At 70.1% G+C, this 88,040-nt stretch carries 90 protein-coding genes and 1 tRNA gene (1 of these 91 only partly in view); 41 read left to right on the plus strand and 50 right to left on the minus strand.

Features of this window, described 5'->3' with window-relative positions:
* From FS769_RS03210 to FS769_RS03245, 8 genes are all read left to right on the plus strand, one after another.
* A protein-coding gene (locus FS769_RS03210) for an FGGY-family carbohydrate kinase (protein WP_144829284.1) crosses the window boundary here: on the plus strand, positions 1-447 show its end. Its footprint begins 1,065 nt before the window's first position; the window shows 447 of its 1,512 coding nt (coding positions 1,066-1,512); the start codon falls outside the window, past its left edge; its stop codon occupies positions 445-447.
* Positions 444-1,169 carry an SDR family oxidoreductase gene (locus FS769_RS03215; RefSeq protein ID WP_144829286.1) on the plus strand — a complete coding sequence of 242 codons (726 nt, stop codon included), beginning with the start codon at positions 444-446 and terminating at the stop codon, positions 1,167-1,169. The genes FS769_RS03210 and FS769_RS03215 overlap by 4 nt, the downstream gene beginning before the upstream one ends.
* On the plus strand, positions 1,166-1,801 hold the full coding sequence (eda, locus tag FS769_RS03220; RefSeq protein WP_313959267.1) for a bifunctional 4-hydroxy-2-oxoglutarate aldolase/2-dehydro-3-deoxy-phosphogluconate aldolase: 636 nt from the start codon (positions 1,166-1,168) through the stop codon (positions 1,799-1,801). Before FS769_RS03215 ends, eda begins: the two co-directional genes overlap by 4 nt.
* Before the next feature lie 233 nt (positions 1,802-2,034).
* Positions 2,035-4,932 (plus strand): chitobiase/beta-hexosaminidase C-terminal domain-containing protein, encoded by a 2,898-nt coding sequence (locus FS769_RS03225; protein ID WP_144829289.1) that lies wholly within the window; start codon positions 2,035-2,037, stop codon positions 4,930-4,932.
* 82 nt (positions 4,933-5,014) lie between these two features.
* Positions 5,015-5,356, plus strand: coding sequence for a hypothetical protein (locus tag FS769_RS03230; RefSeq protein WP_144829292.1), 342 nt, complete (start codon positions 5,015-5,017; stop codon positions 5,354-5,356).
* The gene (locus tag FS769_RS03235) at positions 5,353-5,580 is read left to right on the plus strand and encodes a DUF1653 domain-containing protein (protein ID WP_260979680.1); all 228 of its coding nucleotides are present in this window, start codon (positions 5,353-5,355) and stop codon (positions 5,578-5,580) included. The genes FS769_RS03230 and FS769_RS03235 overlap by 4 nt, the downstream gene beginning before the upstream one ends.
* 129 nt (positions 5,581-5,709) lie before the next feature.
* Positions 5,710-6,417 (plus strand): histidine phosphatase family protein, encoded by a 708-nt coding sequence (locus FS769_RS03240; protein WP_144829295.1) that lies wholly within the window; start codon positions 5,710-5,712, stop codon positions 6,415-6,417.
* Positions 6,410-7,234: an ADP/ATP-dependent (S)-NAD(P)H-hydrate dehydratase gene (locus FS769_RS03245; RefSeq protein WP_144829298.1), complete on the plus strand. Its 825-nt coding sequence runs from the start codon at positions 6,410-6,412 to the stop codon at positions 7,232-7,234. The genes FS769_RS03240 and FS769_RS03245 overlap by 8 nt, the downstream gene beginning before the upstream one ends.
* Here FS769_RS03245 and FS769_RS03250 read toward each other — a convergent pair.
* The gene (locus FS769_RS03250; protein ID WP_260979681.1) at positions 7,222-7,980 is read right to left on the minus strand and encodes an alpha/beta fold hydrolase; all 759 of its coding nucleotides are present in this window, start codon (positions 7,978-7,980) and stop codon (positions 7,222-7,224) included. The genes FS769_RS03245 and FS769_RS03250 overlap by 13 nt on opposite strands.
* Positions 7,981-8,101: 121 nt before the next feature.
* On the opposite strand from FS769_RS03250, the gene FS769_RS03255 reads away from it, so the two are divergent.
* Positions 8,102-8,704 carry a hypothetical protein gene (locus tag FS769_RS03255; RefSeq protein WP_144829300.1) on the plus strand — a complete coding sequence of 201 codons (603 nt, stop codon included), beginning with the start codon at positions 8,102-8,104 and terminating at the stop codon, positions 8,702-8,704.
* A 135-nt stretch (positions 8,705-8,839) separates the two neighbouring features.
* Positions 8,840-9,241 (plus strand): aldehyde dehydrogenase, encoded by a 402-nt coding sequence (locus tag FS769_RS03260; protein WP_260979682.1) that lies wholly within the window; start codon positions 8,840-8,842, stop codon positions 9,239-9,241.
* 47 nt (positions 9,242-9,288) lie between these two features.
* Here FS769_RS03260 and FS769_RS03265 read toward each other — a convergent pair whose 3' ends face one another.
* The 4 genes from FS769_RS03265 to FS769_RS03280 all read right to left on the minus strand — a co-directional run bounded on the left by FS769_RS03265 (position 9,289) and on the right by FS769_RS03280 (position 11,161).
* The gene (locus FS769_RS03265; protein WP_144829303.1) at positions 9,289-9,546 is read right to left on the minus strand and encodes a nuclease; all 258 of its coding nucleotides are present in this window, start codon (positions 9,544-9,546) and stop codon (positions 9,289-9,291) included.
* Positions 9,547-9,857: 311 nt separating this feature from the next.
* Entirely contained in the window at positions 9,858-10,244 is a 387-nt protein-coding gene (locus FS769_RS16740) for a hypothetical protein (RefSeq protein ID WP_186325403.1), read from the minus strand.
* 234 nt (positions 10,245-10,478) lie between these two features.
* Positions 10,479-10,865: a type II toxin-antitoxin system death-on-curing family toxin gene (locus tag FS769_RS03275; RefSeq protein ID WP_144829308.1), complete on the minus strand. Its 387-nt coding sequence runs from the start codon at positions 10,863-10,865 to the stop codon at positions 10,479-10,481.
* Complete coding sequence (locus FS769_RS03280; protein WP_144829311.1) at positions 10,862-11,161, minus strand: ribbon-helix-helix protein, CopG family; 300 nt, start codon at positions 11,159-11,161, stop codon at positions 10,862-10,864. Before FS769_RS03280 ends, FS769_RS03275 begins: the two co-directional genes overlap by 4 nt.
* Before the next feature lie 234 nt (positions 11,162-11,395).
* Between FS769_RS03280 and FS769_RS03285 the strand changes: the two genes are divergently transcribed.
* From FS769_RS03285 to FS769_RS03305, 5 genes are all read left to right on the plus strand, one after another.
* The gene (locus tag FS769_RS03285) at positions 11,396-12,772 is read left to right on the plus strand and encodes an MFS transporter (RefSeq protein ID WP_144829314.1); all 1,377 of its coding nucleotides are present in this window, start codon (positions 11,396-11,398) and stop codon (positions 12,770-12,772) included.
* Positions 12,773-12,776: 4 nt separating this feature from the next.
* Positions 12,777-14,954 (plus strand): molybdopterin oxidoreductase family protein, encoded by a 2,178-nt coding sequence (locus tag FS769_RS03290; protein WP_144829317.1) that lies wholly within the window; start codon positions 12,777-12,779, stop codon positions 14,952-14,954.
* On the plus strand, positions 14,947-16,512 hold the full coding sequence (locus FS769_RS03295) for an FAD-dependent oxidoreductase (protein WP_144829320.1): 1,566 nt from the start codon (positions 14,947-14,949) through the stop codon (positions 16,510-16,512). Before FS769_RS03290 ends, FS769_RS03295 begins: the two co-directional genes overlap by 8 nt.
* Positions 16,513-16,892: 380 nt before the next feature.
* Complete coding sequence (locus FS769_RS03300; protein WP_144829323.1) at positions 16,893-17,828, plus strand: Ltp family lipoprotein; 936 nt, start codon at positions 16,893-16,895, stop codon at positions 17,826-17,828.
* 196 nt (positions 17,829-18,024) lie between these two features.
* Entirely contained in the window at positions 18,025-18,657 is a 633-nt protein-coding gene (locus tag FS769_RS03305; protein ID WP_144829325.1) for a LysE family translocator, read from the plus strand.
* A 179-nt stretch (positions 18,658-18,836) separates the two neighbouring features.
* Here FS769_RS03305 and FS769_RS03310 read toward each other — a convergent pair whose 3' ends face one another.
* Positions 18,837-20,318, minus strand: a complete 1,482-nt coding sequence (locus tag FS769_RS03310; protein ID WP_144829328.1) for an FAD-dependent oxidoreductase — start codon at positions 20,316-20,318, stop codon at positions 18,837-18,839.
* 200 nt (positions 20,319-20,518) lie between these two features.
* Here FS769_RS03310 and FS769_RS03315 point away from each other — a divergent pair, with 200 nt between their 5' ends.
* The 4 genes from FS769_RS03315 (at position 20,519) to FS769_RS03330 (ending at position 25,092) form a co-directional block, all read left to right on the plus strand.
* Positions 20,519-21,187, plus strand: coding sequence for a TetR/AcrR family transcriptional regulator (locus tag FS769_RS03315; RefSeq protein WP_144829331.1), 669 nt, complete (start codon positions 20,519-20,521; stop codon positions 21,185-21,187).
* 242 nt (positions 21,188-21,429) lie between these two features.
* A complete protein-coding gene (locus FS769_RS03320; protein ID WP_144829333.1) occupies positions 21,430-22,671 on the plus strand; it encodes an acyl-CoA dehydrogenase family protein in 1,242 nt (413 codons plus the stop codon).
* Positions 22,672-22,870: 199 nt separating this feature from the next.
* Positions 22,871-24,043, plus strand: coding sequence for an AI-2E family transporter (locus FS769_RS03325; protein ID WP_144829336.1), 1,173 nt, complete (start codon positions 22,871-22,873; stop codon positions 24,041-24,043).
* Between the two features lie 5 nt (positions 24,044-24,048).
* Complete coding sequence (locus FS769_RS03330) at positions 24,049-25,092, plus strand: ATP-dependent DNA ligase (RefSeq protein ID WP_144829339.1); 1,044 nt, start codon at positions 24,049-24,051, stop codon at positions 25,090-25,092.
* Between the two features lie 441 nt (positions 25,093-25,533).
* On the opposite strand, the gene FS769_RS03335 is transcribed toward FS769_RS03330, so the two are convergent.
* Positions 25,534-26,811: an MFS transporter gene (locus tag FS769_RS03335; RefSeq protein ID WP_186325404.1), complete on the minus strand. Its 1,278-nt coding sequence runs from the start codon at positions 26,809-26,811 to the stop codon at positions 25,534-25,536.
* 55 nt (positions 26,812-26,866) lie between these two features.
* On the opposite strand from FS769_RS03335, the gene FS769_RS03340 reads away from it, so the two are divergent.
* The gene (locus FS769_RS03340; RefSeq protein ID WP_144829345.1) at positions 26,867-27,817 is read left to right on the plus strand and encodes a DUF5937 family protein; all 951 of its coding nucleotides are present in this window, start codon (positions 26,867-26,869) and stop codon (positions 27,815-27,817) included.
* On the opposite strand, the gene ligD (FS769_RS03345) is transcribed toward FS769_RS03340, so the two are convergent.
* On the minus strand, positions 27,814-28,839 hold the full coding sequence (ligD, locus tag FS769_RS03345; protein ID WP_144829348.1) for a non-homologous end-joining DNA ligase: 1,026 nt from the start codon (positions 28,837-28,839) through the stop codon (positions 27,814-27,816). The two genes, FS769_RS03340 and ligD (FS769_RS03345), sit on opposite strands and share 4 nt — an antisense overlap.
* A gap of 372 nt (positions 28,840-29,211) precedes the next feature.
* On the opposite strand from ligD (FS769_RS03345), the gene FS769_RS03350 reads away from it, so the two are divergent.
* The gene (locus tag FS769_RS03350) at positions 29,212-29,838 is read left to right on the plus strand and encodes a DUF1684 domain-containing protein (protein ID WP_144829350.1); all 627 of its coding nucleotides are present in this window, start codon (positions 29,212-29,214) and stop codon (positions 29,836-29,838) included.
* A gap of 217 nt (positions 29,839-30,055) precedes the next feature.
* Here FS769_RS03350 and FS769_RS03355 read toward each other — a convergent pair whose 3' ends face one another.
* The 3 genes from FS769_RS03355 to FS769_RS03365 all read right to left on the minus strand — a co-directional run bounded on the left by FS769_RS03355 (position 30,056) and on the right by FS769_RS03365 (position 34,881).
* Positions 30,056-31,165: an SseB family protein gene (locus tag FS769_RS03355; RefSeq protein WP_144829353.1), complete on the minus strand. Its 1,110-nt coding sequence runs from the start codon at positions 31,163-31,165 to the stop codon at positions 30,056-30,058.
* 536 nt (positions 31,166-31,701) lie between these two features.
* A complete protein-coding gene (locus tag FS769_RS03360) occupies positions 31,702-34,137 on the minus strand; it encodes an ATP-dependent helicase (protein WP_144829356.1) in 2,436 nt (811 codons plus the stop codon).
* A gap of 267 nt (positions 34,138-34,404) precedes the next feature.
* Positions 34,405-34,881 (minus strand): general stress protein, encoded by a 477-nt coding sequence (locus FS769_RS03365; protein ID WP_144829359.1) that lies wholly within the window; start codon positions 34,879-34,881, stop codon positions 34,405-34,407.
* A gap of 138 nt (positions 34,882-35,019) precedes the next feature.
* On the opposite strand from FS769_RS03365, the gene FS769_RS03370 reads away from it, so the two are divergent.
* On the plus strand, positions 35,020-35,430 hold the full coding sequence (locus tag FS769_RS03370) for a YccF domain-containing protein (protein WP_144829362.1): 411 nt from the start codon (positions 35,020-35,022) through the stop codon (positions 35,428-35,430).
* A 3-nt stretch (positions 35,431-35,433) separates the two neighbouring features.
* On the opposite strand, the gene FS769_RS03375 is transcribed toward FS769_RS03370, so the two are convergent.
* Positions 35,434-36,375 carry a hypothetical protein gene (locus FS769_RS03375; RefSeq protein ID WP_144829365.1) on the minus strand — a complete coding sequence of 314 codons (942 nt, stop codon included), beginning with the start codon at positions 36,373-36,375 and terminating at the stop codon, positions 35,434-35,436.
* Between the two features lie 220 nt (positions 36,376-36,595).
* Positions 36,596-36,964, minus strand: coding sequence for a VOC family protein (locus FS769_RS03380; RefSeq protein WP_144829368.1), 369 nt, complete (start codon positions 36,962-36,964; stop codon positions 36,596-36,598).
* A 55-nt stretch (positions 36,965-37,019) separates the two neighbouring features.
* On the opposite strand from FS769_RS03380, the gene FS769_RS03385 reads away from it, so the two are divergent.
* From FS769_RS03385 to FS769_RS03410, 7 genes are all read left to right on the plus strand, one after another.
* Positions 37,020-37,457: a MarR family winged helix-turn-helix transcriptional regulator gene (locus FS769_RS03385; protein WP_144829371.1), complete on the plus strand. Its 438-nt coding sequence runs from the start codon at positions 37,020-37,022 to the stop codon at positions 37,455-37,457.
* 32 nt (positions 37,458-37,489) lie between these two features.
* A complete protein-coding gene (locus FS769_RS03390) occupies positions 37,490-38,413 on the plus strand; it encodes a DMT family transporter (protein ID WP_144829373.1) in 924 nt (307 codons plus the stop codon).
* Entirely contained in the window at positions 38,394-39,134 is a 741-nt protein-coding gene (locus tag FS769_RS03395; protein ID WP_144829376.1) for a GntR family transcriptional regulator, read from the plus strand. Before FS769_RS03390 ends, FS769_RS03395 begins: the two co-directional genes overlap by 20 nt.
* A gap of 68 nt (positions 39,135-39,202) precedes the next feature.
* A tRNA-Met gene (locus FS769_RS16745) sits at positions 39,203-39,278 on the plus strand.
* Between the two features lie 69 nt (positions 39,279-39,347).
* Positions 39,348-40,247, plus strand: a complete 900-nt coding sequence (locus FS769_RS03400; protein WP_144829379.1) for an HNH endonuclease — start codon at positions 39,348-39,350, stop codon at positions 40,245-40,247.
* A 76-nt stretch (positions 40,248-40,323) separates the two neighbouring features.
* Positions 40,324-40,548, plus strand: a complete 225-nt coding sequence (locus FS769_RS03405) for an RNA-binding S4 domain-containing protein (protein WP_144829382.1) — start codon at positions 40,324-40,326, stop codon at positions 40,546-40,548.
* Between the two features lie 109 nt (positions 40,549-40,657).
* Positions 40,658-41,047 (plus strand): nuclear transport factor 2 family protein, encoded by a 390-nt coding sequence (locus FS769_RS03410; RefSeq protein ID WP_144829385.1) that lies wholly within the window; start codon positions 40,658-40,660, stop codon positions 41,045-41,047.
* Positions 41,048-41,193: 146 nt separating this feature from the next.
* Here FS769_RS03410 and FS769_RS03415 read toward each other — a convergent pair whose 3' ends face one another.
* Positions 41,194-41,490 (minus strand): hypothetical protein, encoded by a 297-nt coding sequence (locus FS769_RS03415; RefSeq protein WP_144829389.1) that lies wholly within the window; start codon positions 41,488-41,490, stop codon positions 41,194-41,196.
* A gap of 128 nt (positions 41,491-41,618) precedes the next feature.
* Entirely contained in the window at positions 41,619-41,741 is a 123-nt protein-coding gene (ykgO, locus tag FS769_RS03420) for a type B 50S ribosomal protein L36 (protein WP_144829392.1), read from the minus strand.
* Between the two features lie 80 nt (positions 41,742-41,821).
* Here ykgO and FS769_RS03425 point away from each other — a divergent pair, with 80 nt between their 5' ends.
* Together FS769_RS03425 and FS769_RS03430 are read left to right on the plus strand one after the other, a co-directional pair.
* Positions 41,822-42,817 (plus strand): GTP-binding protein, encoded by a 996-nt coding sequence (locus tag FS769_RS03425; RefSeq protein ID WP_144829395.1) that lies wholly within the window; start codon positions 41,822-41,824, stop codon positions 42,815-42,817.
* Positions 42,818-42,854: 37 nt separating this feature from the next.
* On the plus strand, positions 42,855-43,373 hold the full coding sequence (locus FS769_RS03430) for an Lrp/AsnC family transcriptional regulator (RefSeq protein ID WP_222123891.1): 519 nt from the start codon (positions 42,855-42,857) through the stop codon (positions 43,371-43,373).
* On the opposite strand, the gene FS769_RS03435 is transcribed toward FS769_RS03430, so the two are convergent.
* From FS769_RS03435 to FS769_RS17030, 9 genes are all read right to left on the minus strand, one after another.
* A complete protein-coding gene (locus FS769_RS03435) occupies positions 43,279-43,875 on the minus strand; it encodes an Lrp/AsnC family transcriptional regulator (protein WP_144829398.1) in 597 nt (198 codons plus the stop codon). The genes FS769_RS03430 and FS769_RS03435 overlap by 95 nt on opposite strands.
* A gap of 35 nt (positions 43,876-43,910) precedes the next feature.
* Positions 43,911-44,639 carry a 3-keto-5-aminohexanoate cleavage protein gene (locus FS769_RS03440; protein ID WP_144829402.1) on the minus strand — a complete coding sequence of 243 codons (729 nt, stop codon included), beginning with the start codon at positions 44,637-44,639 and terminating at the stop codon, positions 43,911-43,913.
* Positions 44,640-44,666: 27 nt separating this feature from the next.
* The gene (locus tag FS769_RS03445) at positions 44,667-45,338 is read right to left on the minus strand and encodes an RraA family protein (protein WP_144829404.1); all 672 of its coding nucleotides are present in this window, start codon (positions 45,336-45,338) and stop codon (positions 44,667-44,669) included.
* A gap of 3 nt (positions 45,339-45,341) precedes the next feature.
* Positions 45,342-46,157 carry a carbon-nitrogen hydrolase family protein gene (locus FS769_RS03450; protein WP_260979683.1) on the minus strand — a complete coding sequence of 272 codons (816 nt, stop codon included), beginning with the start codon at positions 46,155-46,157 and terminating at the stop codon, positions 45,342-45,344.
* Positions 46,154-47,293, minus strand: a complete 1,140-nt coding sequence (locus tag FS769_RS03455; protein WP_230704206.1) for an ABC transporter ATP-binding protein — start codon at positions 47,291-47,293, stop codon at positions 46,154-46,156. Before FS769_RS03455 ends, FS769_RS03450 begins: the two co-directional genes overlap by 4 nt.
* 21 nt (positions 47,294-47,314) lie before the next feature.
* Entirely contained in the window at positions 47,315-48,388 is a 1,074-nt protein-coding gene (locus tag FS769_RS03460; RefSeq protein WP_144829411.1) for a PotD/PotF family extracellular solute-binding protein, read from the minus strand.
* A gap of 73 nt (positions 48,389-48,461) precedes the next feature.
* Positions 48,462-49,253 carry an ABC transporter permease gene (locus FS769_RS03465; RefSeq protein ID WP_144829414.1) on the minus strand — a complete coding sequence of 264 codons (792 nt, stop codon included), beginning with the start codon at positions 49,251-49,253 and terminating at the stop codon, positions 48,462-48,464.
* The gene (locus tag FS769_RS17025; RefSeq protein WP_260979684.1) at positions 49,253-49,693 is read right to left on the minus strand and encodes an ABC transporter permease; all 441 of its coding nucleotides are present in this window, start codon (positions 49,691-49,693) and stop codon (positions 49,253-49,255) included. Before FS769_RS17025 ends, FS769_RS03465 begins: the two co-directional genes overlap by 1 nt.
* Positions 49,648-50,151, minus strand: a complete 504-nt coding sequence (locus FS769_RS17030; RefSeq protein ID WP_260979685.1) for an ABC transporter permease — start codon at positions 50,149-50,151, stop codon at positions 49,648-49,650. The genes FS769_RS17025 and FS769_RS17030 overlap by 46 nt, the downstream gene beginning before the upstream one ends.
* Positions 50,152-50,445: 294 nt before the next feature.
* On the opposite strand from FS769_RS17030, the gene FS769_RS03475 reads away from it, so the two are divergent.
* Positions 50,446-50,655 carry a hypothetical protein gene (locus FS769_RS03475; RefSeq protein WP_144829417.1) on the plus strand — a complete coding sequence of 70 codons (210 nt, stop codon included), beginning with the start codon at positions 50,446-50,448 and terminating at the stop codon, positions 50,653-50,655.
* Between the two features lie 88 nt (positions 50,656-50,743).
* Here FS769_RS03475 and FS769_RS03480 read toward each other — a convergent pair whose 3' ends face one another.
* From FS769_RS03480 to FS769_RS03495, 4 genes are all read right to left on the minus strand, one after another.
* Entirely contained in the window at positions 50,744-51,835 is a 1,092-nt protein-coding gene (locus FS769_RS03480; RefSeq protein ID WP_144829420.1) for an ABC transporter permease, read from the minus strand.
* A complete protein-coding gene (locus tag FS769_RS03485; RefSeq protein ID WP_144829423.1) occupies positions 51,832-52,884 on the minus strand; it encodes an ABC transporter ATP-binding protein in 1,053 nt (350 codons plus the stop codon). Before FS769_RS03485 ends, FS769_RS03480 begins: the two co-directional genes overlap by 4 nt.
* Positions 52,885-53,040: 156 nt before the next feature.
* A complete protein-coding gene (locus FS769_RS03490; RefSeq protein ID WP_144829426.1) occupies positions 53,041-53,967 on the minus strand; it encodes an NAD(P)/FAD-dependent oxidoreductase in 927 nt (308 codons plus the stop codon).
* A 53-nt stretch (positions 53,968-54,020) separates the two neighbouring features.
* Positions 54,021-55,016 (minus strand): glycerophosphodiester phosphodiesterase family protein, encoded by a 996-nt coding sequence (locus FS769_RS03495; RefSeq protein WP_260979686.1) that lies wholly within the window; start codon positions 55,014-55,016, stop codon positions 54,021-54,023.
* Between the two features lie 142 nt (positions 55,017-55,158).
* Between FS769_RS03495 and FS769_RS03500 the strand changes: the two genes are divergently transcribed.
* The gene (locus FS769_RS03500) at positions 55,159-56,028 is read left to right on the plus strand and encodes a Bax inhibitor-1/YccA family protein (RefSeq protein ID WP_144829432.1); all 870 of its coding nucleotides are present in this window, start codon (positions 55,159-55,161) and stop codon (positions 56,026-56,028) included.
* 327 nt (positions 56,029-56,355) lie between these two features.
* Positions 56,356-57,585, plus strand: coding sequence for a non-homologous end-joining DNA ligase (gene ligD / locus FS769_RS03505; RefSeq protein ID WP_144829435.1), 1,230 nt, complete (start codon positions 56,356-56,358; stop codon positions 57,583-57,585).
* Here ligD (FS769_RS03505) and FS769_RS03510 read toward each other — a convergent pair.
* Positions 57,552-58,109 carry a TetR/AcrR family transcriptional regulator gene (locus FS769_RS03510; protein ID WP_144782683.1) on the minus strand — a complete coding sequence of 186 codons (558 nt, stop codon included), beginning with the start codon at positions 58,107-58,109 and terminating at the stop codon, positions 57,552-57,554. The genes ligD (FS769_RS03505) and FS769_RS03510 overlap by 34 nt on opposite strands.
* Before the next feature lie 69 nt (positions 58,110-58,178).
* Between FS769_RS03510 and FS769_RS03515 the strand changes: the two genes are divergently transcribed.
* Entirely contained in the window at positions 58,179-58,892 is a 714-nt protein-coding gene (locus tag FS769_RS03515; RefSeq protein ID WP_144829438.1) for an MBL fold metallo-hydrolase, read from the plus strand.
* 301 nt (positions 58,893-59,193) lie between these two features.
* Here FS769_RS03515 and FS769_RS03520 read toward each other — a convergent pair whose 3' ends face one another.
* From FS769_RS03520 to guaB, 7 genes are all read right to left on the minus strand, one after another.
* Entirely contained in the window at positions 59,194-60,561 is a 1,368-nt protein-coding gene (locus tag FS769_RS03520; protein ID WP_260979687.1) for a glycosyltransferase, read from the minus strand.
* A 676-nt stretch (positions 60,562-61,237) separates the two neighbouring features.
* The gene (gene guaA, locus FS769_RS03525; protein WP_144829443.1) at positions 61,238-62,818 is read right to left on the minus strand and encodes a glutamine-hydrolyzing GMP synthase; all 1,581 of its coding nucleotides are present in this window, start codon (positions 62,816-62,818) and stop codon (positions 61,238-61,240) included.
* Complete coding sequence (locus tag FS769_RS03530) at positions 62,815-63,336, minus strand: DUF3817 domain-containing protein (protein WP_144829446.1); 522 nt, start codon at positions 63,334-63,336, stop codon at positions 62,815-62,817. The genes guaA and FS769_RS03530 overlap by 4 nt, the downstream gene beginning before the upstream one ends.
* Positions 63,337-63,346: 10 nt before the next feature.
* Complete coding sequence (locus tag FS769_RS03535; protein WP_144829449.1) at positions 63,347-64,240, minus strand: SURF1 family protein; 894 nt, start codon at positions 64,238-64,240, stop codon at positions 63,347-63,349.
* A 14-nt stretch (positions 64,241-64,254) separates the two neighbouring features.
* Complete coding sequence (locus FS769_RS03540) at positions 64,255-65,370, minus strand: GuaB3 family IMP dehydrogenase-related protein (protein WP_144831849.1); 1,116 nt, start codon at positions 65,368-65,370, stop codon at positions 64,255-64,257.
* Between the two features lie 15 nt (positions 65,371-65,385).
* Entirely contained in the window at positions 65,386-66,072 is a 687-nt protein-coding gene (locus tag FS769_RS03545) for a TMEM175 family protein (protein ID WP_144829452.1), read from the minus strand.
* Positions 66,073-66,149: 77 nt separating this feature from the next.
* A complete protein-coding gene (gene guaB / locus FS769_RS03550; protein ID WP_144829455.1) occupies positions 66,150-67,652 on the minus strand; it encodes an IMP dehydrogenase in 1,503 nt (500 codons plus the stop codon).
* Between the two features lie 302 nt (positions 67,653-67,954).
* On the opposite strand from guaB, the gene FS769_RS03555 reads away from it, so the two are divergent.
* The 4 genes from FS769_RS03555 to FS769_RS03570 are packed head-to-tail and all read left to right on the plus strand — an operon-like array spanning position 67,955 to position 71,958.
* Positions 67,955-69,253: a branched-chain amino acid ABC transporter permease gene (locus FS769_RS03555; RefSeq protein ID WP_144829457.1), complete on the plus strand. Its 1,299-nt coding sequence runs from the start codon at positions 67,955-67,957 to the stop codon at positions 69,251-69,253.
* An 11-nt stretch (positions 69,254-69,264) separates the two neighbouring features.
* A complete protein-coding gene (locus FS769_RS03560) occupies positions 69,265-70,245 on the plus strand; it encodes a branched-chain amino acid ABC transporter permease (protein ID WP_144829460.1) in 981 nt (326 codons plus the stop codon).
* Complete coding sequence (locus FS769_RS03565; RefSeq protein WP_144829463.1) at positions 70,238-71,170, plus strand: ABC transporter ATP-binding protein; 933 nt, start codon at positions 70,238-70,240, stop codon at positions 71,168-71,170. Before FS769_RS03560 ends, FS769_RS03565 begins: the two co-directional genes overlap by 8 nt.
* The gene (locus tag FS769_RS03570; RefSeq protein ID WP_144829467.1) at positions 71,170-71,958 is read left to right on the plus strand and encodes an ABC transporter ATP-binding protein; all 789 of its coding nucleotides are present in this window, start codon (positions 71,170-71,172) and stop codon (positions 71,956-71,958) included. The genes FS769_RS03565 and FS769_RS03570 overlap by 1 nt, the downstream gene beginning before the upstream one ends.
* A 394-nt stretch (positions 71,959-72,352) precedes the next feature.
* On the opposite strand, the gene FS769_RS03575 is transcribed toward FS769_RS03570, so the two are convergent.
* The 3 genes from FS769_RS03575 to groES form a co-directional block, all read right to left on the minus strand.
* Positions 72,353-73,639, minus strand: a complete 1,287-nt coding sequence (locus FS769_RS03575; protein ID WP_144829470.1) for an ABC transporter substrate-binding protein — start codon at positions 73,637-73,639, stop codon at positions 72,353-72,355.
* 292 nt (positions 73,640-73,931) lie between these two features.
* On the minus strand, positions 73,932-74,873 hold the full coding sequence (rarD, locus tag FS769_RS03580; protein ID WP_144829473.1) for an EamA family transporter RarD: 942 nt from the start codon (positions 74,871-74,873) through the stop codon (positions 73,932-73,934).
* A gap of 137 nt (positions 74,874-75,010) precedes the next feature.
* Positions 75,011-75,307 carry a co-chaperone GroES gene (gene groES / locus FS769_RS03585; protein ID WP_013583903.1) on the minus strand — a complete coding sequence of 99 codons (297 nt, stop codon included), beginning with the start codon at positions 75,305-75,307 and terminating at the stop codon, positions 75,011-75,013.
* Positions 75,308-75,439: 132 nt separating this feature from the next.
* Here groES and FS769_RS03590 point away from each other — a divergent pair, with 132 nt between their 5' ends.
* A complete protein-coding gene (locus FS769_RS03590) occupies positions 75,440-76,627 on the plus strand; it encodes a class I SAM-dependent methyltransferase (RefSeq protein ID WP_144829476.1) in 1,188 nt (395 codons plus the stop codon).
* 21 nt (positions 76,628-76,648) lie between these two features.
* Here the strand turns inward: FS769_RS03590 and FS769_RS03595 are convergent, their stop codons facing one another.
* Genes FS769_RS03595 through tsaB form a run of 4 tightly spaced genes read right to left on the minus strand, consistent with a single transcriptional unit; the run spans position 76,649 to position 79,357 of the window.
* Positions 76,649-77,050 (minus strand): hypothetical protein, encoded by a 402-nt coding sequence (locus tag FS769_RS03595; protein WP_144829479.1) that lies wholly within the window; start codon positions 77,048-77,050, stop codon positions 76,649-76,651.
* Between the two features lie 47 nt (positions 77,051-77,097).
* Entirely contained in the window at positions 77,098-78,198 is a 1,101-nt protein-coding gene (gene tsaD / locus FS769_RS03600; RefSeq protein ID WP_186325405.1) for a tRNA (adenosine(37)-N6)-threonylcarbamoyltransferase complex transferase subunit TsaD, read from the minus strand.
* The gene (gene rimI / locus FS769_RS03605; protein ID WP_144829485.1) at positions 78,198-78,725 is read right to left on the minus strand and encodes a ribosomal protein S18-alanine N-acetyltransferase; all 528 of its coding nucleotides are present in this window, start codon (positions 78,723-78,725) and stop codon (positions 78,198-78,200) included. The genes tsaD and rimI overlap by 1 nt, the downstream gene beginning before the upstream one ends.
* Positions 78,725-79,357, minus strand: a complete 633-nt coding sequence (gene tsaB, locus FS769_RS03610) for a tRNA (adenosine(37)-N6)-threonylcarbamoyltransferase complex dimerization subunit type 1 TsaB (RefSeq protein ID WP_144829488.1) — start codon at positions 79,355-79,357, stop codon at positions 78,725-78,727. The genes rimI and tsaB overlap by 1 nt, the downstream gene beginning before the upstream one ends.
* A gap of 64 nt (positions 79,358-79,421) precedes the next feature.
* Here tsaB and FS769_RS03615 point away from each other — a divergent pair, with 64 nt between their 5' ends.
* On the plus strand, positions 79,422-80,384 hold the full coding sequence (locus FS769_RS03615) for an alpha/beta fold hydrolase (RefSeq protein ID WP_144829490.1): 963 nt from the start codon (positions 79,422-79,424) through the stop codon (positions 80,382-80,384).
* On the opposite strand, the gene tsaE is transcribed toward FS769_RS03615, so the two are convergent.
* From tsaE to FS769_RS03650, 7 genes are all read right to left on the minus strand, one after another.
* Positions 80,362-80,865: a tRNA (adenosine(37)-N6)-threonylcarbamoyltransferase complex ATPase subunit type 1 TsaE gene (gene tsaE, locus FS769_RS03620; protein WP_144829493.1), complete on the minus strand. Its 504-nt coding sequence runs from the start codon at positions 80,863-80,865 to the stop codon at positions 80,362-80,364. The genes FS769_RS03615 and tsaE overlap by 23 nt on opposite strands.
* On the minus strand, positions 80,862-81,977 hold the full coding sequence (gene alr, locus FS769_RS03625) for an alanine racemase (protein ID WP_144831852.1): 1,116 nt from the start codon (positions 81,975-81,977) through the stop codon (positions 80,862-80,864). Before alr ends, tsaE begins: the two co-directional genes overlap by 4 nt.
* A 2-nt stretch (positions 81,978-81,979) precedes the next feature.
* On the minus strand, positions 81,980-82,366 hold the full coding sequence (locus FS769_RS03630; RefSeq protein WP_144829495.1) for a holo-ACP synthase: 387 nt from the start codon (positions 82,364-82,366) through the stop codon (positions 81,980-81,982).
* 105 nt (positions 82,367-82,471) lie between these two features.
* A complete protein-coding gene (gene glmS / locus FS769_RS03635) occupies positions 82,472-84,322 on the minus strand; it encodes a glutamine--fructose-6-phosphate transaminase (isomerizing) (RefSeq protein WP_144829498.1) in 1,851 nt (616 codons plus the stop codon).
* A gap of 10 nt (positions 84,323-84,332) precedes the next feature.
* Entirely contained in the window at positions 84,333-85,355 is a 1,023-nt protein-coding gene (locus FS769_RS03640; RefSeq protein WP_144829500.1) for an HTTM domain-containing protein, read from the minus strand.
* A complete protein-coding gene (locus FS769_RS03645) occupies positions 85,352-86,164 on the minus strand; it encodes a DUF5819 family protein (protein WP_144829503.1) in 813 nt (270 codons plus the stop codon). The genes FS769_RS03640 and FS769_RS03645 overlap by 4 nt, the downstream gene beginning before the upstream one ends.
* Positions 86,157-88,040, minus strand: a 1,884-nt coding sequence (locus FS769_RS03650; RefSeq protein ID WP_144831855.1) for an LPXTG cell wall anchor domain-containing protein, incomplete at its 5' end; no start/stop codon positions are given. The genes FS769_RS03650 and FS769_RS03645, both read right to left, overlap by 8 nt.

Consider the following 88,040-nt stretch of genomic DNA (forward strand, 5'->3'; position numbering starts at 1 on the left):
GGTGCCCTGCAGGGCCTCGAGCTGGGCACCGGCCCCGGCGACCTGATCCGCGCCTGCCTCGAGGGCGTCTCCTTCGCCCTCGACCGCAGCCTGCGGCACATCCGTGCCCTCAGCGGGCTCGCCGCCGACGCCGACCTGCTCGTCTCCGGCGGGGGCAGCCGGTCGGCGGTCTGGAACCGCATCTACGCCGACGTCCTCGACACCCCTCTTCTGCGCACCTCCGTCGATCAGCAGGCGGCGACCCTCGGCGCCGCGGCGCTCGTCTTCGTCGGCTCGGGCACGTGGAGTTCCTTCGACGCGGTCGACGACGCGCACGTCGAGATCGAGCGCATCACCCCCGACCCCGAAGGCGTCGCGGCCTACGCCGCCCTACGCGAGCATTTCGACGCCGCCGCCGACGCCGCCGTCCTGTTCGCCCGATCATCTCCCGTGAAAGAGACCCCATGATTTCCCTGCCCCTCGTCGTCATCACCGGTGCCAGCTCCGGCATCGGCGCCGCCACCGCGCGGGCGTTCTCGGCCGCCGGCCACCCGCTGCTGCTCATCGCGCGCCGCCTCGCGCCCATGGCCGCCCTCGAACTGCCCGATGCTGAACTCGCCGAGGCCGACGTCACCGACACCGCCGCGGTCGCCGCAGCGATCGCGCGCGCCGAAGAGCGCTTCGGCCCCGTCGATCTGCTGGTCAACAATGCCGGTCTCATGGCGCTCTCCCCCGTCGCCGAGCAGGATCCCGCGCTCGTGCAGGAGCAGTTCGACGTCAACTGCGTCGCCCTGGTGAAGAACAGTCAGCTGGTGCTGCCGGGCATGCAGCAGCGCCGCCGCGGCACGATCGTCAACATCGGCTCGATCGCCGGCAAGCAGCTCTACGACAACCACGTCGTCTACAACGGCACGAAGTACGCCGTGCACGCGATGACCGAGGGTCTGCGCCGCGAGAACGCCGCCCACGGAGTGCGCGTGCTGCTCGTCGCGCCCGGCATGGTCGACACGGGGTTGCTCGGCAACACCGGCGAAGGCGCCGTCCTCGACGGCTACAACGACTACAAGAAGAGCATCGGCGGCGGCCTCGTTCCCGACGACATCGCCTCGGCCATCCTCAGCGCCTACCAGCTGCCGCAGCACGTGAGCTTCCGCGAGATCGTGGTGGCCCCGACCTCGCAAGACGCGTGAGCACCGCCATGCTCCACGGCAGCCGCATCGTTCCCGTCGTCGTGATCGACGACGCCGCCTTCGCCCCCGACCTCGCCGACGCCCTCGCCGCCGGTGGCATCCCGTGCGCCGAGATCACCTTGCGCACCCCGGCCGCTCTCGACGCGATCCGCGCCGTCGCCGGTCGCCCGCGCTTCGCCGTGGGAGCGGGCACCGTGACCACCGCCGCCCAGGTCGACGCGTCCGTCGACGCCGGGGCGACCTATCTCGTCTCGCCCGGTTTCGATGAGGCCGTCGCCGAGCGGGCGGCGCACCACGGCGTGCCGTTCATCCCCGGGGTCGCCACGGCCACCGAGATCCAGCGTGCGATCGCGGCGGGCCTCGATCACCTCAAGGTCTTCCCCGCCGCGGCCGTCGGCGGGGTCCCGGCTCTGAAGGCCTTCGCCGGGCCGTTCCCCGACGTGCGGTTCCTCCCGTCGGGCGGGGTGTCCGCCGCCAACGCCGCGGACTACCTCGCGCTGCCCTCGGTCTTCGCCGTCAGCGGGTCGTGGATGGTGCCGTCCACCGCCCTCGCGGCGCGCGATGCCGACACCGTGCGCGCGTTGTCGGCTGCGGCGACGGCGGCGGTCGCCGCGAGCGCGCCCACGCGCTGACGAACGCCGCCGTTCCGAGGAGCTCGAGAGACGGTTCCGAGCGACGGTGTCGGGCTTGCAGGTCCAGCAGGCAGTAGCAGCACTACCTTCACTACCTCGAAAAGATATTTAAACCGGCGCTTGCAGCCCCCTGACGCGCCCACGTAGGGTCGATTTCATCCCCCCGGCGTAGTGGGACTACATTCACGACTCTCCCTCACGCCATCCCCGCATCAATGGCGATAGGAGATCTCATGAGACGACGGCGCGCAGCCCTCGCGTTCACAGCGGCGACCGGAGTGGTCGCCGCCGCCCTGATCGCGCCCGCGACGGCCGCTTCGGCGGCCGACGAGCAGCGCACGGTCACGGTCCACCTCGATCGGACCGTGCAGGAGGACTACCTCGGTGTCGGCGTGAACGTCATTCCGTGGAGCCTGCTGGAGGGCACGACGAAGTACGGCTACGACGACGCCGATTGGGAGGTCGACGTCGAGCGCATCCAGACGCTGCAGCCGAAGGTCGCCCGCGTATGGTTCCAGATCGACTGGATGGAACTCGAGAAGGGCCAGTACGACTTCGAAAGCCCCGAGATGATGGCGTTCTATCGCTACCTCGACGCCTTCAAGGCCGCCGGCACCGAGATCGAGCTGAACTTCGGATGGAAGGTCGGCGAGCGCGTCCACGACTGGTTCACCATTCCGGGTGCGCCCGACCCCTACATCTCGGCCCCGGCCGATCTGCCCGCGTACGGCGCCTCGGCATCCGCGCTCCTGCAGAACCTCTTCGACCGCGGATATGACAACGTCGACCACCTCACCTTCTACAACGAGCCGAACGGCAGCTGGGACTTCTGGGCGCCGGGCGACGAGAAGGCGTACTACGCCGACATGGCGCGCGCCGTGAGCGACCGTCTCACCGCCGACGGTCTGCGCGACGACGTGCAGATCTGGGGCCCCGAAGAGGTCAACGCCGTGGCGTGGACGCAGTACATGGCCGACAACGCGAGCGACGTCTTCGACCAGTACTCCTTCCACCTCTACGGGGAGTCGTACGACGCGATGGGCGATGCGATCGCCGAGCGTCGAGCGGCCATCGGCGATGCGCCGTTGAACCTGTCCGAGATGGGCTGGACCAACCCCGGCACGAGCGTCTGGGAGACCGGGTACGCCAACTACATCGTGCGCAGCGCCAACGACGGTGTGCACTCCAACCTCATCTGGCAGCTCAACGGCGTCATGACCGGCGACCCGGCGGGCGACACCAACGGCTCGTACAACCTGTGGGATTCCGTGATCCTCGGCCTCGCACCGACGGCCGCGTTCTACGAGGCCGGACCGCTCATGCGGTACGTCCCCACGCACAGCACCGTGCTGGGCACCGAGGTCTCCGACGATGACGTGCGCGCCACCGCGTTCCGCGCGCCCGACGGCGAATTGACCGTGCTCGTCGAGACGCAGGAGGGCTCGTCGAAAGACGTCCGCGTGCAGTTCGAGGGCGGTGAAGCCGCCGACGACTTCACCCGGATCTCGTACACCGATGCCATCGCACAGCCCGAAGACAACGCTCTGCTCCCCGCGTCGAGCGGCACGCTGACCCCGCAGGGCAACGCCTTCACCGACGACACCGTCGGCGCCGAGCACAGCTACGCGATCTACACCACGGCCCCCGCGGCCACGCAGGTGAAGATGGCGTCGGTGCGCAACGAGGTCGCCGGTGGCGGCCAGGTGCAGCTGGGGGCGAGCGTCGTCGACGGCACCGGCACCCCGGCCTGGACCGTCGTCGGAGACGGCAACGGCACGGTCGACGCGAACGGGCTCTATACCGCGCCCGCCGTCACCACCGAGCGCAGTGTCGCCGTGCGCGCCACCCTGCCGAACGGCGACTACGGCGTCGCGATCGTCGAGGTCACCCCCGCGAGCACCGCGGGCGTGACCGATGCCCCGGTCTTCAGCCTCGGCACGGGGGTCTACCCCTCGATCGAAGCCGTGACCATCACGAGCGGCACCCCCGACGCGCAGATCTACTACACGACCGACACCAGCGAACCCACGACGGCATCCACCCCGTACACGGGGCAGATCTTCCTCGAGCCGCTGAAGACGACGTACCTGCGCGCGATCGCCGTCGCGCCCGGCGCCACCGCCTCGGGCGTCACCTCGCGGTTGTACAAGGTGAGCGACGTGCAGAACGCGCCCGACGGGTACACGTTCTGCCAGTACGCCGACGGCGGCGAGTGCGCCTTCGACGGTGAGGCGAACGTCGCGTTCGGCTCCGACGGGCAGTTCGTGTTCGGCACCTTCACCGACGGCGTCGACTGCGCGGTCGCCTCGTTCGGGTCGAACCCCAACCCCGGCGGCGACAACCGGTGCTTCGTAAACCCCGACGTCTCGCAGGAGCCGCCGCTGGTGAGCATCCTCAACGCCGGTTTCGAGCGGCCCGCCACCGGCGGCACCGCGAACGGTCCGATGGTGAACGGCTGGACCTTCAGCGCCCGCGCCGGCATCCAGCACAACAACAGCGTGTTCGTGCCCGCATCACCTGCTCCGCAGGGTGAGCGCACCGCCTACTTGAAGAGCGATTCGGGTCTGGCGAGCCGCATCGACCAGACGGTCGTGTTCCCCGAGGGCACCTTCGCGATCACCTTCGCCGCCGCCAACCGCGTCGGCTTCGGGGGTCAACAGGAGTTCGACGTGCAGGTCGATGGCGAGACCCTCGGTCACTACGTGCCCGTCGGCGGCGACTACGAGTACTACGAGACCGAGCCGTTCACGGTCTCGGCGGGCGAGCACACGATCTCGTTCGTCGCGACGACGACCGACGGCGACAACACGGGCTTCGTCGATGACGTCCGGGTCGTCCTCGCCGACACCACGCCGACCGACACGACGGCGCCGACCGTGACGGTCAAGCAGGGCGCGGAGTTCACCCAGGGCACTGCAGAGGCCTACGACAAGGTGAGCTTCAAGCTCCATGACGCCGGCAAGATCGACCGCGCCACCATCAACGGCGTGGTCAAGGATCTGGCCGACAACGAGTGGTCCGACGTCAACTTCGTCGCACCGGGCATCTTCGGTGCGGTGTCGGGCGAGAACACGATGATCGTTCAGGATGCCGCGGGCAACACGACGACGCTCACGTTCCAGCTGCGCTGACGATCGACACCCCGGGCCCGCCTCGCGTCATCCGACGCGGGGCGGGCCGTTCCCGTTCAGCCCCGGCGTCTAGGCTCGACCCATGACCTGCACCGCTCGCCCCACCTACGACGAGATCTACCAGTGGGTCACCGACTACGAGAAGCACGACAGCGTCGCCCACGCGACCGTGCACGTGCTCCGCCAGGACGACCCCGAGCACCTCAACTCGGGCATGGTGGCGATCCACCTCAACCACGGTCCCGCGTCGATCTCGTTGAACGTCGACTGCGAGCGCACGTGGACGGCAGCTCTCTCGGAGCGCTCCGGCGAGTTCCCCCTGTCGGGCGGCAACCTCGTCGCTCTCGGCGAGGAGCTGTACACGACGGGCAAGCTCTGCGAGTACCTGCAAGCGCGTACCGACGACGTCGCCGCGGTTTCGTGACGCACGCCGGGCTGCCGCACGTCGAACCCGGCATCTACGAGCACTTCAAGGGCCAGCGCTACGAGGTCTTCGGAATCGCTCGTCATTCCGAGACCGAAGAGGTCTTCGTCTCGTACCGCACCCTCTACGGCGACCACTCGTTCTGGGTGCGCCCGATCGCGATGTTCACCGACCACGTCGAGCGCGACGGCTACTCGGGCCCGCGCTTCCGCCGCGTCGAGTAGCGCGTTTCGACAGATCCCGGATGCCGCGGAGCCCTGGCTTCACGACGTCACCGCTTCGGCCTGCGCCGACGCATAACCGCCCTGTCAACGCCCGTGCGCTCACGCGATCAGCCGACCTACCGTGCCGCCATGGCAGTGACTCGACTCTGGCTCGTCCGGCATGGTGAAAGCGAAGGCAACGTCGCCGCTTCGAGGGCGGAACGCGAGGGATCCCCGGTGATCGCGCTCGACGAGCGCGATGCCGACGTCGAGCTCTCCCCCACCGGCCGAGAGCAGGCCGAGGCCCTCCGCACCTGGGTGGCGTCGCTCGACGCCCCGATCGACGAGTACTGGGTGTCGCCGTACCTCCGCGCACGGCAGACCCTCGCCCTCGCGGTCGGCGACGACCGAGCGGCGCTCGTCGACGAGAGGCTGCGAGACCGGGAGCTCGGCATCCTGGACCTGCTCACCTGGAAGGGCGTCGAAGAGCTCCACCCCGAAGAGGCGGCGCGGCGACGGCACCTCGGCAAGTACTACCACCGGCCACCGGGCGGAGAGTCGTGGGCCGACGTCGCGCTCCGACTCCGCTCGTTCCTCGGCGAGGCGCTCGACCGCCCCGGACCATCGGCTCTTGTCGTCGCGCACGACGCCGTCATCATGCTGATCCTGCACGTGCTGCTGCCCCTCGACGAGCCGAAGCTCATGGCCTTCGCCGCGACCCACACGGTGCGCAACGCGTCGGTGACCGAGCTCGTCCGCGACGACGAGGGCTGGAAGCTCGTGACCTTCTCGGCAGTTGATCATTTGCAGACCGAGGGCGCCGACGTCACCGTGCACGGAGGCGAAGACGATGCCTGAACCCGTCACCCTCCAGCTTCTGCGCGAGTGGGGCGTGCCCGATGCCGGCGGCTCGAAGAAGTCGCGCGGCCAGGTCGTCGTGGTCGGCGGATCGCGCCGCTCCCCCGGCGGTCCCCTGCTGTCGGCCGAGGCGGCTCTGCGCGTCGGAGCCGGACGCGTCGGCATCGTTGCTCCCTCCGCGATCGTTGCGCAGCTCGGTCCGGCGATGCCCGAGGCCGGCATCTACGAGCTGCCCATCGGCTCCGATCCGGTCGACGACGACCTCCGTTCCGCTCTCGAGTCGGCGGATGCCGTGCTCCTCGGCCCCGGTTTCGATGATCCGGATGCCACCCGCGCGGCCCTCCATGCGGTGTCGGGTCCCGATGTGAGCCGGCTCGTGCTCGACGCGTTCGCACTCGGCATCCTGCCCTCGTTCGACCGCGATCTCCTCCCCGACGAGCTGATCATCAACGCCAACGAAGAGGAGGCCGAGCTGCTGCTCGAGCGCGACCTCGGCGACGACCGCGCCGCCGATACCCTCGAGATCGCCCGCCGCTACCGCGCCGTCGTGCACTGCTTTGGCACGGTCGCCACCCCCGACGGTCGCTGCTGGCAGGCCGAACCCGGCGGGTCGGGCCTGGGCACCGCGGGCAGCGGCGACGTGTTGTCGGGCACGATCGCCGGCTTCGCCGCTTTGGGGATGGATGCCGAGCAGGCGGCCGTCTGGGGCGGGTGGACCCACGCCCGCGCGGGCGACCGGCTGCAGGAACGGATTGGCATCGGTTTCCTCGCGCGCGACCTCATGCCCGAGCTGACGGCCGTCGTTCACGAGAGCTGAGGCAGCGCTCCTGCGAACGCGCGGATGCGCTCGGCCGACTCGTGCGACGCAGTGAACTGCGCGAGGTGGTGATGGCCCGCGATTGCCGAGACCTCCGCCGTGGCGGCTCGCGCACCGAGCCGATCCGCCCACGACTGCTGAGCGATCGGATCGGCGCCTCCGCGCAGCACGAGCAGCGGAACGTCGAGCATTCCGACGCGATCCTCGATCGGATACCGCAGCATGTGCCGCGCCTGCCGCGCGTACCAGATCGGTCCGCACCGCACGTAGTCGGTGAACACGATCATGTTCGGCCGGGGCGGCTCGAGTGCCGAGTCTCGCGCCAGCAACGCCGCTTGCCAGAGCAACCCGCGACGTCGACTGTCGGTCACCGGCCCGAACACCACCACCCCGCGCGCAAGGTCGGGGCGTCTGATCGCCAGTTCAACGACCCACTGGCTCCCCATCGAGTGTCCGACGAGCACCGCGTCGCGAACGCCCATCTCGTCGAGCACGACGCCGAGGGCGTCGGCGACGACCCGGATGCCGGACCCACGGCCCGGCTTCGGCAGACCACCGAAACCGGGAAGGTCGATCGAGTGCACCTCGGCATCCGTCGACAACTCCTCGTGCAGGGGCTTCAGGTAGCGGTGCGACATGCCGATGCCGTGAATGAGCACGTAGACCGGTCGCCCCGGCCGGCGGGTCGAGAACGAGCGGAAGGCGAGATCCCCGACGATGTGGTCGGCGGTGTCGAGGTGGGGCACGGGGGCCACCGTACGTCGGCCGGCGTCGGCGCAGGCGAGGGTTGCGATCGCTCCCCCGCCGGCGACACGACCGCCCCTTGGTTGCGTCCGGTGCCGACGGACCGCGTGGGAGAGTGACGACGTGAAACTGTATTCCGACTTCGCCGCGCAGCGCGCCCGTCAGATGACCGCCGACGTGGTCGCGCTCGCGCTCATCGCGATCAGCATCGCCACCGGCATCGTGGTGTTCTCGACGGTGAACCAGCTCGCGCAGTTCGGTGTGCAGATGCAGAACGCGGGCACCGACTTCCGCACGTCGATGACCGACGTCGGCACCCGACTGGGTGGGGTCCCGTTCATCGGCGAGGGGATCAGCGCTCCGTTCAGCACGGCGAGCTCGGCCGGCGATACCCTCGCGGCTGCCGGTCAGACCCAGCAAGACCTCGTTCTGCAGGCGGCCATCGCACTCGGGGTGGGCGTCGCCGCCCTCCCGATCCTCATCGTCCTGCTGGTGTGGCTCATCCCGCGCCTGCGCTTCATCTCACGCGCCACGCGCACCCGCGCGCTGATGCGGTCCGGGCTCAACACCGACCTTCTCGCTCTGCGAGCACTCACTCATCAGAAGGCGGCAGTCATCTCGAAGATCGCTCCGGATGCCGTGGGAGCCTGGCGCCGCAGCGAGCCCGAGGTCATGCAGCGCCTCGCCGGGCTGGAGCTGAGGTCGGTCGGCATCCGGGTTCGATAGCAACCACGAGGGTCGCTGAGCAACCCGCTGAGAGCTCTGTCGCACCCGCGCCTCTCGCGCGTAGCATCGCCGGTACGCCGGAGTCCCTCCGCGGCATCCGGTCCCTCCGAACCGACGAGAACACGGGAGATCCAGATGGACACGATGGCGATGATGAAGTCGATGGACATGGGCGAGATGACCATGGACATGGATGCCATGCAGGAATGCATGCAGTCCCTCAACGCGTGCGCGATGGCCGCGGCCATGTGCGCCGGCAGCGACATGATGCACGGCGCCGAGATGGCCACGTGCTGCGCCATGTGCTCGAACATGGTCGAGATGGCGCAGGCGACGATGCACATGATGATGCGTCCGGCCGGCATGAACATGGACGTGATGAGCGCCATGATGACCGCCTGCATGACCATGGGCAAGGCGTGCGCCGCCGAGTGCCGCGCGCACGGCGACATGGACGAGATGTGCCGCTACTGCGCCATGGCCTGCGACGACATGGTCATGAAGTGCGAGGCCATGATGGCCTCGATGACCGCCTGAGTTCTCTTCTTCGCGCGGCCGCTGACGTTTCGTCGGCGGCCGCGCGGCTATGCGGTGCGCGCGGTCGTGAGGATCGCGGACGCGCTGAGCAGTTCGGCGACCGGGTGGTACGCCACCGGCTCCCCTACCGCGATGTCGACGGCTGGGCCGACGATCCGCAGCTGCACGGTCGTGCCGTTCAGCAGCGCGACCGTCGCGGTCGAGCCGTCGGCGTCGAGGACGAGGCCGTCCCACCACGCAGACGGGTTCGAGGCTGCCATGCAGCGCTGGATCGGGTGGACTGTCGACGAGATCGTGCGGGACATGGCTTCACCTGCCTTCGAAGTGGTTGATGTGATGAAGCTACGGGATGCCGTGGGGGCGGGCGATCTGGGGCGTAGCGGGGCGTAACACCGCGCTGCGCGTCCCACCCGTCAGACGGCGCGAGGACTATCGGGCCGCGTTGCTCGATGCAGTCCCCATGACCAGTTTGGCAGCGATCCCCGCCGGCATCGGGAACCGTGCGAGGAAAGTGACTCCCTCATTCGTCGCGTCGAAACGCGAAATGGTCTCGTTCGCCGGCTCGTAGAAGGTGTCACCCGGGCGGAGGATCGACTCCACTCCGTCGCCGACTCGATCATGGCGCGGGATGAGGAGCGGCGGGTGTGAAGGCGGCGATCGCAGCGCGCACGTCGGCAGCGAGCGCGGTCTTCTCGGGACCCGAGAGGAACGCGGCCTCGACCCCTGCGAGTCCTACGGCCTGGAACTCCGGGACGCCCCAGCCGAACCACTCCTGGATGCGACGGAACTCCGCGCTGATGCACACCATGGAGATCAGGCGGTTGTCGGGGTTGATCGTGAGTGTGAAGCCGAGCTCTCGCAGCAGGTCGATCGGGTGGTTCTCGATTCCGTCGAGGACGGCCAGGGCGTTCGACGACACGCACACCTCGAGCGGAATCCGACGATCGATGACCCACTGTGCCGTGCGCCCCAGCGTCAGCTCGGCCGCCCACTTCGACCGCACACTCCTCCAGCGCTGCCCCGCGGGTTCGTCTCTCTGGGTGCCCGCGCACGAGCTGTGGGCGCAGTAACGCGCCAGGAATAAACAGAGCGGCACGGATGCCGTGTGGGCATCGGACCCGGCATCTCTGAGCCACCGTGCAGACGGGTTCGAGGCTGCCGTACAGCGCTGAATCGGGTGGACTGTCGGCGAGATCGTGCGGGAAATGGCTGGTCGGCCGGCCGGCACCGTCCCCACTCAGTTCTCTGGGTGTCGGCCCGTGCGGACGGTGTGTTCCTCGAACCACTGCTGGACTTCGCTGAGTGAGGGCGGATTCTCGCCAGCAACCGTCCGAACGAAGCGGTCGCCCTCGTCGGGGTTGGCGGTCGGGGTGTACCCATTGAAGTCGTAGAACACTGCGGTGAGGTACCAGCTCAGCCGTTTGTTGCCGTCCAGGAGTGGATGGTTGTGGTTGATCGCGGTGAAGAGGACGGCGGCTTTGCGGTGGATGCCTTCGTGGACCTCTTCGCCGAACACCGGCATGGGGGCAGCGAGAGCAGAGAGTAGGCCGCCCCGGTCTCGGTAGTGGAAGCCTTTGTCCGCGATGAGCTCGTCGACGTCCTCGGGGTCGAGGTATTCGGTCACTGGGAGAGTCGGTCGAGCAGCTCGGCGTCTCGCTTGTCCACCTCGGCGATGGCGTCGCGGAACCGGCGGCGCCGCACGGCGCGTTCGTCCATGTGCAGGACTGCCTGCTCGATGACGCCGTTTTTGCTCATCTGCATCACGGCGGCAAGGTGCTCGAGGCGCGCTTCAGCCTCGTCTGACAAACGAACCGTCATAACCATGGCGGCATCCTCCTCTGGTTGCATCATGATACCGCGCAGGGGCGAGCCGGAGGGCGTCAACAGTGAGGGCGTGGCACGGCCCATAGAGGTGACCAAGCTTGACTCATATGTCAGCCGCCCGCGCCGATTTCGCCGCGTCCTACCGGCCCCATCGTCCCGTGTAACGCCCACGTAAACTCCCCCTCTCCCACCCCGCCCGGCGGGGTGAGCCAGTCGTTACCTCCCCGCCCCCGACCGCGCCGTCCCGGGTAATGCCTCCTCCCTACGCTGGCGGCACGTCCCGCCCATGCGGGGCGCTGCACCTCCCCGCATCGCCCACCGGAGGACTCCGTGACCGTCACCGACCCGCGCCCCGAAACCGCTCAAGCGCCAGCCGCCGCAGCCCTCCAGCACCGCCCCGGCCGCTGGATCGACAACTGGAACCCCGAAGACACCACGCAGTGGAACACCGAAGGTAAGGCCATCGCCGCCCGCAACCTGCGGTGGTCGATCTTCGCCGAGTTCCTCGGGTTCGTCGTCTGGCAGCTGTGGTCGGTCGTCGTCGTCTCGCTGCCGGCGGCGGGCTTCCAGCTTTCGACCGGTGAGATCTTCTGGCTCATCTCGATGCCGAGCCTCGTCGGCGCGACGCTGCGCATCCCCTACACGTTCATGGTTCCGCGCTTCGGCGGTCGCAACTGGACGATCGTCTCGGCCGGCCTCCTGCTCATCCCGAGCATCGGGCTCGCGATCGCGGTCAGCAACCCCGCGACCCCCTTCGGCGTCCTCCTGCTGATCGCAGCCCTCGCCGGCTTCGGCGGCGGCAACTTCGCCAGCTCGATGTCGAACATCACCTTCTTCTACCCGGCCGCCCAGAAGGGCTGGGCGCTCGGGCTCAACGCCGCCGGCGGCAACCTCGGCGCCTCGGTCGCCCAGTTCGTCGTCCCCATCGTCATCACCGTCGGCGCTGCCGCGACCCTCAACCTGCCCCTCGCAGGTCTCATCTGGGTGCCGCTGATCCTCGTCGCAATGGTCGGCGCCTCCCTCCGGATGGACAACCTCTCCGCAGCCAAGGCCGACATCGCGGCATCCCTCGCCGCTCTCAAAGAGCCGCACCTGTGGATCCTCGCGGTCCTCTACATCGGAACCTTCGGCTCGTTCATCGGCTTCGCGGGCGTCTTCCCGAAGCTGCTCGCCGACACGTTCCCCGACTTCAAGGGCATCGCGATCGGCACGGCGACCGTCACCCTCGCCTTCCTCGGCGCCCTCGTCGGCTCGCTCGCCCGGCCCTACGGCGGCAAGCTCGCCGACCGCTTCGGCGGCACGGTCATCACGATCGGCGCATTCACGGTGATGGGCCTCGGCATCCTGAGCGTGATCCTCACCCTGCCGACGCAAAACTTCGCGATCTTCCTGCTCTGCTTCCTCGTGCTGTTCGCGGCGGCGGGCATCGGCAACGGCTCGACCTATCGCATGATCCCGACGATCTTCGCCCTCCGCTCCAACGGCGGGATCGGCGCGCAGCGCAAGGCGGCTGCGGCCCTCGGCCTCATCTCGGCGATCGGCGCCTACGGCGGCTTCTTCATCCCGCAGGTGCTCGGATTCTCGAAGACCACGTTCGGCTCGTACGTCCCCGCCCTCGGCAGCTTCGTCGCCGCGTACGTGATCTTCCTCGCCCTCACCGCGGGCGTGTACCTGCGCATGTCGACCAAGTCCGGCACTCGGATCTGACGCCATGAGCTCCGCCGACACCCACTGCCCCTACTGCGCGCTGCAGTGCGCGATGACCGTCACCCACCAGGGTGAAACCACGGTCACCGGCCGCGACTTCCCCACCAACCGGGGAGGACTCTGCGCGAAGGGCTGGACGTCGGCGGAGCTCCTCGCGTCTCCCCAGAGACTCCGGATGCCGTTGCTCCGCCAACCCGACGGCACCCTCGCCGAGACCACCTGGGATGAGGCACTGGATGCCGTGGCCTTGGCCTTCCGCGAGACGAAGGCCACCCACGACCCCGACGCGAATGCGATCTTCGGCGGCGGCGGACTCACCAACGAGAAGGCCTATCAGCTCGGCAAGTTCGCCCGCGTCGCCCTCGGCACGTCGCGCATCGACTACAACGGCCGGTTCTGCATGTCGTCCGCGGCAGCGGCATCCAATCGCGCCTTCGGCATGGACCGCGGCCTGCCGTTCCCGGTCACCGACCTCGACGACGCCGCGACGATCCTGCTGCTCGGCTCGAACGTCGCCGCGACCATGCCGCCCTTCCTCGCCCACCTCGCCGGGGCACGAGCCGCGGGCGGGCTCATCGTCGTCGACCCGCGCCGCTCGGCCACCGCGCGCCTCACCGAAGACGGCGCCGGCACGCACCTGCAGGCGGCTCCCGGAACCGACCTTCCGCTCCTGCTCGGCCTCACGCACATCGTCATCGCCGAGGGCCTCCTCGACCGCGCGTATATAGAGGAGCGCACGACGGGGTTCGACGCGGTGCGGCGGTCGGTCGCCGCATGGTGGCCCGAGCGGACGTCCTCGACGACCGGCGTCCCCGTGGTGCAGCTCCGCGAAACCGCCCGACGCCTCGCTGCGGGCGGCGCGTTCATCCTCACCGGACGCGGCGTCGAACAGCACGTCGACGGCACCGCCACCGCGACCGCCGCGATCAACCTCGCCCTCGTACTCGGTCTCGTCGGGGGCGAGGGCTCGGGCTACGGCACGCTGACGGGCCAGGGCAACGGCCAGGGCGGACGCGAGCACGGCCAGAAGGCCGACCAGCTCCCCGGATACCGCTCCATCCGCGATCCCGACGCCCGCCGGCACGTCGCCGAGGTCTGGGGCGTCGATCCCGATGAGATCCCGGATGCCGGCATCCCGGCCACCGCCCTGCTCGGCGAACTCGGCGGGCCGGTCAAGACGCTGCTGGTCGCGGGCTCGAACGTCGTCGTCTCGGCACCCGACGTCGACGCCGTGCGCGCGCGGCTGAACGCCCTCGACACCCTGATCGTCTGCGACTTCTTCCTCTCCGAGACCGCGGAGCTCGCCGACATCGTGCTGCCGGTGCTGCAGTGGGCTGAAGAGGAGGGCACGATGACCTCACTCGAGGGCCGCGTGATCCGCCGTCGCCGCGCGCTACCCGGACCCGAGGGAGCCCGCAGCGAGCTGTGGATCATGGCCGAGATCGCGCGGCGTCTGGGCGCGGCATCCACGTGGTCGATCGATCCGTCCGAGGTCTTCGACGAGCTCGCCCGCGCGTCGGAGGGCGGCATCGCCGACTACTCCGGCCTCTCGCACGCGCTGCTCGACACCGGCATCGAGGCCTACTGGCCGTACCGCTCCGGGAGCACGCCGCGTCCCTTCACCCATCGCTTCGCCCACGCCGACGGCCGCGCCCGGCTCGTCCCCGTCGAGGCCACTCCCCCGACCCCGACCGACCGCGGCGCCGACCTCACCCTCACCACCGGCCGATACCTGCAGCAGTACCAGTCGGGAACCCAGACCCGCCGCGTGGCCGAGCTCCACAGCGCCCGCCCCGAGGCGCGGCTCGAGATTCATCCGGCGACGGCGTCTCGGCTCGGCATCCGCGACGGAGCCCTCGTCGCCGTCTCGAACACGCGCGGCACCGTGCGTGCGCGGGCGAGCGTGACCACGGATATCCGCCACGACACCGTGTTCCTGCCGTTCCACTACGCGGGCGACGAGTGCGCCAACCGCCTGACCGAGGCCATCGTCGACCCGACCTCGGCCATGCCAGAGTTCAAGCGCACGCGGGTTCGGGTCGAGGCGATTCCGGATGCCACGACCCCGGCGGTCCATCACGTTGCGGCCTCGCCCGTCGTCGTGGCGGAGCACCCGGGGGTCGCGCCCGCGCTCGTCGGCGTCGCAGGGACCCGAAGCACCCAGGAGGAGACCCATGTCTGAGCGTGTGGTGCTGGTGGGCTACGGCCCCGTCGGGGCGCGGCTGGTCGAGGGGCTCCTGCCCGCGGTGCGCGAGGGGCGGATCGACCTCACCGTCGTCGGCGCCGAACCGCACGACGTCTACAACCGCGTGCTGCTCGCCGAATACGCCGTCGGCCGCACCGATCGCGACGGTCTCGACATGAGCGACCGCCGCGTCGCCGAAGACGCGGGTGTGCGGTTCGCGCTCGGGACGACGGTGGTCGACGTCGACCGGAACCTGCGCGTGGTGCGCCTGCACGACGGCATCCGGATTCCCTACGACCGACTCGTGCTCGCCACCGGCGCGCGGGCGAACGTCCCGACGCTCGCCGGACTCGAGCGGGCACAGCGGCACCGCTCCGCGCGCCCAGCCGACCCCTCCGCCCTGGATCAAGGAACCGCCCCGCTCCCCCGCGGTGTCGTGGCCCTGCGCGACCTCGCCGACGCCGAGCACGTGCGCGCGGCGGTCTCGGCGGGTCAGCGCATCGTCGTGCTCGGCGCGGGAGTGCTCGGCATGGAGCTCGCCCTCGCCGCCGCCGAAGCGGGCGCCGAGGTGGTCGTGACGTATCACTCGGCCGCCCCCATGAATCGGACGCTCGATGAGAACGGCGGACGCGTGCTCGCCGCCGCGGCGAGCGCCGTGGGCGTCGAGATGATGCACCACGCGCGCGCCGAGAGCATCGTGCAGCGCTACGACGACCACGGTCAGGCCTGGTTCGACGGACTCGTCTGCGCCGACGGCAAGGTGCTCGCGGGCGACCTGCTGGTGCTGTCGTGCGGCGTCGGAGCGCGGACGGAGCTCGCATCGCTGTCCGGACTCGCCACCTCGGCCGGCGTGCTCGTCGACGCCTCGTCGCGCTCGTGGACCGACCCGAACGTCTTCGCGATCGGCGACTGCGCGCACGTCGCCGACCCCGCCGATAACGAGCCCGACGGTCGCGTGCCGGGAGGCCCGAGCGGACTCGTCGGCCCCGGCTGGCGGCAGGCCGACCGGCTCGCGGCCCTGCTGTCGTCGGGGGTCGAGGGACCCGCCGCCGTCGAACGCCCCGGCGTCGTGATGCTCAAGGCCGAGGGCATCGACGTGGTCGCCGGCGGCGCGGTCGACGCCGATCCGTTCTCGCACGCTCCCGGATGCCACGGCCCCCAGGTCACGCTCTGGACCGACCCCGCGCGCGGCGCGTACGTGAAGCTCGTGACCGTCGAGGGCGTGCTGACCGGCTTCGTCGCGGTCGGGATGCCCCGAACGGGTGCCGAGCTCACGCTGCTCTTCGAGCGCGGGTCGGAGCTGCCCGCCGACCGCTCGTCGCTGCTGCGCCTCGACGCCGCGGATGCCGGAATGCCCGCCGTCGGCGACCCCTTCGCCGCGGATGCGACCGTGTGCTGGTGCAACGGGGTGAGCGCGGGGGCGATTCGCGAGGCCGTCACCGCGGGCGAGCCGACGGTCGCGTGCGTGAAGTCCGCGACCCGCGCCGGCACCGGCTGCGGCGGCTGCGTCGGGCGGATCACCGAGCTGCTGGCCCGCGAGGCCGTTCCGGCGTGAGGACGCGCGTCGCCGGCGGCATCGGCGCGTGCATAACTCCGGAAAAACGGGCGCAGACCCGGCCTGAATCGCGTCCTCGACCCGCTCGGCATCCGGGATTTCCGGAGTTCGGCACGCCGTAGTCAGTGCCCGGGGCGACGCACCGTTGGCGCGAAGCGAGAACGTCTTTCGCATTCCGGCTCAAGCCATGCCGGGCGGCGCGCTGCGTCGCCATAATCGCGGGAGGCGCGCGCGGGGGGCGCGTCGGCGGGAGCTGCGGGGGCAGCAGTCGCTCTTCTTCCCGCCTTCGACGCGTGCGCTCGATTCAGCACCCTTCGACGGGTGGCAGGGCCGAGCGCGAAGGCGCTCGCCTTCACCACCGAGAGATCCGAAGGAACCACATGACCGACAACACTCCGGCTTACCCCGCCGGCTGGTACGCCGACGTGAACGCGCCGGGCACCGAGCGCTACTACGACGGCCAGGCGTGGACGAATCAGTCCCGCCCGGCGCCGACGACCGTTCCCGTCGCAGCCGACGGAACGCCCGCCAAAGCACCCTGGTACAAGCGGAAAGCCATCATCATCCCCGTCGGCATCGTGGCCGGGATCATCGTGATCGGCGGGATCGGCGGCGCGATCTCGGGTGGCAAGGGAGCCACCACCGCGGCCGCCGACAAGGCGCCCGCTGCCGCCGCCGCACCCGTCGCCGAAGAGGCTGCTGAAGAAGAAGTCGCCGTGCCCGAGACCACGGGTCTCACCGCGAAAGAAGCAGCAGCGCTGCTCGAGAACGCGGGCCTCGAGGTCGATTTCTCCGCCACGAAGGGCGTCGTTCTCGATCGCGACAACTGGACGGTCCTGAGCAGCACGCCCGCCTCGGGATCGACGGTCAAAGCAGGCGACACGATCGTCGTCAACGTCGAGAAGACGGTCACCGAGGCCGCTCCGGCCCCTGCGGAGTCCGCACCCGCGGCACCCGCGCCTGCACCCGCGCCCGCCCAGCCCGAGAAGCCCGCGATGTCGACCGCGCAGTCCAGCGCCCTGCGGTCCGCCGAGTCCTACCTGTCCTTCAAGGGCTTCTCTCGTGCCGGCCTGACGGAGCAGCTCACCAGCGAGTACGGCGAGGGTTTCGCTGCCGAGGACGCCGAGTTCGCAATCGCCTATCTGGAGTCGACCGGAGCGGTCGACTGGAACCAGGAGGCCGCGGAAGCCGCTCAGTCGTACCTCGACTTCAAGGGCTTCTCGCACGACGGGCTCTTCGATCAGCTGACGAGCGAGTACGGCGAGCAGTTCACCGCCGATCAGGCCAACTTCGGTCTCGCCGCCGTCGGTCTGTGAGTCGTGAGGGGTGGGCGCTGCGGCGTCCTCCCCGTCCCGACCTCCCTCCAGGCTGTCGCTGTGCACAACTCCGGAAAGACGGGCGGAGACCCGGCCTGGACCGCCTCTTCGACACCTTGGCATCCGGTATTTCCGGAGTACGGAACGCCCCACCTTGCGATACCGCCCCGAAACGCGACGGCAGTACAGTTCACGCGTGCCTCCGATCGAGAACCTCGTGGCCTTCGTCGCCGCGTCGGTCGTCATCATCGTCATCCCCGGCCCGAGCGTGCTCTTCGTGATCGGACGCTCGATCGCGCTCGGCCGTCGCGCGGGCGTGCTGAGCGTCGTCGGCAATGCCCTCGGAACTGTTCCCGCGGTGCTCGCCGTGGCGTTCGGGGTCGGGGCGATCGTCGCCTCATCGATCGTCGCGTTCACCGTGTTGAAGATCGTCGGCGCGGTCTACCTGGTGTGGCTCGGGATCCAGGCCATTCGCCACCGCCATGCCCACGTCACGGGCGCGACCGGCGGCCCCACCTCATCGTGGACACTGCTGCGCCAGGGCTTCATCGTCGGCCTGACGAACCCCAAGACCATCGCCTTCTTCGTCGCCGTGCTGCCGCAGTTCGTCGATCCCCACGCGGGTGCCGTCTGGCTGCAGTTGTTGCTGCTCGGACTGACCTTCCAGGTGCTCGCGCTCGCGTGCGAAAGCACCTGGGCCCTCGCCGCGGGCACGGCACGCAACTGGTTCGCCCGTTCGCCGAAGCGCATCTCGACCCTCTCGGGCACCGGCGGCGTCATGATGATCGGCCTCGGCGGCGCGCTCGCGCTCACCGGTGCGAAGAGCTGACGCGGGTCGTCTCACCGGGCGCTGGTCGCGTGACCGGGGTCGTCTCGCCGAACGCGGGGCGTCGCATCGGGCGCGATTCTCGCGAGACTGCAACTCGCTGACAACTCCGCGTCACCCTGCAACGCAGTTGTCAGCGAGATGCAGTCTCGGCGCCGAGGGCGGCCCACTCCGTCGCAGCGTCAGCGCCCCCGCACACCCAGATCGGTGGATGCCGCACCCTCAATCCGCGTGCCGTCGGGGGCGTAGCGCGAGCCGTCGACGGGGCTGTCCCACGAGCGTTCCGCGTCGTTCCAGGTCAGCGGGGCGGGGGCGACGATCGCGCGCGTCTGCCCGTCGACCGTCGAGACCGCGGCCGTTCGCAGGCCCTGGCGCGACACGACTCCCGCGCCCTCGGCCGGTCGCTTGACCGGCGCGGGGGTGGCGTCGGCGAATGCTTCCGCCACGACCGACGCACGTCTCCCGGCTTCGCCGATCCCCCGGCCGAGGTCGGCGGGAACGGTCATGCGCGTGCCCATCGTGCGCATCCAGCGCGGGCGGTCGCGCCACGACACCTCGCGGATCTCGTCGCTCAACCGCATCGCCGCCGCCGGGGCGTTCGTCAGGCCCCACCCCGCGTATCCGGTGGCGAAGCGCAGGCGACCGAGGCCCCGCGGCATCCCGCCGACGAAGGGAACGAGGTTGTGCGACTGGTAGTCCTGCCCCGACCAGCGCGCGAGCTCCGCCCCGACCGGCAGCGTCCGCCGCGCCCACGCGGCGAGGGCTTCGGCGAGCGCGACTTCCGACGAGGCGGACCCCACCGGATGCCGTGCCCCGGTCACGATGAGAGCGGCACGTCCGAACGACGAAGGCGCGGCGACGACACTGCGTCCCTCGGCGCCGACCTCGCTCCACATGCCGCCCGGGGTCTCGGCATCCGCATCCATCTCGAACGCGATCGCCCATGACCGCAGGGCTCGCGTCTTGAGGTCGTAGAGCCCGCGCCGCGTGATGGGCGTGCCGGTCGCCAGCACCACGGTGTCGCCGAAGAGGGTGCCGTGGTCGGTGTCGACGCGGCCCTCGGGCAGCACGCTGACATCGCTCACGCGCACGCCCGTGTGCAGGGTCGCTCCGGCGTCGACGGCAGCGCGGGCGAGGGTGTGCGCGAGCCGCACCGGGTCGAGCGCGAGCTGATCGTCGAGCGCGATGGCCCGCACCGGAGTGCGTCCGCCGAAATCGCTCGGGGCGTCCTCTCGGATCGCGAGGCCCGCCTCCCGCGCGGCGTCGCGCACCGCGTCGAGGGCGACGTCTGTCGCGAGGCCTCGACCGAAGGTGAACGAGGCGCGCCGGTCGGCATCCGCCCCCGCCTTCTCAGCGAGCCACTGCTGCCCCGCCTGGTTCGCCTCGACGTAGGCCCGCACGAGGGTGGCGGGGTGATGCGCGCGCAGAGTTGCGAGCGTCGACCCCTGCAGCACGGATGCCATGCCCACCGACGCCCCGGTCGAACCCCGACCCACGTCGCCCGCGTCGACCACCGCAACGTCGACTCCCGCCTCGGCGAGCATGACGGCGGTCGACAGGCCCGTGATCCCGGCCCCGACGATGACGACATCGTGCCGCCCACCGTCCTTCAGAGGTGCCGTCTCGACGGACGCGGAATCGGTGTGCCACAGGGAGGACGTCATCGTTCCATCCCACTCCGGATGCCGGCGCCACAGCATCCGCTTGCCTCGACGGCCGCGATCGTCTACCCGTCCTCCCCACCCGGCGGATTCCCGCGTGAGGGGTCGATCGGTGTCGCCTCGGAGCGTTCTCGGCGACACATCTCGACCCCTCACGCACCGCGGCGCGGGCCGCGCACCCACCCCGCGGATAGGCTCGACGCGTGACCGACAACGCCGCCCCCACGAGTCGAACGGCCGTGGTGGCCGCGGCCATCGACCTCTTCGTCGAGCACGGGTACGACCAGACCTCGGTCGAGCAGATCGCGCAGGCCGCGGGAGTGTCGCGTTCCACGTTCTTCCGGCAGTTCGGCGGCAAAGAAGACGTTGTATTCGCCGACCACGAGGTGCTCATCGCCGAGACCCGCGCCTACCTCGCCCAGCCGCACGATGACCCCTGGGCCGCGGTGTGCGAGGCCTCGGTGCGGGTGTTCCGTCACTTCGCGGCCGACCCCGAGGTCGCGCGGCGGAGATACGCGATCGTGCGGCAGGTTCCGGGGCTGCGCGACCGCGAGATCATCACGGTCTTCCGCTACGAGCGCCTGTTCGACGAGTACCTGCGCGAGGCGCTCCCCGGCCTCGACCCGCTCGACGCCGTCGGGTTCTCGGCCCTCGTGACCGCCGTGCACAACCACGTGCTGCGCCGTCTCATGCGCGGCGCCCGGGTGCCGGCATCCGTTCTGCGTCGCGCTCTCGACGACGTGCTGCGCCGCTACGGCGTGCACCCCGACGGCGACGATTCCGCCAGCGACGACCTCATCGTCGCCGCGTTCCCCCGCCGCATGCCCTCCGCAGAGGTCACGCGGCGCCTGCGCGCGACGCTCGGCGACTGAGGCGCGGAGCCGGCGCTCGGCACTCGGCCCTCGGCGCTCGGCGCTCGGCCCTTTGGGGTCGCGAGACTGCATCTCGCTGACAACTGCGCTGCAGCCTGACGCCGAGTTGTCAGCCGGATGCAGTCTCGCGCTCTCGAGGCACGCTCGGCGACCCGGCGACCCGGAATGCTCCACCCGAGCGTTCGCCCCGAGCGCCAGGGCATGCGCGGCACTGAGTACCAACATGCGCGATACTGGGACCCATGACCATCGACGCCGATGCCCGCACGCTCCCCGGAGAGCGCGTCGCCCACTACGACCTGCTCGGTCGCCGCGACACCGACTACTACGCGGTGTTCGCCGACATCCCCGACGCCGACCGCGCCGTGTGGGACACCGCGAAGGCCTTCGCCGACGAGGTCGGCACGCGCATGCAGAGTGAATGGGATGCCGCGAGCTACCCGATCGACCTGGTGAAGCGCATGGGCGAGCTCGAGCTGTTCACCGACGGCATCGAGCACGACGAGCTGCCCTACACCTCGCCCCTGGCGGCGGGTCTGGTCAACATGGAGATCTCGCGCCACGACGGCTCCCTCGCCACCGCCCTCGCCGTGCAGGGCGGGCTCGCGCTGCGGACGCTGGCGTTCTACGGCTCGCCGGAGCAGCAGCAGCGCTGGCTGAAGCCGCTCGCCGACGGAACCGTGCTCGGCGCTTTCGCGCTGACCGAGCCCGACCATGGCTCCGACTCCGTCTCGCTCGAGACGACGGCGACGCGCACGGCCGACGGCTGGTCGCTCAGCGGCACGAAGAAGTGGATCGGCAACGGCGCCTCCGGCGGCATCACCTTCGTGTGGGCGCGTGTCGAGAACGAGGGCGGCGACGACCACGGCAACGTGCGGTGCTTCCTCGTCGAGCAGGACACCCCCGGCTACGTCGGCACCGTGATCACCGGAAAGGTGTCGCTCCGCGGCATCCACCAGGCTCATATCGCGATGGACGACGTGCGTCTGTCCGCGGATGCCGTGCTGCCCGGCACCCGCACGTTCAAGGACGCATCGGTCGTGCTCTTCGCCACGCGCTCGGGCGTCGCGTGGTCGGCGCTCGGCCACGCGACCGCCTGCTACGAGATCGCGCGGACGTATGCCACCGAGCGCATGCAGTTCGGAAAGCCCCTCGCGAAGTTCCAAATGGTGCAGGAACGCCTCGCCCAGATGCTCGACGAACTCACCGCGATGCAGCTCTACTGCCGCCGTCTCGCCGACCTCGAGTCCTCGGGCGGCCTGCGCCCCACCCAGGCATCGCTGGCGAAGTACCACAACACCCGCGCCGCGCGTCGGGTCGCCGCGATCGCCCGCGACCTGCTCGGCGGCAACGGCATCTTGCTCGAGAACGGCGTCATGCAGCACATGGCCGACATCGAGGCGATCCACACCTACGAGGGCACCGAGAGCGTCCAGGCGCTCCTGCTCGGCCGCGACATCACGGGCATGAGCGCGTTCGTCTGATCCCGGATGCCGTAACCCCGGCGCCCCGATCGCCTCGGCCAGGGCGCCGGTCACCGCACCCCGCGGATCGGTCGACGTCGGCCCGCGCTGCGCCGCGTCCCGCGGAACGGTGCGGGCCTCGGCATCCGTCGTCCTATCCGGCACCCGGGGACGGCGCAACCTCCGCACCCATGTCGGAGGCCCCCGCTACCTTGTGAGCATGGGCCTGTTCTCTCGTCATCCCGCGCCTCGCGACGCCGTCAACTCCGTCGCGCAGGCCGTCCAGACTCCGCCGAAGAGCCTGTGGGCCGACGGGTTCGGCCGTCTGGCGGTGCGGGCCGTGCAGATCATCGTCGTGGTGATCCTCGTCGCGGGGCTCATCTGGGGCATCCAGCAGGTGACGCTCGTGGTCATCCCCCTCGTGCTGGCCCTCATCTTCGCGTCCGCCTTCGGCCCCGTCACCATGTGGATGCGCCGCAAGGGCGTGCCCTCGGTCATCGCGACGCTGCTCACGCTGCTGGCCGTCGTCGTGGTGCTCGCCGCGCTCGGATGGCTGGTCGCCAACGCCGTCATCAACCAGTGGGACTACCTCAGCTCGCAGGCCGTGCAGGGCTTCGAGCAGGCGCAGGACTGGTACCACACGCTGCCCTTCGCGATCTCCCAAGACCAGGTCAACCAGGCGATTCAGGGCATCCAGGGCTTCGTCACGAGCTCGTCCTTCGGCACCGGTGCGCTCGCGGGTGTGAGTGCGATCGCGTCGTTCGTGACGGGCTTCGTGCTGATGGTCGTCATCCTCTTCTTCTTCCTCAAAGACGGCCCGCGCATGTGGGAGTTCGTCCTTCGTCCGTTCCACGGCAGCGACTACGAGCGGGCGCGCCGCATCGGTGACAAGACCGTGACGGTCCTCGGTTCGTACGTGCGCGGCACGGCATCCGTCGCCGCCGTCGACGCGATCGGCATCGGCATCGGCCTCGCGATCCTGCAGGTGCCGCTCGCCCTGCCGCTGGCTGTGCTCGTCTTCCTGCTCGCGTTCATCCCGATCGTGGGTGCGGTCACCGCCGGCATCCTCGCCGCACTGGTCGCGCTCGTCACCAACGGCCCGATCGTGGCGCTGATCGTCGTCGGAATCGTCGTGCTCGTGAACCAGCTCGAGGGCAACTTCCTCCAGCCGGTGCTCATGGGGCGCTCGATGAAGCTGCACTCGTTCGTCGTGCTCGTCGTGCTGGCCGGCGGTACCGCGATCGGTGGCATCCTCGGCACCCTGCTGGCCGTGCCGCTGACCGCCGTGGTCTGGGGCATCATCACCGTCTGGAACGGCCCCGACAAGCCGGCCGAGTGGGCGCGCCGCAAGAAGCGCAAGAACCCCGTGCCGCTGGCGGGCGACGAGAGCTGACGGCCATGCCGTACGACATCCCCGCACCGATGCTGGCGAAGTCGGTGCCCGAGGTTCCGGAGCACGCCAAGGTCGAGGGCGGCTTCAGCTACGAACCCAAGTGGGACGGCTTCCGCGCCCTGATCTCGTGGGACGGCACCGACGTCGAGATCGGCAGCCGCGGCGCCAAGCCGCTGACGCGGTACTTCCCCGAGCTCGTGGCGGCGTTCGCCGAACTGCTGCCCGAGCCGTGTCTCATCGACGGCGAGGTGGTCGTCGCTCGCGATGCCGAGGGCGGCCAGCGTCTCGACTGGGAGGCGTTGTCGCAGCGCATCCACCCCGCGGCCTCGCGTGTGAACATGCTCGCCGAAGAGACCCCGGCCATGTTCATTGCGTTCGATCTGCTCGCCCGGGGCGACCGCGACCTGCAGTCCGAGCCGTTCGCGGAGCGGCGCGCCCAGCTCGAAGACCTGCTCGGCGCCGTGCCGCACCCCGTGCACGTCACGCGCACGACCGACGACCCCGACCTCGCGCGCCGCTGGCTGGCCGAGTTCGAGGGCGCGGGCCTCGACGGTGTGATCGCGAAGCCCCTCGCCCAGCCCTACGCGCCGAACAAGCGCACGATGTTCAAGATCAAGCACGCCCGCACCGCCGATGTGGTCGCCCTCGGCTACCGCATCCACAAGTCGGGCGAGGGAGTGGGCTCGCTACTCGTCGGCCTCTACGACGACGAGGGCCGGCTGCACGGCGTCGGCGGCGTCTCGGCGTGGACCGACAAGCGCCGCAAGGAGCTGATCGACGAGCTCGCTCCCCTGGTGGAGCGCGACGCCGACGGCGGGGCCGTGGTTGGCGAGACCGACCGCTCGCGCTTCTCGGCGTCGAAAGACGTGTCGTTCGTGCGGCTGCGTCCCGAGCTCGTGCTCGAGGTGCGTTACGACCAGCTCGAGGGCATGCGCTTCCGCCACACCGTCCAGTTCGACCGCTGGCGCCCCGACCGCGACGCCCGCTCCTGCACCTTCTCGCAGCTCGAGACCGTCAACTCGTACGACCTGGGCGACGTGCTCGACTGAGACCGGCCGGCTCGTCGAGCTGGCGGCGCGCCCGGGGGCGTGGCATCTGCCGCCGCTCTCTGAAGTGGTGCGGCCGCGCGCCCGGGGCGTGGCATCCGCCCCCGCTCTCCCGTGTGACGCGGCCGCGCGCGTCACGAGAACAGGAGATGCCACGAGAACAGGCTGAAACCGGCGCAATCGTCCTGTTCTCGACGCAGTTGCCTGTTCTGGTGACACCGGCGGCGGGCAGCCCCCGCCCCCCGCCCGACGCGGCCGCGCACCGCACGTCACGAGAACAGGGGATGCCACGAGAACAAGCGGAAACCGACGCAATCGTCCTGTTTTCGACGCACTGTCCTGTTCTGGTGACGCCGCGCGGCGCCCGCGTCAGCCGGGTGACGCCGAGTGGCGCCCGCGTCAGCCTGGTGACGCCGAGCAGCGCCCCGCGTCAGCCACGTCGGCTCATCGGATCGCCGCGGCATCCGCCTCCCGCCCCGCCCGCCGAGCGATCACGACCACTCCCGCCGACGCCCCGGCGAACATCGCGGCGAGGATCGCCCACCCGCCCGTGCCGAGGTCGATCGCGGTGAGCGTCACGACCGCGGGCGCGATCATCGCCCCGACCGCATACCCGGTGCCGTAAACGCCCTGGTAGCTGCCCATGCGCTCCTGCGGGGCGAGGTCGAAGCTCAGGCTCCAGCCCGCGGCGCTCGACATGATCTCGGCGAGCGAGTGCATGACGGCGGCCGCCAAGAGCACCACGATCACCAGCGTCGCGGGACCCCACCCGTCTCCCCCGACCCACCCGGCGCCCGCCCACAGCGCGCACGCCGCGACCATGAGCCATCCGGCTCGCGTCATCGCGCGCCCCGCGCCGGCGAACGTTCCGGTGCCGCGGCTCATCCGCACCTGCAGCAGCACGACGACGACCGTGTTGACCAGCAGGAGCGGACTCACGACCACGTCGGCGGCGATCGTGTGCGAGACGACCCACAGCGGCACGCCGATCTCGAACACCCCGAACTGGATGCCGAAGACCCCCATCAGAGCGGTCAGCCACAGGAACCGCGGGTCGCGGTAGGGGCTTCGGCCCGCTGGAGCGGGGGCATCCGACGAGGGCTCCGCGACCGCCACGTCGACGCGCGCCGGATCCAGGCCGGCCACGAGCACGGCGGACGCGAGGAAGAGCGAGCCGGCGAGGGTCATCGTCAGGTGGAAGGCGAACGGCGTGCCGAGCGCGAGGGGAATGGCGGCGACCGTCGTGCCGACGCCGATGCCGACGTTCGTGACGGTTCGCATCGTGGCGCGGATGCGCACGCGATCCTCGCCGCGGAACGCCCGTCCGACGACGGAAGAGCGCACGCTGCCGCCACCCTGCTGGGCGAGCAGCACCAGCGAGGCGACGACCACGAGCGTGGGCAGATCGCGCACGAACAGATAGCCGATGAGGGCGGCCCCCTGCACGACGTGCAGCACGACGAGCATCGTCCGCGCGCTGAAGCGGTCGGACAGGTGCCCGAACACGAGCGAACTCGCGACACCGACCGCGCCGGCGATCGTGAGGCCGATCCCGACAGTGACCGGCTCGAGCCCCACGATGAGCGTGAGGTAGAGCGTGGTGAGAGTGAAGAACGCGCCGCGGCCGAGGGTGTCCACCAGGGTGATCGTGAGCAGACGGCGGAGCGTCCGGTCCGTCTGCACGAGGGTTTTCAGGGGGACGGTGGGGATCGTGCTGGTCACGTGTCCATTGATCCAGGCGCGGCGGGGTCGTTCAATCGATGTAGCGTGGGGCTTCATGATCCGATACGAATTGGATGCCGCCGACATCTCGGCGATTCGCTTCGGCATCTCGCCGTTGTCGGAGCTCGGGCTCGGTCTGCGCGCTTTCTCGCAGCCCGAGGGCTTCCCTCTGCAGCGTCCGTGGCTCGAGCGGATCGCGTCGGTGCGCCCGCTACTCGATCTCGAGGTGCTGCTCGCGCTCGTCAACGACCGCAAGTGGACCGCCGACTTCGTGAACCCTCGGCCGGCTTCTCCGCTGACCTCGCTCGACGACGAACTGACCGCGCTCGGACGCATCACGCGCGCCCACTTCACGACCGACCTCGAGCGCGTGCACGGGGAGGTGCCCGCGGTGTTCCGTGGCCGGCACGACGTCGTCATCGCCCGCCTGCAACGCGCCCTCGCCACCGCGTGGGACCTGTGTTTCGCCCCGCACTGGGCGCGCATGAGCACGGTGCTGCGCGCCGACATCGCCTACCGCGGCCGCATCGCCGCCCAGGCCGGGATGGGCACCGTGCTCAACGGCCTCTCGGATGCCGCCCGCTACGACGGCCGCCACCTCGACGTGCGGCTGTGGAACCCCGAGATCCGCCGTCGCCCGGTGCGCGGCGACGGGCTCACTCTCGTCCCGTCGATCTTCACGGTCCGCGTCTCGACCCCCATCGACGACGACCTGCCACCCACCGTCATGTACCCCGCGCGCGGCCAGGGAGCGATGTGGTCGACGAGCGGACAGCCCGCACCCGATGCCGTGTCCGACCTGCTCGGCCGCACCCGCGCGACGTTGCTCGCGGCGCTCGGCGAACCGGCATCGTCTACCGACCTGGCCCTGCAGCTCGGGGTGTCGACTTCCGCGATCAACCAGCATCTGCGCGTGATGGAACGCGCCGGACTCCTCAACCGCGCGAGATACGGCCGCGCGGTGCTGTACTACCGCAGCGCCGCGGGCGACGCACTGACTCCCTAGGCGCCAGGCGTCTTCGCCCGCGAAGGCTGCACGCGCGGCGGCTCCCCGGGCATCTTCGGGAACTCGGGCGGGAACGGCAGCTCGCCCAGACCGCTGTCGAGGTCGCGCTGCCACCACTCCAGCAGGGTGTCGACGCGTCCGGGCTTGTCGGCGAACCCCTTCCACGGATTACCGACGGATGCCAGTCGCTCGGGGATCGAGCGCACGGTGAACGCGAGCGGGTCGAGGTCGTCGAGCTCGTCCCAGGCCACCGGCGTCGACACGGTCGCGGTCGGCAGCGCCCGCGGCGAATACGCCCCCGCCATGGTGCGATCCCGGTTCGCCTGGTTGAAGTCGACGAAGATCCGCTCGCCGCGCTCTTCCTTCCACCAGTTGGTGGTCACGGCATCCGGCATCCGGCGCTCGAGCTCACGTGCCGCGGCGATGACCGCGTGCCGCACGTCGAGGAACTCGTGCGTCGGCTCGATCGGGCAGAACACGTGCAGGCCGCGGTTGCCGCTCGTCTTGATCCACGGCTCGAGGCCCGCCTCGCGTAGCACCGCGCGTAGCTCGTGCGCGGCAGTGACCGCCTCGGCGATGCCCGTGCCCGGCTGCGGGTCGAGGTCGATGCGCAACTCGATCGGGTGGTCGGGGTCGGTCGCGAGCGAGGCCCACGGATGGAACACGATCGTGTTCATCTGCGCTGCCCACACCGCCGATGCGATCTCGCCGAGGAAGAGCTGCGGATGCCGGCGCCCGCTGTTGTACGTCACGGTCACGGCCTCGACGAAGTCGGGCGCGCCCTTCGGCGGGTTCTTCGAGAAGAAGGCTTCGCCCCCGACGCCCTCGGGGAAGCGCTCGAGCGACACCGGCCGGTGCCCGTTCGCCGCGATGAAGGGATCGGCGACGGCGATCAGGTACTCGGCGAGCTCGCGCTTGGTGATCCCAACCTCGGGCCACAGCACGCGGTCGGGGTTCGAGATGCCGACCTCGCGCTCGCCCTCGGGTCCCGGAACGGTCAACGTGATGCGGGGGGATGCCATGACCCGACGCTAGTGCGCGGGCCGGGGCCGTGTCTGCCCCGTTGCGGGCGAGCGGGCGGGGCGGCGCTTTTGCGGGGTAGCGCTCCCGTGGGGCGCCGCCGTTCCGGGGCACGCTTCGTGGCCCCGGGGCGACAGAAGTGGCCCCGGGGCCACGTAGGCACAGCACCTGTACGCCCCGTGGCACCCTCGCTCGAGCCGGGCACCGCATTTGGCCCCTGGGCCACACCGCATCCGGCGCGGATCGGGGCGCCGTCCACAGCCCCGGGGCGACAGAAGTGGCCCCGGGGCCACCTTCGCGCCGTACCCCGACGCTCGGCGACACGCGTGTCCAGCCCGGGCCACGGCATCCGGCACCGTCCTACGCTCGAGGGCATGACCACCGCTGCAGGCCGCACCGCCCTGGACATCGTCGACTGGCGCCGCCGCGTTTTCGCACTGTACGACGCGGTGCGCGAAGCCGACGACCCCGAAGACGCGCACGAGCTCTGGCGCATCGAGCGCGATGCGCTGTTCGCCGATCATCCCGCCACTCCCCTGCTTCCGGAGCAGCGGGACGGATTCGTCGGCCTGCCCCTCGCCCCCTACGACGCCGCGTGGCGGTTCGAGGTGCCGCTGCTCGACGCCGACGAGGCGTCGTTCGTCGCGACGACGGGCACCGATGGCGAGGTCGGCTTCGAGCGCATCGGGCGGGTGGAGCTCCCCGACACCGGCTCTCTCGATGTGTGGCGTCTCACCTCGTACGGCGGCGGCCTGTTCGTTCCGGTGCGCGATGCGTCGGCCGGACGCCCGGGCGGAACCTATGGCGGCGGACGCTACCTGCTCGACACGATCAAGGGGGCCGACCTGGGCACGGGTTCCGCGCCGGACACGCTCGTGATCGACTTCAACTTCGCGTACAACCCGTCGTGCGCGTACGACCCGATGTGGGCCTGTCCGCTCGCGCCCGCGGGCAACGTGCTTCCGGTCACCGTGCCGGTGGGCGAGCTCTACGGCGTCTGAGCGGTCACAACTCCGGAGAAACGGCCCCACTCGGGCCGGAACACCGCGGCGGCGGCGGCACCACGCGGCGGATCTCCGGAGTTGCACACGGGGCACCCGACCAGCTCCCGCCGCGCGCACCCACGGGCGACGTAGCGGCCGCACGGTCGCGGACCGACGGCTCGGCGAGGCGAGCGCCGTGAGGCGACGGCTGCGCCGGCCCCACGGCATCCGGAATCTACGAAGCGGGCGCCTCGTCGACCTCGGCCAGGGCGATGAGCGGCGCGAGCTCGTCGCGGGTCATGCGGATCCACGGGCCGGCGGCGTCGATCAGGATGCCGGTGAGCCCGCCGTCGGTGGCCAGCGCCTTCGACAGCTGAGCACGCTTTATGGGCAGCGGCTGGTCGCCGCGACCGAGGGCCAGCAGCTCGAGCGGGTGCGTGAATACCTCGAGGAAGCGCTCGCCCGCAGCCGACCGCGACTCGGCGACACCGATCGGGCCGTCTTCGCCCGCGCGGTTGACAGCGATCCACAGGGGCGCGTCGGCGATGATCGCGTCGACGATGGCGCCGGGCGTCTCGTCGCCGCGGGTCTCGCAGAGCAGAGTCTTGATGCGCAGTTCGGGATCGGCCTCGGTGACCATGCGCTCGAGCAGGGCCGAGGGGAGCACGGCACGGTGCTCCTCCGACGCGGGGTCGAGGATGATGCCCGCGTAGGGTCCGGCGAGCACGTGCCGCAGGAGCGCCATGATCGGCTGACCCATCGCCGAGGTGTCGCGATCGCCGTCGGCGTCGACGCTCGCACGCAACGCGAGTCCGCCCGTGTACGCGAGCACGAGCTGCTCGTCGCCGCGGTTCGCCACGGCCAGCGGCAGGTCTTTGCCCTCGGCGACGAGCGCACGCGCGTCGCCCTTCACCCGCAGGAACACGTGCCCCTGCAGCAGCTGACGAGCGACGTTGAGCAGCTGGTTGGGCTCGGGCTGACCGTTGATCTCGGCGAGGGCGTTGCCCAGCAGCACGTTGTCGCGCAGACCCGGAACCGTTTCGGGGGCCTCCGGGGCCTCCATCGCACCGGGCTGACGCGCCGAGGGGCGGTCGGCCACCGGCGGGGCGTTGGTCAGCTGCGGCGCTGCCTCGGGGGCGGCGCCGACACCGCGGAACGACGACATCGAGATGCCGACGGTCGGGGTCGCCTGGGCGGGGGCAGCGTCCGCGGCATCCGTTGCGGGAGCGGCGTCGCTCGGACCGGCAGGATCGACGGGCTGTTCGCCCGGCTCGATCGTGGAGTCGGGGCGGGCGGCCGATGCGTCGTCGGAGTCGGACTTCTTGCGGCGCGAGAAGAGAGCCATTGTTTCAGCCTAGCCGGGGCGTTCCCCCGCGCGGTCCGCGGGGCGCGCGCCGGGTGGTCGAGGCCGCGGGCGCGGCGCGGGGTCGGCGGGGTTCGGGTGTGGATGGGGATGTGGATTTGGCGCGGGGTCGGCGGGGTTGGGTGTGGGTTTGGGGCGGGGTCGGCGGGGTGCGGGTGCGGGTTTGGGGCGGGATCCGCAGCTTGGGGCGAGAATTTCCCGCCCCGAACGCAAGAACGCGCCCCAAACCCGGACGCCCGCGGCCCGGCGCGGTCCGACCGTCACCTCAATCGCCCGGCGGCGCGCTCCAGCGCACGTTTGGGGCACGATCCGCAGCTCGGGGCGGATATTTCACGCCCCAAACGGAAGAATGCGCCCCAAACGGGGAGCCCCGAGCCGACGCAGCGCCGCGACCGCCTCGAGAGTGCGATCGCAAGTGTTCGGGGCAGATTCCGCAGTTCGGGGCGGATATTTCACGCCCCGAACGCCAGAATCCGCCCCAAACGCCGGAATCCGACCCAAACGGGGAAGCCCGGCCGTCAGAGCTTGGCGATCGGCGCGATCTTGATGAGCAGCTTCTTCGGCCCGACCGAGTCGAACCGCACGTGCGCGACGCGCTTCGCGCCTTCGCCGGTCACGGCATCGACGCGGCCCTCGCCGAAGTCGTCGTGGCGGATGCGGTCGCCGGAGGCGAGCTCCATGTCGCCGTTGTCGCGCACCTTGGCCGGGATGCGGTTGGGGAACTTGCTCGGATCCGCCGGCGCGCGCTTCGGCAGCGGCACGAGGTCGTCGCCGTAACGGTTGCCCCCGGCCCCGGGCTGGCCGGGACGCCGACCGCGGGCGTTGAGCGCGCGCGACTGCGAACCGCCGCGACCGTTCACGTCACCGGGCGATTGCCTCCAGTCGATGAGGTCGGCGGGGATCTCCTGCAGGAATCGACTGGGCATCGCGACCGTCACCTCACCGAACTGCGCGCGCGTCATCGCGAGCGAGACGTGCAGGCGCTTGCGGGCGCGGGTGATGCCGACGTAGAACAACCGTCGCTCCTCCTGCGGACCGCCCGGCTCGTTCGCCGAGATGCGGTGCGGCAGCAGGTCTTCTTCGACACCGGTGAGGAACACCGCGTCGTACTCGAGGCCCTTCGCGGTGTGCAGCGTCATGAGCGACACGGATCCCGACGCGTCGTCGAGGTCGTCGGCGTCTGCCACGAGGGTGACCTCGGTCAAGAAGTCGATGATCGTGCCCTCGGGGTTGTTGCGCGCGAACTCGCGGGTCACGGCGACGAGTTCGTCGAGGTTCTCGAGGCGCGCTTCGTCTTGCGGGTCTTTGCTGGCGCGCAGGGCGTCGAAGTAGCCGCTCTTGTTCAGCAGCAGCGTGAGGCCTTCGGTGACCGAGGTGGAGGGGGCGAGCTCTCCGGATGCCGGGAGCATGACCGCCGTGGCCTCGCTCAGCACCGCGTCGAGTTGGTCGATGGCCTTCTGCAGCTTCGGGCCGACCCCGATCTGGGCCGAGTTCGCAAGGGCGTCGCGGAAGGTGATGCCGTGCTCGGCGGCGTAGCGGGCGATCGCCGTCTCGGTGACGTCGCCGATGCCACGGCGCGGACGGTTGAGGATGCGGCGCAGTGCCATCGAGTCCGCGGGGTTCGAGACGGCGATGAGGTACGCGAGCGCGTCTTTGATCTCGGCGCGCTCGTAGAACTTGGTGCCGCCCATGATCTTGTAGGGCACCGCGGAGCGGATGAAGATCTCTTCCAGCGCACGGGACTGCGAGTTGGTGCGGTAGAACACCGCGACGCCGGAGTAGGGAAGCCCCTTCTTGTGCAGCGCCTCGATCTCGTCGGCGACGAACTGCGCCTCGTCGTGCTGCGAGTAACCGGTGAAGCCGATGATGGGGTCGCCCGCGCCGACGTCGGTCCACAGCTTCTTGTCTTTGCGGTCGAAGTTGTTCGCGATGACGGCGTTGGCGGCCGAGAGGATGTTCTGCGTCGACCGGTAGTTCTGCTCGAGGAGCACGACCTTGGCACCCGGGTAGTCGCGCTCGAACTCGCTGATGTTGCGGATGTCGGCGCCGCGGAACGCGTAGATCGACTGGTCGGAGTCACCGACGACGGTGAGCGAGGCGGCGTCTTCGCCCGCGGGCTCGGCGTCGAAGATCATCATGCCGCCCGACGAGAACGGCTCGGCATCCGACCCCGGTGCCCGGGTGAGCTCGTGGATGAGCGCGTACTGCGCGTGGTTTGTGTCTTGGTATTCGTCGACCAGGATGTGCCGGAACCGCTTCCGATAGCGATCGGCGACCTGCGGGAACGCGCGGAAGAGGTAGACCGTCTGCGCGATGAGGTCGTCGAAGTCGAACGCGTTGGCCCGCTGCAGCTCGCGCTGGTACGAGCCGAAGATCTCGACGAACACGCGCTCGGCGGGGTCGCTCATGTTCGCGGATCGCGCGTACGACTCGGCATCCGCCAGCTCGTTCTTCAGCTTCGAGATGCGGCTCTGCGTGCCGGCCGGGGTGAGGCCGAACGAGTCGCCCTCGTGCTCTTTGACGAGACGCTTGATGAGGGCGCGCGAGTCGCCCGAGTCGTAGATCGTGAACGACTTGGTGAAGCCGAACTGCTCGGCCTCGCGCCGCAGAATGCGCACGCACGCCGAGTGGAACGTCGAGATCCACATGCCGTCGGCTTTCTGCCCGATGAGCTGGTGAACGCGCTCGCGCATCTCGCCGGCGGCCTTGTTGGTGAAGGTGATCGCGAGGATCTGACTCGGATACGCCTCGCGCGTGCGCAGCAGCGACGCGATGCGGCGCGTGAGCACACTCGTCTTGCCCGAACCCGCGCCCGCGACGATCAGCAGCGCCTGCCCGCGATAGGTGACGGCCTCGCGCTGGGGGCCGTTCAGGCCCTCGAGCAGGTCGGCGTCGGGGCGGGCCGACGACGGCGCGGGGCCGTCGAAGATGAGTGGCGTGGAGGCATCGGTCATGGCGGATCAAGTCTAGGCGGGGCCTCCGACATCGGCCCCCGGTGGGCTCCCTCTCGCGCTTCGGTGCGCGCGGGGTGGCCCCGGGGCCACGTTCAACGCCCCGGGGCCACGCCCGACGCCCCACATCCGCGCGGCAGGCCACGTTCAACGCCCCGGGGCCACGCCCGACGCCCCACAACCGCGCGGCCGGTCACCCGCAACGCCCCGCGTCCACGCCCAGCGCCGCACAACCCCGCGGCACCCACCGCCGCGTCAACGGGCCTGCGCTCAGACCCGCTCTTCGCCCGCCGCCCCCGCCGACAGCAGCGACTGCGCGCGGGCCAGGTGCTCGGCATCCACCGTCACATCCCATCGCTCGGCCTCGAAGCCCTGCACCGACGAGAAGTCGCGGCGACCGCCGGTCATCGCGTGGCCGACGAAGCCGAAGACCGCGCCCCACACCGCTCCGAGCACGAGGCCCAACAGCAGCAGGCCGAGGAATCCGGTCGGGGTCAGCAGCCCCACGAGCACGCCGATCATCAGGCCGAACCACGCGCCCGACGCCGCGCCCAGCAGAGCCGCGCGCCCGCGGGTGAGGCGGCCGGTGATCTGCTCGACGATGCGCACGTCGTGCCCGACGATCGCGGTGTGCTCGACCGGGAATCCGGCATCCGACAGCCGGTCCACGGCGGCCTGCGCGCCGGTGTAGTCGCTGAAGCTCGACAGGACGCGACGCTCGGGGGTGGCGCGGGTGATATCGGACATGGGGGTTCCTTCCCTCGGTGACCTCACGTTAACGCCGCCGACCGAGCACGATGGGCGCTTGCGCGGCGCGCGAGCAGCGATTAGTCACCGGGAGTCAAACCCCGGATGCCACCCCGCTGCGCCCGCGAGAATGGAGGCATGCGCTTGATCCTCAACGTCCTCTGGCTCGTACTCTCGGGTTTCTGGCTCTTCCTCGGCTATCTCGCCGCGGGGATCGTGCTGTGCGTGCTGATCGTGACGATCCCGTGGGGCATCGCGTCGTTCCGCATCGGCCTGTACTCGCTGTGGCCCTTCGGGCGCGAGATCGTCGCCAAGCCCCGCGCGGGCGTCGCGTCGTTCCTCGGCAACGTCGTGTGGGTGATCCTGGCCGGGTGGTGGCTCGCCCTCGGCCACATCTTCACCGGCCTGCTGTTGTGCGTGACGATCATCGGCATCCCGCTCGGCATCGCGAACTTCAAGCTCGTGCCCGTCTCGCTCATGCCCCTGGGCAAAGAGGTGCGCGAGATCCGCCGCGGCGGGCCGTTCGATGCGACCCTTGGGCGCCGCTGACGCTCAGCTTCGACGGCTGCGGTCGTAGACGCGCTGCGGCAGGGCGAGCACGACGCCCACCACGGTGATGACGGCGCCGATGACGGCGGTGACCGTGACGACCTCGATCGGCAGAGCGCCTTCTCGCACGGCTGTCATGCGCGCCAGGTCCCACGGCAGCACGCCGATCTGCTCGTTCCACGAACGCAGCGCGTCGCCGACGCCGAGCAGAGCGATGGTGGTCGCGGGCAGCGCGTAGCCCACGCCCACTCCGGCGAGCGCGACACCCGCGGCGCGGCGCCGGCCGAGCTGGGCCGACAGCGACCAGCCCGCGGCGACGAACACCCAGGCCACCAGGGCGAAGGCGATCGCGAGATAGGCGATGCGCACGACCGGCGACGACCACAGCGCCGGCCAGATCCCCTCGGGCCCCGACAGGGCGATCGCGATCAGAGCGAAGACGCAGCGCAGCACGAGGGCACCACCGACGGCCGCGATGATGGGCCACGGAGAACGGCGGCCGAGCAGCAGTCGCACCACGGCGGCGAAGAGCAGCCAGCCGCCGATCGCGACGAGCACGCTCCACAGGCCGTCGCGCGGCGCCTGCACGACGCGGGTGGCCACGAGCAGACCGCCGGGCACGATGATCATCAGCCAGCGATCGAGCGGCAGCACGCCGAGGCTCGATTCGCGGGCCCGCCACGGACGGGTCGAGGCGATCCACGAGGCGCGGGCCGCGGCGGCCCCGGGGCGGCGAACCAGACGCGTGCGGGCGGCGACCATGCCGATCACGAGCCATGCCGCACCGAGGGCGAAGAAGAAGCGAGCGAGCCACTCCGTCGTGGAGTCGACCTCGGCGGGCTGCCGGGCGAACGGATCGACGATCGCGGCAAGGATCACGCCGAGCAGAAGCAGGACTCCGGCGTAGGTCAGGGCCATCATGCCTCGCCCCGCCGTCGTCGCCATGCACCTACGTTACCCGCCGGTGGCACCGCTCCCGGACGCGGGCCGCGGGAGGCCCCACCCCTCGCCGTCGTGCGGGCGCCATCGTCGACACGCCGATTCCGCGGCATCCGGAAACGGCGTGTCGACCCCTGATCCGCACGACGGTCGCGACCCCGGCGACCCGGACGAATGAGAGAAGAAAGACCCCGGATGCCGCCGCCCACCCGACCCGATCGCGACCTCAGCCGCGGTCGTGAAGGGTGACGTGGTACCCGTCGGGGTCGGCGAAGGTGAACGTGCGGCCGAAGGGGCCGTCGATCGGGTCCATCACGATGCGGTGGCCGTCGGCGGCGAGCTCGTCGTGGATCTCCTGCACGCCGGTGGCGTGAAGCCAGACCGCGACGCCGATTCCCGGCTGGGCGACGTCGGTCAGATCGGTGGCGGGGGCGAGGTCGCGCAAGGCGAAGGCGATGGGCGTCGTGTCGAAGACGACAGCGTGAGGCGGGCCCGCGGGCGAGCGCCGCAGGCCGAGGTACTTCTCGTAGAAGGCGTGCGACGCGGCGAGGTCGCGCACCTGGAGGGAAAGGAAGTCGGGTCCGGTGACGGGCATGAGGTTCTCCTTGCGTGTCAGTTATCTGACATTGACTGTATGTCAGAATACTGACATGACGCAAGAGGCGATCGACCTGAACACCTCCCTGGGCTACCTCCTCAAGGAGGCGGCGAGCGCGCTGCGCGTGGCGATGGAAGACGTGCTGCGCCCCCTCGGAATGACGGTCACGCACTACTCGTGCCTCGAATTGCTCAAGCAGCGACCCGGCTTGTCGAACTCCGACCTCGCCCGCGGCGCCTTCGTCACCCGCCAGTCGATGAACGTGCTGCTGCAGACCCTCGAGCGCGAGGGCATCGTCGAGCGCCCGGATGCCGCGCCGGTCGGCAAGGTGCTCCCCACGCGCCTCACGGCGAAGGGTCGCGCCGCCCTCGAGGAGGCGAGCGCCGCCGTCCGCAGCGTGGAGAAGCGGATGCTGAGCGGCATGACGGATGCCGAGCAGAAGGCGGCCCTGGTGGCCCTGCGCTCGATGGTGACCTCGCTACGGAACTGACGCCGCATCGCGGATTGTGTAACAATCCATCCATGCTTCCCGCTCTCGCGATCCTCGCCGCGGCGCTGTGCTTCTCGACCACCGGCACCGCGCAGGCTCTCGCGGGGGTGGACGCCTCCCCCGTGGCGGTCGGAGCCGCGCGCATCGTCGTGGGCGGCGGCATCCTGGGACTGCTCGCCCTGGCCCGGCGGCGCTCGACACCTGCGCGCGCGGCGTCGGGCGGCGTCGTGGCTTCCCGCGGTTCGCTCGCGGGCCTCATCGCCCTCGGCGCGGTCGGGGTGCTCGCGTATCAACCGCTCTTCTTCCTCGGCACGCGCGACAACGGCGTCGCGATCGGCACGGTCGTCGCGCTCGGTTCGGCGCCCATCGCGACCGGGATCGCGGATGCCGTGCGCCTCCGCCGCGCTCCCTCGAGCCGCTGGATGCTCGCCACCGCCATCGCCCTGGCCGGGGTGATCCTCGTGTCGGGCGTCACCGGCGGAGCGGTCGCGCTGACCCCCGGCGGCCTGCTCGCGTCGGCCGGCGCGGGAATGTCGTACGCCCTCTATACGGTGTGCGGCAAGGCGCTGATCGAGAGGGGGTGGGATTCCACGCGCGTCATGGGTACCGTCTTCGGTGTGGCCGCCATCGCGAGCGCTCCCGTGCTGCTGCTCGCCGGAAGCGCGTGGCTGCTGACCCCGAACGGCCTCGCGCTCGCGGTGTGGCTGGGCGTCGTGACGACGACGATCGCGTACCTGCTGTTCGGACGGGGCCTCGCCCGCCTGAGCGCCGTGACGGTGTCGACGCTCACTCTGGCCGAACCGTTGGCCGCGACGCTGCTCGGACTCTTCGTGCTGCACGAGCAGCTGACCCCCGTGAGCGCGGTCGGCCTGACCCTCATCGCGGTGGGTCTCGCCGTGGTGTCGACTCCCTCGCGTCGGCGTGAGGGGGTTCCGGATGCCGCGTCCCCAGCCTGACGCCCACGACGCCGCGGCCGCACGGTCGAGCGCGGCCGAACGCTCCCCCGCCGACCGGGGAACACGGCCCCCGAGGAGAACGGGCACCCCGGGCCCTCGCGCGGCTGACCTGCTCGCCGACACCATCCGTGCGGCGATCCTCGCGGGTGACCTTGCGCCCGGCACGCCCCTGCGCGAAGAAGAGCTGAGCGCGACGCACCGCGTCTCACGCCATACCGCCCGCACCGCGCTCGCGACACTCACCGGCGAGCGCCTCGCGGTGGCCGAGCCCTACCGCGGAGTGCGCGTCTCGCTGCTCGACGACGACGCCCTCATCGCTCTGCAGCAGCTGCGGTGCGCCCTCGAAACCGAGGCGTTGCGGATCGTCCGCGACCGCGGCATCCGCCCGCCTGACGTCGACGCGGCTCTCGACGAGCTTGCGAGGGCGGAGGCCGCGGACGACTGGCCCGCCACGCTCGCCGCCCACGCGCGCGTGCATCTCGCGCTGGTCGACGCCGCGAGCAGTCCTCGCATCGTGGAGGAGTACCGCCGCCTCGACTCCGAGATGCACCTGCTGCTGACCCATGTGCGGCCGGCCTACGCCCCGGGCGCGCTGACCACCGAGCACCGGGCCTACGTCGCCGACGCCCTGCGCGACCCCGAACGTGCGGTGCGCGCGCACCTCGACCACTCGACGCGGGCAATCATCGACGGACGCAGCGCGCGTTCGCCCCGCATGTGACGACACATCCCGTCACGCTTCGCAACGCCCATTCGAGCGGTTCATGGCCCGCGTTAGCGTGGTCGCATCGCGGCGATCCGGGCGGTCCCGGGCCTCGGCTCATAACCGAAGGCGTGGCGGGTTCGACTCCCGCCGTCGCGTCCACTTATAGTCACGACCGCCTGCATTCGCGGCCCAAAATGCGGCCATCTGTTCGGCTACGGTGAGATTTCGATGTACACGCTCTCACCCGCATCCTTTTCGCGTCTGTCGCAGGTCACGCCCGCGGCGTCCGCCACCTCGACGACCGTCGTCATTGTCGTATTCGTCGTCCTGGCCGTGGCCGCCGCCGTGGTCGGGGTTGTCTTAGTCATCCGCGCACGGCGTCGTCGGATTGTCGTGGATACCAGCTCGGCTCTTTCAGAGCTCACGACACTCAACAACCGCTACGCGGAGGCAGTGACCCCGTTGTCCGTCATTCGTCTCGACTTCGGCTTCCGTGCTCCCACAAAAGCCAAGTTCGATCAGTTCGATCTCGACGGCTTCGGGCGGTCTAACGTTCTCGAGCAGGAGACTGCGCTCGAGAAGGCGATCGCGGTACGCAGGACTGTTCTCCGCACGTACTCGATGTATTCGAATGACGTCGTCACGCTTGGCGGGCAGCACATCGGTCACAGTTCCGACGACCGCTTGCGGAGCGACACCTACCTGAAAATCGAGAAGAGTCTGTTCAACAAGTGGATTTTGGCCCGTCCGACACCGCTCGCGAAGGTCGAGATCTCGGCGACGTACACGAGCCCTCAGGGCCGCAACAGCTACGCACGCTCTACGGTATGGGACTTCGACGAACTCGCTCGCAACCTGTCGGCCGCGCAAGCCATTCGGGCCGAGCGAAGCACTGTTTCATATCTCCGTAGCAAAGAACGCAGCCTGCTCACCTCTCGTCTGCGCGCGGACATTCTCCGCCGTGATGGATATCGCTGCCGAATGTGCGGAAGAGCCGCCGACCACGGCATCACGTTGCACGTCGACCACATCATCCCGGTCAGTCGAAACGGCCGCTCGATCCCCGAGAATCTGCAGACCCTTTGCCAGGACTGCAATCTCGGGAAGAGCAATCGCTTCGTCGGTTGAGTTCATCTCGATATCTTCAGAGCACTCGGGCAATCACGAGAAGCCCGCGCGGGCCGGAGCCTGCCAGACTGAAAGCATGACCTCCCCCGCCCCCGAAGACGTGCCCGTCGGCAGCGAGGGCATCCGCCTCGGCCAGTTCATGAAGTTCGCCAGCATCCTCGACTCCGGCGGAGACGTCAAAGAGGCCATCATCGACGGCTACGTCGAGGTCAACGGCGAGGTCGACCGTCGCCGAGGCCGCCAGCTGCAGGTGGGCGACGTCGTGACCTTCGAGGGCCGCTCCTTCCGCGTTCAGGCCTGATCCGGCCCGACATTGGCGCGATGAGCCACCCCTCGTCACCTGAAGCGGCCCGCCCTGCTGCGCTGCAAAGCGCTTGCGCACTGTCATCCGCTCCGGAAGCGTGACCCACATGGACAATCGCGAGAATGCCGTCGCCGCTGAAAGTTGGATCGCTCGTTACGTCCGCGCGTGGTCGACGAACGACCCGGACGACATCCGCTCCCTTTTCACGGAGGAGGCCGAGTACCGCGACGGGCCGTCGACCCCTCCGTGGGTGGGTCGCGACGCGATCGTCGACGCGTGGCTCGCTCAGAAGGACGAACCGGGAACGTGGTCGTTCACGCACGAGCTCGTCGCGGTCGACGGCGACGTCGCCGTGATCCGCGGGTGGACGGACTACCCCAACGCCACTGCGAAAGCGAGACACTACGACAACATGATGGTCATCCGGCTCGCCGAAGACGGCCGTGCCGCGCTCTTCACCGACTGGTGGGTGGCGTCGACACCATCCGATTCGTGAACGGGTCCGTTCTGCACCGCCATGTCGATGTAGTGACCCCCTCCTTCCGCGTTCAGGCCTGACCCGGCCCACACGAAAGGCCCGCCACCCCGACGGGGAAGCGGGCCTCGAACACCCCGCGCTCGTGACACGGGATGCCGCACGACTCAGTGCTCGTCGTAGTGGTCGGCGTGCAGCGCGTGACGGTGGCCGTCGTGCACGTAGTCGGCGTGGTCGTCGTGCACGACCTTCTCGTGACCGCAGTCGTCGCCGTGACGGTGCTCGTCGACGGAGTGCTCGGCGTGCGACTCGTGCTCGTCGTAGTGGTCGCCGTGCAGCGCGTGTCGATGCGTTCCGTGCACGTAGTCGAGGTGGTCGCCGTGCTCGATCTTCTCGTGGCCGCAGTCGTCGCCGTGTGCGTGCTCGTCGATCGTGTGCTCCGCGTGGGTCTCGGGCGTGCTCATTCTTCACTCCTGTGGTCTTTCGGAATCCGGACAGCGGCGGCGCGTGCCGTCCACGGCCCCCACGACACCATCACCTCCGTCTCACGACAAGAGCTTGCGACGCGGACTCACCCCGACGCAGACCGCGGTCATCCCTGTCGGCCCTTGAACCGCGGGTTCGCCTTGTTGATGACGAACACGCGCCCTCGACGCCGGACGACCTGAGCTCCTGGCTGTTTCTTCAGCGACGCCAGCGATGCGCGAACCTTCATGACATCCTCCTTGTTGATAACCGTTCTCATCTACACGATAGAGTCATTGCAGCCCCATCGACGAACGAGAGGCGGATGCCATGCCCCGAACAATCGCCATCATGGGCGTGTGCGCCCCGGAGCGCCGCGCCTACGCCGAGCGCACCGCCGTCGCGCTCGCGCGCCCCCTGCACCTGCTGCGCTATGCCGACCTGCGCGTCTCGCACGCGCTCCCGCTCCCCCGCCCGCGTGCCGACGACACATCGGCGGTCGTCGACCTGGGCACCGACGTCGATCTCGTGCACGCGATCACCGCGCGGGGAGCAGCGCAGGTCGAGGCGGTGTGCGTGGTCGACGCCCGCCACATGATCGGCGACCTTCTCGACGACGCTCCCCTCGCGGCATCCGCAAGGCCCGGTGACACCCGCGGCGATGTCGGTGCCCGCGCTCGACAGGCGGCGCTGGCGCTGGAGCTGGCGACGCGCATCGTCTGGATCAACTGGGAACGCGTGCCCACCCACGCTCTCGCGGTGCAGATGGCCCTCGCCTCGCACCTGAACCCCTCCGCCATCGTGCGGCTCTCGCGCGACCCCCTGAGCGACCTGCAGTCCGAGGCCGTGCACGAAGGCGAGATGCTCGAGCGCGCCGGGTGGGTACGCGCCTTGAACGACGAGCACGACCCCTACATGCACGACAACCGCGTCTTCACGCTGCGCTACGAGCAGGTGCGGCCGTTCCACCCCGGCCGCCTGTCGACCGCGCTCGACCGCCTCGACGACGGCGCCGCCGGACGCCTCGTGCGCTCCGCGGGCTTCTGCCGGCTGGCGTCGCGGCCGGGCATCCTCGCGCGGTGGGAGCACGTCGGTTCCGCGATGTGGCTCGAACCTCTGGGAGCCGACGACGGCCGCATGGGCCTCGGACAGGAGATCGTCTTCACCGGTCTCGATCTGTCGGCCCCGCGCCTCGGACACCTCCTCGATGCCGCCGCGCTCACCGACGACGAGCTCGCCGCCGGCCCCTCCGCGTGGGTGCGCTACGACGACCCTCTTCCCGCGTGGCCCGTGGTGAGTTCTGCGATTCCGGATGCCGATGACTGACGCGGCGCGCGCACGGCCCGTGTGATTGGATCGAGGCGTGCAGCTCGAGGCCATCGACGTGATCGATCGCAAGATCATCGATCAGCTGCGCCTCGACGGCCGTCGTTCCTTCGGTCAGATCGCCCGCTACGTCGGATTGTCCGAGGCGAGCGTGCGCCAGCGGTACAAGCGGCTTCTCGACCTGGGTGTGGTGCAGGTCATCGGCATGCCGAACAGCCCCAAGCTCGGATTGCTCGAAGTGCGCCTGTCGATCCGCGTGCGCGGAACCACGGTCGACGCCGTGGCGCACGCGCTCTCGGCCCTCGCGCCCGTCAAGTACGTCGGCGCGTGCATCGGCGCCTACGACCTGATCGTCGACGTGCGCTGCGAGACGCAGACCGAGCTCACCGCGTTCCTCACCGACACCCTGCACACGATCCCCGGCATCGCCGTCGTCGACACGACGAACATCCTCGAGGTGATCAAAGACGAGTATCTGTGGTCGGGCTTCCGTGACCCGGTCGGCCGTTTGACCCGGCCGCATCCGTCTGCCGGATCGCGCCCGGCTGGGTCGTGACCGCCCCGGTGGTCCCTGCGGCGCCGGCGGATCCGCCGACGGCGCGCTGACCTGACTGGTCGCGCAGCCCGTTCCACGAGTAGTCCTTGTACAACCGTGTCAGCACGTACTGGTCGATGGTCGTCACGCCCGGCGTGCGCCGGAGCTCATCGAGCAGCTCGACGAGCTGGGTCAGGTCGCGAGCCGTCGCTTCAAGGTAGATGTCGTGCGCTCCGGAGGTGAGCGAGACGTGCCCGATCATCGGGTTCGACGCGAGCGAACGGGCCACCTGCCGGGGGCGCAGCCCCTGCACCGACAGCATGAGGCGCACCGACTGATGCCCGAGCGTCAGCGGGTTGCACAGCGCGACGATCCGGAGGATCCCCGATGAGGTCAGTCGGCTGACGCGCGTGCGCACCGTCGCCTCGGACACGCCGACGATCGCCGCCATCTCCGTGTAGGCGCGGCGGCCGTCCTCGACGAGGAGTTCGACGAGGCGACGGTCCAGATCGTCGGCGCTCATGCTCTCATTCTCGCGCGTCGGCGCTCACCCGCGGCTCACTCGGCGTCCGACCACCGCCGCGCGGTCCGCACCATCTCGCTGTTGTCGGGGGCGATCGACCCGTCGGGGAGGGTCAGCATGTCCTCGAAACCGACGCGCACTTCGCATCCGTCCTCGATCGCCGCGCGCACGACCGGCCAGGCGGTCTGGTCATACCCGTGGTAGAGCATCGGTACCGTCACCCCGGCCTCACGCAGTGCAGCGGCGATGCGCCGCGAGTGGTCCACGGCATCCTGGATCTGCTCGTCTTCGGGCTCGATGAGGATGCGGACGTTCTCGTGGAGGGTCGGCGAGGCGAGGAGCGCGGGCACCTCGTCGATGTGCCACACCGCACTCTCGAGCACCATCCCGCGCTCGCGCACGAGCACGGCGGCCTCGGCCGCCCCCTCTTCCGAGAATGCGACGGAGGCGAAATCGGGGAGCCACTCCTCGGGCCACTCCGCGATCAGGCGCATCCGCTCCTCGTGTCCCGAACACGTCCACAGCCCTGTGGTGGTTCCGACGACGATGCCGGGATCACGTTCCCGGATGCCGCGCACCATGCGGGCGATCTCGTCGGGCGCGATCGTCTGGGCGCCGTCGTCGGTGCGCGCATGGGCGTGCACGACATCGGCTCCGGCACGCACGGCCGCGACCGCGGCATCCGCGATCTGCTCGACGGTGAGGGGAATGGCGGAGTGTTCGTCGCGCGAGCGACCTCCGTTGATGGCGGCCTTGATGAGCATGGTTCTCCTGCGCTTTCGCTGTCGTCGTCAGTGGCCGGTGAGGGCGTCGAGCATGGCCGTCGCACCCGTCAGCTCGCCCAGGCGACCGCCCGCGCGCAGCTGTGCGACGAGCTCGGGCTCTTCGGCGTCGTCGTCGAGCGCGGTGTCGATCAACGCGGCGACCGTCGCCGCCGCAGCGATGAACACCCCGTTGCGATCGGCCAGCACGACGTCGCCGGGCTGCACCGGCACGCCGCCGCACGTGACCGCGATGTTGTGGCCACCGGCATCCACCCCCAGCAGCTTCGTGGTCAGCACGCTCGTGCCCCGCGCGTAGACGGGGATGCCGAACGCCTCCACTTCGTCGAGGTCGGTGACGACACCGTCGACGACGATTCCGGCCGCTCCGCGGATGCTGAGAGCGGCCGCGAGAACCTCGCCCACCGGTGCGTGCCGCACGTCTCCCCCGGTGTCGATGACGAACACGTCACCCGGCTCGCACCAGCCCGCGGCGTGATGGAGCGCGGTGGAGTCCTGCGCGGTGAGGCGCACCGTGACGGCACGCCCGACGACCCGACGATCGCCGGTCTGTCGACGGATCTCAGGGTCGACGAAGCCTTCCTCGAGGTAGTGGCCGAGGGTCGGGAATGACACGCGTTCGAGTTTCGCAACGAGGTCGGGGTCGAGGGCGGACGGCGTCGGGCCGGAGGTGTAGGGCATGGATCAGTCCAGGAGGGAGAGGTGGGCGGAGAGGCGGCGATTCGACAGCGCGGGCAGCGCGTCGCGCACCTCGGCGATGCGATCGAGCGAGACGGGCACGATGCCGATCGCGCGACCGGTGGCGGGCAGGTGCGCCTGCTCGACCCCGAGGGGGTCGATGACGAGGCTCGTGCCGATGCAGTCGGGCGAGGATGATCCGGATGCCAGCACCCAGCACGTGTTCTCGATCGCGCGAGCGGTGAGCAGGGTGGTCCAGTGCTCGACCTTGCGGTGACCGGCGACCCAGGCCGCCGACACGCTGAGCACGTCGGCGCCGCGCGAGACGAGGTCGCGCGCCAGCTCGGGGAAGCGCAGGTCGTAGCAGTTGACCAGTCCGACGGCCACGCCGTCGATCAGCACGAGCGGCGGCAGCTCGTGCCCGGCGGTGACGTAATCGGATTCGCGATAGGTGAAGGCGTCGTAGAGGTGCAGCTTGCGGTACACGTCGACCAACTCGCCGCGCGGGTTGACGACGACGAGGGTGTTGAAGGGTCGCTCGGAGCCACTGGGCTCGTAGCCCCCGGCGATGATCCACAGATCGTGCCGCATGGCGAGTTCCGACAGGTGCGCGAGGAACGCGGGCCACTCTCGGGCGACGACGTCTGCACGCTCCGACGCGTCGATCTCGCCTGCGACGAGCATCGCCTCCTCGGGCAGCACGAGCAGACGCACTCCCTCGGCCGACGCGTCGGCGGCGAGCGCGGTGACCTCGTCGCGGTTGTGAGCGGCGTCGGTGGTGGGAGCCATCTGCCCCACGGCGGCCAGCAGGACCGGGTTCATGCGAGCTCTCCCGTCGGGATGACACGACTGTCGGACGGATGCCATGACACCGTCACGCGCGCACCATCGGCCGTCGCCGCGAGGGCCCGGGCGGCGTCGCCGCTCGGCACCGAGGCAGACAGGACGATGCCCGAATCGAGCGCGAGGTGCGAGATCCACTCGTCGCCGAGGAAAACGCGTTGCGTGAGCGTCGCCGGCAGGTGGACGCCGCCCTCGGTACGAGCACCGTCGGGGAGCACGCGTACCCGCTCGGGACGCACCGCGAGGGTGAGGGGCGTCCCCGGCGCGGCGTCCGGGATCTCGTCCACCGGCACCTCGCCCACGCCGGGGATCGTGAAGCGGCCGGTCGCGGCATCCGCGACACCGTCGATGAGATTGCAGCTGCCGATGAACCCCGCCACGAACCGCGACGCCGGGGTGTCGTAGATCTCGGTCGGCGTTCCGATCTGCTGGATGCGCCCCTCCGACATGACCGCGATACGGTCCGACATCGTCAGCGCCTCCTCCTGATCGTGGGTGACGTAGATGAACGTGATGCCGACCTCACGCTGCATGCGCTTGAGCTCGAATTGCATCTCTTTGCGCAGCTTCTGATCGAGCGCACCGAGCGGCTCGTCGAGCAGCACGACGGCGGGGCGCCCGACGACGGCGCGGGCGAGGGCGACGCGCTGACGCTGACCGCCGCTCAGCGCCGCGGGCTTGCGGTCGGCGAACGCGCTCAACCGAACGAGCTCGAGCGCCGCGCGGACGCGGTCGTCGATCTCGCGCTTCGGAGTGCGGCGCACGCGCAGCTCGAAGGCGACGTTCTCGTAGACGCTGAGGTGCGGGAACAGCGCGTAGCTCTGGAACAGCATGTTCAGATCGCGCTGACGGGTGGCGACACCGTCGACGTTGCGGCCGTCGAGCTCGATCGAGCCGGCGGTCGGCGTTTCGAACCCCGTGATCATGCGCATGAGTGTCGTCTTGCCGCAGCCGGACGGGCCCAGGATGCTGAAGAACTCGTTCTGCGCGATGTCGAGGTCGAGAGGGTCGACGACGCGGTTGGCGCCGAACGACTTGGTGAGGCCCCGCAGGCGCACGGCCGGGGCGGGGCCCGTGGCCGGCGCAGTGCCGGCCACGGGGCTGTCGATCGTCATGGGGCTCATTTCGGTCTCAGATCACGAGGCGCGGAGGCGGGTCCAGCCGTCCTGGAAGTACGACAGAGCCGCGCCCGGGTCGACGATGAATTCCGACTTCGTAAGGGAGTCAGCGGGGGCGTAGATCGCCGGGTTGCTCACGAGGCTCTGGTCCTTGACGAGCTCGAGCGCCCCGGCGTTGGTGGAGGCCAACGACGCGTCGTCGGTGAGCAGGGCTGCCACCTCGGGACGAAGGGTGTAGTTGAGCCACTTGTACGCGGCATCCGTGTTGCTCGTGCCCTCGACGACCGAGAAGCTGTCGGTCCAGAGCGTGCCGCCCTCTTCGGGGATGATGTAGTGCACGTCGGAGTTGGCCATGACCGCCTTCGCCGCGGTCGTGCCGCTGTACGCCTCGGCGATGCACGCATCGCCCGACCCGACGAGGTCGGCGTAGTTCTGACTGTTGTATCCGGCGAGGAGCGGCTTCTGTTCGATGAGCTTCTGCGTGGCCTTCTCGATGTCGTCCTGGCTCGTGGTGGTGGCGCTGAGTCCCTCGACCTGGAGTCCGGCGATGTAGGCCGAGAGCATGTTGTCGAGCATGTAGATCTTGCCGCTGTACGCGGGGTCCCACATGTCGGCCCAGCCCGTGATCTCCTTGCCGGTGCAGGCCTGGTTGTACAGGATGCCGGTGGTGCCCCAGGCCCACGGAATGGCGTGCGCGTTGTCGGGGTCGAATGAGGGGTCGACGAACTTCTCGGCCAGGTTGTCGAAGCCCTCGAGCTTGCTCTTGTCGATCTGCGCGACGAGGTTGCGGTCGACGAGCAGCTGGACGGCGTACTGGCTGGGCTCGACGATGTCGTACCCCGAGTTCCCCGCGGCGAGCTTGGAGATCATCGTCTCGTTGCTGTCGAAGGTGTCGACGGTGACCGTGATGCCGGTCTCCTTCTCGAAGCCCGAGATGACGGAGTCGGGGATCTCACCCGCCCAGGCGTAGATGCTGAGCGACGAGGAACCGCCGCCCGCGGAGTCGGTGCCGGCGCCGGAGGCGCAAGCGGTGAGTGCGGAGAGGACGCCGACGGCGAGGACCGCACCGACGGCCCGGTGACGCGTGTTCATGGGTGCCTGCTTTCGTGGTGGGTGGAGCGCATGTTTCGGGTGATGCCTGAGTCCGACGTCGTCGTCGGCCCGCTCAGGCGGCGGGAGTGGGAGGGCCGGCGAGGATGCGGCGCATCTGTGAGACGCCGACGACGAGGATGAGGCCGAGAGTGGCGAGCACGAGGAGCGTCCCGAGCGCGTTCAGCTCGGGGGTGAGCCCCGTGCGGAGCGTGCTGTAGATGCGCAGCGGGAGCGTCGTCGTACCGACACCCGAGGTGAAGGTCGACACGACGATGTTCGAGAACGACGTCGCGAAGCTCAGCAGGAACGCCGCCATGAGCGAGGGACGCAGCAGAGGCAGGATGACGCGGGCGAAGGTCTGCCAGGGACTCGCGCCGAGGTCAGCCGCCGCTTCGCCCAGGCTCGGATCGAGCGTGCTCATGGCGCCGACCAGGACCAGGGTCGACAGCGGCAGCGTGATCACGACGTGGCCGAGGATGAGCGTCGCGTAACCGGTCGGAATGCCGGCGCTCGAGAAGATCGTCAGCAGCGAGACGCCCAGCACGATCTCGGGGACGATCAGCGGAATGAGGATCGCGCCGAGGAACACGGCGCGACCACGGACGCGGAATCGCACCAGTCCGTACGCGGAGAGCAGACCGATGCTCGTCGAGAGCACGGCGGCGGCGAGACCGACGACGAGGCTCGTGCGCAGCGCATCGCCCAGCATTCGATCGCCGAAGAGCTCGGCGTACCACCGCAGAGTCAGGCCGTCGAAGCGGTACCCGACCTCCGAGGCGTTGAACGAGTAGACGATGACGGCCGCGATCGGGATGTAGAGGAAGACGAAGACCGCGCCGGCGATCCAGGAGATGATGCGGTCCATCACGAGGCCTTCCGAGAGGTGCGCAGGCGGGCGAGAAGAGCAGCGACGACGATCGTCAGCAACATGAGGGCGAGCACCACCATCGAGAGGGCCGCTCCGAGGGGTTCGTTTCGGAACTCGGTGAACAGCGTCACGATCAGGTTCCCCACGAGCGGGTCCTTGCCGCCGCCGAGGAGGACGGGGATCACGAAGACCCCCAGGGTGGGCACGAAGGTCAGCACCACTGCCGAGACGATCCCCGGTGTGGCCAGCGGGATGAACACCCGCAGGTGCGTCTGGACCGCCGTGGCGCCGAGGTCGGATGCCGCCTCACGCAGGGCCGGATCGACCGCCCGCAGCGAGGCGTAGATCGGGAAGACCGCCACGGGGAGGAACGCATACAGCAGCGACAGCGTCACGGCGAGCTGCGAGGGGACGAGCGAGGTCGCGTCGATGCCCACCGCGCGGAGCAGCGGGATGAGAGGGCCCCCGATCCGAGCAACGTGATCCAGGCGAAGGTGCGGACGAGGAAGTCGGTGAGGAACGGGATGATGACGAGAACGAGCAATACGGGCTGCGTGCGGGCCGACCGTGTGGCGATGAAGTAGGCGACGATGTAGCCCACGACCACGCACACGATCGCATTGAGTGCGGCCATGCCAAGGCTGTACCCCAACGTCTTCGCGTACACGGGGTCGAGGAGTTTCGCGTAGTTGACGAGCGTGAAGCCTCCGAGGGTGCCGCCGAGCGGGTCGCTGATGGCGAAGCTGTCGCGCAGGATGACCAGGGTCGGCACGATCACCAGCACGACGACCACAGCGGTCGCGGGCAGCAGCAGCAGGTATCCAGCGACCGCGCTGGGGCGGCGAATGCGGGGCGGCTCGGTCTGCGCGCGGCGTGTCTGCGTGAAGGTGGTCATGGCGTTTCCTCGTGTTCAGGTGTCGTCCATCCTGGAACGGGTGAGCACGCATCCGATCGGCGACCTTCCTCGAATCGCGCGGCCCGGACGTTTCTCGTTGACGCGTTTCGCAGCACCTCGGCCGCGACGATCACCCGCACAGGTTTACCGGGGCGCTGCCACACCGGGGCAAACGGTCGGCCCCGCCGCATCGCGATTCGCAGGGCAGAGCATCGGCTCGGGACGGGTACACGCGGCCGACGTGCGCCTGTCAACCCGGTCCGACCGACGCCTCCTCAGGAGCACCGTGGAGCGATGAGCACTCCTGACATCCCCTCCCGCCACTCCGACGACGCCCGCGCCGACGCGGCCGCCCCCACCGACGCCGTCACCGACGAGGTCCGCGAAGACGCCGCTCAGGCCGAAGAGAACGTGAATCTCGACGACCACACCGGCGAGACCCTCGAGGGCGACGCGGCTCCGGCCGACGACCCCGGCTTCCCCGCCGCTGAGGGCCACGCCTGACGGCACCCCTCACTGCGAGCACAACCCTCACGGCGAGCGCGACCCTCCCTCGAGGGGGCCCGTTCGCCCTCCAGCGCCTGTCGACCGGCTACGCGATGCGCGTGCCGGGCGGCAGGCGCTTGGCCGGTGTGCGCGTGCGCGCGACGCCCCAGGCCATGAGCCCGGCCGCGATGAGCAGCTGCACGAGCAGACCGACGAACCAGCTCGGTGCTGTTCCCCGCACCTGGTCCTCGGTCGTCGGGTAGGGGTCGCTCGCGTTCCACCCGCGGGCATCGCATCCGTCGTACGAGGTCTGCTGCTCCGGAGGGATCTGCGCGAGGCGCACGCCCGAGGCGATCTGCGAGAACAGGTCGCTGGGGTACCCGTTGTCGTATGTCGGGGGCGTGGCATCGGCGAGGATCACGAACGGATTCGCGGCGAGCACCCACCAGACCCGGTCGAAACGCGCCACCTCGAACGAGTTGGTCGTGGTCTCAGTGCACTCGAGTTCGTCGAACGACGGGCACCCCTCGGCGCGCACGTCGGCCCACGGATCGCAGGTCGGCGGGAGCGCGCTGTAATCGAAATCGCGCGTCACCGTCGTCTGGGTGGTCCGCAGCGCGGTCCCCCCGAGCCAGAAGGCGAGCAGCGTGCCGATGGTCAGCGCGGCGATGATCAGGTAGGTGCTCGCGACCGAGAAGAGGGGCCGGGCGACGATGGCGCTGAGTCCCACCCCGATCGCCGCGACGATCCCGACCTCGATGATCAGGATGCCGAGGGAGGTGATGATGACCGTCGGATTGAGGCGACCCGCGAGCGTGGCGACCGCGAGGAAGGGCAGCGCGACCAGCAGGAACGCGAGACCCGAGACCCACGCCGCGAGGAACTTGCCGACCACGATCTCGCTCGTGGTCGCCAGTGTCACCTGCACGGGGGCGAGGGTCGCCGCGTCGCGATCCCCGTTGACCGCGCTTCCGCTGAGCGTGGGCGACACCAGCAGCGTCAGCAGCAGCACGAGCATGATGATGAGCGAGAAGAACCAGTCGTTGCCGCCGCTCAACAGCGAGAACGCCGCAAACGACAGCGCGAGCATGCCGATCAGGATGACCGCGAACACGGCCAGCAGGACGTACCAGGCGACCGAGCGCACGCGTTGACGCAGCTCGATGCCGATGATGGTTCCGAGGCGGTGGAGGTTCATGCCGGGCTCCCGTCGTCAGGGCGGGTGTCGGGCGCGTGCGGCGGAGCCCACCCCGCGTGCGGATCGGCCGGTGGCGGGTCGACGGGCCCGCTCGGGGCGCCCGTGGGGCCGGCGTGCCCCGACGCCCGCAGATCGAGGAACGCATGCTCGAGGTCTCCGACGGCCGGAGCGAACTCCACGATCGGCAACCCGGCCGCGATGAGAGCCCGAAGGCCCGCGACGGCCGCGGCCTCGTCGGCGAAGGGCACGAGGAGGTCACGCCGGTCGGCGGCGACGTCGTCGAACGCGCGGCCGAGGGTTGCGGCGACCTGCGCACGATCCGCCTCGAGCGAGCGCGAGGCGTCGGCCACCGCTCGCAGGCGCCACACGCGCGTCCGCGTGGCTGCCGCGGCGATGCGCTCTCCGGCCACCGTGCGACCGTCGACGAGGAAGACGGCGTCGTCGACGACCTCTTCGAGCTCCGAGAGCACGTGGCTCGAGATGAGCACGGTGCGCCCCTCGGCCGCCAACCGCCGCAGCAGCTCGCGCAGCGCGATGCGCGACTGCGGGTCGAGACCCGACGCGGGTTCGTCGAGCAGCAGCACCTGCGGGTCGTGCACCAGCGCGCGGGCGAGCGCGAGGCGCTGCTTCTGCCCGCGGGAAAGCACCCGCGCCGGAGCACCCGCGAGAGCGGCGAGGTCGACGAGCCCGAGCAACTGATCGGCACGGGCACGGGCGTCGTCACGCGCGAGGTCGTAGAGCTGGGCGGTGGCCAGGAGCACCTCGCGGGCCGTCAGGCTCGGCCAGGCGCCGAGTGAGTCCGGCATCCACCCGAGAAGACGGCGCGCGCCGGCGGGGTCGGCGACCGGATCGACACCGCCGATGCTCATCCGCCCCGCGTCGGGTCGCAGCAACGACGCGAGCATGAGCATGAGCGTCGTCTTGCCCGAGCCGTTCGGCCCGACCAGTCCGGTCACCCGCCCTGGCGCCGCTCGGAAGGTGACCTCCTGCACCGCGTGCACCGCACCGAACGACCGTCTGACCCCCGCGACGTCGATCCCCACATCCATGGCCCCCACCATAGGGGCGGCCTCCCGAGACGCCCGGGCGAATTCCGCTCGGCGACGGACGAATCGCGCAGGCAGCCCACGACGGCGCCCGTGCCCACCCGGACCGCCCGGCCGGAATGCGTGATCGACGCTGCTCCGGCCCCGGCGTGTCCTCGGTCAGGAGACGAGCGCGCGCCCCAACGCATCGCCCGACGTCCACGCCGTGCGAACGGCCGCCGACTTCCCCCAGGCGTCGCCGCACGCGGACAGCCCGGGCGAACGGAAGAACGGCTCCCCCGTCGTCTCGGTCGGCCGGGCGAAGGTCCAGCGGTGCGCGTGGGCGGAGGCGGGCTCCACGTCGATCCGCAGCAGGCGCCGGGTGGCCGCCAGCACGGGCTCGATCGCCGCGTCGGGGTCGTCGAGGTGCCGGCGGGCGCGTTCCGCCGTCGTGTGCACCACGAGCACGGGCGCCGCGTCTCCGCGACGGTCGCCGTCGTCGGCGATGAACGACACATCGGCATCCGCTTCGGCGAACGCCCCGTGCAGATCGGCGTCCCACTGCCGTCCGTCCCACCGCAACACGACCGCGATCACGGGCTCCCACTCCTGCGGGCCCCCGGGCGCCTCACCGGTCAGACGCGCAGCCTGGGGCGCGGGCATCGCGAGCACGACCTCGCCCGCCTCGATGCCGTCGACGCGATGCGGCTCGACCTTCTCGACGACCCGGCCCGACTCGACGTCCACGCCGTCCGCGAGGTCGAGCGCGAGAGATCGCAGTCCGAGCGGCGCTGCCCAGCGCATGGGTCCGGGCTTCGGCCGGCGCTCACCGGAGGGGTCGATCACCTGGAAGGTATCCGTCCAGGGCCGAGCGATCCCGCGCTCCTCCCAATCGGCGACGACGTGCGAGAAGCCCTCCGCCTCGCCGACCACGAAGTACGACGCACCGAGGTCCACCGGGCGGCCGTCGACCGTGCGGCTCGACAGGCGTCCGCCGACGCGGCGCCCGCGGTCGATCACACGTGCCGTGCCCCCTGCGTCCTGCACCGCTCGCGCGCAGGCGAGTCCCGAGATTCCGCCGCCGACCACCGTCACGTCCACCGTCATGCCGCCATCCTCGCGGGAGACCCGTCGGGCCGGGTCGGGCTTGCGCGCGCGTGTCAGACGGTTCCGGATGCCGCGCCGAAGAACTCCACGCCCAGATCGGCGTGGTCGACGAAGACGCCGTCGAGGCCCGCGTCTCGCAGAACCGCCCATTCGCGGCGATAGTCGCCGAACGCGGCCTTGCCGCCGGGCCGTCGGTATGCCGTGAGAAGGAACGTATTCTCCGGTCGGCATGTCCACGTGAAGACGCGCAGCCCGCGGTCCTGTGCCTCGCCGACGACGCGCGCCGGTCCGCGAGCCCTCCCCAGCCGGTCCGGAGCGAGGACGATCCTCTTGTCGGGGCTGATCCCCTGCACCTCGGCGGCGAGCGCGTCGAGGCCGACCGTCGTCAGCATCGAACGGTAGCTCGCGGCATCCGCTCCGTGCCGTTCACGCAGGTCCCACGGCGCCCCGTCGGCCTCGATGAGCTGCACGAGGGGGATCCGGATGCCGCGTTCCCGCAGCCGCGCGAGAACGAGCGGTTCGAACGACTCGATCACCAGGTCGTCGACGGCGTCCACCCAACCGGCGGCACGAAGCTCGTCCTCGACGAGAGCGGACATGTCGAATCCCAGCCGGGCGAAGGTCGCGGCGTGCTTGATCTCGAGGACGACTCCCACTCCGCCCGCGCGAGCGAGGTCGAGGAGGTCGCGCAGGCAGAGCACTCCATCCTCGTCGTCGTGGGCGGCGCTCTGGGGCCGGATGGCGGGGATGCGCTCGCGGCAGCGCAGGGTGCGCAGTTCCTCCCACGTGAAGTCCTCGACGAACCAGCCGGTCATCAGCTCCCCGTCGACGGTCTTGCTCGTTCGGCGGTCGGCGAACTCCGGACGCGTCGAGACGTCGGTCGTGCCCGAGATCTCGTTCTCGTGGCGCACGACGAGCACCCCGTCCTTCGACGGCACGACGTCGGGCTCGACGGCATCCACCCCCGCCTCGATCGCACGCAGATAGGAGCTGCGCGAGTGCTCGGGCAGATAGCCGGGAGCACCGCGATGACCGATCACGAGAGGCACGTGCACACGCTAGTCAGACCGGGTGAACGGCAGCATCGCTCAAAGCGAAATCCCAGTCAGCACAAGGATTTTGCCGACCAGCTCGGCTAGTGTTGATCTACAGCACGGTGCTGTGATCACCATCTTTGGAGTGTGAGTTCCCGTGGCCCTCAATAACCCGGCATTCAATACCCCGGCGTTCCAGGACCCTCGAGCCGGTGGCGCTAACACGCGCTACAGCCCGCCCCCGGCCGTCGATCCCGCCGCCGCCGCAACGATCGAAGGCGCGTACGCCGCCCCGTCCGCGAGCGCCGTCGAGACCGGTCGCATGACGGTCGAAGACACCGTCATGAAGACGCTGGCCCTGTTCGGCATCCTCGTCGTGACCGCCGTCGTCGGCTGGGTCTGGTCGATGGCCGGTGTCAGCGTCGCCAACCCGAACCCGTCCGCCGCCCCGATGATCGTCGGTGGCCTCGTCGGCTTCGTGCTGGCGATGGTCGCGACGTTCAAGAAGAAGCCGTCGGTTCCCGTCATCATCGCGTACGCGGCCTTCGAGGGCCTGTTCGTCGGTGGCATCTCGGCGTTCTTCGAGTTCATGTTCCCCGGCATCGTCCTGCAGGCGACGCTGGCGACCCTCTCCGTGGTCGGCGTGACCCTCGCCCTCTTCGCGAGCGGCAAGATCCGCGCCTCGGCCCGCGCCACCAAAATCTTCATGATCGCGATGGTCGGCTACCTCGTGTTCGCCCTGCTGAACCTCGGCCTGATGCTCTTCAACGCCCCGATCGCCGGTGGCGCCTTCGGCCTGTACAGCATGAAGGTCGCGGGCATCCCGCTCGGCCTGATCATCGGCGTTCTGGTGGTCATCATGGCCGCGTACTCGCTGGTGCTCGACTTCGACCAGATCCAGCGCGGCGTCCGCAACGGCGCAGCCCGGGTCTACGGCTGGGTCGGCGCCTTCGGCATCATGGTCACCGTCGTGTGGCTGTACGTCGAGATCCTCCGCATGATCGCGATCCTGCGCGGCAACAACTGACGCAGCGTCTCGCACGAAGGGCCGTCCCGTTTCGGGGCGGCCCTTCGTCGTGCGGGCCGCGCGCGCGAGCCCCGCGCGCGACGCTCCCGCACATGACGCCCCGCGCACCGGCCCTCCCCCCCCCCTGTTGAGTGTCCAAAACACGCCGCACGCCCGCGCGGGAAGCGGCGTGTCGTGGGCACTGAACGGCCCCTGCGCCACCCCGTGAGTGTCCAAGACCCCCCCCGATCTCGTCCGGGTTTCTTGGACCCTCTGCACCGCGCGACGCCCCCGCACGGCGCCCGCAAGGGGCTCGAACCCCGGATGCCGCGCCGCTAGCCTCGCGCCATGAGTCCCGCGAAGACGCCGCCCGAGATCCTCGACGTCGACGGCCACGAGGTCCGCGTCACGAGCCCCGACCGCGTCGTGTTCCCCGAGCCCGGTCTCACCAAGCTCGACCTCGTGCGGTACTACCTGTCCGTCGCCGAGGGCGCCCTCCGCGGAGCCGGTGGCCGCCCGATGGTGCTCAAGCGCTTCTCGAAGGGCCTCGATCAGGAGCCGTTCTTCCAGAAGCGCGTTCCCGAGAACCACCCTGACTTCATCGACACCGCGACCCTGCGCTACGCCTCGGGCACCTCGGCCGAAGAGACGGTGATCCGGGATGCCGCGGGGCTGGCGTGGGTCGTCAACCTCGGCTGCCTCGATCTGAACCCGCACCCCGTCCGCGCCGAAGACCTCGATCACCCCGACGAGTTGCGCGTCGACCTCGACCCGATGCCCGGCGTCGACTGGTCGCAGATCGTCGATGTCGCCTTCATCGCCCGCGACGTGCTCGAGGATCACGGTCTGGTCGGCTGGCCGAAGACGTCGGGCTCGCGCGGGCTCCACATCCTCGCGCGCATCCGCCCCGAGTGGGACTACGCCGACGTGCGTCTGGCCGCCGAGACCCTCGCCCGCGAGGTCGAGAACCGCGCCCCGGGCCTCGCGACCGCCCGCTGGTGGAAGGAGGAGCGCGGCGAGAGCGTCTTCGTCGACTTCAACCAGAACGCCAAGGACCGCACAGTCGCCTCGGCGTACTCGATCCGCGCGCTCCCCGATGCCCGCGTTTCGACTCCCCTCACGTGGGACGAGGTCCGAGATCGCCGCCCCGAGGAGTTCACCGTGCTCACGGTGCCCGAGCGCTTCCGCAGCATCGGTGACCCGCACGCGGGCATCGACGACGCGGCAGGCTCGCTCGACGCTCTCCTCGCCCTGGCGAAGGAACTCGGCCCCGCCGAGAAGCCCCCGCGGGGATCCGACGGTTCGGGCCGCCGGGCCTCGACCATGCCCCTCATCGAGGTCGCGCGCACCAAGACCAAGCCCGAGGCGCTCGACGCCCTCGAGACGTGGAAGCAGCGGCATCCAAAAGCGACGTCGCAACTCCACCCCGCCGACGTCCTCGTCGACGGCATGCGCGGGTCGAGCTCGCTCTGGTACCGCGTCCGCGTGAACCTGCAGCACGTTCCGGATGCCGACCGCCCGGCGCAGGAGGATTTGATCGCCGACTACGACCCCTGGGCCGGCCGCTCTGCCACCTGATCCTGCGTGAGCGAGGCGACCAGGTGGCGCCGCCCGTAGCGGTACGCCTCGTCGAGGTCGCCGCCGAGACGGAAGGCCCCGGCGAGCTCCATCGTCACGAACCCTGTCGCCCACGCGGTGAGCAGCCTCGCCGCTTCGAGCGCATGAGCCTCGCCCACGGCGACGGTGGTCGCGCGCAGCACCGGGGCGCTCGTGGCAGCGAGCCGGTCGGCATCCACCACCGTCGTGAACAGCAGACGGAACGCTTCGGGCCGGTCGCGCCCGAACGCGCGGAAGGCGACCAGGAGGTCGTCGAGGCCTCCGGATGCCGCCTCGAGCCGCTCCGTCAGGTCGTCGGCCGCGGCCGCACCGACGAGTCCGAGCAGGGCTTCGCGGTCGCGCACCCTCTTGTACAGCGAGGGAGCCTTGACCCCGACAGCTTGGGCCACGGCCTGCATCGTGACGGCGCTGGGCCCGCCCTTCTCGAGCAGTCCCGCGGCCGCGTCGACGATCTCGTCGAGCGACGTTCGTTCCGGTGTGGGCACGACCCCTCCTCATAGCTACGCTTATAAGCTATCATGGCTAACACTCGTAGCCATCCAGAAAGGCACCCCTTGAGACTCGCGCCATCGCTCCACCGCATCGGCAACGACATCGTCGCCTCGTACCTCGTCGTCGCCCCCGAGGGCATCACTCTCGTGGACGCCGGGCTCCCCGGAATGTACGCCGACCTGCTCCGGGAGCTGCAGAGCATCGGCCGGACGCCCGACGACATCCGCGGCGTCATCCTCACCCACGGCGACAGCGACCACGTCGGATTCGCCGAACGCCTCCGCCGCGAGCACGGCGTGCCCGTCTTCGTCCACGCAGCCGACGCCGACCGGGCGCGCGGCGGCGACAAGCCCAAGACCGCGATGGGTCCCTTCCGTCTCGGACCACTGCTGGGCTTCGCCGCCTTCGGCCTCCGCAAGGGCATGCGTCCGCAGTGGCTGACCGAGGTGCGCGAGGTCGCCGACGGCGAGACCCTCGACCTGCCCGGAAGCCCCCGCATCGTCGGCATGCCCGGCCACTCGCCGGGCAGCGTCGCGGTCTTCTCCCCCGCGGTTCGCGCCGTGTTCGTCGGCGACGCCCTCACGACCCGACACGTCCTGACCGGTCGCACCGGCCCCGGACCGGCGCCGTTCACCGACGACCCGGCCGAGGCCCTCGCCTCGCTCGATCGCATCGCGGCACTGGATGCCGACTGGGTGCTGCCCGGCCACGGCCCGGCATTCCGCGGTTCTCCGGCCGATGCGGCCGACGCGGTGCGGAAGGTCGCGCGGGGCTGACGCGGACGCCGGCGCGGCTCGGACCGTGTCGGCCTGAGCGGACGCTCCACCCTTCACCGACGACCCGGCCGAGGCGCTCGCCTCACCCGGTCACATCGGGGCGTGGACGCCGACGCGGCTCGGCCGGTGTCGGTCAGAGCGGACGCGCCGCCCTTCACCGACGGTCCGACCGAGGCGCTCGCCTCCTTGAATCGTGTCGCGGGCGTGGATGCCGACAGGGTGCGGCCCGGCGTACCGCGACTCTCCGGCCGATGCGGCGAACGCGGTAGAAAGGTCGAGCGGCTGTCGCGGTTGCCCGTCTTCAGCGCCGGCGCGGCCTGCCCAGCACCTCGCGTACGACCGCGGCGAGCGTGTGCATCGCGCGCGCCGGGCTCACGGCATCCGCCGCCTGCCGCGCCTCGGCCGCAAGACTCTCGCGCAGCCCGTCGACCGTGAGCACCCGCCGCAGCGCGTCGACCAGAGCGTCGTCGTCACCGTCCGGAACCAGGATGCCGCCACCCGACGCCAGCATGTCGCGCGGGCCGTAGCGGATGTCCCACGCGACCACGGGAGTGCCGTGCGCGAGGGCTTCCGCGAGCGCGAGCCCCTGCCCCTCGAAGCCGGAGGTCGTCAGGTACACCGCGGCGCGATCGAGCACCGCCCCCGGCTCGGTCGTGAGTCCCGGTAGCGAGACGGCGTGCGCGAGTCCGCGGTCGGCGACGAGCGCTTCGAGCGCACCCCGCTGAGCACCCTCGCCCCAAAGCTCGAGCCGGGCGTCCGGCACGTCATCGAGCACGCGGGCGAAGGCCTTGATCGCTCGATCCAGACGCTTACCCGGCGCGAGCCGCCCCAGCACCACGACGAGGCTGCGCTCCCGCTGCGACGCGGGCACGACGGCATCCGGAGCCTTCACCCCGTGCGGCGCGACCGCGTCGTTCGCGGCTGTGCCGAAGCGGGCGCGCACGTCGTCGCGCTGGTATGCGGTCGGCCACAGCACGGCGTCGAAACGCGGAGCGATCTCGAACCACCGCGTCCAGAGCGGGTTGAGGTCGGAGTCGGCCTGGAACGGCGGCTCGAGGTGGATCGTGTGCACGGTGTGCACGATCCGCACGGCGTCGTCACCCCAGCCCGCGATGAGCTCGCCGAGCTGCCGCGATTCGCAGATGACGACGAGGGGCCGGTCGTTCTCGGCGCAGAGCCGGCCGGCCAGGTGGGTCAGCCAGGCGCGGTACAGCGCCCCGAATCCGTCGATCACGCCGACGTTTTTACCCGCGGCATCCCGGATCACGATCGGCGCCGTCGTGAGGTGCCAGTCGGGGTCGATCACCACGGGGAGCTCGACCGCTCCCCCAGCCACGCCGCGGTACTCCAGTGCCGGATCGGCGTCACCGGGATGCGCCGCGTCGCGCACCCACTCTGCCGCGCCGCCCTGCGCGTCGACGGCCTCGTCGAAGAGGTTTCGGAAGATCCCGGATGCCGCAACCGCCCCCCGTTCGACGAAGGTCGCGCGCTGCGCGGAGTGGGCGTCGGCGTCACCGGGGTCGACGGTCAGCAGAAGGGTGTCCGCGCCGGCATCCGCCATCTGTCGCGCTCGCGAGAGGGTGGCGATCGTGTATCCGCCGTCGAGGTCGGGGATCAGCCGGCTCGACAGGATGAGGTACCACGCGTCGGGGAAGTCGCCGGAAGTCACGCCCCCATCCTCCCCCACCCGCCGCGCGGTCCGCGGCGCGCCGGAGCCGCGGGCGCCTCGTGGCTCATCGGGTCCCGGGCCCTGGCGTGCGCGGTCTGCGCGCGCCGGGGCTGCGGTTGCCGGCGTGCCCATCGGGTCCGGCGGGCGCGGTCTGCGGCGCACCGGAGCCGCGGGCGCCTCGTGGCTCATCGGGTCCCGGGCCCTGGCGTGCGCGGTTTGCGCGCGCCGGGGCTGCGGTCTGCCGGCGTGCCCATCGGGTCGCGGGCGGTGGCCCCGGGGCACCGCCCGTGCAGCCGCCGACGTCGCCGGGGCGCCGAACATGGCCCCGGGGCGCCAGACGTGGCCCCGGGGCCACGTCGTGACATGGTTTTGGGGCAGATTCCGTCGCCCGGGGCGCATTTTTCCCGCCCCAAACGAAAAATGCCGCCCCAAACCCGGCAACCGGGCGGGCGGAGCGCGAGCGCCGCCGCGCACGCAAGGCGAAGTGACACGCCCTCCCGAGTCAATCGGGGTAGGGGCCCCGCCACATACTTTCCGCGTCGAGACAGAGCGACGCCGGCGCCGGACGGCGAAGGAGCACCGCCTCCGGGTCGATCGGGGTAGGGGCCCCGCTCTCGACCCGAAGGCGGTGCCCCGGAGCCGGCCGACGACGTCGGCGCGGGCGCAGGCTAGACGCTCACTCCCACTCGATCGTCCCCGGCGGCTTCGACGTCACGTCGAGAACCACGCGGTTGACGTCGCGCACTTCGTTGGTGATGCGGTTCGAGATCTTCGACAGCACGTCGTAGGGCAGGCGCGTCCAGTCGGCGGTCATGGCGTCTTCGCTCGAGACGGGGCGCAGCACGATGGGGTGGCCGTAGGTGCGGCCGTCGCCCTGCACGCCGACCGAGCGTACGTCGGCGAGCAGCACGACGGGGCACTGCCAGATCTCGTTGTCGAGGCCCGCCTTGGTCAGCTCGGCGCGGGCGATGGCGTCGGCCTCACGCAGGATCTCGAGACGGTCAGCGGTGACCTCGCCCACGATGCGGATGCCAAGACCGGGCCCCGGAAAGGGCTGACGGCCGACGATGGCCTCGGGCAGGCCGAGTTCGCGGCCGATCGCGCGCACCTCGTCTTTGAAGAGGGTGCGCAGCGGCTCGACGAGCTCGAACTGCAGGTCTTCGGGCAGGCCGCCGACGTTGTGGTGGCTCTTGATGTTCGCCGTACCGGCGCCGCCACCGGACTCGACGACGTCGGGGTACAGGGTGCCCTGCACGAGGAAGCGCACCTGCTCGCCTTCGGCCTTGGCTTCGGCGACGAGGTCGGCCTGGACCTTCTCGAACGCGCGGATGAACTCGCGGCCGATGATCTTGCGCTTCTGCTCGGGATCGCTGACTCCGGCGAGGGCGTCGAGGAACGTCTCGCGCGCGTCGACGGTGATGAGCTTGACGCCGGTCGAGGCGACGTAGTCGTTCTCGACCTGCTCGCGCTCGCCCTTGCGCAGCAGTCCGTGGTCGACGAACACGGCGATGAGCTGGTCGCCGACGGCCTCGTGCACGAGGGCCGTCGAGACGGCGGAGTCGACTCCACCCGAGAGGGCCGAGATGACGCGGCTGGTGCCGACCTGCTGACGGATGCGCTCGACCTGTTCGGCGATGACGTTTCCGCTGTTCCAGTCGGCGGGGAGCCCTGCGGCCTTGTGGAGGAAGTTCTCGAGCACCTGCTGGCCGTGGTCGGAGTGCTTGACCTCGGGGTGCCACTGCACGCCGTACATGCGGCGGGCGTCGTTCGCGAACGCCGCGACGGGGGTGTGCGCCGTGCGGGCGAGCACCTCGAAGCCCTCGGGGGCGCGCGACACCTGGTCGCCGTGGCTCATCCAGACGTTCTGCTCGGCGGGCTGACCCTCGAGCAGAGTGCCCTCGGTGACGACAGTGGCATCCGTCGCCCCGTATTCGCGGAGGCCGGTGTTGGCGACCTCGCCGCCGAGCGCCTTGGCCATCACCTGGAAGCCGTAGCAGATGCCGAGCGTGGGCACGTCGAGGTCGAAGACGCCCGAGTCGAGGCTCGGGGCTCCTTCTTCGTACACCGACGAGGGGCCACCCGACAGGATGAGGCCGACGGGGTTCTTTGCCGCGATCTCGTCGGCGGTGGCGGTGTGCGGCACGATCTCGCTGTACACGCCCGCTTCGCGGACGCGGCGGGCGATCAACTGCGCGTACTGGGCGCCGAAGTCGACGACAAGGACGGGGCGCTGGGACGTTTCGGTCTGTTCGGTCACCGGTTGCCTTCCGGGGCGGGTACGGGAGCGGCGGCCTGGGCGGCTTCTCGCTCGGCGAGGTAGGCGCGCACGCGGCGGGCGGTGCGCACTTCGAGGATGAAGGACAGGAACGGCACGACGCCACCGAGGGCGAGGAACACGAACCGGCTGAAGGGCCACCGCATGAGGCTCCACACGCGGAAGCACGAGAACAGGTAGACGACGTAGAACCAGCCGTGGGCCACGAGGATCGCCAGCGAGACGTTCACTCCGTCGCCGGTCGAGAGGATGCTGCAGCCGTTACCGCCGGGCATGAAGAGCGAGAACCACTGGCAGTCGGGACCGGGCACGGCATCCGCGAACCACAGGAAGCCGCCGGATCCGCCGAGGAACAGCTCCACGTGAATGGGCGTGTACTTCAGGATCATCTCGGTGACCAGCAGCAGCAGGCCGATACCGGTGATGACGGAGCAGATCTGGTAGAACTTCAGGGCTCCGCGGATCGCCGGGAACGAGGCGAGCTTGGGGGCGCGGGGCATGGATGCCAGTCTAGTCGCGGCTTTCCGCGGCTCCTGCCGGACTGCTCGACGCGGAGCTTTCCGCGAGAGCCTCGGCCTGTTCGTCTTCGAGGTCTTCGACTTCTTTCTCCCACGCGTCACGCGCGAGGCGGTACCAGAGGTACAGCGCGAAGCCGGCGAAGATCGCCCATTCCGCCGCGTAGAAGATGTTGAGCCAGTTGACCCGGGAACGCTCGTCGGGCGCGGGCGAGGCGATGTCGTCGAGGGGACCGATCGCCGTCTGCGAGGCGACGTACTGCCGGTAGACGTCGAGGTCGGCGGTGTCGTGCCAGCGGCCGAGCAGCATGGCCGGCGACATCTTGACCAGCGTCTGCGGGTCGGCCCCGGCGGGCGGCACCGAGGGGCCTTCGTCGGAGATCAGGCGCCCGGTCACCTCGACGACGGCGGCGGGATTCGCCTCCGCGTCGGCCTCGAGCTGGGCGGCCGCGGCGTTCGCCTGGTCGAGGCTGCTCGTCCACCCGGTCGCCACGGCGATCGAGGTCGGCGTGACCGCACCCGCGACGCGGAGCTGGCCGGTCACCCAGTAGCCCTCGACGTCGTTGTTGTAGCGCGACGAGACGACGATGAAGTCGGATGCCACCCACGTGCCGCTCACCTCGACCCGCTGCCCCACGAGGGGTTCGGGGAGGTAGTCGCCCGGTTTGACGACGTCGGCGAGCGGTTGCACGACCTCGGTCAGTCCCGGCTCGGGCGGCGACGTGTCGACGGCACGACCCAGCTGCCACTGCCCGAGCCACGCGAGTACCCCCGCGACCACGAGCGAGAACGCCAGCAGCGCGATCCAGCGCGGGCGCAGCATGACCTCGCGCAGCGTCGGCGGAAAGATCTGCGGCGGCGCCGGCTCGGTCATGGGGGTGGAGGTCATGGGGCTTTCGGGGGTCAGTGCCCGTAGGGCGCGACGACGACCTCGACGCGCTGGAACTCCTTGAGGTCGGAGTACCCGGTGGTCGCCATCGACTTCTTGAGGGCGCCAATAAGGTTGGCGGTGCCGTCGGCGACGGGCGCGGGACCGTAGAGGACCTGCTCGAGCGGGCCCACGCGATCGACGGCGACGCGGCGTCCGCGCGGCAGCTTGGCGTGGTGCGCCTCGGGACCCCAGTGGAAACCGCGGCCGGGGGCATCGGTCGCTCGCGCGAGCGCGACACCGAGCATGACGGCATCCGCGCCCATGGCGAGAGCCTTCACGATGTCACCGGAGGTTCCGACCCCGCCGTCGGCGATGACGTGCACGTAGCGTCCGCCCGACTCGTCGAGGTAGTCGCGACGGGCGCCGGCGACGTCGGCGACCGCGGTGGCCATGGGCGCGTGCAGGCCCAGCGTGGCGCGCGTCGTCGAGGCCGCACCGCCGCCGAAGCCGACCAGCACGCCCGCGGCCCCCGTGCGCATGAGGTGCAAAGCGGCGGTGTAGGTCGCGGCGCCGCCGACGATCACGGGCACGTCGAGGTCGTAGATGAACTTCTTCAGGTTCAGGGGCTCGTCGACGCTCGAGACGTGCTCGGCCGATACCGTAGTGCCACGGATGACGAACAGGTCGACGCCGGCGGCGACGACGGTCTCGTACAGGTCGTTGGTGCGCTGCGGAGTGAGGGCACCCGCGACGGTCACGCCCGCAGCGCGCACCTCGGCGAGGCGGTCGCGCACGAGCTCGGTCTTGATGGGCTCGGAGTACAACTGCTGCATGCGCCGCGTGGCGTCGGCCTCGGGCAGCGTCGCGATCTCGGCCAGGAGCGGCTCGGGGTCGTCGTACCGCGTCCAGAGCCCCTCGAGGTCGAGGACGCCCAGGCCGCCGAGGCGCCCGAGCTCGATCGCGGTGCGCGGGCTGACCACGGAGTCCATCGGCGCACCGAGCACCGGGATCTCGAACGGGAACGCGTCGATGGTCCACGCGGTCGAGACGTCTTCGGGGTTGCGCGTGCGCCGCGACGGCACGACGGCGATGTCGTCGAAGGTGTACGCGCGGCGGGCGCGCTTGGCGCGGCCGAGATCGATCTCCATGGTCACCCGACCAGCCTACCCGCGCCCTCCGACATCGCCGTCGGCCGCGTCGGACTGCGCAGCAGACGCAGAGGGCGGACTCAGCGGATCGTCCGAGCCCCGCAGCAGGCGGGTGAGCAGGCCGTCGAAGGCGAACAGCACGAAGCCGATCGAGCCGAGCAGCGGGCTCAGCAGCATCGCCGCCGCGCTGAGGATGACCGCGCTGAGGCTCGCGCGACCCAGTCGCCGCGCGTCGTCCCGCGTCAGATCGGCGATCGCCCCCGAGCGCACGGCCCACGCCCACTGCAGCCAGCCCATGACGATCGCGAGGAAGAAGTTGACGGGGAGCAGGACGCGACCGAGAAGGAGGTCGGAGTGGGTGGTGTCCAGCGACGAGGTGAACGGCACGAGCACGACCAGCAGCAACCGGATGTTGTTGATCCACATGCCGGTGTCGTCGATTCGCACGATCCACTCGAACTGGCGCACGTGGGTCATCCACATCACGCACAGGATGAGGAAGCTGATGACGAACGAGAACAGCGGGTGGGCGAGATCGAGCAGACCCCGAGCCAACGCGTCGTCCGTGGTGGGCGACCCCAGCGACTGATCGGTCAGCCCCAGCACGAGCAACGTGGCCGCGATCGCGAAGACGCCGTCGGTGAACGCCTCGGTCCGCCGCGCCGACATCGACGCCGCCGGGTGGCTGCGCCGTCGGATCATGCGCACAGCGTAGCCGCGCACGTCCCTCGGAGACCACAATGGGCCGGGCTATCGGTCCGGCCCTTCGTGCGACGCGATTACTTCTTGTAGTTCGGCGCCTCGACGACGATCTGCACGTCGTGCGGGTGCGACTCCTTGAGTCCCGCCGAGGTGATGCGGACGAACTTGCCCTTGGTCTTGAGCTCCTCGACGGTGCGCGCGCCGACGTAGAACATCGACTGACGCAGTCCGCCGATCAGCTGGTAGGCCACGGCCGCGACGGGTCCGCGGTAGGGCACCTGACCCTCGATGCCCTCGGGGATCAGCTTGTCGTCGCTCGGCACGTCCGCCTGGAAGTAGCGGTCCTTCGAGTACGAGGTCTTCTTGCCGCGCGTCTGCAGGGCACCGAGCGAGCCCATCCCGCGGTACTGCTTGAACTGCTTGCCGCCCTGGAAGACGATCTCGCCCGGCGACTCGTCGGTTCCCGCGAGGAGCGAGCCGAGCATCACGGTGTCGGCGCCGGCCACGAGGGCCTTGGCGATGTCGCCCGAATACTGCAGCCCGCCGTCGGCGATCACGGGCACGCCCGCGGGGATCGCCGCCTTCGCGGCTTCGTAGATCGCGGTCACCTGGGGGACACCGACGCCCGCGACGACGCGGGTGGTGCAGATGGAGCCCGGGCCGACGCCCACCTTCACGGCGTCGACGCCCGCGTCGATGAGCGCCTGGGCGCCCTCGCGCGTGGCGACGTTGCCGCCGATGACGTCGATGTGGTCGAACGTCGGATCGGCCTTGACGCGCCGCACGATGTCGATCACGCCCGCCGACTGACCGTTGGCGGTGTCGACGACAAGCACGTCGACGCCCGCGTCGCGGAGCGCCTCGGCACGCTGCCAGGCGTCGCCGAAGAAGCCGATCGCCGCGCCGACGCGCAGGCGTCCCTGCTCGTCCTTGGTGGCGAGGGGGTACTTCTCGCTCTTGTCGAAGTCCTTGATGGTGATGAGACCGGCGAGCTTGCCCTCGTCGTCGACGAGCGGCAGCTTCTCGACGCGGTGCTTGGCGAAGGTCGCGATGACGTCGTTGGCGTGGATGCCGACGTGCCCGGTGATCAGACCGTCCTTGGTCATCACGTCCTTGACCTTGGTGGTCTGGCGCTCGAAGCCCGAGACGAAGCGCATGTCGCGGTTGGTGATGATGCCGACCAGCACGCCGTCGGGGTCGACCACCGGCAGGCCCGAGATGCGGTACTGCGCGCACATCGCGTCGACCTCGGCGACCGTGGCATCCGGGTTCGTGGTGATGGGGTTCGAGACCATGCCCGACTCGCTGCGCTTGACCTGGTCGACGATGCCGGCCTGATCCTCGATCGAGAGGTTGCGGTGCACGATGCCGATGCCGCCCTGGCGCGCGATCGCGATCGCCATGCGCGCTTCGGTGACGGTGTCCATCGCGCTCGAGAGAAGAGGCGTCGCGACCGTGATGCGGCGCGACAGACGCGACGACGTATCGGCCTCGCTCGGGATGACGTCGGTGTGCCCCGGCAGGAGCAACACGTCGTCATAGGTCAGTCCGATGAAACCGAAGGGGTCGTGCTGCTCCATGGATCCTCCTGCGCGCGCGGCGCCTGCTCTGTTCGGGACGACGTCGGCCGGAACGCGTGCGAAGCGCTCCGTCTCAAAGTGTAAGCGTCGAAGGGGTCCGTGACATTCCCGGACGTTCGTCCGCCGTGCGCAGCCGCGACGACACGGTTCGCTAACGACTCGTCACTGGAAACACGCGCGACACATTACGCTCGTAGCGTCGACCGTCGAAGCTGACGGGACGACTTCGTCAGCGCTGCCGAACTGGAGACTCCGTGGGTCATTCCTCCCCCACCGCGATACGATCGCGATCCCTATCCCGCATGGCTGTGATCGTCTCGCTCCTCGCGAGTGCGATCGCCGTTCTGAGCCTGCTCCTCGCCTCACCGGCGAGCGCGCAGACGACGCCCGCCCCGACTCCGGCCGCCTCGGCCGGCACCGGCGACGTGTCCACTCAGTACTCGGTGGGCGGCATCATCCGCTCCGGCGACGAGCCACTCGAGGGGGTTCAGGTCACCGTCGAAGGCTCGGGCTTCAGCGAGGTCGGCACCACCGGCGCCGACGGGCGCTGGTCGGTCTCGGTCCCGGGGCCGGGCGCGTACACCGCGCAGCTGCAGGTCGACACCCTTCCCGACGGAGTCGCCCCGCGCGACCCCGACAACATCACCCGCGACGTGACGATCGGCACGACCAACACGGTCAACGTGCTGTTCCCCACGGGTGAGGGCACGGCCGCGACGGCCACGATCTGGGACACGCTTTTCTCGCGGTTCTTCTACGGCCTGAACTTCGGCCTGCTGCTGGCGCTCGCCGCGATCGGCATCTCGCTCATCTTCGGCACCACCGGCGTGAACAACTTCGCCCACGGCGAGATGCTCACCTTCGGCGCGATCATCTTCTACGTGTTCACGGCCATGGGCTGGAACATCATCCTGGCGATCCTGCTCACCGTCGCCCTCTCGGCGGCTCTCGGGTGGACACAGGATGCCGTGCTCTTCAAACCCCTGCGAAAGCGCGGGGTGGGGTTGGTACAGGTGCTCATCGTCACGATCGGTCTGTCGATCGTGCTGCGCTACCTGTACCTGTACTTCTTCGACGGCGGCACGCGCAACATCGACACCGGCATCACCGACAACGTGACCATCGGACCCGTCACGGTGACCCTGACCTCGATCATCAGCATGGGCGTCAGCATCGTGATGCTGGCCTTCGTCGCCTACTTCCTCACGCGCACCCGCATCGGCAAGGCCACGCGCGCCGTGAGCGACAACGCCTCGCTCGCCGCGGCATCCGGCATCAACGTCGACCGCGTGATCCGCATCGTGTGGGTGCTGGCGGGAGCGCTGACCGGTCTCTCGGGCGTGCTGTACGGCCTCTACCGCGGCGTCACCTGGGACATGGGTTTCGCGATCCTGCTCCTGCTGTTCGCCGCCGTCACCCTGGGTGGCCTCGGCAGCGCGTTCGGCGCTCTCGTGGGCTCGCTCATCATCGGCATCATCACGGAACTTTCCACCATCGTCATCCCTCCCGACCTTCGGTATGCGGTGGCCCTGATCGTGCTCATCGGCGTGCTGCTGTTCCGGCCGCAAGGTGTGCTCGGTCGTAAAGAGCGGATCGGTTGAGGAACGACGACATGGACTGGCTTTCGATCATCAACAACGCCGCGGGCGAGCTCATCAGCCCGACCACCGCGGCCTACGCCCTCGCCGCCATCGGCCTGAGCGTCCACTTCGGCTACGCGGGCCTGCTCAACTTCGGCCAGGCCGGCTTCATGGCGGTCGGCGCGTACGCCTTCGCCATCGCGACCCTGTCGTTCTCGGCCCCCGTGTGGCTCGCGATCCTCCTCGCCATCGTCGCCTCGGTGGTGTTCGCCTTCATCCTCGGCATCCCGACGCTGCGTCTGCGCGCCGACTACCTCGCCATCGTCACCATCGCCGCGGCGGAGATCGTGCGGTACGTGGTCTCGACCGTCGGCCTGACGGACATCACCGGCGGCTCGCAGGGCCTCAACGGCTACAACCGCGAATTCCAGGCGATGAACCCGCTCCCGGCGGGCACCTACGGCATCGGCCCCTGGACCTACTCGGCGAACGACTGGTGGGTGCGCCTGTTCGGCTGGCTGCTCGTCATCCTCGCGACGATCCTCGTATACGTGCTCATGCGCAGCCCCTGGGGCCGCGTGGTCAAGGGCATCCGCGAAGACGAAGACGCCGTGCGCAGCCTCGGCAAGAACGTCTACTCCTACAAGATGCAGGCGCTCGTGCTCGGCGGCGTGATGGGCGGCCTGGCGGGAGTGGTGTTCATCCTCCCCCGCGCGGTGCAGCCCGGTAACTACGGAACGGCGCTGACGTTCTTCATCTGGACCGCCCTCCTGCTGGGTGGGGCCGCGACCCTGCTCGGACCCATCGTCGGCGCGATGCTCTTCTGGGTGCTGCTCTCGCTGTCGAACGGCATCATCGTGGGTCTGCGCGACGTCGGCATCCTGGGCTTCATGTCCTCCACCCAGACGGGTCAGGTGCGCTTCATCCTCGTCGGCATCGGTTTGATGCTGCTCGTGATCTTCCGGCCGCAGGGCATCTTCGGCAACAAGAAGGAGCTGTCGTTCAATGTCTGACACGACCGTCACCCACCCGCTCGTCAAGGGCGAGGTCGGCCCCGGCTGCGCGAAGGTCGACCCGATCGTCGTCGCCGACAGCGTCACCCGCCAGTTCGGCGGCCTCAAAGCCGTCGACGTCGATCACCTCGAGATCCCGCGCGGTCAGATCACCGCCCTGATCGGTCCCAACGGCGCCGGTAAGACCACGCTCTTCAACCTGCTGACCGGTTTCGACAAGCCCAACACCGGGCGCTGGAGCTTCGAGGGGTCGAACCTCGCCGGCGTCGCCGCATTCAAGGTGTCGCGCAAGGGAATGGTGCGCACCTTCCAGCTCACCAAGTCGCTGGGCCGCCTGTCGGTGCTGCAGAACATGCTGCTCGGAGCCCGCGGGCAGAAGGGCGAGAACATCTTCCGCGCCCTGATCCCCGGCATCTGGAAGTCGCAGGAGACCGAGAACACCGAGCGCGCCGACGACCTGCTGCGCCGCTTCAAGCTCGACGCCAAGCGCGAGGACTTCGCCGCGTCGCTCTCGGGTGGTCAGCGCAAGCTCCTCGAGATGGCGCGGGCGCTCATGAGCGACCCGAAGCTCGTCATGCTCGACGAGCCGATGGCCGGCGTCAACCCGGCGCTCACGCAGAGCCTGCTGGGTCACATCCTCGACCTGAAGAAGGAGGGCATGAGCGTGCTCTTCGTCGAGCACGACATGCACATGGTGCGCCACATCTCCGACTGGGTCATCGTCATGGCCGAGGGCCGGGTCGTGGCCGAGGGTCCGCCCGAGACCGTGATGAGCGATCAGGCAGTGATCGATGCCTACCTGGGCGCACACCACGACACCGACCTCGGTGACATGACCACCTCGCAGCTCGAGACCATCCAGGCCGAAGCTGCCGCCGAGGCGGAGGCGGAGCTCACCGCCGATGAGAAGGACGGGAAGCTCTGATGTCTCAGACCGCCACCGACACGCGCACGCCCGTGCTGCGCACCGACGACCTGGTCGCCGGATACCTCCCGGGCGTCAACATCCTCAACGGGTGCACCGTCGACGCCTACCAGGGCGATCTGATCGGCATCATCGGCCCCAATGGCGCCGGCAAGTCGACGCTGCTGAAGGCCATCTTCGGCCAGGTCAAGATCCGTTCGGGCTCCGTTCTGCTCAACGGTGACGACATCACCGCGCTCAAGGCCGACAAGCTCGTCGGCAAGGGCGTCGGCATGGTGCCGCAGAACAACAACGTGTTCCCGAGCCTCTCGATCGAGGAGAACCTGCAGATGGGGCTCTTCCAGCGCCCCAAGGTGTTCGCGGAGCGCTTCGAGTTCGTGACCGGCCTGTTCCCCGAGCTGGCCAAGCGCCGCCGTCAGCGCGCGGGCTCGCTCTCGGGCGGTGAGCGGCAGATGGTCGCCATGGGCCGCGCGCTCATGATGGACCCCTCGGTGCTGCTGCTCGACGAGCCGTCCGCCGGCCTCTCCCCTGTGCGTCAGGACGAGACGTTCCTGCGCGTCGCAGAGATCAACCGCGCGGGCGTGACGATCATCATGGTCGAGCAGAACGCGCGCCGCTGCCTGCAGATCTGCCACCGGGCGTACGTGCTCGACCAGGGCAAGGATGCGTACACGGGCGGTGGCCGCGAGCTGCTCAACGATCCCCGCGTCATCGAGCTGTACCTCGGCACCCTGGCGGCCGATGAGGACGCCAAGCGCGACAGCGGCAAGAACCCCCACGCCGAGTAACTCCGGCTCTTCAGTGCCCCGCGGCTCCGGCCGCGGGGCACTCGTGGTTCCGGGACGTGGATCGCGACGAGGGGCGGCCTCGGGCCACGAGCGCCCGCGTGGACCGTGCGCCGGTACGCGCTCTGTGAGCTGTCGGGATGGCGTGAGTGGTCCTGGTCCGCCCGGGGACCCGCCCGTTCCGCCTGTGAGGCGCACAGAGCCGGGACGGGCATCCCGGCGCGTCCTCCGCACGCGCTGCGCGCACGGGAGCCGTCGACCCGCTCTCGACCGGCACCGCGAACACCGCACCGCGACCCCGCAACGCGAACGCCGCCGCCCGCAACCCGAACGCCGCCCCCGGCAATGCGAAGAGGCCCGGATCCTCACGGATCCGGGCCTCTCGTACGAACTCAGGTCACTCGTTGAGCGAACCGAACTCCGTGTTCAGCAGGGTGTACTTGTTGTCGGCACCGTACTGGTAGATGCCGATGTACGCCTCGGTCGGGTCACCGTTGCCGTCGAAGGTGATCGGGCCCGAGACACCGTCGTAGTCGATGTCGGTGCCGGCGTTGATCAGCTTGAGGCAGTCGGCGAAGGTCGTGCACTTCTCGCCGTCCTCGGAGACCGACTGCATGTTGTCGCGGATCGCGGTACCCGAGTCGTCCTTGGCCTGCGCCGCGGCGAGGGCCGCGACGATGACGGCGTCGTACGACTCCGGCGCGTAGCTGTAGTCGGTCAGCGCGGGGTCGACTTCCTTCAGGCGGTCCTGGAAGGAAGTGTCGGCCGGGTTGCCGGGCAGCGTGCCCTTGGCGCCCTGCAGCGTGCCGGCGGGGAACTCGTACGAGTTCGACAGGTTGCCGTCGACGAAGTAGACCTTCGACGCCGGGTAGCCCTGCGTGCTGACGAGCTGCGGGATGATCGACGAGGTCTCCTCGAAGGCGATGACCGCGACGGCGTCGGGCTTGGCCGCGAGCAGCTGGTCGACCTGCGAGGTGAACACGGTGTCACCCGGGTTGTAGGGAACGGCGACCGAGACCTCGCCACCGGCGGCCTCGACGGCCTTGGTCGCGTTGTCCTTGAGGCCGATGCCGTACGGGTCGTTGATGTAGATGATGCCGATGTTGGCGGCACCGTCTCCGGTCATCAGGTTTCCGAGCACGCGGCCCTGCAGCACGTCGGAGGGCGCGGTGCGCCAGTAGTACCCGTCGTCGGCGTAGGTCGTGAAGTCGGGCGAGGTGTTGGCCGGCGAGATCTGCACGACACCCGCGTTGACCAGCTGGTCGACGAACGTGAACGACACACCCGACGAGGCGGCACCGATGACGACATCGGCGCCCGCGTCGACGAGCTCGGTGGCCGACTGCGTGGCGATGTCGGTGGTGGTGTCACCCGAGTCGCGCTCGGTCAGCTCGGTCTTGAAGGGGAAGTCGCCGCCGGTGGCCTCGATGTCCTTGATGGCGAGCTTGACACCCGCGACCTCGGGCGGGCCGAGGAAGGCGAGGTTACCGGTGGCGGGCAGGATCGTGCCGACGTGGAACGTGCCGTCGGCGGTCGAGGTTGCCCCGCCGCCGGACGATGCGCTGGGCGCTGCGGCTTCGCTGCCGCCGCCACCAGAGCATCCAGCGAGGACGAGCGCGCTGGCGCCGACCAGGGCGATACCGCCGAGGACCTTCGCGGTGCGCGTACGCGTGAAGACGTTCATAGGGCTCCTTGCTGTGAATGAACGTTCGGCGACCCTTTGGGCCGCCTGGTGTCCCCAAACCTAATCGGCCGCGCATTTTCCGCGTGTTGCCGTTCGTTAACGATGTGGGTCGAAGCGGTCACGGCCGCATAACGGTTGGCATCGCGCGTTGACGGAGCCCCTCATCGCACCTACCCGACGGGACCGATTACGAAGAAGGAGCCGATTCGAGAAGCGCGATCCCGCGGGGTGCTCACACTCTGGCAGACCCCCGCCGCCGACGTCTGTAGACCGAACGGGGGACGCGGGGCGCTCAGACGGGTTCGACGACGTCGGCGACCACTCGGCGGTTGCGCCGCGACGCGATGACGGAGTCGACGCTGAGCATCGCCAGGGCGATCCACACGAGGGCGAAGCCGATCCACCGCTCGATGGTCATCGGCTCACCGAGCACCCACACGCCGATCGCGAACTGGATGATCGGCGCCACGAACTGCAGCAGTCCGATCACCGTCAGCGGCACGCGCCGCGCGCCCGAGGCGAACAGCAGCAGGGGCACGGCGGTGACGGCGCCGGCGAGCAGCAGGAGCACGGTGTGCAGCACGCCCGCGGTGCCGAGGGTGATGCCCGTGAGGTTCGCCACGAAGAACAGTTGGATCACGGCGACCGGCAACAGCCACATCGACTCGAGGGTCAGCCCGCTGACGGCGTCGACCGCCGGCCCGATCTGCTTCTTCACGAGACCGTAGAAGCCGAACGAGAACGCCAGCGTCAGGGCGATCCAGGGGAAGGCGCCGTAGCCGATGACGATCACCGCGACGGCGACGACGGCCAGGCCGATCGCGATCCACGGGATCACGCGCAGCCGCTCGCGCAGAACGATGACCCCCAGCAGCACGGTGACGATCGGGTTGATGAAGTAACCGAGGCTCGTCTCGATCACGTGCCCGGTCAGCGCCCCGAACAGATACGTCTGCCAGTTCACGTAGATCAGCACGCCGGCCAGCGCCGTGAGCGCCATCAGCCGCGGCTGGCGCACGATCGCGAGGAACGCCTTCCAGGTGCGCAGCACCGTGAGCAGCAGGAGGCAGAACACGAACGCCAGGATGATCCGCCACGCGACGACCTCGAACGGGCCGGTGGGGGCGAGCTGCAGGAAGTAGATGGGCAGGACGCCCCACAGCAGATAGGCGGAGAAGGCGTAGAGCACTCCGCGGTTGCTCCCGCCGGTGGATGCGGGGGCGGCGGGGGTCACCGATTCAGCCTACGCGGCGCGAGGAGAGGCCGAGCGACGCCGGTGCACTCTTTCCTGCCAGAGGCCCCGGCCGATCCCGGGAACGACGAAGACCCCGGATGCCGTGGCATCCGGGGTCTTCGGAGGATCTCACTCGATCAGCGGACGACGACCGCCAGCACGTCGCGAGCCGAGAGCACGAGGTACTCTTCGGCGCCGAACTTGACCTCGGTGCCGCCGTACTTGCTGTAGAGCACGCGGTCGCCGACGGCGACGTCGAGGGGGACACGGTTGCCGTTGTCGTCGATGCGGCCGGGGCCGACGGCGACGACTTCGCCCTCCTGCGGCTTCTCCTTGGCGGTGTCGGGGATGACGAGACCACTCGCGGTGGTCTGCTCAGCCTCGACCTGCTTGATGACGATGCGGTCCTCGAGCGGCTTGATGGAAACCGACACGGTCTACCTCTTCTTTCTCGTTACAGAAGACTTGTCAGCACTCACGCGGGGAGAGTGCTAATCCGAGTGTAGAGAAGCGTTGGCACTCACGCAACGCGAGTGCCAACACGGCCGCCCGCCTAGGCTGAATCGGTGGACACCAGCGAGCTGACCGCCCTGCTCACGCCCGAGGGCCTGCGCCTCCTCGACGAGGCCGGACCCATCGCCTCGACCGACGACGCCGCCCGCACGGTGTCGCGCCTGCGCGCCGCGGGTCACTCCCCCGACCTCGTCTCGGCGGTCGTCGGGCAGGCACGGCTGCGGGTCAAGGCGGCGACGAAGTTCGGCCCGTTCGCCGAACGCATGCTCTTCACCCGCGCAGGCCTCGAGCAGGCGACACGTTTGTCGATCGCGGCCCGCCACGCCGGCCGCTTTCGCGCCGCCCGCATCGACAGCGTCGCCGACCTCGGCTGCGGGATCGGCGGCGACGCCCTCGGGATGGCGGGCATCGGCGTCCGCGTGCACGCCGTCGACGCCGACGAGGTCACCGCGGCGATCGCGGCGTACAACCTCGCTCCGTTCGGCGATGCGGCCTCTGTCACCCACGCGCGCGCGGAAGACGTCGACCTCAGCGGGACGGATGCCGTGTGGCTCGACCCCGCGCGACGCACGGCGGGCCATTCCGAGACGCGCCAGGTGTCGGCCGCCGAGTGGTCGCCCTCTCTCGAGTGGGTGTTCGAGCTGCTGAAGACGAAACCGGGCGGAGTGAAGCTCGGGCCGGGCTTCGACCGCGCCCAGATCCCCGACGACCTCGAGGCGCAGTGGATCAGCGCCGACGGCTCGACCATCGAGCTCGTGCTCTGGTCGGGCTCCCTCGCCCGCGAAGGCGTGCGGCGCGCCGCCCTCGTCGTGCGCGGGAGCGACGCGTGGGAGCTCACGGCGCCCGCCGACACCCCCGACGTCGAGGTGCGCGAGCTCGGCGCTTTCGTGCACGAACCCGACGGCGCCGTCATCCGCGCGCGCCTCATCGGCGAGGTCGCCCGAGCGCTGGATGCCGGGATGCTGGCGCCCGGCATCGCCTACCTCACCTCCGATGCGGCGCTGACGAGTCCGTTCGTGTCGTCGTTCCGCGTGCGGGAGCAGCTGCCCGCCGACCCCAAGAAGCTCGCGCAGGCGCTTCGCGCGCGCGGCATCGGCACCCTCGAGATCAAGAAGCGCGGCGTCGACGTCGACCCGGCGGTGCTGCGCAAGAAGCTGTCGCTGCGCGGCGACGAGTCGGCGACGCTGATCCTCACCCGCGTGGGCTCGAAGCGCCTCGCCCTGCTGGCCGACCGCGTGTGACGGCAGACGCGCTCCTGCGCGTCAGACCACGGCGAGCTGCGAGAAGCCCCAGATGAGCCATCCGGCGCTGAGGACGATCGACAGCAGCGAGAGGCACAGCGACCAGACCCCCACCCGGGTGCTGTCGTGGGGTCGCCGCAGCGAGATGATCGACAGGATCACCGCGACGGCGCCCAGCGGCAGCAGCCAGCCGGTGAAGAACGAGGCGACGAGCGCGAGGATCGCCGCCGCGAGCGCCCCCGGTGCGAGCGACAGCGGGGTCGGCGGTGCGGGCGGCACGTAGGGGATCAGGTGATCGCCGAAGGCGGCCATCTCGAGCTGGGCGGTCGGCAGTCGCTCGGGGTCGTCGTCGGCCGGGGCGGCAGCAGACCGCGACGCCTGCGCGGCGAGACGGGCGGCGTCCGACGGGTCGAGAGAAGGCACGGGCGGGGCGTCCTTGCGGGCGCGTCGCGTGGGCGGTGTGGGCTCGCTCACGGGGCGCTGCCCGAGGGGAGCATCGGAGCCACGGCATCCGGGTCTTCGTCCACCTGGATCTCGGTCACCGGGAGCGTCGAGTCGGCCCCGAAGGCGAGCGTCGAGGGGCGGCGACCCGACGAGATCAGTTCGGCGGCGAGCGCCGCGATCATCGCACCGTTGTCGGTGCACAGTCGCAGGGGCGGAATGCGCACCGCGACGCCCGCGGCCGCCGCCCGCTCGAGGGCGACGTCGCGCAGGCGCTTGTTGGCGATCACTCCCCCGCCCAGCAGCAGACGCGGCACCTCGAATCGCGCGCACGCGTCGAGGGCCTTCGTGACGAGCACGTCGACGACGGCCTCGCGGAACGACGCCGCGACGTCCGACACCGGCACCGGCTGACCGGCAGCCTCGTGCTGCTCCACCCACCGGGCGACGGCGGTCTTGAGCCCCGAGAACGAGAAGTCGTAGCGGTGCGCGGCCATGTCGGAGGCCCGCGAGAGGCCCCGGGGGAAGCGGATCGCCGTGGGATCGCCGTCGGCGGCCGCCCGGTCGATCTCGGGTCCGCCGGGGTAGGGCAGCTTCAGCAACCGGGCGACCTTGTCGAAGGCCTCGCCCGCGGCGTCGTCCATCGTCTCGCCCAGCAGTTCGACGTCGCTGGTGAGGTCGCGGACGAGCAGCAGCGAGGTATGACCGCCGCTCACCAGCAGCGCGACGGTCGGATATTCGAGCTCGGCCGCGTCGGCGTCGAGGATGTCGGCGGCGATGTGACCGACCAGGTGGTTCACCGCGTACAGCGGCTTGTCGAGCGCGACCGCGAGGCCCTTTGCCGCTCCGACGCCGACCATCAGCGCGCCGGCGAGACCCGGGCCGCTGGTCACGGCCACGGCGTCGAGATCGGCCAGGGTCACGCCGGCCTCGGCGAGCGCGGCGTCGATCGAGGGCTGCAGCGCCTCGAGGTGGGCGCGCGCGGCGACCTCGGGCACGACGCCGCCGTAGCGCGCGTGCTCGTCCATGCTCGACGCGATGGTGTTGCTGAGCAGCTGCCGACCGCGCACGATCCCGATGCCGGTCTCGTCGCAGCTGGTCTCGATGCCGAGTACGAGGGGCGCGTCCATCAGCACCATCCCTTTCCGCTGGTGGTGGTGGGTGTCTCGGAGATCCCGGATGCCGGCGCCTGCGCACGCCGCGCGGTCCAGCCCCGCAGGTCGAGCTGCATCACGATCGCGTCGACGTCGTCGGGCTGGTAGTACCGCGGTCGTCGTCCGACCTCGACGAAGCCCTCGGAGAGGTACAGCCTCTGCGCGACCGGGTTGTCGGCGCGCACCTCGAGGAACACGTCGTGCACCTCGCGCCGCGCGGCTTCGTCGAGCAGGGCGGCGAGAAGGGCACGGCCCCGCCCCCGACCCCGCGCGGACTCGGAGATCGTGATCGTCTGGATGTCGGCATCCCGAGCCCCGCGCACCGCGCGCAGGCCCGCGTAGCCGACGAGACTCCCGGCCTCTTCGACGACGACGTACCAGCCGTGCGGCGAGGCCAGCTCTTCGCGCATCATGGCCGGGCTCCAGGCGTCGGTCGGGAACGACGCGTGCTCGAGCGCCATGATCGCGTCGAGGTCGGCGGCGGTCGCCACCCGCGTCGACATCAGCTGACCCGCTTCGGCGCGTGGGCGGCGACGACGTCGGGGCTGCGCAGGTACAGCGGCTCGGGGCCGGCGAGCGTGCGATCGGCGTCGAGAGCGCGCGCTGCGGCGAGCGCGATCATCGCGGCCGACACGCTCGTGGCGTCGTGGCGGCGTGCCCCGTGCTCCTCGAGGCGCGCGTCGAGGTCGTCGCGAGGGCTGAGAGCCGCCTCGGTCACGCGCACGGGCAGTCCGTCGTCGTCGAGCCCGTCGTAGACGCTGTAGGCGAATTCTCTGCGGCGGGCGTCGGTCACGACGGCGAAGCGGCCGGTCTCGGTACCGGTCAGGGCGTCGGCGAGCAGGACGCCGAGCGCGACGCCGTCGTGGCTCGGCACGGCGACCAGCGGCACGCCGCGACCAAGCGCATAGACCCGAGCGGTGGCGATGCCCACGCGCAGCCCGGTGAAGGGCCCCGGTCCCATGCCGATCGCGACATGCGTCGGCGCGGGAGCTGCGGTGGTGGCGCGTCGCAGCAGGTCGCCGATCACCTCGGCGTGCCCGAGAGGGTTGCTGCTCTGCTCCTCGGCGAGGATCTCGCCGTCGCGAGCGATGGCCGCGACAGCGGTGCCGAGCGAGGTGTCGATGCCGATGATCACGGTTCCAGGGTAGTCGGCGCCTCCGACACGGCATCCGGGACCGCCTCCGCTCCGAAGAAGGGACATGGATGCCACCGACCTCGGCCTGCGCCGCGTCGTCGTTCCGACGGGGGTGGGGCCGATCGTCGTGCGCGCGGGTCGGGCGTCGGGGAACCCCGTCGCCACGGTCCTCCTGCACGGGGCCGCGGGATCGTGGCGCACGTGGGTACCGCTCATCGCGGCATCCGACGCCCTGCGCCTGCCGCTGTCCGACATCGTGGCGATCGACCTCCCCGGCTGGGGCGAGACGCCGGGCCCGGTCCCCGACCCCGCCGACCTCGCGGTCGCTGTCGCCGCCGTCGCCCGGGCACTCGGCTACCCGCGCTGGCGCATCGTCGGCCATTCCCTCGGCGGCGTGATCGCCCTCGACGTCGCCGCACGCTTCCCGAACGACACCGTCGCGGTCGGCGTGGTCTCACCGAGCGGCGCCGGAGCACGTACCGTCGGCCGGCGCCCGATCGCGAAGGCGGCGCGGTTGCCGTGGCTCGCCGGGATGGTTCTGGCCATGCGCATCCTGCGCGCGCTCGGACCGCTGTCCGCCCCGCTGCTGCGGGTCCTGCGCCGCACGGGTCTGCTGCACCGTCTGGCGCGGCCCCTGTTCCGGCATCCGGACGGGGTGGATCGGGCGGTGACCGACGCCCTCGCCACGGAGATCCGTCCGACGGCGTTCCTCGCCGCGATGCAGGCGTCGCGCACGCACGACGACGGCGTCTGGCGACGCATCTCCTGCCCCGTGCGCTCGGTCCGAGGCGAGCACGACGTCTTCGTCTCCGCCCGCGACGCACACGATTGGGCGCGCCTCATGCGCGACTACGACGACCGCGTGCTCGCCGACAGCGGCCACTTCGCCCACGTCGAGCAGCCGGTCGAAACGCTGCGCGCCCTCCGCGAGGTGTGGTCGGCGCATCGCGCACCCGCGCGCGGTGCCGGCGGCCGACAGCGGCCCACCGGCCAGACGCGGCGTTTCAGGGACGACGCGAGATCGTGACCGTCCGCGGGGCGTCGGCGTCGAGCTCGACGGTGTGCACCGCGATCTCACCGCAGGCGTTGTCGACACCGCGGCCGCCGACCTGACGCGAGATCTCGATCTCCCACCATCGGTCGGCCAAGTACTCCGCGACCCCGCGCCCCCACTCGACGATGACGGCGGATCCGGCCACGTCGATGTCGAGGTCATCGAGTTCGACGGCCGCCCCGAGCCGGTACGCGTCGACATGCACCAGCGGAGTCCCCCCGACCAGCGAGGGGTGCGTGCGCGCGATCACGAACGTCGGACTCTGGACGGGACCCCGGATGCCGAGACCCTCGCCGATCCCCCGGGTCAGGGTCGTCTTCCCCGCCCCGAGCGGGCCGGTGAGCACCACGACGTCGCCCGGCTCGAGGACGCGACCGATCGCGCGGCCGAGCTCCTCCATGTCGCCGGGGGCGTCGATGACGCGCTCGCCCAGCAGGTCGTCCGGAATGCTCATGCCCCGCCCTCCCGTCGCGGTACGCGCGCCCCCACCCGCGTGACGATCTCGTAGTCGATGGTGTCGGCGGCCTCCGCCCACTCGCGCGCCGAGGGCACACCCAGGGTCGGGTCGCCGAAGAGTACGACCTCGTCGCCCACGGCCACCGGGTGATCGCCGACGTCGACGACGAACTGGTCCATCGCGATGCGACCCGCGACGGTGAACCGACGACCGCCGATCGTCACGGGGCCCCGACCCGAGGCCTGTCGCGGCACGCCGTCGGCGTACCCGAGGGGCACGAGCGCGAGGGTGGTGTCGGTCGTCGTGCGGTAGTCGTAGCCGTACGAGACCCCGGTGCCGGCGGGCACGCGGCGCACGGCCGCGACGGCGCCGCGCAAGGTCATCGCGGGGCGCAGACCCAGATCGGCGGGCGTCCGGTCGTCGAACGGCGAGACGCCGTAGATGCCGATGCCGATGCGCACGCAGCCCAGCCGCGCCTCGGGAAGGGCGATCGCCGCGTTCGTCGCGGCGATGTGGCGCAGCGGAGGGGTCAGGCCGACGCCCGCGGCGAGCACGACGCCCTCCTCGAACTTCGCCAGCGCCGCCCGATCGTCGTCGATGCTCGTGTTCGACAGGTGGGAGAACAGCCCGACCACGCGCAGGCGACCGATCCGCTCCAGACGCGCGGCCTCCGAGAACACCTGCCGCCAGTCCGCCGGTGCGATGCCGTTGCGCGAGAGCCCGGTCTCGATCTTCAGGTGGACCGCGGCGGGGCGCTCGCCCTGGGCGGCCTCCGCTGCCCGCAACAGCTGGTCGAGGTCGGAGATGCCGAGCTCGACCTCGTGTCGCACGGCCTCGACGAACGACGCGCCGGGCGCGTGCAGCCACGCGAAGAGCGGGGCGCGGATGCCGGCGCGACGCAGCGCCAGGGCCTCGTCGATGTCGGAGACGCCGATGCGGGTCGCCCCTCCCCGCAGCGCCGCCTGCGCCGCGCGGAACGCACCGTGGCCGTAGCCGTCGGCCTTGACCACGGCGATGATCTCGGAGCCGGTCAGCCGGCGCAGGTGCCGGACGTTCTCGGTGATCGCGTCGACGTCGATGAGCGCTTCGCGCAGCACCCCGGATGCCATGCTCACGCGGTGTCCTCTCGGGTGGGTTCGATTCCGGATGCCGCCTCGGCGACCACGTAGGCCGTCGCGAGCCCGGCATCGTGCGACATCGACAGGTGCACAGCGGTGATGCCGCGTGCAGCGATGGTCGCCGCCGTCTCTCCGCTGAGCGCGAAGACGGGGCGACCCGACGGCTCCGAGGTGACCTCGATGTCGGTCCAGTGCACGCCGTCCGACCCTCCGAGGGCCTTGATGAGCGCTTCTTTCGCGGCGTACCGGGCGGCCAGCGATCGCGGCTTGAGCACGCGCTCCGCGGGGGCGAACAGACGCGGCAGCAGGCGCGGGGTGCGAGCGAGGTGCTCCTCGAACCGCGGAACGTCGACCAGGTCGACGCCGATTCCGACGATCATGGGCCCTCCCCTCTCGGCATCCGTTCCATTCTGCCGGTGCCGGCGGACACCCGAGACGACGAAGGGGCCGGATGCCACGGCATCCGGCCCCGAAGACGACGAGTCCTACTCGACCGTCACCGACTTCGCCAGGTTGCGCGGCTGGTCGACGTCGAGGCCCTTCGCCTCGGCGAGGCCCATCGCGAAGATGTGCAGTGGCACCACGGCCAGCAGCGGCTCGAAGAGGGGGGCCGCGAGCGGGATGCGCAGAACCTCATCGGCGGCGGGCAGCACGGCCACGTCGCCCTCCTCGGCGATCGCGATCACGCGGGCACCGCGGGCGCGGATCTCCTCGATGTTCGAGACGACCTTCTTGTGCATCTCACCCGACCCGCGCGGGCTCGGGACGACGACGAACACGGGCTGTCCGGGCTCGATCAGCGCAATGGGACCGTGCTTGAGCTCGCCGGCGGCGAAGCCCTCGGCGTGGATGTAGGCCAGCTCCTTGAGCTTGAGCGCACCCTCGAGCGCGATCGGGTAGCCGACGTTGCGGCCGAGGAACAGCACCGAACGGGTGTCGGCCATCCAGTGCGCGAGCTGCTCGATGCGCGACTGCTCGGTCTCGAGCACGCGGGCGATCTTGCCGGGCACGGCCTCGAGCTCGGTCACGGCCTCGACGGCCACGACGGGGTCGATGGCGCCGCGCACACGGCCCACGTGCAGCGCAAGCAGGTACAGGGCGGTGATCTGCGCGACGAAGGCCTTGGTGGAGGCCACAGCGACCTCGGGGCCGGCGTGGGTGTACACGATGGCATCCGACTCGCGCGGGATCGTGGCGCCCTGGGTGTTGCAGATCGACAGCGTCTTGGCACCGCGCGAACGTGCGTACTTCACGGCCATCAGCGTGTCCATCGTCTCGCCCGACTGGCTGATCGAGACGACGAGGGTGCGCGCGGAGAGCACGGGGTCGCGGTAGCGGAACTCGTGCGCAAGCTCGACGTCGACGGGAACACGCGTCCACGTCTCGAGCGCGTACTTGCCGACCATGCCGGCGTAGGCGGCGGTGCCGCACGCGATGACGAGGATGCGGTCGATGTCGGCGAGGAACTCGTCCATGCCGTCGAGCTCGGGAATCTCGACGCGGCCCTCGTGGATCCGACCGCGCAGCGTGTTGGCGACGGCCTCGGGCTCCTCCGAGACCTCCTTGGCCATGAACGACGACCAGCCGCCCTTCTCGGCAGCCGAGGCGTCCCAGGTGACCTCGAACGGCTCGACCTCGACGGGCGCGCCCGAGAAGTCGGTGACCTCGACGCCCTCGGGCGTGATCGCGACGATCTCGTCCTGACCGATGGCCAGCGCGTTGCGCGTGTGCTCGACGAAGGCGGCCACGTCGGAGCCGAGGAAGTTCTCGCCCTCGCCGAGTCCGATCACCAGCGGGGAGTTGCGGCGCGCGCCGACGACGAGGCCGGGGTGGTCCTTGTGCATCGCGAGCAGCGTGTACGCGCCCTCGAGGCGCGACACGACGGCGCGGAACGCCGCGACGAGGTCACCCGTGCGGGCGTACTCGCGGCCGATCATGACCGCGGCGACCTCGGTGTCGGTCTCGCTGCGGAAGGCGAAGCCCTCTCCGACCAGCTCGCTCTTGAGTTCGGCGAAGTTCTCGATGATGCCGTTGTGGATGACGGCGAGCTTGTCGTCGTCGGCCAGGTGCGGGTGCGCGTTGGCGTCGGTCGGCCCGCCGTGCGTCGCCCACCGCGTGTGGCCGATCCCGGTGGTGCCGTCGGGCATGGGCGACGACGCCAGGTCGTCGCGCAGCACCGCGAGCTTGCCCGCGCGCTTGCGCATGTCGAGCTGACCGTCGCCGTCGATCACGGCGATACCCGCGGAGTCGTAGCCCCGGTATTCCAGACGCGACAGCCCCGCGATGAGAATGTCCTGGCTCTGCCGAGGACCCACGTAACCGATGATTCCGCACATGGGGTCGAGTCTACGTGGCAGGCCTGAGTGAACCCCTCCGCAGCGAGGCGAGGCGCCCGCCCAGTCGCATCCACGACCCGTCTCTGACCAGCAGCAGGTCGAGGGCGATCATCATGAGCGAGAACGGCCACAGCCCCAGCAGGATCGCGATGCCCAGGTGCATCCCGGTGATGAGGAACACCGCGGCGTACCGCGTGGGCTTCCACAGGATCATGAGCGGGAACAGCATCTGCACCCACAGGGCGAGCCACGTGGCCAGCGCGACCATGGGCGCGGACTGCCACGCCAGCTGGCTGAGCGCCGGGAGCACATGGAACTGCTCGATGCTCAACGCGTAGTAGATCGCCGTTCCGTTCAACCACTCCTCGCCTTGGAACTTCAGCACGCTCGAGACGAAGTACACGAGCAGGATCTGGAAGACGCAGAGGATCAGCACCGTGTTGTGCAGCCACGCCCCGAGCCACATCGGCACCCACGCCGGTCGCCGCCGCGCCCAGAACGAGGCACGGGCGCCTCGTCGGTGGCGCACCCACGCATCGACCGAGAAATGCCGGCTGAGGTCGGCGAACACCACGAACACCAGCACGATGCGCATGAGCGTGTCGCCGCCGTTGCCGAGCAGCGTCGTGTTCGTCGACAGGCCGACCCACAACACCATCAGCACGGGGGTGACCCACCGGGTCTTGAAGCCGGCGACGAACACCACCGCGAGCACGATGAGGAGGTGGAAGCAGATCTCGAAGACCACCGCGTTGTCTTTCGGGAAGAACACGCGCAGCGGCTCCCACCAGCCCCGCCGGCTCGCCTCGGGCTCCACCCACCAGGCGCCCGCTCCCCACAGGTACTGCCGGTCGGCGTAGCTGGGCACCAGCACGATGAGCATCGACAGCCCCATCAGGATGCGCAGGATCGAGAAGCCGATCGTGGCGTGCGGCCGGTCCATGAGCCACGCCACGAACCGCGGCCACAGCGCCGAGGGCCGAAGCCTCTCGCGCAGCGGTTGCGGGCGGGCGACGGATGCCGTTGTGTTCATCGTCCCGTGTACCTCTCGACGACCTCGTCGTAGATGGCTTGGACCTCGTCGGTCGGTGCCGCGGCCGGCTGACGCCAGCCGAATGTGATGTAGGACAACTCCGTCTGCCGCTCCTGATCGAATCGGTGGAGGAAATCGTTCGGTCGATCCGACTCGATGCGCCACCGCACGCGCTCGACCGGCCGGTCGAAGTACGCGGTGCCGAAGGCCGAGGCGAAACGAACGAGCATGTAGTCGTAGCGCAGGTAGCTCACCGCGGCGGCCCGACTGCCCTCGAGGCCGTCGAGCTGGGTGAGCAGGTCTCCGGCGTCCACGGGCTCGAACGCGCCGCCGCCGAGCCCCCGGATGAAGGTGTCGCGCACCCGATCCCGCTGCTGCGGGCTCAGCGCCTGGTACCGCGTGAACATCGCCTGGGTCGCGTTGAACGAGTTCTTCGAGATGCGCGACGGCATCGGGATGCCACGGGCCGACGTGAACTCGATGTCGGTCACGTCGACCCAGTCGCTGTGGACGAGCTCGTTGCCGTCGCGCCACTGCACCTGGATCTGGAGGTTGCGATTGACCTTCATGATGTTCGGCGCGAAGACGTTCCAGCGCTGCGAGAACCAGGGCGAGAACACCTCGCTCACGACCGGTCGAGTCGGAGACGTCGCGACGGTGAACGACCCGGCGACGAAGGCGTATCCGGCGACGATGGCGAGGGTCGCGGCGGCGGCGACCGCCGCGACCCTCGTCGACCGCTCGGTGGAGGGACGCCCCTCCGCAACCCCCGTGTCAGGGGCGCCCTCCACCGTGGTCGTCTTACTCACCGGCGTTCGTCCTCCGGTTCTCGCGGCGACGGATGCTCCAGAGCCCGGCGCCGAAGAGCAGCAGGAGAGCTGCTCCACCGAGAGCCAGAGGTGCGTTCACCTCGGCACCGGTCTGCGGGAGACCGCCCTGGATGCCGTCACCGCCACCGTCCCCGCTGGGGCCGGCGTTCGCGGGATCGACGACCAGGAAGGCCGTGTTCTCGCGGTCCTGCGGCAGGTCGCCCGTGACCGATCCGCGAATCTCGACGCGGTGTGCGCCGAGCTCGAAGTCCGGTCCGACGGCGAACGACATGCGGGCCATGCCGGAGGCATCGACCGTGACCGGGGTCAAGTCGAACGGCGTCGAGAACACCGTCGCGAAGACCGTCTCACCGGGCTGGAAGCCCGAGACGACGATGTTCTGACGGGCGTCCGTACCGCGGACCACCACACCGTTCACCGCGTCGGCTCGGGCTCCCGCGGTGGGGTCCCCGTCCGTCGCGTCGCCATCGGCGGCGTCGGTCGCGTCAGCGGCGTCGACCGCGTCAGCGGCGTCCGTCGCGTCTGCGTCGACCATGTCGGCGTCGGCGACGTCGGCGTCAGCCGAATCCGCGTCGGCCACGTCGGCATCCACCATGTCGGCGTCGACCATGTCGGCGTCGGCCACATCAGCGTCAGCGACGTCGGCGTCAGCGACATCGGCGTCTGCCACGTCAGCGTCTGCCACATCAGCGTCCGCGACATCGGCGTCAACCACGTCAGCATCCACCATGTCCGCGTCAGCCACGTCAGCGTCAGCCACGTCAGCGTCAGCGACATCGACGTCAACCATGTCGGCATCCACCATGTCCGCGTCAGCCACGTCAGCGTCAGCGACATCGACGTCAACCATGTCGGCATCCACCATGTCGGCGTCAGCCACGTCAGCGTCAGCGACATCCGCGTCAGCCACGTCAGCGTCAGCCACGTCAGCGTCAGCCACGTCAGCGTCAGCCACGTCAGCGTCCGCGACATCGGCGTCAACCATGTCGGCATCCACCATGTCGGCGTCAGCCACGTCGGTGTCAGCGCCGTCGGCGTCGATGTCGAGCACGTCCGCGTCGGCGTCGATCACGTCGATGTCGACACCGTCGGCGTCGATCACGTCGATGTCCAGGCCGTCGGCGTCCGCGTCGATGTCGAGCACGTCCGCGTCAGCGTCGAGCACGTCGGCGTCGGCGTCGATGTCGAGAACGTCGAGGACATCCGTCACATCGATGTCGAGCACGTCCAGCGCGTCGGTGTCAGCGGCGTCCGCGTCCACCACGTCCGCAGCGTCTGCTCCGTCGGCGTCGATGTCGAGCACGTCCGCGTCGGCGTCGAGCACGTCGAGGACGTCCACGGCGTCGAGCACGTCGGTCACATCGAGCACGTCCGCGTCAGCGTCGAGCACGTCGGCGTCGGCGTCGATGTCGAGAACGTCGAGGACATCCGTCACATCGATGTCGAGCACGTCCAGCGCGTCGGTGTCAGCGGCGTCCGCGTCCACCACGTCCGCAGCGTCTGCTCCGTCCGCGTCGATGTCGAGCACGTCGGCGTCGGCGTCGAGCACGTCGAGGACGTCCACGGTGTCGAGCACGTCGGTCACATCGAGCACGTCGGCGTCAGCGTCGAGAACGTCGGCGTCGGCGTCGATGTCGAGAACGTCGAGCACGTCGGCCACGTCGATGTCGAGCACGTCGGTCACGTCCAGCGTGTCCACATCCGTGACATCCAGCGCATCCAGCACGTCGGCCGCGTCGGTGTCAGCACCGTCCGCGTCGATGTCGAGCACGTCGGCGTCGGCATCGAGGATGTCGATGTCCAGCGCGTCCGCGTCGATCAGGTCGATGTCCAGACCGTCAGCGTCACCGTCATG

The sequence above is a fragment of the Microbacterium sp. BH-3-3-3 genome, assembly GCF_007679045.1.
GTDB lineage: Bacteria > Actinomycetota > Actinomycetes > Actinomycetales > Microbacteriaceae > Microbacterium > Microbacterium algihabitans.

Excerpts from the sequence above, each read along its gene's own strand:
- FS769_RS03230 (WP_144829292.1), top strand. The coding sequence starts at position 5,015 with ATGACCTGCACCGCTCGCCCCACCTACGACGAGATCTACCAGTGGGTC.
- FS769_RS03325 (WP_144829336.1), top strand. The coding sequence starts at position 22,871 with ATGGGCCTGTTCTCTCGTCATCCCGCGCCTCGCGACGCCGTCAACTCC.
- FS769_RS03360 (WP_144829356.1), bottom strand. The coding sequence starts at position 34,137 with ATGACCGATGCCTCCACGCCACTCATCTTCGACGGCCCCGCGCCGTCG.
- FS769_RS03445 (WP_144829404.1), bottom strand. The coding sequence starts at position 45,338 with ATGCCCTACACCTCCGGCCCGACGCCGTCCGCCCTCGACCCCGACCTC.
- FS769_RS03370 (WP_144829362.1), top strand. The coding sequence starts at position 35,020 with ATGCGCTTGATCCTCAACGTCCTCTGGCTCGTACTCTCGGGTTTCTGG.
- tsaE (WP_144829493.1), bottom strand. The coding sequence starts at position 80,865 with ATGAGCATTCCGGACGACCTGCTGGGCGAGCGCGTCATCGACGCCCCC.
- FS769_RS03300 (WP_144829323.1), top strand. The coding sequence starts at position 16,893 with ATGACCGACAACACTCCGGCTTACCCCGCCGGCTGGTACGCCGACGTG.
- FS769_RS03380 (WP_144829368.1), bottom strand. The coding sequence starts at position 36,964 with ATGCCCGTCACCGGACCCGACTTCCTTTCCCTCCAGGTGCGCGACCTC.
- FS769_RS03215 (WP_144829286.1), top strand. The coding sequence starts at position 444 with ATGATTTCCCTGCCCCTCGTCGTCATCACCGGTGCCAGCTCCGGCATC.
- FS769_RS03435 (WP_144829398.1), bottom strand. The coding sequence starts at position 43,875 with ATGAGCGCCGACGATCTGGACCGTCGCCTCGTCGAACTCCTCGTCGAG.
- FS769_RS03540 (WP_144831849.1), bottom strand. The coding sequence starts at position 65,370 with ATGGAGATCGATCTCGGCCGCGCCAAGCGCGCCCGCCGCGCGTACACC.
- FS769_RS03450 (WP_260979683.1), bottom strand. The coding sequence starts at position 46,157 with ATGAACCCGGTCCTGCTGGCCGCCGTGGGGCAGATGGCTCCCACCACC.
- FS769_RS03375 (WP_144829365.1), bottom strand. The coding sequence starts at position 36,375 with ATGGCGACGACGGCGGGGCGAGGCATGATGGCCCTGACCTACGCCGGA.
- FS769_RS03575 (WP_144829470.1), bottom strand. The coding sequence starts at position 73,639 with ATGAACGTCTTCACGCGTACGCGCACCGCGAAGGTCCTCGGCGGTATC.
- FS769_RS03460 (WP_144829411.1), bottom strand. The coding sequence starts at position 48,388 with ATGAACACGCGTCACCGGGCCGTCGGTGCGGTCCTCGCCGTCGGCGTC.
- FS769_RS03295 (WP_144829320.1), top strand. The coding sequence starts at position 14,947 with ATGTCTGAGCGTGTGGTGCTGGTGGGCTACGGCCCCGTCGGGGCGCGG.
- FS769_RS03290 (WP_144829317.1), top strand. The coding sequence starts at position 12,777 with ATGAGCTCCGCCGACACCCACTGCCCCTACTGCGCGCTGCAGTGCGCG.
- FS769_RS03385 (WP_144829371.1), top strand. The coding sequence starts at position 37,020 with ATGACGCAAGAGGCGATCGACCTGAACACCTCCCTGGGCTACCTCCTC.
- FS769_RS03320 (WP_144829333.1), top strand. The coding sequence starts at position 21,430 with ATGACCATCGACGCCGATGCCCGCACGCTCCCCGGAGAGCGCGTCGCC.
- FS769_RS03555 (WP_144829457.1), top strand. The coding sequence starts at position 67,955 with ATGGCTGTGATCGTCTCGCTCCTCGCGAGTGCGATCGCCGTTCTGAGC.
- glmS (WP_144829498.1), bottom strand. The coding sequence starts at position 84,322 with ATGTGCGGAATCATCGGTTACGTGGGTCCTCGGCAGAGCCAGGACATT.
- FS769_RS03490 (WP_144829426.1), bottom strand. The coding sequence starts at position 53,967 with ATGACGGTGGACGTGACGGTGGTCGGCGGCGGAATCTCGGGACTCGCC.
- FS769_RS03340 (WP_144829345.1), top strand. The coding sequence starts at position 26,867 with ATGATCCGATACGAATTGGATGCCGCCGACATCTCGGCGATTCGCTTC.
- FS769_RS03535 (WP_144829449.1), bottom strand. The coding sequence starts at position 64,240 with ATGACCTCCACCCCCATGACCGAGCCGGCGCCGCCGCAGATCTTTCCG.
- FS769_RS03565 (WP_144829463.1), top strand. The coding sequence starts at position 70,238 with ATGTCTGACACGACCGTCACCCACCCGCTCGTCAAGGGCGAGGTCGGC.
- FS769_RS03415 (WP_144829389.1), bottom strand. The coding sequence starts at position 41,490 with ATGAGCACGCCCGAGACCCACGCGGAGCACACGATCGACGAGCACGCA.
- FS769_RS03465 (WP_144829414.1), bottom strand. The coding sequence starts at position 49,253 with ATGGACCGCATCATCTCCTGGATCGCCGGCGCGGTCTTCGTCTTCCTC.
- FS769_RS03240 (WP_144829295.1), top strand. The coding sequence starts at position 5,710 with ATGGCAGTGACTCGACTCTGGCTCGTCCGGCATGGTGAAAGCGAAGGC.
- FS769_RS03395 (WP_144829376.1), top strand. The coding sequence starts at position 38,394 with ATGCCGCGTCCCCAGCCTGACGCCCACGACGCCGCGGCCGCACGGTCG.
- FS769_RS03530 (WP_144829446.1), bottom strand. The coding sequence starts at position 63,336 with ATGCCCCGCGCCCCCAAGCTCGCCTCGTTCCCGGCGATCCGCGGAGCC.
- ligD (WP_144829435.1), top strand. The coding sequence starts at position 56,356 with ATGAGTCCCGCGAAGACGCCGCCCGAGATCCTCGACGTCGACGGCCAC.
- FS769_RS03355 (WP_144829353.1), bottom strand. The coding sequence starts at position 31,165 with ATGGCTCTCTTCTCGCGCCGCAAGAAGTCCGACTCCGACGACGCATCG.
- FS769_RS03440 (WP_144829402.1), bottom strand. The coding sequence starts at position 44,639 with ATGCTCATCAAGGCCGCCATCAACGGAGGTCGCTCGCGCGACGAACAC.
- FS769_RS03365 (WP_144829359.1), bottom strand. The coding sequence starts at position 34,881 with ATGTCCGATATCACCCGCGCCACCCCCGAGCGTCGCGTCCTGTCGAGC.
- FS769_RS03455 (WP_230704206.1), bottom strand. The coding sequence starts at position 47,293 with ATGACGATCGACAGCCCCGTGGCCGGCACTGCGCCGGCCACGGGCCCC.
- FS769_RS03225 (WP_144829289.1), top strand. The coding sequence starts at position 2,035 with ATGAGACGACGGCGCGCAGCCCTCGCGTTCACAGCGGCGACCGGAGTG.
- FS769_RS03410 (WP_144829385.1), top strand. The coding sequence starts at position 40,658 with ATGGACAATCGCGAGAATGCCGTCGCCGCTGAAAGTTGGATCGCTCGT.
- FS769_RS17030 (WP_260979685.1), bottom strand. The coding sequence starts at position 50,151 with ATGACCACCTTCACGCAGACACGCCGCGCGCAGACCGAGCCGCCCCGC.
- FS769_RS03475 (WP_144829417.1), top strand. The coding sequence starts at position 50,446 with ATGAGCACTCCTGACATCCCCTCCCGCCACTCCGACGACGCCCGCGCC.
- FS769_RS03265 (WP_144829303.1), bottom strand. The coding sequence starts at position 9,546 with ATGTCCCGCACGATCTCGTCGACAGTCCACCCGATCCAGCGCTGCATG.
- FS769_RS03405 (WP_144829382.1), top strand. The coding sequence starts at position 40,324 with ATGACCTCCCCCGCCCCCGAAGACGTGCCCGTCGGCAGCGAGGGCATC.
- FS769_RS03245 (WP_144829298.1), top strand. The coding sequence starts at position 6,410 with ATGCCTGAACCCGTCACCCTCCAGCTTCTGCGCGAGTGGGGCGTGCCC.
- guaB (WP_144829455.1), bottom strand. The coding sequence starts at position 67,652 with ATGGAGCAGCACGACCCCTTCGGTTTCATCGGACTGACCTATGACGAC.
- FS769_RS03480 (WP_144829420.1), bottom strand. The coding sequence starts at position 51,835 with ATGAACCTCCACCGCCTCGGAACCATCATCGGCATCGAGCTGCGTCAA.
- FS769_RS03310 (WP_144829328.1), bottom strand. The coding sequence starts at position 20,318 with ATGACGTCCTCCCTGTGGCACACCGATTCCGCGTCCGTCGAGACGGCA.
- FS769_RS03485 (WP_144829423.1), bottom strand. The coding sequence starts at position 52,884 with ATGGATGTGGGGATCGACGTCGCGGGGGTCAGACGGTCGTTCGGTGCG.
- ligD (WP_144829348.1), bottom strand. The coding sequence starts at position 28,839 with ATGGCATCCCCCCGCATCACGTTGACCGTTCCGGGACCCGAGGGCGAG.
- FS769_RS03560 (WP_144829460.1), top strand. The coding sequence starts at position 69,265 with ATGGACTGGCTTTCGATCATCAACAACGCCGCGGGCGAGCTCATCAGC.
- FS769_RS03615 (WP_144829490.1), top strand. The coding sequence starts at position 79,422 with ATGGATGCCACCGACCTCGGCCTGCGCCGCGTCGTCGTTCCGACGGGG.
- FS769_RS03400 (WP_144829379.1), top strand. The coding sequence starts at position 39,348 with ATGTACACGCTCTCACCCGCATCCTTTTCGCGTCTGTCGCAGGTCACG.
- FS769_RS03350 (WP_144829350.1), top strand. The coding sequence starts at position 29,212 with ATGACCACCGCTGCAGGCCGCACCGCCCTGGACATCGTCGACTGGCGC.
- FS769_RS03260 (WP_260979682.1), top strand. The coding sequence starts at position 8,840 with ATGGACACGATGGCGATGATGAAGTCGATGGACATGGGCGAGATGACC.
- tsaD (WP_186325405.1), bottom strand. The coding sequence starts at position 78,198 with ATGGACGCGCCCCTCGTACTCGGCATCGAGACCAGCTGCGACGAGACC.
- FS769_RS03545 (WP_144829452.1), bottom strand. The coding sequence starts at position 66,072 with ATGATCCGACGGCGCAGCCACCCGGCGGCGTCGATGTCGGCGCGGCGG.
- alr (WP_144831852.1), bottom strand. The coding sequence starts at position 81,977 with ATGGCATCCGGGGTGCTGCGCGAAGCGCTCATCGACGTCGACGCGATC.
- FS769_RS03390 (WP_144829373.1), top strand. The coding sequence starts at position 37,490 with ATGCTTCCCGCTCTCGCGATCCTCGCCGCGGCGCTGTGCTTCTCGACC.
- rimI (WP_144829485.1), bottom strand. The coding sequence starts at position 78,725 with ATGTCGACGCGGGTGGCGACCGCCGCCGACCTCGACGCGATCATGGCG.
- FS769_RS03330 (WP_144829339.1), top strand. The coding sequence starts at position 24,049 with ATGCCGTACGACATCCCCGCACCGATGCTGGCGAAGTCGGTGCCCGAG.
- FS769_RS03630 (WP_144829495.1), bottom strand. The coding sequence starts at position 82,366 with ATGATCGTCGGAATCGGCGTCGACCTGGTCGACGTTCCGCGGTTCGAG.
- ykgO (WP_144829392.1), bottom strand. The coding sequence starts at position 41,741 with ATGAAGGTTCGCGCATCGCTGGCGTCGCTGAAGAAACAGCCAGGAGCT.
- FS769_RS03425 (WP_144829395.1), top strand. The coding sequence starts at position 41,822 with ATGCCCCGAACAATCGCCATCATGGGCGTGTGCGCCCCGGAGCGCCGC.
- FS769_RS03640 (WP_144829500.1), bottom strand. The coding sequence starts at position 85,355 with ATGAACACAACGGCATCCGTCGCCCGCCCGCAACCGCTGCGCGAGAGG.
- FS769_RS03570 (WP_144829467.1), top strand. The coding sequence starts at position 71,170 with ATGTCTCAGACCGCCACCGACACGCGCACGCCCGTGCTGCGCACCGAC.